The 115,343-nt window shown below is 42.7% G+C and carries 92 protein-coding genes (1 of these 92 running past the window's edge); 17 read left to right on the top strand and 75 right to left on the bottom strand.

Translation table 11 applies throughout. The annotated features are described in order from the left end of the window. The 4 genes from B0I21_RS20285 to B0I21_RS08695 form a co-directional block, all read right to left on the bottom strand. Positions 1-813, bottom strand: the 5' portion of a protein-coding gene (locus B0I21_RS20285; RefSeq protein ID WP_208292305.1) for a hypothetical protein. 720 nt of this gene lie to the left of the window's left edge; only the first 813 of its 1,533 coding nucleotides appear in the window; its start codon is at positions 811-813; the stop codon falls past the left edge of the window. Between the two features lie 10 nt (positions 814-823). Next, positions 824-1,015 (bottom strand): hypothetical protein, encoded by a 192-nt coding sequence (locus B0I21_RS08705; RefSeq protein ID WP_133640094.1) that lies wholly within the window; start codon positions 1,013-1,015, stop codon positions 824-826. Between the two features lie 476 nt (positions 1,016-1,491). Then, a complete protein-coding gene (locus tag B0I21_RS08700) occupies positions 1,492-2,622 on the bottom strand; it encodes an MraY family glycosyltransferase (RefSeq protein ID WP_133640093.1) in 1,131 nt (376 codons plus the stop codon). 40 nt (positions 2,623-2,662) lie between these two features. After that, a complete protein-coding gene (locus tag B0I21_RS08695; protein ID WP_133640092.1) occupies positions 2,663-3,601 on the bottom strand; it encodes a DUF5106 domain-containing protein in 939 nt (312 codons plus the stop codon). Between the two features lie 788 nt (positions 3,602-4,389). Between B0I21_RS08695 and B0I21_RS08690 the strand changes: the two genes are divergently transcribed. The 8 genes from B0I21_RS08690 to B0I21_RS08665 all read left to right on the top strand — a co-directional run bounded on the left by B0I21_RS08690 (position 4,390) and on the right by B0I21_RS08665 (position 16,186). Continuing rightward, positions 4,390-4,989: a Crp/Fnr family transcriptional regulator gene (locus tag B0I21_RS08690; protein ID WP_133640091.1), complete on the top strand. Its 600-nt coding sequence runs from the start codon at positions 4,390-4,392 to the stop codon at positions 4,987-4,989. A gap of 1,183 nt (positions 4,990-6,172) precedes the next feature. Next, a complete protein-coding gene (locus B0I21_RS08685; protein WP_133640090.1) occupies positions 6,173-6,352 on the top strand; it encodes a hypothetical protein in 180 nt (59 codons plus the stop codon). A gap of 20 nt (positions 6,353-6,372) precedes the next feature. Then, positions 6,373-8,142 (top strand): fimbrillin family protein, encoded by a 1,770-nt coding sequence (locus tag B0I21_RS08680; RefSeq protein ID WP_133640089.1) that lies wholly within the window; start codon positions 6,373-6,375, stop codon positions 8,140-8,142. 239 nt (positions 8,143-8,381) lie between these two features. Further along, positions 8,382-8,534 (top strand): hypothetical protein, encoded by a 153-nt coding sequence (locus B0I21_RS20125; RefSeq protein WP_166637822.1) that lies wholly within the window; start codon positions 8,382-8,384, stop codon positions 8,532-8,534. 291 nt (positions 8,535-8,825) lie between these two features. Further along, positions 8,826-8,975, top strand: a complete 150-nt coding sequence (locus B0I21_RS20120; RefSeq protein WP_166637821.1) for a hypothetical protein — start codon at positions 8,826-8,828, stop codon at positions 8,973-8,975. Positions 8,976-8,996: 21 nt separating this feature from the next. Beyond that, on the top strand, positions 8,997-10,739 hold the full coding sequence (locus tag B0I21_RS08675; RefSeq protein ID WP_133640088.1) for a hypothetical protein: 1,743 nt from the start codon (positions 8,997-8,999) through the stop codon (positions 10,737-10,739). A 302-nt stretch (positions 10,740-11,041) separates the two neighbouring features. Further along, positions 11,042-13,501, top strand: a complete 2,460-nt coding sequence (locus B0I21_RS08670) for a phosphocholine-specific phospholipase C (RefSeq protein WP_208292304.1) — start codon at positions 11,042-11,044, stop codon at positions 13,499-13,501. A 921-nt stretch (positions 13,502-14,422) separates the two neighbouring features. Beyond that, entirely contained in the window at positions 14,423-16,186 is a 1,764-nt protein-coding gene (locus B0I21_RS08665; RefSeq protein WP_133640087.1) for a hypothetical protein, read from the top strand. Positions 16,187-16,358: 172 nt separating this feature from the next. On the opposite strand, the gene B0I21_RS08660 is transcribed toward B0I21_RS08665, so the two are convergent. After that, positions 16,359-17,033: a TetR/AcrR family transcriptional regulator gene (locus tag B0I21_RS08660; protein WP_133640086.1), complete on the bottom strand. Its 675-nt coding sequence runs from the start codon at positions 17,031-17,033 to the stop codon at positions 16,359-16,361. Positions 17,034-17,528: 495 nt separating this feature from the next. On the opposite strand from B0I21_RS08660, the gene B0I21_RS08655 reads away from it, so the two are divergent. Next, positions 17,529-19,697: an ATP-binding response regulator gene (locus B0I21_RS08655; protein WP_133640085.1), complete on the top strand. Its 2,169-nt coding sequence runs from the start codon at positions 17,529-17,531 to the stop codon at positions 19,695-19,697. Positions 19,698-19,742: 45 nt separating this feature from the next. On the opposite strand, the gene fbp is transcribed toward B0I21_RS08655, so the two are convergent. Further along, the gene (gene fbp / locus B0I21_RS08650; RefSeq protein ID WP_133640084.1) at positions 19,743-20,762 is read right to left on the bottom strand and encodes a class 1 fructose-bisphosphatase; all 1,020 of its coding nucleotides are present in this window, start codon (positions 20,760-20,762) and stop codon (positions 19,743-19,745) included. A 566-nt stretch (positions 20,763-21,328) separates the two neighbouring features. Between fbp and B0I21_RS08645 the strand changes: the two genes are divergently transcribed. The 3 genes from B0I21_RS08645 (at position 21,329) to B0I21_RS08635 (ending at position 26,708) form a co-directional block, all read left to right on the top strand. Next, positions 21,329-21,958 (top strand): TetR/AcrR family transcriptional regulator, encoded by a 630-nt coding sequence (locus tag B0I21_RS08645; protein ID WP_133640083.1) that lies wholly within the window; start codon positions 21,329-21,331, stop codon positions 21,956-21,958. Between the two features lie 1,233 nt (positions 21,959-23,191). Continuing rightward, positions 23,192-23,800, top strand: coding sequence for a hypothetical protein (locus B0I21_RS08640; RefSeq protein ID WP_133640082.1), 609 nt, complete (start codon positions 23,192-23,194; stop codon positions 23,798-23,800). Positions 23,801-24,308: 508 nt separating this feature from the next. Continuing rightward, positions 24,309-26,708: a TonB-dependent receptor gene (locus tag B0I21_RS08635; RefSeq protein ID WP_243835996.1), complete on the top strand. Its 2,400-nt coding sequence runs from the start codon at positions 24,309-24,311 to the stop codon at positions 26,706-26,708. 77 nt (positions 26,709-26,785) lie between these two features. Here B0I21_RS08635 and B0I21_RS08630 read toward each other — a convergent pair whose 3' ends face one another. Then, positions 26,786-27,745 (bottom strand): Rpn family recombination-promoting nuclease/putative transposase, encoded by a 960-nt coding sequence (locus B0I21_RS08630; protein WP_133640080.1) that lies wholly within the window; start codon positions 27,743-27,745, stop codon positions 26,786-26,788. Between the two features lie 292 nt (positions 27,746-28,037). Here B0I21_RS08630 and B0I21_RS08625 point away from each other — a divergent pair, with 292 nt between their 5' ends. Next, on the top strand, positions 28,038-30,563 hold the full coding sequence (locus tag B0I21_RS08625; protein WP_133640079.1) for a prolyl oligopeptidase family serine peptidase: 2,526 nt from the start codon (positions 28,038-28,040) through the stop codon (positions 30,561-30,563). 95 nt (positions 30,564-30,658) lie between these two features. Here the strand turns inward: B0I21_RS08625 and B0I21_RS08620 are convergent, their stop codons facing one another. The 3 genes from B0I21_RS08620 to B0I21_RS08610 form a co-directional block, all read right to left on the bottom strand. Continuing rightward, positions 30,659-31,657, bottom strand: coding sequence for a mannose-1-phosphate guanylyltransferase (locus B0I21_RS08620; RefSeq protein WP_133640078.1), 999 nt, complete (start codon positions 31,655-31,657; stop codon positions 30,659-30,661). An 88-nt stretch (positions 31,658-31,745) separates the two neighbouring features. Then, the gene (locus B0I21_RS08615) at positions 31,746-32,177 is read right to left on the bottom strand and encodes an adenylyltransferase/cytidyltransferase family protein (protein WP_133640077.1); all 432 of its coding nucleotides are present in this window, start codon (positions 32,175-32,177) and stop codon (positions 31,746-31,748) included. Positions 32,178-32,339: 162 nt separating this feature from the next. Then, positions 32,340-32,807, bottom strand: a complete 468-nt coding sequence (locus B0I21_RS08610; RefSeq protein ID WP_133640076.1) for an adenylyltransferase/cytidyltransferase family protein — start codon at positions 32,805-32,807, stop codon at positions 32,340-32,342. A 759-nt stretch (positions 32,808-33,566) separates the two neighbouring features. Between B0I21_RS08610 and B0I21_RS08605 the strand changes: the two genes are divergently transcribed. Both B0I21_RS08605 and B0I21_RS08600 read left to right on the top strand, forming a co-directional pair. Further along, a complete protein-coding gene (locus B0I21_RS08605; RefSeq protein WP_133640075.1) occupies positions 33,567-35,087 on the top strand; it encodes a gliding motility protein RemB in 1,521 nt (506 codons plus the stop codon). Positions 35,088-35,931: 844 nt separating this feature from the next. Continuing rightward, on the top strand, positions 35,932-36,180 hold the full coding sequence (locus B0I21_RS08600; protein WP_133640074.1) for a hypothetical protein: 249 nt from the start codon (positions 35,932-35,934) through the stop codon (positions 36,178-36,180). A 122-nt stretch (positions 36,181-36,302) separates the two neighbouring features. Here B0I21_RS08600 and B0I21_RS08595 read toward each other — a convergent pair whose 3' ends face one another. From B0I21_RS08595 to B0I21_RS08460, 28 genes are all read right to left on the bottom strand, one after another. After that, positions 36,303-38,891, bottom strand: a complete 2,589-nt coding sequence (locus B0I21_RS08595; protein ID WP_133640073.1) for a hypothetical protein — start codon at positions 38,889-38,891, stop codon at positions 36,303-36,305. Between the two features lie 134 nt (positions 38,892-39,025). Then, positions 39,026-41,224, bottom strand: coding sequence for a hypothetical protein (locus B0I21_RS08590; protein WP_133640072.1), 2,199 nt, complete (start codon positions 41,222-41,224; stop codon positions 39,026-39,028). A gap of 259 nt (positions 41,225-41,483) precedes the next feature. Beyond that, positions 41,484-43,682: an SGNH/GDSL hydrolase family protein gene (locus tag B0I21_RS08585; RefSeq protein WP_133640071.1), complete on the bottom strand. Its 2,199-nt coding sequence runs from the start codon at positions 43,680-43,682 to the stop codon at positions 41,484-41,486. A 648-nt stretch (positions 43,683-44,330) separates the two neighbouring features. Next, positions 44,331-45,713, bottom strand: a complete 1,383-nt coding sequence (locus B0I21_RS08580; protein WP_133640070.1) for a nucleotide sugar dehydrogenase — start codon at positions 45,711-45,713, stop codon at positions 44,331-44,333. Positions 45,714-45,797: 84 nt separating this feature from the next. Further along, the gene (gene cmk / locus B0I21_RS08575) at positions 45,798-46,502 is read right to left on the bottom strand and encodes a (d)CMP kinase (RefSeq protein WP_133640069.1); all 705 of its coding nucleotides are present in this window, start codon (positions 46,500-46,502) and stop codon (positions 45,798-45,800) included. Next, positions 46,502-47,935: a capsule assembly Wzi family protein gene (locus tag B0I21_RS08570; RefSeq protein WP_133640068.1), complete on the bottom strand. Its 1,434-nt coding sequence runs from the start codon at positions 47,933-47,935 to the stop codon at positions 46,502-46,504. Before B0I21_RS08570 ends, cmk begins: the two co-directional genes overlap by 1 nt. 205 nt (positions 47,936-48,140) lie before the next feature. Beyond that, positions 48,141-49,379: a WcaI family glycosyltransferase gene (locus B0I21_RS08565; protein WP_133640067.1), complete on the bottom strand. Its 1,239-nt coding sequence runs from the start codon at positions 49,377-49,379 to the stop codon at positions 48,141-48,143. Positions 49,380-49,387: 8 nt separating this feature from the next. Beyond that, positions 49,388-50,293 carry a glycosyltransferase family 2 protein gene (locus tag B0I21_RS08560; RefSeq protein ID WP_133640066.1) on the bottom strand — a complete coding sequence of 302 codons (906 nt, stop codon included), beginning with the start codon at positions 50,291-50,293 and terminating at the stop codon, positions 49,388-49,390. 85 nt (positions 50,294-50,378) lie between these two features. Then, complete coding sequence (locus B0I21_RS08555) at positions 50,379-51,293, bottom strand: glycosyltransferase family 2 protein (RefSeq protein ID WP_133640065.1); 915 nt, start codon at positions 51,291-51,293, stop codon at positions 50,379-50,381. Further along, positions 51,283-51,840 (bottom strand): LbetaH domain-containing protein, encoded by a 558-nt coding sequence (locus B0I21_RS08550; protein ID WP_133640064.1) that lies wholly within the window; start codon positions 51,838-51,840, stop codon positions 51,283-51,285. Before B0I21_RS08550 ends, B0I21_RS08555 begins: the two co-directional genes overlap by 11 nt. Before the next feature lie 3 nt (positions 51,841-51,843). After that, positions 51,844-52,992 carry a glycosyltransferase gene (locus B0I21_RS08545; protein WP_133640063.1) on the bottom strand — a complete coding sequence of 383 codons (1,149 nt, stop codon included), beginning with the start codon at positions 52,990-52,992 and terminating at the stop codon, positions 51,844-51,846. Positions 52,993-52,999: 7 nt separating this feature from the next. Then, a complete protein-coding gene (locus tag B0I21_RS08540; protein ID WP_133640062.1) occupies positions 53,000-54,082 on the bottom strand; it encodes an acyltransferase family protein in 1,083 nt (360 codons plus the stop codon). A 60-nt stretch (positions 54,083-54,142) separates the two neighbouring features. Then, positions 54,143-55,405: a hypothetical protein gene (locus B0I21_RS08535; protein WP_133640061.1), complete on the bottom strand. Its 1,263-nt coding sequence runs from the start codon at positions 55,403-55,405 to the stop codon at positions 54,143-54,145. Next, positions 55,402-56,175, bottom strand: a complete 774-nt coding sequence (locus B0I21_RS08530; protein WP_133640060.1) for a hypothetical protein — start codon at positions 56,173-56,175, stop codon at positions 55,402-55,404. Before B0I21_RS08530 ends, B0I21_RS08535 begins: the two co-directional genes overlap by 4 nt. Before the next feature lie 21 nt (positions 56,176-56,196). Then, the gene (locus B0I21_RS08525) at positions 56,197-57,447 is read right to left on the bottom strand and encodes a glycosyltransferase family 4 protein (protein ID WP_133640059.1); all 1,251 of its coding nucleotides are present in this window, start codon (positions 57,445-57,447) and stop codon (positions 56,197-56,199) included. Further along, a complete protein-coding gene (locus tag B0I21_RS08520) occupies positions 57,444-58,754 on the bottom strand; it encodes a lipopolysaccharide biosynthesis protein (RefSeq protein ID WP_133640058.1) in 1,311 nt (436 codons plus the stop codon). Before B0I21_RS08520 ends, B0I21_RS08525 begins: the two co-directional genes overlap by 4 nt. Positions 58,755-58,795: 41 nt before the next feature. After that, positions 58,796-59,812 (bottom strand): polysaccharide pyruvyl transferase family protein, encoded by a 1,017-nt coding sequence (locus B0I21_RS08515; protein WP_133640057.1) that lies wholly within the window; start codon positions 59,810-59,812, stop codon positions 58,796-58,798. Between the two features lie 39 nt (positions 59,813-59,851). Then, a complete protein-coding gene (locus tag B0I21_RS08510) occupies positions 59,852-60,481 on the bottom strand; it encodes an HAD family hydrolase (protein WP_243835995.1) in 630 nt (209 codons plus the stop codon). Further along, complete coding sequence (locus B0I21_RS08505; protein WP_133640056.1) at positions 60,459-61,154, bottom strand: acylneuraminate cytidylyltransferase family protein; 696 nt, start codon at positions 61,152-61,154, stop codon at positions 60,459-60,461. Before B0I21_RS08505 ends, B0I21_RS08510 begins: the two co-directional genes overlap by 23 nt. Continuing rightward, positions 61,144-62,688: an aldolase catalytic domain-containing protein gene (locus tag B0I21_RS08500; RefSeq protein WP_133640055.1), complete on the bottom strand. Its 1,545-nt coding sequence runs from the start codon at positions 62,686-62,688 to the stop codon at positions 61,144-61,146. Before B0I21_RS08500 ends, B0I21_RS08505 begins: the two co-directional genes overlap by 11 nt. 60 nt (positions 62,689-62,748) lie before the next feature. Further along, complete coding sequence (gmd, locus tag B0I21_RS08495; RefSeq protein ID WP_133640054.1) at positions 62,749-63,864, bottom strand: GDP-mannose 4,6-dehydratase; 1,116 nt, start codon at positions 63,862-63,864, stop codon at positions 62,749-62,751. A 109-nt stretch (positions 63,865-63,973) separates the two neighbouring features. Then, positions 63,974-64,924 (bottom strand): GDP-L-fucose synthase family protein, encoded by a 951-nt coding sequence (locus B0I21_RS08490; RefSeq protein WP_133640369.1) that lies wholly within the window; start codon positions 64,922-64,924, stop codon positions 63,974-63,976. 21 nt (positions 64,925-64,945) lie between these two features. Then, a complete protein-coding gene (locus B0I21_RS20375) occupies positions 64,946-67,318 on the bottom strand; it encodes a GumC family protein (protein ID WP_133640053.1) in 2,373 nt (790 codons plus the stop codon). Between the two features lie 51 nt (positions 67,319-67,369). Next, entirely contained in the window at positions 67,370-68,161 is a 792-nt protein-coding gene (locus B0I21_RS08480; RefSeq protein WP_133640052.1) for a polysaccharide biosynthesis/export family protein, read from the bottom strand. Positions 68,162-68,207: 46 nt separating this feature from the next. After that, positions 68,208-68,951 (bottom strand): tyrosine-protein phosphatase, encoded by a 744-nt coding sequence (locus B0I21_RS08475; RefSeq protein WP_133640051.1) that lies wholly within the window; start codon positions 68,949-68,951, stop codon positions 68,208-68,210. Between the two features lie 267 nt (positions 68,952-69,218). Further along, positions 69,219-70,829, bottom strand: coding sequence for a hypothetical protein (locus B0I21_RS08470; protein ID WP_133640050.1), 1,611 nt, complete (start codon positions 70,827-70,829; stop codon positions 69,219-69,221). Between the two features lie 22 nt (positions 70,830-70,851). Beyond that, positions 70,852-71,592: a hypothetical protein gene (locus B0I21_RS08465; RefSeq protein WP_133640049.1), complete on the bottom strand. Its 741-nt coding sequence runs from the start codon at positions 71,590-71,592 to the stop codon at positions 70,852-70,854. Positions 71,593-71,629: 37 nt separating this feature from the next. Then, positions 71,630-73,048, bottom strand: coding sequence for an exopolysaccharide biosynthesis polyprenyl glycosylphosphotransferase (locus B0I21_RS08460; RefSeq protein WP_243835994.1), 1,419 nt, complete (start codon positions 73,046-73,048; stop codon positions 71,630-71,632). Positions 73,049-74,105: 1,057 nt separating this feature from the next. On the opposite strand from B0I21_RS08460, the gene B0I21_RS20105 reads away from it, so the two are divergent. Continuing rightward, the gene (locus tag B0I21_RS20105; protein WP_166637817.1) at positions 74,106-74,273 is read left to right on the top strand and encodes a hypothetical protein; all 168 of its coding nucleotides are present in this window, start codon (positions 74,106-74,108) and stop codon (positions 74,271-74,273) included. A 191-nt stretch (positions 74,274-74,464) separates the two neighbouring features. Here B0I21_RS20105 and B0I21_RS08455 read toward each other — a convergent pair whose 3' ends face one another. The 33 genes from B0I21_RS08455 to B0I21_RS08295 form a co-directional block, all read right to left on the bottom strand. Next, entirely contained in the window at positions 74,465-75,220 is a 756-nt protein-coding gene (locus B0I21_RS08455) for a tyrosine-protein phosphatase (protein ID WP_133640048.1), read from the bottom strand. A gap of 44 nt (positions 75,221-75,264) precedes the next feature. Then, positions 75,265-75,918: a response regulator gene (locus B0I21_RS08450; RefSeq protein ID WP_133640047.1), complete on the bottom strand. Its 654-nt coding sequence runs from the start codon at positions 75,916-75,918 to the stop codon at positions 75,265-75,267. 203 nt (positions 75,919-76,121) lie between these two features. Next, complete coding sequence (locus B0I21_RS08445) at positions 76,122-77,087, bottom strand: nucleotidyltransferase family protein (RefSeq protein WP_133640046.1); 966 nt, start codon at positions 77,085-77,087, stop codon at positions 76,122-76,124. Between the two features lie 194 nt (positions 77,088-77,281). Beyond that, the gene (locus B0I21_RS08440) at positions 77,282-78,085 is read right to left on the bottom strand and encodes a tyrosine-protein phosphatase (protein ID WP_133640045.1); all 804 of its coding nucleotides are present in this window, start codon (positions 78,083-78,085) and stop codon (positions 77,282-77,284) included. Between the two features lie 225 nt (positions 78,086-78,310). Next, positions 78,311-80,713 carry a GumC family protein gene (locus B0I21_RS08435; protein ID WP_133640044.1) on the bottom strand — a complete coding sequence of 801 codons (2,403 nt, stop codon included), beginning with the start codon at positions 80,711-80,713 and terminating at the stop codon, positions 78,311-78,313. An 11-nt stretch (positions 80,714-80,724) separates the two neighbouring features. Next, positions 80,725-81,495 (bottom strand): polysaccharide biosynthesis/export family protein, encoded by a 771-nt coding sequence (locus B0I21_RS08430; RefSeq protein ID WP_133640043.1) that lies wholly within the window; start codon positions 81,493-81,495, stop codon positions 80,725-80,727. A 72-nt stretch (positions 81,496-81,567) separates the two neighbouring features. Continuing rightward, positions 81,568-81,993: a sugar epimerase gene (locus tag B0I21_RS08425; protein WP_133640042.1), complete on the bottom strand. Its 426-nt coding sequence runs from the start codon at positions 81,991-81,993 to the stop codon at positions 81,568-81,570. 93 nt (positions 81,994-82,086) lie between these two features. Then, a complete protein-coding gene (locus B0I21_RS08420; RefSeq protein WP_133640041.1) occupies positions 82,087-83,043 on the bottom strand; it encodes an MraY family glycosyltransferase in 957 nt (318 codons plus the stop codon). Between the two features lies 1 nt (position 83,044). Then, positions 83,045-83,956, bottom strand: a complete 912-nt coding sequence (locus B0I21_RS08415) for an NAD-dependent epimerase/dehydratase family protein (protein WP_208292302.1) — start codon at positions 83,954-83,956, stop codon at positions 83,045-83,047. Continuing rightward, entirely contained in the window at positions 83,953-85,155 is a 1,203-nt protein-coding gene (locus B0I21_RS08410; protein ID WP_133640039.1) for a glycosyltransferase family 4 protein, read from the bottom strand. Before B0I21_RS08410 ends, B0I21_RS08415 begins: the two co-directional genes overlap by 4 nt. Then, the gene (locus B0I21_RS08405; RefSeq protein WP_133640038.1) at positions 85,155-86,021 is read right to left on the bottom strand and encodes a dTDP-4-dehydrorhamnose reductase family protein; all 867 of its coding nucleotides are present in this window, start codon (positions 86,019-86,021) and stop codon (positions 85,155-85,157) included. The genes B0I21_RS08410 and B0I21_RS08405 overlap by 1 nt, the downstream gene beginning before the upstream one ends. Position 86,022: 1 nt before the next feature. Beyond that, on the bottom strand, positions 86,023-87,141 hold the full coding sequence (gene wecB, locus B0I21_RS08400; RefSeq protein ID WP_133640037.1) for a non-hydrolyzing UDP-N-acetylglucosamine 2-epimerase: 1,119 nt from the start codon (positions 87,139-87,141) through the stop codon (positions 86,023-86,025). 1 nt (position 87,142) lies between these two features. Then, positions 87,143-88,153, bottom strand: a complete 1,011-nt coding sequence (locus tag B0I21_RS08395) for a polysaccharide biosynthesis protein (RefSeq protein WP_133640036.1) — start codon at positions 88,151-88,153, stop codon at positions 87,143-87,145. A gap of 6 nt (positions 88,154-88,159) precedes the next feature. Next, positions 88,160-89,170 carry a glycosyltransferase gene (locus B0I21_RS08390; RefSeq protein ID WP_133640035.1) on the bottom strand — a complete coding sequence of 337 codons (1,011 nt, stop codon included), beginning with the start codon at positions 89,168-89,170 and terminating at the stop codon, positions 88,160-88,162. Position 89,171: 1 nt separating this feature from the next. Next, positions 89,172-90,092 (bottom strand): glycosyltransferase family 2 protein, encoded by a 921-nt coding sequence (locus tag B0I21_RS08385; protein ID WP_166637816.1) that lies wholly within the window; start codon positions 90,090-90,092, stop codon positions 89,172-89,174. Next, positions 90,089-91,252: an O-antigen ligase family protein gene (locus B0I21_RS08380; protein ID WP_166637815.1), complete on the bottom strand. Its 1,164-nt coding sequence runs from the start codon at positions 91,250-91,252 to the stop codon at positions 90,089-90,091. The genes B0I21_RS08385 and B0I21_RS08380 overlap by 4 nt, the downstream gene beginning before the upstream one ends. A gap of 157 nt (positions 91,253-91,409) precedes the next feature. Further along, positions 91,410-92,279 carry a glycosyltransferase family 2 protein gene (locus B0I21_RS08375; RefSeq protein ID WP_133640032.1) on the bottom strand — a complete coding sequence of 290 codons (870 nt, stop codon included), beginning with the start codon at positions 92,277-92,279 and terminating at the stop codon, positions 91,410-91,412. 27 nt (positions 92,280-92,306) lie between these two features. Then, complete coding sequence (locus tag B0I21_RS08370; RefSeq protein WP_133640031.1) at positions 92,307-93,347, bottom strand: glycosyltransferase family protein; 1,041 nt, start codon at positions 93,345-93,347, stop codon at positions 92,307-92,309. Next, positions 93,348-94,466, bottom strand: coding sequence for a non-hydrolyzing UDP-N-acetylglucosamine 2-epimerase (wecB, locus tag B0I21_RS08365; RefSeq protein ID WP_133640030.1), 1,119 nt, complete (start codon positions 94,464-94,466; stop codon positions 93,348-93,350). Then, positions 94,451-95,683 (bottom strand): glycosyltransferase family protein, encoded by a 1,233-nt coding sequence (locus B0I21_RS08360; RefSeq protein ID WP_133640029.1) that lies wholly within the window; start codon positions 95,681-95,683, stop codon positions 94,451-94,453. Before B0I21_RS08360 ends, wecB (B0I21_RS08365) begins: the two co-directional genes overlap by 16 nt. Before the next feature lie 7 nt (positions 95,684-95,690). Continuing rightward, complete coding sequence (locus B0I21_RS08355; protein ID WP_133640028.1) at positions 95,691-97,169, bottom strand: oligosaccharide flippase family protein; 1,479 nt, start codon at positions 97,167-97,169, stop codon at positions 95,691-95,693. 1 nt (position 97,170) lies between these two features. Beyond that, entirely contained in the window at positions 97,171-98,271 is a 1,101-nt protein-coding gene (locus B0I21_RS08350) for a DegT/DnrJ/EryC1/StrS family aminotransferase (protein WP_133640027.1), read from the bottom strand. A gap of 1 nt (position 98,272) precedes the next feature. After that, entirely contained in the window at positions 98,273-98,803 is a 531-nt protein-coding gene (locus B0I21_RS08345) for an acyltransferase (RefSeq protein ID WP_133640026.1), read from the bottom strand. Continuing rightward, positions 98,796-99,212, bottom strand: a complete 417-nt coding sequence (locus B0I21_RS08340) for a sugar 3,4-ketoisomerase (protein WP_133640025.1) — start codon at positions 99,210-99,212, stop codon at positions 98,796-98,798. The genes B0I21_RS08345 and B0I21_RS08340 overlap by 8 nt, the downstream gene beginning before the upstream one ends. After that, the gene (locus B0I21_RS08335; protein ID WP_133640024.1) at positions 99,205-99,606 is read right to left on the bottom strand and encodes a sugar 3,4-ketoisomerase; all 402 of its coding nucleotides are present in this window, start codon (positions 99,604-99,606) and stop codon (positions 99,205-99,207) included. Before B0I21_RS08335 ends, B0I21_RS08340 begins: the two co-directional genes overlap by 8 nt. 4 nt (positions 99,607-99,610) lie before the next feature. Then, a complete protein-coding gene (rfbA, locus tag B0I21_RS08330) occupies positions 99,611-100,489 on the bottom strand; it encodes a glucose-1-phosphate thymidylyltransferase RfbA (RefSeq protein ID WP_133640023.1) in 879 nt (292 codons plus the stop codon). 68 nt (positions 100,490-100,557) lie between these two features. After that, a complete protein-coding gene (gene rfbD, locus B0I21_RS08325) occupies positions 100,558-101,406 on the bottom strand; it encodes a dTDP-4-dehydrorhamnose reductase (RefSeq protein ID WP_133640022.1) in 849 nt (282 codons plus the stop codon). A gap of 12 nt (positions 101,407-101,418) precedes the next feature. After that, positions 101,419-101,967 (bottom strand): dTDP-4-dehydrorhamnose 3,5-epimerase, encoded by a 549-nt coding sequence (rfbC, locus tag B0I21_RS08320; RefSeq protein WP_133640021.1) that lies wholly within the window; start codon positions 101,965-101,967, stop codon positions 101,419-101,421. Continuing rightward, positions 101,967-103,019, bottom strand: coding sequence for a dTDP-glucose 4,6-dehydratase (rfbB, locus tag B0I21_RS08315; RefSeq protein WP_133640020.1), 1,053 nt, complete (start codon positions 103,017-103,019; stop codon positions 101,967-101,969). Before rfbB ends, rfbC begins: the two co-directional genes overlap by 1 nt. 596 nt (positions 103,020-103,615) lie before the next feature. Further along, on the bottom strand, positions 103,616-105,040 hold the full coding sequence (locus B0I21_RS08310; protein ID WP_133640019.1) for a nucleotide sugar dehydrogenase: 1,425 nt from the start codon (positions 105,038-105,040) through the stop codon (positions 103,616-103,618). Positions 105,041-105,110: 70 nt separating this feature from the next. Next, positions 105,111-105,902: a tyrosine-protein phosphatase gene (locus B0I21_RS08305; protein ID WP_133640018.1), complete on the bottom strand. Its 792-nt coding sequence runs from the start codon at positions 105,900-105,902 to the stop codon at positions 105,111-105,113. A 126-nt stretch (positions 105,903-106,028) separates the two neighbouring features. Then, complete coding sequence (locus tag B0I21_RS08300) at positions 106,029-106,577, bottom strand: 3'-5' exonuclease (RefSeq protein WP_133640017.1); 549 nt, start codon at positions 106,575-106,577, stop codon at positions 106,029-106,031. Positions 106,578-106,710: 133 nt separating this feature from the next. Continuing rightward, on the bottom strand, positions 106,711-107,991 hold the full coding sequence (locus tag B0I21_RS08295; protein WP_133640016.1) for a replication-associated recombination protein A: 1,281 nt from the start codon (positions 107,989-107,991) through the stop codon (positions 106,711-106,713). Between the two features lie 91 nt (positions 107,992-108,082). Here B0I21_RS08295 and B0I21_RS08290 point away from each other — a divergent pair, with 91 nt between their 5' ends. After that, on the top strand, positions 108,083-108,928 hold the full coding sequence (locus tag B0I21_RS08290) for a DUF2911 domain-containing protein (RefSeq protein WP_133640015.1): 846 nt from the start codon (positions 108,083-108,085) through the stop codon (positions 108,926-108,928). A 36-nt stretch (positions 108,929-108,964) separates the two neighbouring features. Here the strand turns inward: B0I21_RS08290 and B0I21_RS08285 are convergent, their stop codons facing one another. The 4 genes from B0I21_RS08285 to B0I21_RS08270 form a co-directional block, all read right to left on the bottom strand. Continuing rightward, entirely contained in the window at positions 108,965-111,886 is a 2,922-nt protein-coding gene (locus tag B0I21_RS08285; RefSeq protein ID WP_133640014.1) for an FAD-binding and (Fe-S)-binding domain-containing protein, read from the bottom strand. Between the two features lie 15 nt (positions 111,887-111,901). Continuing rightward, positions 111,902-112,810 (bottom strand): DUF1338 domain-containing protein, encoded by a 909-nt coding sequence (locus B0I21_RS08280; RefSeq protein WP_133640013.1) that lies wholly within the window; start codon positions 112,808-112,810, stop codon positions 111,902-111,904. Between the two features lie 337 nt (positions 112,811-113,147). Next, the gene (cdaA, locus tag B0I21_RS08275) at positions 113,148-113,942 is read right to left on the bottom strand and encodes a diadenylate cyclase CdaA (RefSeq protein WP_133640012.1); all 795 of its coding nucleotides are present in this window, start codon (positions 113,940-113,942) and stop codon (positions 113,148-113,150) included. 131 nt (positions 113,943-114,073) lie between these two features. After that, positions 114,074-115,264, bottom strand: a complete 1,191-nt coding sequence (locus B0I21_RS08270; protein ID WP_133640011.1) for a TlpA family protein disulfide reductase — start codon at positions 115,262-115,264, stop codon at positions 114,074-114,076. Between the last annotated feature and the right edge of the window lie 79 nt (positions 115,265-115,343).

Here is a 115,343-nt window from a genome sequence, read left to right as displayed (position 1 = left end):
AGCAGTACTAACGATCTTCTTCGTATTGAAACCACCGAACGATAAATTTTGAGAAACGGTGGAACCCAGGTAGGTAATTGTAGAATCCTTCAATCTCACATTGACGGTACCGTAATGAGGTGAAATAAATGCCGAACACTCATCAATCACACCAACTGCATTGGCATCGATTGTCGTGGTGATCTGACTAAACAAATTTCGCATAACCAAGCTCACGTTATTTTCTCCCCCCTTTACGGTCACTACGCGCTTAAAAAACATCAAGTTAGCACTGCCATTAAGATTAACCAGATTGACATCAGCCAGCTTTTGCTGATTGCTCAACGAAGGAAGATCATCTTTGCTGTTTACGGAATAGGCGAGGAAGGTGTACGTTTTACCGCCATCCAATAGAAACACATTCGTGATAGGCTCGCCCACTTTATAAACACGATCCGCTACATAATTTTCCGATTGGTCGTAAACGACTACCCGGTACAAAGTACCATTGGGCAACACTGTTTTTGAGGTGGTCGCAGATGCAGCATTTCCCTGTGTATAGACCTTCCGCCCTATCTGCACCGCATGCTGCGTCTGCAGCGTAGCAACCAGTTCAAAATCATCATTAAAAGGAACGGTTACTTGCTGTGCAACGTAGTTTCCAGAAGCAGCATTCATTTTTATGGAAGTTTCGACTTCGTTGACGCTTTCGAATGCCACAGCAACCCGAGCTTGACCATCAATAGAGACCGATTCTTCTTTGGAACAAGCGAACAAAAATAAGGATGCAACGAGCGCGGCAACGGTGTATTTTAAATTAATCAGCATTTTCATAACGCAGTTATTAAAAGTCAATTTTTCGGTTATCATCCAGCTCCACATCCCATGTTTGATACACGTCTTGATTCGTGCCATGCGTGCGTACCGTGGCAGATCCAGCAGCGATAGAGCATTCCAACTCCAGATAAGTAATAAACATTTCCGGCGTCACGTAGCGACGTTTCAAGGCTGATGTTTCCATTGTTGTTTTTTCCATTTTTGTAAGGTGTCTTCCATATCAACCCAACGCAAAGGGCAAAAAAATCCAGGCCCACCCCTTTCGTTGAGAATAATTAAAAAAAATAAACTATAAAATTAAATTAAACCTAAGGGTTAATTTAGATTCTAGCCATCATCGCTGATGCTTTGTACAAATCCAACTGATTTTTCATAGACTATCTATTATTTTTCATTGTGCTACAAAGGTAGCTGTTTGTACAATCAAATGAAAAGGCGCTTGTAGTCGCAGCGCTACAAATGCATTAAAAGAAGGATTAAGGCCTTATTTGATTGACAAAAGTCAACAGTTAGCAGCAGTGTAAAAGAAACAAAAGCGGGAATTTAAATTTCAAAAATAAATGAAAAGATAAGCTAAAATAGGGTTAAAGCCAGATTTGATAGTATAAATACCGAAATATCTCCAAATTTATTATTGAGTAATTTTTTATTTTAAAGGAAACTGAAAATTTGAATTTAATCATTCAAAAACTGGATTTTTTGAGCTCGGACTCTCTTTTTGCGGTATTCTATCATATTCCAAGTCAGCAGAAAAGCTACCCATAGCAGTACATCGCAAAGCACGACCACGTTATTACTGATGTATTGCACCGCAAAGAAATTGAACAAACAAAAGAAAAGGGCCAACAGTAATATAGAAATCATGGCGTTGTGATGCGACATGCCGGAACGCAGAAACTTATGGTGTAAATGGTTACGATCTGCTTTGAACAAGGGCTGCTTGTCGCGCCAGCGAACGAAAAGCACCCTACTCACATCAAATACAGGAACGATAAGCGCTGAAAAAGCGGTCACGATAGCGCCCTCTGAGAAGGGTTTGATATCTTCGTTATTCATGGCAAAGCTTATGGAAAGGAAAGCGATGGAGTAGCCCAATGTCAAACTTCCTGTATCGCCCATAAAGATTCGCCTCCGGCGCTTGAATGCACCAAACACATTGAAATAAAAGAAAGACACCAGCACCCCGGCCGTTATAAATGCAAATAGCGCATGCAACCAAGCATCGTACCAGGTAAATAAAACCCCGAGAAATAGGCAGCCCACCATGATAAGCCCCGAACAAAGTCCATCAATACCGTCAATCAAATTAACAGCATTGATAATGAGTACCACTGCAAAAATTGTCAAGGGCACACCAGCCCAAATGGGCAAGTAGGTGATAAAGAGAATGCCATACAAATCATTGATCCATAAACCCGATAGCGGAAATAATGCTGCCACAAATATTTGTACCATAAATTTCCATCGGTAACTTACGCCGACTAGGTCATCGGCCAAGCCAACCAGAAACAGGATCACCATGCCGCAGAGCAACAGCGTAAACATGGGGAATATCTCCGCCGTATTGATGCCCAACGCGACAAAATTCACCTTATAAAGGATAACCACCGATAAGATAAAAAGGCAGCTTTGCACGGGAGCAAAAGCCACACCTCCTAAACGTGGGGTTATCTGGTGGTGAGATTTCCGCAGATCAAGCGGGTCAAACAAACGTTTTCTATAGGAAATAAAAAGAATATAGGGAATAATCACACGCCCTAGCGCAATAGCAATAATAAACGGCAGGATAACAACAAGTACTTTCATCTAAACATTATTTGTATCTACATCGAAGGATAACCCACATTTACCTTAAGCCCAGGTAAGCTAACAACTGCACTACATCTGTATCCTTAAGAATGACTTTTTTATCGGCGTCCAACAAAAATATAGTCGGTGTCGCTTTCAAGTCATATAAATTTTTTGTGATCACCTCGTCTTTTTCATTGAAACCATTTATCCAGTTTCGCGGAAGATTACCTTGGTATTCTTTCCAAACATCTTCTCCCCCGAAAGGGTAGATGGCCAAAAATACCAAAGACTTATTGTCAATCGCTGTGTTTATGGATGGATAATCTTTCAACTGCTGAATAGCCTCCTCGCAATGGGAACAACCTGGCTCATAAAAGAAAAGCACCGTTAGCGGTGATGACAACTTGGATAAACGTCCGCGATCGCCATTGGGTAATATGTAAGAGAAATCCGCGGCTCTTTCACCGGGCAAATTTTTTCTGAGCAGGGCCAGCTTACTTTTCGTTCTTATTTTTTCCGTCTCTTCTAAGCGCATAGAGTCTAGCTTGAATTCCATCACAGGCAAATAGTATACATCATTCCGCATTGGTGAATTCGGGTCGTACAGATACTTTTCATACTGCTTCATAAAAAAATCGAGGGCCATGGGCTCACGTTGCGCTTGCGAAAGCATTGTCTTGATGGATCGAGAAACAACATCTGGACTAGACGACGGAAACAGATTGATAAAATTTACGAGCGATTGTTCGCCCTTATCCGGATTGGTAAGATTGCTCTCGTCGTGAAAATTATAGCCTATCCAATAGCGCGCGAGCAAGGTATCGGCCGTAGATGCCGTCTCCTCTTCGGGAATGGCCTGTGCTTGCGCATCATGATCATGGTGTGTTGCACGCTCCTGCGAGCAGGCCATACATGCACACAGTACAAACAACCACAACAAATGCGGTGAACGTGCAAGTTTGGTAGCGGAAATCAAAAAGAATCTTACACCCATACCTCAATACTTAACACCAAAAAATATATTTTATCCATCCGTAAAGAATTAACAGAAAGCTGAACGTATTGTTTGTAATAATCTCCATAACACACTACGCCTGAAAAGCACACCGTAAAAACGGTTCGAGCAGCACACATCAGACGTTATCCACAAGCAGCTAAAAATAATTAAAAAAACCGGTTTTACTATTTTTTACACTTTTTTTTGAATAGAATCTTGAAATTACGACGCGGTTAATAAAAAATGAAAAAGCCTGCTGAAAGCCGCAGCCTTCAACATGCACGGCAGCAAAATCGAAGACTAGGACATTTCCTGGAATAAAAAAAGGCTGTTCTTATCGAGACAGCCTACCCTCCCCGGGCCTCGGCAAAAAAAACTGGCCGACAATATTTTTCTAATTCCAAAAGTGGCCTTTAAAGCACTACAGGACGACGAATTTCCAAAGCCCAACTAGCGTTCATCCTCGGTATACGCATAATTAATATCAAGCTCTCTTCCGACAGTTAATAGTATGATTTACTGAAAGCCTAACCCTGCACCTTCATTAAAATTGTTTTTTGATCGCAATTATCGGCAGCAAAAATAGCAATAGCATACATACATTTATGATCAAACAAACGTTCCATTGATAAATGTCAATTACTTTTTCGTCTCGGTGATAAGAAGAAAAACCGAGTACGCTGATCATATCCAAAATAAAAAAGCCAACCCCCTACTGGAAAACGCTTTCAACTATGTATTTTTGCAATACAAAACGCAGGAAATGCGACACATAAAGCACCAAAATGGCCGAAGCGAAATCAACAATAAATTTCAGGGAAATAACAGATTTTCTAAACCACATCCACCCCATTTCCACCGAAGCAACCAAGTTCCTGATACAGCATTGCAACTATTTTCATGTCAAAAAAGGAAAATTTCTGAGGAGCCCGATAGATAATACCGAAACACTGTATTTTATTGTGAAGGGACTGGTGCGTGGATTTATCAAAGAAGAAGGCGACGAGATCACGACTTGGCTAAACGAAGAAAACAATATTGTAGGGAGCGTACGCAATCTCGGCTTAGCGATTGAAACTGAAGAATACATTCAGGCATTGGAAGACACCACCTTGATCGGTATCCAGCAAACAGCACTAAACGAAATGTACGACACCTATTATGAAGCAAATATTATTGGACGAAAAATTCTAGAACGCTACTATAGAGATGCCGATGAGCGCGCATTTTTGTGCCGACTTCCCTCCGCGGAAAAACGCTATCGACGATTTCTCGTTACACGATCAAGCCTGCTGCGCCGGGTCAAGCTCAAATACATCGCTTCCTACCTTAATATGAAACTCGAAACGCTGTGCCGTATTAAAGTAAAAGTAGAGCGCCCTTAACGACTTTTCAGTTGGCTTCGCCTAGATAACAGCAATACCCAAACGTCCCGTGTTCTATCTCAGCCGCACAACGCATTGTACAAAATTACCCATCCAAAAAACGAGCTTTGTCCAACAGAGCTGTTTTCTAAAAATTAGATCGGATGAACGGGGCAGTAAGGAAGATTATTTGCCATAATCCCACGATCTTACACAAACCTCAACACCGCGCAACCTATATTCACGCACAACTATTTTAACCTACTTGTATACGGGAATCTATCAATCGTTTCCGTTACAATTGCCGTTCTAAGGAAATAAATGTAACATATACTATAAAATACATGTAAAAAAACCACTCCCTACTTAAACATATTAAAGCCCAATAAAACTATAGGCCAACGGTCGTTAAGATAAAAAAGAGGCGTACTTAAAGCAAAAAGAAACAAAATACCCGCAAGGATTAGCCAATGTACGCTGGCGATCGAATAAAAAATGGGACAATAAGCCAAGCTGCATTTTCCTGAGCCCGCTAGGTATGCACCTCGATATCCCGATAGCAACATACTGCCCGCCATTCGGAAACCAAGGATATGGACAAAAAAAAACACAAATTACTGAATAACTATAGCTTACAACAAAATTTATAACCAAAACCACTTATAAACGTCAGTAGGTATGTATGCTATTCAAATCAAAAAATTTCCGAAGCAATCTACTGTCTACATTTTAATACGGGGTACTGTCGTATTTCTAATACAGACGTCCGTATTGCTAGATAAACGTAATGGAACAAAAACTATCATACAGATAGATTTTTATAAAATATACAAGAAAAGTCAAATGACCTGAATAGCACTTAAAAAATATCATTTCAAAATAATATAACAAAAGAATAACACTATACTTTATCGGTAATATAAAAAGTTCCTCATAATCATTCATTAGTTAAATAAATCGAAAGTACACTACTAATCTAAAATTTTTCAGGTTTTAATTTGTAGCGAAATAACCACAAAGATCTTTGCCACACACTAGGTGATAAACGTCTATTTGTAGACAAAAATTTACATATAAAATGTATTTTCATCATAAAACTACAATACACAGAGACTAAAAGCCGCATATTAAGATTATTGTGAAAATAAATTACAGTCTGGCACGCGAGTTGCGCAAAAGTTTTTTTAGAATTAAAATTATGAATATGGATAAAAAGACCTACACCTCTCCAAACGTTACCTGCACGATCGTTTGGCTAGAATCTTCGATGGCAGCCATGTCGACGGGCGCGCGTGTAAATCCTGGAAACTCCGCCGTAGACAACTCCCCGTATATAGATGACATACAAACGGATCCTGGATTTTCCAATGACTTCGATTTGTAACCAAAGAAACCACCCGCAACATGATAAACAAAAATTCCCCGGCCTTTTTCAGGCTGATGCTATGTATCCTTTCGGCCAGCGCCCTGTTTGGCTGCTCAAAAGATCGCAATAACGAAGCAAACCGGGACGCGTCTCTAGTCGTACGCGTTAGTGGATTGGAAGATTACGTCGTGGCCAACACAAAGATTAATCTTCAGGCAAAACACGAATCTCGGCCGCCGGTCACCACAAATTCACCCATGAATAACTTATTAGGCGTAAAGCATTCGTTATCCGACGACGGCAAAGAACACGAAATCCAGCTTTTAAAAGATTTTGATGTCGATTTCGAGATCGTTAAAACACACCCTGCATCAGCAGGAACCGACCACACCCAGAAAGGAGACGATGCTCCACGCCTATCGGCCCAACGCTCGCTGATAGCCAGACAACCTCTGGACGGCGGCGTGCGCTACCGCTTATTAATATACAGGGAAAACGAAACCGAACCTATCGTCAATACGGAAGCAACCGGATCAACCTTTCCTGATGTGGGCATCGCCTCAGGCTTTAACTACACGTGGGTAGCCGTATCGACCAATGAGACGACATCCTCGCCAAACGTATCCAACAATGTGGTAGCCGCCGCAGACATCGCGAATAAAGACTTTCTATATGCCTCCGGAACACTTTTCACCCAGACTGGCCAAAACTATTTAAACATCGTGTTTAAACGATACACCTCGCAGATACAGTTGACTGTGGACTCCCGCGGCATGTTTGGCAATATAGCGGCCAATTCCACTATTTCCTTTGTGATTAATGGTGGCGAAACACTCAGCGAAACAGCTGATTTCAATGTGCGGGACAGCAGCTTCTCTAATTTTCAACCCGTTGCCTTGAGCTCAAACAACATGACTAATACCGACCCGGCCTTGCGCGTAGGAACAATCTACACGGTTCGCCCGCGGGCGGTAGCAGCGGGCAGTCTACAGTTGCGGCTCAACCCCTTACTCCTGACGCTTGACGACGGCAGCACGCGAACCTTTGCAGACAACAGCATTAGCTTTGGTTCCGGATTTTCGCCGGTGCGCGGCAGCAGCTATGCCATCTCCGCAAGACTGATTGAATCCGGTATACGGGTAGGCTCATCCCCCGTTCGTTGGGCTCGATCAAACCTGACCTATGCCGCCACCGCTGCCGAGGGTTTTCGGTACCGCTTCCGGCCGCATCCTGTAAACTATATATTTGATCCGAATGTCGACCTGTGGAACTTCGGGACATCTATGCCTAACATCCCATTCGATGGCGTAGACCCCTGCCAACAAGTTTATCCAGCGGGCACCTGGAGACTCCCGTCCTATATAGAAGTTGCATCTGACCTTGGACCGCCCAGTTCTATTCAGGGCTATAACCTCCCCGGCACGGGCGGCCTCGGCATTGTGGCAAACTGGGACCGAAGCACAAGCCAACCTGCCAACAGTGCCTATCCAGATATGGATCAAGTGCGTCTAGCGTTTTATGGTTTCCGAACAACGAATGGAATATTACAGCAACAACCAACAATGTCAGGCACACAACTCAACGGCCAGGGTCATTATTCTAGTTATAATTATGACGATCAGACAAACGCAAATACCAATACAACTGTTAGACGCCCAGTCTATCTCAGGATGAATTACGCTGGCCCAAATTTATCGGGATCAACAAACAACCTCAGCAACTTTTCACGGGCTCTTGGCGGCTTGAACCCCGACACGTCCAGCGTCCTGAATGAAGGCAGAAGTATTCGCTGTGTAAGATTTAACTAGTAACGCGAAATCTTAGCCTACCTGTAGGCTACCGAATAGAAGGTTAAAAGGAGACAAGGCCGATATGACATTGTCTCCTTTGCTTGACCCGCGTACTCATGCACAAGCGCCGGGGAATGTAGCATTCTAGTTTAGCCGCTACATTCATCGCAGAGACGTCAGCCGATTCATGCCTACTAAATTTCCCGACATTTTTGCGCCATTTCGACACGAAAGACGAGATAAACCTACAAAAGGTGATGAGCAGGAGAATGCACAGAGAATACGCTTCCACACGTCTATCGGCCCAACGCTCATTGATGGCCACACAACTTTTGGGCGATGCCTTGCGCCACCACCTTCTCGTATACAGCGAAAACAAAACCGAACCGAGCCAACTGCACCTTACCTAGTACGACCCCATCCACCCGAACCCGATTTTTTTTGCGATTGATAATAGCAGAAATTTTATATTCTTAACAGCGATTAAAAAAATCACGTTATCCCGGCGCAAATAAACTCCTATTTGTAGACAAAAATTTACATTTTTTATTTTTTTAAACCCTATTACGTGCGCAAACATCTATTCTGTGAGACATTAATAATTAATAAAGAAATTATATTACACTATGGCACGTTAGTTGCTCATAAATTACCGATAATTAAACTATCAAGATGGATAAAAAAGTGTACACCCCCATAACATGACATGCACTATCGTTTGGCTAGAATCATCGTTAGCCGCCATGTCGACTGGCGCTCGTGTGAATCCTGGAAGCTCGGCTCTCGACAACTCGCCCTACGTAGAGGATATACAAACCGGAACGGGAGTTTCCAATGACTTCGATTTGTAACTAGAAAAAAACAGACGCAGCATGATAACCAGAAATGCACCAACTTGTTTCAAACTGATGCTATGCATTGGTTTGGCATGCACCCTATTGTTCAGCTGCTCGAAAGAGCGTAGCAACGAAACAAACCAAGACGCCTCCCTGTCGGTAAGCGTAAGCGGGCTAGAAGATTATGTGATGGAAGACACACAAATAAGCCTCCAGGCAGCAAGCGAACCCCGCTCGGCCACCATCCCTAATTCGAGTACAAACAACCTGTTAGGCATAAAGAAAATAGCGAGCGATGATGGCAAAGAACATGAAATCCAGTTTTTAAATGATTTTGATGTTGATTTTGAGATCGTTAAAACACACCCCGCATCGGCAACGCCAAAAGAAGCCCCATTAAGCAACCATGCTCCACGGCTGTCGGCCAAGCGTTCGCTGATGGCCCGGCAAGTTCTTGGCAGCGGGGTGAGATACCGCCTGTTGATCTACAGAGCAAATGAAACAACGCCCATCGTCAATGTGGAGGCCACCGGATCAACCTTCCCCGCCGTAGCCATTGCCTCAGGCTTTAGTTACAGGTGGGTAGCTCTTTCCACCAACGAGACGACATCCGCGCCAACAGTAGCCAACAATGTGGTATCAGGTGCCCAAATTGCCAACAAGGATTTTCTATATGCCTCGGGAAGCTTTTTCTCCCAGTTTGGTCAGAACTATTTAAACATCGTGTTTAAACGATACACTTCGCAGATACAGTTGACCGTGGACTCCCGCGGCATGTTTGGCAATATAGCGGCCAATTCCAATATCTCCTTCGTTATTAACGGCGGCGGCACACTCAGCGAAACTGCTGATTTCAACGTACAGGACAGCAGCTTCTCTAATTTTCAACCTGTCGCGTTGAGCTCGAACAACATGAGCAATACCGACCCGGCCCTTCGCGTAGGAACAATCTACACCGTTCGTCCGCGGGCAGTAGCAGCCGGCAGCTTGCAATTGCGGCTTAACCCCTTACGCCTGACGCTTGACGACGGCAGCACGCGGACCTTTGCCGACAACACGCTCAGCTTTGGTTCGGCATTTTCTCCCGTGCGGGGCAGCAGCTATGCCATTTCCGCAAGGCTTATTGAATCGGGCGTACGGGTAGGCTCATCGAACATTCGATGGGCTCGGTCAAACCTAACTTACCGGGCTTCCGCTGCTGCGGGTTTTCGATACCGCTTCCGGCCGCATCCTGTAAACTATATATTTGATCCGAATGTCGACCTGTGGAACTTCGGGACATCTATGCCTAACATCCCATTCGATGCCGTAGAGGCCTGTAATCAGGTTTATCCGGCGGGAACCTGGAAATACCCTACCACGGGTGATTTATCCGCCCTTGGCAACCCGGCGACCATAGAAGGCTACACGCCGGTTGGTACAGGAGGATCCGGTATTGTGGTCAATTGGAATCGAAGCCCCACGCAGCCGGCCAACAGCGCCTACCCCGGGATGGACCAACTGCGGCTTACTTTCCATGGCTACCGCATGACGAATGGTACGCTAACTCAACAGCCGACAGTTACCGGCACACAATTAAGCGGCCAAGGCCATTATTTTTCATCCCTCTATAACCAACCGACCCGTACCGTAAGCTACTTAAGGATGATTTACAGCGGCCCTAATTTAGTAGGACCAACAAATAGTATGACCGGCTATTCGCAAAGCGTTGTGCCAATCGGTCAGACACCCATTACTGAAGGGCGAAACATCCGCTGTGTGCGGGTGGTTAATCCGTAGTGGGTAGTGAGCATAAACAATCGTTGATAGTGCGTAGTAGGCGGAGGAGTAATGCGTTAGTAACGCACTTTCGTTGTACTCCCTTTATTAAGGGAACATGTCGCTTCAAAAGCTTTGTAATATGCAAATTTTTCCGTCGTTTCAAACCTTTAAAGGCTTGAAATGACGGAGTTTTGTTACGTTTGCTTTACACAAGTAATATCTTGCCTATTTCACAGTAAATCCTTTGTTTTGTAACACACTATTTGTCAGCACGTAGCGTAAAGACGAAAAGCGCGTACAGCATTATTACGAAAAGAATTATGGAAAATAGAAGGTCATTCTTAAAAAAAGCATCGTTGCTTGCTGGCGCGACTGCGGCGGTCAAGCTTGTTCCGGATTCGATACAACGGGCGCTGGCCATTGAAGCCCCCCTAGGATCGACATTTCTGGATGCTGAACATATTGTTTTCCTGATGCAGGAAAACCGCTCGTTCGACCATTGTTATGGCACGCTCAGAGGCGTGCGCGGTTTTAACGATCCTCGCGCTATCAAACAGCCCAATGGGCTCCCCGTATGGTTCCAACAAGATAATGACGGGAACACCTTTGCGCCTTTTCGTTTAGACATCGAAAACAGCAAGACCAGCTGGATGGGCTCCCTACCACACAGCTGGAAGGATATGGTGCACGCGCGCAATGATGGAAAAATGGACACCTGGCTGGAAGCAAAACGAGCCGGCGACCCTAATTTTAAGCACATGCCCCTCACCATGGGTTACCACAACCGGCAGGATATCCCCTTTTATTACGCCTTTGCAGACGCTTTTACCATATGCGACCAGCATTTCTGTTCTTCACTAACCGGAACATGCGCCAATCGATCTTATTTCTGGTCAGCGAGCATACGGGAAGAATCGCATAACCCCGAATCTGAAGCCCATGTAGATAATGGCCAAATAGAATACAAAGACGTGGGCTGGAAAACATACCCAGAACGTCTGGAAGAAGCGGGTATTTCCTGGAAGGTATATCAAAATGAGCTCAGTGTCCCGGTAGGCTTTGAAGGCGAACAAAGCGACTGGCTAGCTAATTTTACGGATAACAACCTGGAGTTTCACCAACAGTACCACGTACGTTTCCATCCAGCCCACGTGAATTACCTGCGCCAACGACTACATGCTGTGGAAGAGGCTCTTGCTACAGGCTCTGCTGACAAAAGCGAAAAGCGTGCGGCTTTGCAAAAAGAAGCACGAATCCTGCGAAAGGATATAGAACGTTTTGGAGAAGAAGCTTTTAAGAAGCTGGATCCTTTCCAGCAATCCATACACCGCAAGGCGTTCACGACCAATAGTGGCGACCCGAACTACCACCAACTGGAAACAATACGCTACCGCGATCAGCAGAAAGAGGAAGAAGTAGCCGTTCCGAAAGGCGACGTTTTCCATCAATTTAGGCAAGACGTTAAAACCAACTCCTTACCGACCGTATCTTGGTTAGTAGCACCTTGTCGGTTTTCCGACCATCCCTCATCGCCCTGGTATGGCGCTTGGTATGTTTCCGAGGCACTCGATATCCTGACCGAAAACCCAGAAATCTGGAAAAAGACGATCTTTATATTGACTTACGATGAGAATGATGGCTATTTCGACCATGTGCCGCCATTTGTTCCGGCACACAGTGATCGCCCAGACAGCGGAGCCTTACCACAAGGCATGCGCACCGAAAACGAATATGTGACCATGGAACAAGAAAGACGCCGCTCCGGAAATGAAGGAAACACACTTGACAGCCCCATAGGCCTCGGATTTCGCGTACCGCTTGTTATAGCATCTCCTTGGAGCAAGGGAGGGCGTGTCAATTCGGAAGTATTTGACCTAACTTCTTCCTTACAATTTTTGGAGTATTTCATGCAGAAAAAATTCAACAAGCAAGTCGTCGAGGAGAATTTAAGCGATTGGCGTAGGTTAATTTGCGGCAATCTGACCTCTGTATTTGAACCGGTTAACCACGTTGACCGTGTTACGATCGATTCAGTAGATCGTAATGTGCATGTAGAGCGCATCCACGCTGCAAGGGAAAAAGCGCTTCCATCAGGTTTTACAAAGCTGGACAGTAGCGCCTTCAAAAATAAAGAAAACACGACGGAACTATGGAATTCGCCTCAAGAAAAAGGAACAAAGCTTGCCTGTGCGCTACCGTACGCCATCGCTGTAAACGCATCTGTTGATCAAACAAAGAATGTCCTACGTGTGCAGTTTAAAGTACACAGAGGGCTTTCGAAAACGAAAGAAGTCGGGGTCCCGTTTTTCGCGATCTCGCCGCTAGGTTACGGCGAAAACAATACACGTGGCAAAACGTGGAACTTCGCGGTACGGCAAGACGAACCCCTTATTTATGAATGGCCATTGGATCAGTTCAAAAGCGACAACTACCACCTTCGGATCTATGGGCCGAATGGATTCTACCGTTCTTTCAAGGGATCAAAATCGGCAAAAACCGCTGTACTAATAGTAACGCAGGTCGATCATACGGAGTATCTGACGGTCCAATCCAATAATAATCAGCAACAATTAATGATCAAGGACCTATCATACGGAATGCCTAGCAAGGCGTTGAGCAGCACGAATTTCACCTGGAAAACGTCCTTGAAAAAGTCTTTCGGATGGTACGATATGGAAATCACCTCCAACGAAGATCCTCATTTCTCTTACCAATATGCCGGCCATCTAGAAACCGGAAAAACAAGCCGCACCGACCCCTTGATGGGCGGCGAACGGTAGAGTAGCAAGATTTTTCTTCTCGAGTAATGTTTCTACATTACCTGACTTACTATACCCTGTAATCGATACAGGATGCATAGCATAATGTCTAGTCATAAGGCGTCCCTTGTGGCAAAAACTCCCGATAATGATTATTTTTTTTCTAAAAGTGTAAAGTAATTGAAACAATCCCTATATTTGTTGTGTTATTACAACGTCCGTACTAATACTGCTTCTAGCGCGGACATTGAATTGCTTATGAAAAAATTAAAGTGGCTATCCAAGCCACAGGCATCGTGCAACTACACATGCTAATATGAAGTGTTTGTGATGAAGCTTATGAAAATTATAAATAGTTAAAAATTCAAAAAAAGGGTTTAATGACACTTTCCCCGAAAAAGAGTCACGTTCTTGAAAAATGAGTTAGGAGTGTAAGAAACTTTTGACCCTACCGTCGCAAGCTACATGCTTGTTGGCATCACTGCTTATGAAATAATTGGTACACGACGCATATTGATGTACCTAACCGTTTTATGTAAATAATGCATGATTCTCGTGAAAAAAAACACTTTTTCGCTAGGCATGCCCCTTATTGGCTAAATTTTGCATAAAACGACTAAAAGATTTTCAGACACAGCCTAACCATTTTTCTACAATACCAAACGCGCGAAAGGCATGGAAACATGCCCACTAGCGTGCTGTATGCGAATTTTAAGAATTGCTATATACTAATAAGGTAAAGATGGAAAAGAAAGCTTACACCCACCCTACAGTCACTTGCACAATCGTATGGTTAGAATCTTCTATGGCAGCTGCATCTACAGGCGCCCAAATAAACCCAGGCAACGCTCAAGACAATTCGCCCTACATAGAGGACTGGCAAACGCAACAAGGATTTTCTAATGATTTGGATCTGTAGTAAAACATTAAAGCGCAAGAAACATGACACCTGCAAACCTACCAACCTACATCAGGCTTATACTATGTATAAGCATAGCCTGTACCCTATTTAGCTGCAACAAAGGAAGCAACAACGAAACAAACCAAGACGCTTCCCTAACCGTGACGGTTAGCGGACTGGAAGATTACATGCTTGACGAAACGCCCATCGAGCTGACTTCGAAACACGGAAGCCGATCAACCGCAGGCGCCAGCGTCGGCGGCAACAAATTAAACACACCGTTTTCTTTGGACAATGACGGGAAAGAACACGAGATGTATTTTTCAAACGATTTCGACATTGATTTTGAAATAGTCAAAACACATCCTGCTTCCGCCGTCGCCACTAACACAAGATCCGGAAATGAGGAGGCACGGATGTCGACCAAAAATTTACGCATGGTCAGTCGTCCTATTGGCGGCAGCATACGCTGCCGAATCCTTATTTACAGGGAAAACGAAACTACGCCGATTATCAACGTAGAATCCACGGGCTCTTCTTTTCCACCGGTCGCTATTGCGTCGGGCTTTAACTACAGGTGGATCGCAGTGTCTACCAATGAAAGCACATCCTCACCAACAGTAACGAACAACATTGTTTCAGCTGCCCAAATTGCCAATAAAGATTTCCTATATGCGGCAGGCACCATTTTCACACAATTCGGACAAAACAACTTAAATATTGTATTAAGGAGATACACTTCGCAGGTGGTGTTAACCGTGGATACGCGTGGTATGTTTGGCAGTATCGCCGCCAATTCCAACCTATCCTTCGCGATAGGATCTGGTGGCGCACTCAGCGAAACTGCCGACTTTAATGTTAGAGATAGTAGTTTCTCGAATTTTCAGGCCTCAGCGTTGAGCTCCAACAACATGACGAGCACCACAGCAGGCGTAAGTGTCGGCGCTATCTACACCGTACGCCCGAGGCCAGTGACAGCCGGAAGCTTGCAGTTGCGTCTGAATCCTTTAAACTTGACCCTCGACGACGGTTCTACACGAACGTTTGCTGACAACACGATTAATTTTGGCTCTGCCTTTTCGCCTGTTCGAGGAAGTAGCTACGCCGTCACCGCACGACTCATTGAGTCCGGTATCCGGGTGGGTACATCGCCTATTCGCTGGGCACGCTCAAACCTGACATTCCAAGCAGCAGCTCCCGCTGGGTTTCGGTACCGATTCCGACCACATCCAATAAATTATTCATTTTCAGCCAATGTCGATCTATGGAACTTTGGAACCAACACACCCACAGGCGCCACATTTAATAGCGTCGATGTATGCAGGAGTGTCTATCCAGCTGGAACCTGGCGACTGCCCACCCCTGCGGAGTATCAGGCACTAGGACTACCCAACTCACTGGAAGGCTATACACCGCTTCTCTTGGGCGGGGCCGGTATCGCGGCCAATTGGGACAGAAGTTCTACCCAACCGGCGAATCCAGCTTACGCTGGGATGGATCAATTACGACTAGGCTTTTATGGTTTCCGAACCGCGACCGGCCTGCTCGTTCAACAACCGGCGCTCGTAGTAGCTTTACTGGGCGGACAAGGCCATTATTACACCGAAACCTTTAATGGTGATGCCACAGCACCTGCCACAATACGTCCAGCCTTTTTTAGAATGAGCTACTCAGGCGTTAATTTGGTAGGATTGGTGAACGTTCTTGATGGTTATTCGCAGACCATCATTCAAAATGATGCGACTACAACATTTACGCAGGGAAGAAGTATTCGATGCGTAAGAACCGTTAATCCAGCGATCTAGCGGTACGAGATCGGTACACTGTTAATCAAATAAAAGGGGAAATACGGCACGGAAATCTACGCTGTATTTCCCACATTTTAACCGTACTGCGCATTTGGCTAATAAAAAATGGTGTAAAATTTACAATCACCGCGTGGGCGCGACCTTGCTTGTCCAAAGAGTCGCATGCTGTTTAGGCAACAATACCCTTTTTAGACATGCTGACCAACTGACCATCGCATGCGCTAAAAACCATACGCTTAACAGCATTATACAACCTTAGCCGATCATGCTCGTTTGAAATATCCAGTGTGAGAAAACGCGCTCCCTCCGCTGCATAAACAAATAAAAAAAGCGTACCGGACACTAACAAATCCAACGTAGCTATTATCGACTGTCTTTCAGCAGCAGGAAGTGCTTTCGTGAAATGGCCAAAAAGCTCATTCAAATATGAACTAAACGACTGTGTCAACATTTTTAGATTTTTTTTACGCTTTTCTACCAGCGACCAGTGAAGCAACCTCTTCAATGGTTCGTCGGTGTACAATTCCTCAACCTGTTGTAATATGGCATCCAGAACGTCCGGCTGACTATCTAAACAGACCAATTCCATACGGAGCTTCGCTCGTGAATGAAAAGCCTGCAAACGCTGACTGACGAAGGTTTCGACCAAGTGATCGAAATCGTTGAAGTAGAGGTAAACTAACTTGGGATTCAATCGAGATTTTTTATAAACTGCTGTTATCGTCAAGCCGGAAAATGTTTCCTCTTCCAGTATTTTCCCGATACATTCCAGCAACTTACCGCGAGTACGCTGCTTATTACGCACTGTACCGCTCACTTCTTTTCTCACTTTCTTTAAGGACATAGCGCATGCTTTAATGAACAAATTATTTGTAATTGGCGATTAATCTATGTTCTCAAATATAATCAAAATAAGACTTCAGAAGAAAAATATTGCATTTAAACAAAATTCCAAGAAAATAATATAAATTGTTATTTTTCAATAATAAGTTCGTATTTATTTATTTAAAAACAAACAAGAATATTCGTAAACATCATTAAACACTACCATGCAAAGAAATTAATATACCATTAGGTTTATTCCGAAAACAATGAATAAATACGAAAATGACCGATCTGAATTTTTACCACAAACAGTCAACGATGGAACCAGAAGAAAATACAAATCAAAGTGCAAAAACCGCGCTCCAATATACATAGGGCCAACTCAGCATTTACGTACAACGCACAACTATACTTTAAAAAAGGAAATTTATAGCTACATCGCTACAAATTTTAAAAAAGGAATCACACAGACGCTTCTCAACAACAACAAGTTCTTTTAAAGATTAAACAAACGATGTTTATTGACTATTTTTGGAAGATGACATCACCTGTGTTAAGCAAGAAGAAACCACTTCATCTCCTACGACTAATTATAACCGGAGCGCTGGTCGCTTCCTTTATTTACCTGAGTATATTGTTCGTACAACAACATAGACAATACGAGACGTTGAGCCTACGTTTGGAACAGGAGAATTCTCCAAGAAGACAACAGTCCAACGTCTTATATACGCTTTTTCTCGCCATAAATGAGGCAGACGACCTTTTCCGGCTCTACACCATCGACTTCAACAAAAGCGTCTACTACGCATATAGTTGCAAGCTCGAAGAAATAAATCGTCAGATCGATTCTTTAGGAGGAATCCAAACGAACTCCCAAGGTGCGACAGGTGGCCGACAAGCACTAGAACAGAAAAGCAACATCCAGCTTGAACTGACGGCACTGAAAAAAACCGTGAACAACCTCATACTTTTCTCACAGGATTCACTATCCCTATTGCAGAATGAGCCGCACATACAAATTCCAAAGGCACCGATACGGAATAACGACACGTTGTTTAGAAGCATCTCGACAGATACCGCTTTAAACGCTATCCTGCTCGATACCGTTATCCGGAAAAAACAAAACCTATTCAAACGCATCTTTAAAGCACAAGACGATATTGTGGTTGCTAATTCAGTAAACCAAACATTAAACATCAAGCAAATAGATGCCCTGTATAAAACGATTCAACAACTCAACATCAAGCAGCAACAGTCTTTTAAACGAGACACGAACCTTCTACGTGAAAAATTTTTAGCGCTTTTACAAAAAGAACGTGTGCTCGTACAAGCAAACTATCAGCTTCTCGACACCCTAAGATCGAGTATCCAAACGTTGAGGCGACAACGGTTGGAGAAAATACGCGCTGAAGAAAAAAGCATCGTTACATCCCATCGCCTAAGCGCAGATAGATTTGAAAAGCAGATTGCTGTCGCGTTGCTCATTATGCTATGTATGATTTCGCTGATCCTGTTTTATCAGTCTAAAGCGAGTATCTACGAACGACGGCTACGCCAAGAAAAAGAGTACGCGTCGCAAGTCGCGGAAGAAAAAACCAGCGTGCTTGCCAACATCAGCCATGAGGTGCGCACACCGATCTCTTCCTTACTTGGCATTATAGACATCCTCAAAAAGAATAAGGCTGACCATGTGGTTAGTCCAGAATATCTCGATTCGGCCGTTCATGAAATCACAGTCATCAATAGCTCCATCAACGATATTTTACACCTTAGTAAATTAGAGATGGGCAAACTAAAGGTGAGCTACGCGTTTTTTTCCCCACACAGAATCCTGACAGAGGTGATTAACCTACACATCTATCAAGCTCAAAAAAAAGGTCTAGTTTTGACGCATGACATCCAAATAGACAGCGGATTGGAAATTTTCAATAGCGCTTTTCGGGTGAAACAAATTGTATCCAATTTATTGGCAAATGCAATAAAATATACGCATAAAGGCAGTGTACACCTATCTGCAAATCTTGAATACCGCAACCGTAAAAAAGCGCTTTCCATCAGGGTGAAGGATACAGGGATCGGCATCTCTCTGGAACATCAACAACACATCTTCCGGCAGTACTACATGGCAGGATCAAAGGCCAAGACAGGTGGGTTTGGGCTGGGGCTTTACATCTCCAATTTATTGGTAAAACAGCTTGAGGGGCAGATTGATCTAATAAGTGCGCCAGAAACAGGATCTACTTTTGAGGTAACTATCCCCACGCAGAACATACGTGTGGTACCGCAGAAAAAAGAACAACTTCGCCTAACCGACCTCCCAAAAAACACCAGGCTCGTGTTTATCGACGACAACCGAATCAATATCATGTATCTAAGACATTACTTCAAGGATTCCTCCAGGATTACACTCTTTGAGAACCCAGCAGAAGCCTTACATTTTATTCAAAATAACGAGGTGCATGTGGTTATCACCGACATGTTTATGCCAGCCGTCAACGGTTGGACGATTCTCGATAAGACTAAGGAAACGAACCAAAACATTAGCGTTTTCCTTTGCACAGCAGACCTGGTGAATACCGATGCCCAGCGAAAAAGCTCCATAAACCAATTTAATGCTATTTTAAGCAAACCCATCAACGAACACGAGTTAGTGTCGAAAATCCTAGAACAAGAAGAGCGTTAAGAGATGGAAATCAACACCACGAATAAAAAAACAAACAGCGAAAGGCTATTCATCGAGACCCTTATTCTCAGTGTCTAAAAACCGTTCGATTGCGGATACCATTTCCGAACTCCCCATAAAACAAGCCGACCGTTGATGCAAGCTTCGCGGCTCGATATCCAAAATACGCATGGTTCCATCGGTAGCTTTACCTCCAGCCTGCTCAATGATAAAGGCAATCGGATTACATTCATACATCAGGCGCAATTTGCCTTGTAGATGTGTTCGGGTGGAGGGATAGATAAATATCCCCCCCAACAATAAATTTCTATGAATATCGGCCACAAGAGAACCAATGTACCGCGACGTATAAGGTCTTTGCGACGCTGCATCGTCTTCCTGGCAGTATTTTATGTACTGTTTCACACCGTCCGAAAACTTAGAATAGTTCCCCTCGTTTACGGAATAAATCTGCCCCTTGCTAGGCACACGGATTTCGGGATGCGACAGACAAAACTCACCAATACTCGGATCTAATGTAAAGCCATTTACCCCCTTTCCTGTCGTATAAACCAGCATAGTCGACGAACCATATACAATGTATCCAGCAGCAACCTGCCTATCTCCTTTTTGTAGAATATCTTGGATCGTTGGCCTACCGCCAACTGAATCCCGCCGATAAATCGAAAAGATCGTTCCTACAGACACATTAACATCAATGTTGCTGGATCCGTCCAGCGGATCAATACACACGATGTATTTCGCATTTCTTGACAATTCCGAGTCGATATCAACCGGCAACTCATGTTCTTCAGAGGCCACAACGCAGCATTCTCCTCCACTTTGCAAGGCTTTGATAAACTGTTCATCCGCATAAACATCAAGTTTTTTCTGCCCCTCTCCCTGCACATTGATTTGACCCGCATCGCCCAAAATATCCACAAGACCCGCTTTATTAACTTCGCGGTTTACCACTTTAGCAGCAATACCGATGTCACGCAGTAAACGGGAAAGCTCACCTTTTGCGTAGGGGAAATCCGCTTGCTTCTCAATGATAAATTGTCCGAGGGTTTTAAATGTAGTCATGGCGAGTATTTGATTTACGTATGCATAAATATACATTCCGCGAAGTGCAGAACTATCCTGTGCTGTCGAGACAGCTACCTGAAACAGGCCAATACATAAACACGCATTATTGTACCAATTAAAATAAACCGAATATTTTCCATCTATACATGACGGCCGGCAACCAAACAGTTACATTAAATTTTATTGTCGAATAATGTCGACAAGTAGATACATATAATTTAAATAACTTGAAGCCGTTAAAAAACATCTATTTTAATAGAATATTATAGCTAAGAACATAGCAAAGGTTATTTAACGACAATAAAGATAGGAGAATTTATTTTACTCCAATCTTTTATACTATTATATCGCAATAGAATCTATTTTGTTTATAGCAATAATTACTATATTTGACAATATAAATTGAAACAAGACCAATATACCGGGCTAAAAAACGGTATGACCTACTTTCAGTTGTAGCTATAAAGGCATATTACAAACTCCGAGGTCACAAGAGGATAGCAAAAAAAGCATTAGAATGACTTAACGCAATAAGTCGAATGCCCTTATAGAATTAAATTATAATGAACAGAAAAAAGAAGCCCTCTCCCAAAACTACGCGCAACCGGCAGCGGTCTATAAATCTACTGCTTGAGAGCGTAGGGGGTATATTGGCGTCAAAATCCTACTCGGAGTTGAACATCACAGAGCTTACTGCATTCTCCAGGCTTAACCCTAAACTTATTTATCTGTATTTTGGCGGATTGGATGGGCTCATTGAGCAATATTTACATAATAAGCAACAAAACCTCTCCCCCTCTCAGAAGCTTAGCCAGAATATTGCATTACACCCTCAGCATGCGGCCGATGAAGATCTCTTTTCTCTACTGGAAACTCAGCTCGATGAGCTCTTACATGATAATGAACTAAAGGGAATACTTCATTGGGGACTCTCATCAAAAAATCTAAAAGCCATGGCTGCTTTGCAAAAACATGAAGACACGCTGCATAAAGCGCTGGAGGTTTCGAAGGCAAATAAAAATATGGCCAACAATTTTGACCCTGTAGCCTTTGCGTTATTAGCGGCAGGCGCCACGTTTTTAGCTATCCAATCAAAAAACAAAGCGACATCCCTGTTTAATATCGATCTTCACAATGACGATGTACGAAATCAACTAAAACGTGTCCTAGAGAGGCTGCTCGTAAATGGTTAAATTTAACGCTTTGCCCTTAGTCAAAATGAAGCTGAACCTATAAACACACAATTTTTTTTAGTTTCTTCAACGGTTTTTACAGTGTAATTGTTCGTTAGATAAAACGAGTAATTATGCAAAGATTTTTGTCAGTACTGATTTTTTTATTCAGCATGGCTTTAATGAGTAGCTGCCAGGTTGTAGACATAGTTTTTCATGCAGGAGCTTGGTCAGGCGTAATAGTTATCATCCTAATCAGTATAGTAATCATTTGGATTTTAGCCAAAATTTTAGGAAAGCGACGGAAGCAGGATTGGACAAAGCCATAAAAAAGGTTGCAGAAGCAGTATTTTGAACCTGAATGCCATTAAAAAAGGTGCAACCACGTTGTCAATTGATTCGAACAGACGCTCCAGCTCCAAAGTTGACTAGCGAACTAAGACCCGCAGGAACGGGCCTTAGGCGCAATCGCTAGCTGTGTTAAATTGAAACGAAACACAATTCTTTATCTTCAGCCGGGTATAGCCAGTCCCTCCTGGTATTCCCTGAAACCCCGCTTTTATGGCTAAATAACCGGCCCCAATAGATAAATTCTATTTAACAAGAAAGTTTTGCTTTTTGGAATAGCGAGAATTGTTGCTAATTTAGGTGTGTAGAATATCGAATATTAGCTGGGACAATCCCACAAAATTCGTTAAAGCGTTCTTTAATGTTATGGGGCCGGTAGAACAGAAGAGCATGGTGTGTGCCAAAAGAAAACTAGCCAAACATGGGTTAGTGACTCGCCTATATACTAACCTTATGCTACCATTTCCGTTGGTACATCCCTATGTCTATCCTCTGTTTTTCTTTCAAGGCGGCGTTGCTAGATCGATAGGGTAGCTGTACCCAACGTAGGTAGCCTTCCTACTTTGTAGGCAAGCCACCTTTCTATCGACATGGAGCAAACATCTAGTCATGATGTAAATCTTTTATTGCGTTTTAATTTTGGGATCCTATGTCGGGAGACTTAAGAGAATAAGCAAATATCCTGCTCAAAATGACTTCTGTTAAGTAAAAGGCAAAATCTGGCGTGTGCAACGGTAAACAACTACCTACAATGACCAATTTAGTCCTTTTTTGCATCCTGTCGCAAGAGAAAATCAATTCATCTTAACGCAATACACTCCCCCACAACATCGAACCACATTCAAATATACAAAATATTGTAAGAAAATAAATAAAGTTTTTAAAAAAATTAACATACAGATCATTTTGGGTAAAGCAGAAAATAAACAATTAGCAAAAGCAATCGCTATCCGTATCGACGAAATACTAGCTATAACGGATTTATCGATTGTCGGACTAGCTAATTTTGCAGGCGTGGGCGAGAAAGCCATTCGTAGCTATCACAGCGGCACGTTGCCTATATCCGTCGAAACCATCGACAAGATCTGCACACCATTTGCTCTTTCGCTCGCTCATTTTTTTGATTTTGCACTACCGCTACAGATTGCAGAACAGCAATTAAAAACGCTGGAAGACTACCGGAATAAATTCTTGCATCAACGAAAAGGATATTTTAAAGAAGAGGAAGAACTGTTTCTAGCAAAGCCCCAAAGCACGGGAACCAAAAGAGAGCGAGAATATGTTGCGTACATCGTTTTACAAACAGACTATTTCGAGCAAGAACGGTCTATTGCCCAAATGCTAGTCGATTTCCGAGGAGAGTTTGACCTCCACCTTGAATCTGGACGTCTACATGAACTATTGAAAAAATATCTGGGCCGACATTTAGCGCGCAAGACCAGTCTAAGCAAGAAGCTTGACGGCAGCCTATCGAAACGGAGTATATTTCTCTACTACAGACCAACTAAAAAGTAATCCATTCGTTTTTCTCCTATCACCAGATCAGTTGCCGTCTAAAATATAACTGCCGAGCGCTTAGCAATCGAGATCTTCCTTGGTCGCTTTGCTCACCTCTATTGGAAAATCAGATTCCAGGATTTAAGTGCCGTCTTCAAAAATTGCGCGATAAGCATCCGCTCGTTCCGTTGTTTGTGGTTTTCAATTTATCATACTTAGCCCCAGCGGAGATCACGCACATAACTCCTTCCGCGTTTAAGAGCTTATTTAGCTCCTTGTTTTCCCGCTTAATGCCAGAGCCCATGTAGGCTATTATTTGCTTTCGAAATTGAGCCTGTCCCTATTCACTCGGTATTAAATTCCGACCTTATCTACCTCGGATAGGCTACGTATCCGCATTTTTACGGTTTTTGCAATTATTCGGATCAAGTATTTTCGTTTTCGCTTTGATTTCTAAAGCAAGAACAATAGATTTGCGCAATTTAAATTAAGTCCAAATAAGACTAAGACGCAACACATCATGTACATGAGAAACTTTCTACTTATCCTATCCCTTATTTTTCCGGTCCTCATCCTCGCACAACAAAAAACCGAAATTTACGGAAAGGTACTATCCTCAGACGGACGACCCGCTGAAGGCATTACCGTCAAACTAATGCCGCAATCGGTAACTGTTTTTACCAACGCAAAAGGCACCTACAGTTTCAAAAATATTCCAACAGGACCACAGACGATTATCCTTTCTTCGGTAGGTCTTTCTACGCAACACCGCGAGATTGATGTGCAGGGAATGCGAATGGAAGTTCCAACACTTTATCTTGTCGAAGACCGTGCAGCTCTTGATGAGATTGTCGTCAATGGTGTGGCAAACCGATACGCACGCAACAGCAGCCCCTATGTCGCTAAAATGCCTTTGAAGAATTTGGAAAATCCGCAATCCTATGCCGTGATTACACAGGAGCTGCTTCGGAGCCAAGTGAACACAAATTACGATGATGCTTTGGCAAATGTAGCTGGCCTGGATAAGCTGTGGTCGTCTACAGGTCGTCCAGGCGATGGTGTAGCCTATTATACGCTCCGCGGATTTACGACACAATCTGCGATGGTAAACGGTGTGGTGAGTATCGCGAGTACTAGCCCGGATCCTGCAAACCTAGAAACCATTGAGGTTATCAAGGGCCCGTCAGGATCATTATACGGGGGCGCAGCCGTCGGTTTCGGAGGCTTAATTAACAACGTTACAAAAAAACCGCTTGATACCTTAGGCGGGCGCGTAAATTATATTTTCGGAAGTTACAACGAGCATCGCGTGACGGCTGATGTCTATGGCCCACTCACCGCAAACAAAAAACTTTTAGGTCGTGTAAACACCGCCTACACCAACAACGGCACGTTCCAAGATGCCGGTTTTAAAAGATCATTCTTTATCGCCCCGTCTTTGCTTTACAAAGCTAATGAGAAACTCGATATCCTTTTTGATGCGGAGATCTACGATAGTAAGGGCACCAATCCGCTCATGGTATTTTTAAATCGTGCTCGACCGCTACAAGCAAGAACACCGGATGAGTTACAGTTCGACTTTAATAAATCGTATACTAATAACGACGTAACTTTTCGAAATCCAACAACAAACTTACGCGGAAATGTTACCTACCGTATCAATGAGCAATGGACATCAAATACCACCCTCGTCTATAATCGTCGCAAAGCGGACGGATACTTCCAATATGTGATGTATACCGGCGCTACAGATACGTTAATTGACCGTTTAGCCGCCAAACAAAACTACGTCGCGCAAACCATCAACGCGCAACAGAATTTCGTTGGTGATTTTCAAATCGGAAATATGCGAAATCGCCTTTTGGTGGGTCTAGATTTTCTTTCGCAACGCGCTGAGTCACACAATTCGCCTTACGTATTGGTGGACAAGATCAACACGGCTTACGATGATCCCAGATATTATAGCTTCAACGCAAATCGTATCGATTCAGCTATTGCCGCATCCACTTTTGCAGCGACAAATAACCGCGGACTTACACAAGCGTACGGCGCCTACATCTCTGATGTGTTGGATATCACGCCACGCATGCATCTTATGCTAGCGCTACGTATGGATTATTTTGACAACAAAGGGACATACGATTTTGATCGGGATACGACGACAGGCGGGTTTAATCAGCTAGCGTTCTCCCCACGCATCGGTTTTGTATACGAAGCTATGAAAGAACGGCTATCACTGTTTGCAAATTATCAAAATGGATTTAGAAATGTTGCTCCTGTGGTGCAACCGCTACCTGATATTTCAGGCGATCTAAAACCGCAACAAGCCAACCAATGGGAGGCCGGCGTAAAGTTAAATATGTTGAACAATCGCTTAGGACTGACGGCTAGTTACTACGACATCAGCGTAAGCAATATGACACGCCCAGAAAGCATTGAGCGCGACGGGCAAACGTTCAACATCACTGTTCAAGATGGCACTCGTCTTAGCCGCGGAGTAGAATTCGATCTAACAGCGGCTCCCGTAGATGGGCTAAATCTTATCATGAGTTACAGTCGTAACAGCAGTAGGATAACGAAGGCGGCAGCCTCTGTAAATAATCTTCGCCCGACGGAAGCCGGACCTAAGCACCTTTTCAATGCATGGGCAAACTATCAACTGCAAAGCGGTGCTCTGAAAGGTGCGGGGCTTGGTCTCGGAGTAAACCATGCGAGCGAAAACCTTGTTACAAACAGCCTACCTACTGGTGTATTCGTTGTGCCGGCTTATACGTTATTAAACGCTAGTGTTTCATATGCGTACAAAAAGTTTGATATCGCCGTGAAGGGTAACAATCTTACCGATAAGACATACTTTAAAGGTTGGTCTACCGTAAATCCACAAATGCCACGTAGCATACTGGGAAGCGTAGCCTATAACTTTTAAAAACTCGCCAAAGCCCAAATTAAAAGGCCTGATGAGATTGATCTCATCGGGCCTTTTAAATATAGCATACGTGTTGTTTATTTTGTCTCCTGTCGACGAACTTCTTTAACGTAATCAACGGTAACCTCTACCAGATCAGCAATCACCTCATCCGACCATCCGTTTCGATCAATCATCCTTTTTATGATAGCATAACTTTTTGCGTCAGATCCCTGTTCTACGCCTCGTTCCAATCCTTTCTCTATGCCTCTTTTTATGTCTTGTTCTATTCCTTGTTGCAAGCCTTTCTGGATAGTTTCCTCCAGCTGTTGCTCCTGATATTGGCGAACAGCCTCTTGATCCCATTTTCGCTTTAAACTGATGTCATACATAGCGCGTTCCTCCATGTTTAGTTTGCTGTAGCGAGCGACTTCAAATAGCTTTTCAAACAAAGGCTGCTGTAAGTATGCTGGCTGATTATCCATTAATGGCATTTTTTTTAAAATATATAACCACCTGTCCAAATCACTCTCCAGTTGTTCGCTTGCTTTCGTAAAGTTAAGCAATTGTATATACATAAAATGTAAATCTTCGTAAAAAATTGCGCCCGTATCGCTGTTACAGAGGCAGATATCTTGAAAAACCGAATTGCCTTCTACCTGTTCGGAAAAAACAAACCCTTCCATCAGCACAATGACGTATACCGCAGCAATACCATAGTTCCAGCCCCTACGATTTCCTTTGGGCGCTTGGTCAGCAATCAGCTTTCCTCCGTAGTAGAGCATCCGTCTTTTAAAATTCAGCTGCGGGCTAGTTTGCACTTCCAAAATGATTTTAGATCCGTCTTCCGCAGTACATGATAAATCAAGAATGACTGAACCCAGCTCTTCATTGTCACCCACGTATTCATTTCGATTGTAAAAAAGATCAATAATTTTCTTTCTCCCCCTAAACACTTCGTTTATAAAATTAATGAGCAAGTCCTTATTTACTCCAGATGCGAATATTCGCTTAAAAGCATAATCCGTCGTCAAATCGATATACATTGGATTTTTCATAACTCGTACTTATAATGGTTTTCTTTAAAAATAACAAAAACAAACTAAACACAGCAAACATATTGTTTTGTTTTATAAGCACAACATTCCGGAATCAGCTGAACATGAACTATGCGTACGGCCGCGTTGCCACCATTGCCGCTCCAGCAGAAAGGCAATCTGCAAGATTTAAAAGTAGTTTTGGCTCGCACCAACCGAGCCTCTTAGCTGTATAAATTGTGTTGCAAACATCCGTGATGAAACTATTTTTTTTATTTTTAACCATATTTACGACACACATACCTATCCCTCTATGAACAACCCTATAATCCGGATCATTAGTCTTTATGTTATCATTTTTACAACGCAAACCTACGCCCAAGAAACATATTCCTTCCGGGAAGGTTTGTATCTCGAAGTACCCTATACCTACGGTAGGGAAGCTATTTACACCGACCAGTTTCTATGGAGCTACTATGGTAAAGATTTCAAAAGGCCTGTAGAAAATGCCGTCTGGGACGGCATGAATCAATCTGCATGGGTCAAGGTATCGGCAGATACATCGGGGTTCTTCCGTCCGCAGCGTTCCAGCACCGGAGACTTGCGTTCACCTAATAACCCTCCCGGGCCTGGCAGAATTGCGGCAGAGCCTACCCGGGTCGCTAACCCTAATCCGCAACAATTCCGCGGGCCGCGATCCAGCTACCTCTATTTAAGCTACACCGCCGAAAAAGAGCAAGCCGCCATCCTGCAAATAAAAGGGAATAGCGCCGTGCTTGTCAATGGCGAACTGCATGCTGGTGACCCCTACCGGATGGGCTATATGCTGCTACCGATACAGTTGAAAAAAGGACGCAATGATTTTTTTGTCCGCGGTGCATTCATATCTGCCAACCTGCAATTCCCGACCAAGGCTGCTACATTTGCTACAGCAGATCTAACCTTACCTGACATCGTACAAGGCCGAGACAACAACCATTTAAAATTGGGAATCGTTGTCGTAAACAACAGCGCTAAAGCCTTGAAAGGGCTACATGTGGAAAGTAGTATACAAGGTAAGTCACGACGCGTTTTACTGCCTACCATTCCCGCTAGAACCACGCGCAAAGTAGCAATCACAGTCGACGCGTCTACCGTGAATACTTTGGGTGAGAATCAGGCGAGTCTTCAGCTTTTGCAGGACAAGAACCTATTGGACGATGCGACCATCGCCCTGCGTAGCGTCACGGCTGATGTTCCTTACCGCGTGACCTTCACCAGCGAAATCGACAACAGCGTACAGTACTATGCTGTAAATCCGGCGAAAGGTGGCGAAAAAGCAGGCCAAGCGCTTTTCTTTTCGGTACACGGCGCCGGCGTTGAGGCACTCGGTCAGGCGCAAGCCTATACGGCGAAAGATTGGGGAACGCTCATTGCACCAACCAATCGTCGCCCCCGTGGCTTCAACTGGGAAGACTGGGGTCGGCTCGACGCACTAGAAGTATTGCAACTTGCCAAACAAACGCTCCAGCCGGACACCCAGAAAATTTATCTCACTGGTCACTCGATGGGCGGCCATGGCACTTGGTTTTTGGGCGCTACCTACCCCAACAAATGGGCGGCCATAGCGCCCTGCGCGGGCTATCCCACGCTGAAAGGCTATGGGTCGGCCGATGGACTGATCCCGGAAAAAGCGACTACGGCACTCGAAAAAACCTTGCTCCGTGCTAGCAACCAAAGCGATGTTATCGCGTATGCCTCCAATTATAAAAATCTAGGCGTCTATATCCTTCACGGTGATGATGATCGTACCGTATCCGTAGATTATGCCCGACAGATGCGCGGTGTTTTAGGTGAATTTCATCCTGATTTCAGCTATTATGAATATCCTGGTGGTTCGCATTGGTATAGCAATGAGAGTGTCGACTGGAAACCGCTGTTTGACTATTTCAAATGGCATGAGCGTAAACCCGACAGTGCTATACATCATATCGATTTTAAAACGGCTAATCCAGGTATATCCGCCAACTACGCCTGGGCTACAATTTACCAACAGATTACACCGCTGAAATATGCGCACCTGCAGATTTCCCGCGACATAGTGCATAGACGCCTATCCGGCGAAACCCGAAATATAGCCACGCTCGCCTTGGATATCCGCGATTTTCACGTTGGAGATACAATAGCTATTCAACTCGATAGCCTTAACACAGTTTCCTATCATTACAACACTGCTAAGCAACAGCTTGTCTATTTGCATAAAAGGGACAATCAGTGGCGAGTGATCGATGCGCCGAGCAAAGCAGATAAGGGGCCTCATCGCAATGGCACATTTAAGGAAGCGTTCAACCACCGTATGTTGTATGTATATGGTACAAAGGGAAGCCCGGAAGAGAATGCCTGGGCCATAGAGAAATCCCGTTATGATGCTGAATCTTGGTATTACAGGGGCAATGGCGCATTCGATATCATTGCTGATGTCGATTACAACGAAAAAGAGCATGGAAATCGCAACATTATCTTGGTGGGTAATGCGCAGACGAATAGCGTCTGGAAAAAGCTCTTAGCCGATTGTCCGATAGCTGTGGTGAAGGGACGACTTACCTTGGGCGATCAGAAATTTGAAGGAATGAACATTGGCGGCTATTTCCAATGGAAAAGAACCGATAACGATCAGCTTTCTGTTGCCGTTATCACGGGGACAGGCCTTGCAGGAATGCGGGCCGCCACGGCCAACCAGTATTTCGCCGGAGCAAGCGGATTCCCTGATTACATGTTTTTCCATGACGACATGCTGAAAGAAGGCGCTTCCGGCGTCATCAGCGCAGGGTACTACACAAACCAGTGGAAGCTAGACTAACCGAGCTAGAAATAAATAGGTAGGGGCGAGAGGCGTATGCCGTTGAGCATAAACTTTACAGAGCGATGTAAAACATCGCTCTGTAAAGTTTACTATTAATCAATCAATTTTGACTGATGTTTTTCGAGTGTATTGTACACTTTTTTAACGTCTTGTGATTTCTCTTTCTGGACAAATAGCAAAGCATCATCGGTATACACGACGATGGTGTTTTTCAATCCAACAAAAGCTGTATACATATCCGATCCAATGATCATATTTCCATTTTCGTCCACCGGATAGCCTGTAGAACGTAAATAATCATATAACGACTCAAAAGATCCTAAGTCAGACCATTGAAATTGCGTCGCTACCACGCGAATCTTTTTTGAGCGTTCCATCACCGCATAATCTACACTAATGGATGGAATTTTCTTCGAAAAGCCTTCATCTAGTCGACCATCCTTTTGGTGCTGCCACGCGGCTAATGCCGTTGCATACACTTTGGGTTCAAACTGTTGGAGCTCGCTTAAGAACGTATCTGCACGAAAGCAGAACATGCCTGAATTCCACAGAAAATTTCCGCGTTCAATAAAATCTTCTGCCGTATCGTGGTTTGGTTTTTCCCGGAATGAAAGCACTTTATCACCCTCATATTCAATATAGCCGTAACCTGTTTCAGGCCGTGTGGGCTTTATACCGAAAGTGATGATATAGCCTTCCTTTGCTTTTGCTATTCCCGTCTGTATGGCCGAAGAATAGTCATCCTCTCCAACAATCACGTGGTCAGAAGGCGTGACGATCAAAATATCATCCGGCGCCGCAGCAAAGGCAGCGAACGCAATTGCCGCCGCTGTATTGCGAGGAGTCGCTTCAACGATATCGATGTATTCTACACCTTGGCTGTCCAGCACTTCTTTGCTTAGCTGATAATTGTCACAATTGCCAACCACCATCACCTTATTGCACAAGGCGCGGTTTCGCAACACGGTCATTCCAAAAAGAGAACCTTCTTTAAAAAGGTTTAGGTATTGTTTTGGATTGCTTTTTCGGGATAGGGGCCACAAGCGGCTTCCCACACCGCCCGATAATATAACATGTACGTTATTACTCATTTTTAATTTCTGTATCTCCGTGAAGGTTTGGGTTGATGTGGCAACTGCGTTGAAGCGCACCCCTCATGCCCATCCAAATTTTGGCCTATCAGCCTTTCACCACTTTTTCTGCCTCTTTATCCGCAACAACCTTACGTAGGCCGTGGCTTGAGAAACGGTGTGTGCGTTTATTGTAGTAAATTTCAATACCTTCCTCTACACAGTATTTACGGCCGGTAAAGTCTTTATCTCGGTATTCTTCACCGATAAAACGCACCTGCACGTGTAGTGCCTGTAGCAGGTCAGCTAAATCTTGCTCTGTCTCGTAAGGAATAATTTCATCGACATAATGACAACCCTCCAACTGGATATAGCGCTCTACAACCGTTTGCGTGGGCTTGTTCTTCGTAGGATCCACCTCCGAAGGATCTGTATTCAATCCTACGATCAGGTAATCGCAGTGTCTTTTTGCTTCCTCCAACATCATGATATGGCCTGCATGCAGCAAGTCAAATACCCCAAATGTAATTCCTATTTTCATAGTTTTATTGTTAATCAAGCTACGCAATGAGGAGCGTATAGGAGCGCAGTTTTAACGTTTCGCTACACCATAAAAACCACTACCTCTTGTCGCTAACATAGTTTCCGCTATACATTCATTTTTCCACGACCGTAAGGCACATCAGCCTTGCAGACAAGGAACTTACTTCGCTTTCTTCTTCGTCTCTTCTGCCATCAGTACCACTGTGCCATTCTTTTCTCTTTCTTTCTCTGCTACGGTGCGACGCAGGCCAGAACTTGAGAAGCGGTGGTCACGGCTGTTAAAATACAGATCAATGCCCTTTTCTTCGCAATATTGTCGGCCCGTAAAGTTTTTCTCAATGTATTCGTCTCCCAAGATACGAACATCCACTTTAAATGAACGTAAAATATCTTCCAAATCTTGCTCCGTGGCATAAGGGACGATCTGATCGACGTATTTACAGCCTTTTAGCTGGATATAGCGCTCCACAACAGTCTGTGTTGGCTTATTTTTTTCCGGGCGGTCAAGTGTAGGATCCGTTTGTAAACCACAGATCAAAAAGTCGCATTGCTCTTTAGCGTCTTCAAGCATTTTGATGTGTCCGGCATGGAGGAGATCAAAAGCGGAGAAAGTAATTCCGATTCTCATGTTTTCTAAATCAAGATTTAATAATATCCGAAAGTATAAGCAGCATTTTCATAAGAGCTGAAGATTTCTTATGCCTGTCAACCTTCTTTTTCTTTTTCAACGGTTGATATTTATGCCACTAATATACGGATTTTTAGTTTTTGTTTTTGAAAAAGAAGCAACCATCTCATTATTTAATAGTAAAGTAATACGTGTACAACATGTAAACAGCAAAAAATTGAAAATGTTGTTTTTTTTAAGGGAGTTTTGTTTTTTAAACGGATTGTTTACCTCACAGCCCTTTCCACCGCGCGCGGTGGCCACTTTAGAAAATCCAAGTCTTTTGTTCAAAAGAATTGCTTCCTGCACAGACCCTTCCATCCTTGGCCAGGACAGGGCCTTACTTTTGTAAGGTCAGTTCTGCTTTTTAAAGATTGTCCCTGGCTCAACCCTTCCATCCTTGGCCAGGACAGGGCATTACTTTTGTAGGGCAAAAGTAATCAAAACCCCGTCGCTTGAAACCTTTGCAGGAATGGTTTGTGCCATGGCAAATGTCTACATATGGCAAAGCTTTCGAGGCGACATTTAGCTTAATTGTTGGAGGTGCAATTATGATGATACGTCGAATTTCTCACTACGCTGTACGCACTACGCAATTCTATCTACCGACTACGACATACTACTAGCTATTCTCAATACGCACTATCTACTAAAATCTACTACGAACCAGAAAAAAATTGGACGAGGTACGATTATTGCTATATTCGCGTAAATTAAAAAATGAGAAAATTTGGCTTACTACTTTTTGCGGTGACGTGCATTCAAAGCGCAGTAGCTCAACTATATTACCAACCTTATTCCTTTCAACACTACAATCGCTATTCAAAGACCATTTACGGCGACTCAGCAGTACATACAGCGGTGAAACCATTCGTGGGAAAAAATTTAGATAGCGCTTATGATATTGTTCCGCGCGACAGCAGTAGGAGTTGGTTGCACCGTAAGCTTTTTCAAGAGCACCTTATTGAAATAGTGAAAGATGATCATAGTTTCTACGCGGATTTCTTGCCTGATTTTGTTATTGGTAAACAGACAGGCACGAACGATAAGACTCTTTGGACGAATGGACGAGGCGTGCAGGCTGGTCTCTCCGTAAAAGACAAGTTTACATTTTACTTCTCTTTCTTTGAAACGCAAGCGCGTTTCCCAACACATATCGATAGTGCCGCAAGTGCCCTCGGTGGCCTCCCAGGTCAAGGCTTCTCGAAAAATATTCCCACACAGGAATTTGACTGGATGAATACCACCGCCAATCTGAACTATAAAGTAAGTGATGCTTTTTTGATCAGCTTAGCTTATGATAAAATGCACATTGGCGAGGGTTATCGCTCCGTACTTTTATCTGACAACCCCTACAATTTCACACATGCCAAGTTTTCCGGTACAGTGAACCGTTTTCAGTACAACTCTGTCTGGGCTTATATGCTGGATCGTCGAAATCCAAGGATATATAACCCCAACAGTATAGAGATCGAGCGTTTAGGGAATGCTTCGAAATATGCCACATTTCATTATATCGATTACTTAGCCAGCAATAAGCTTACGTTAGGCTTGTTTCACTCACTCATCTGGTCGCGGTACAGCGAAAGTAACGACAAGAAAGTGAATGGTGGACTAGGGCTTAATGTTAAGTACCAACCTTGGGATAAATACATCATCTATGGTCAAGCTTTCGCGGATGACCTTGGCAAAATTTCGTTTAGTAAAGATGGCGATAGGCGCATGGCCTACCAGCTAGGCGCGAAGACCTACGACTTTTTAGCGGTAGAGAATTTAAATATATCAGCAGAGTTTAACCAAGCCTCGCCTTACACCTACCAACACCCCAACAACCGTCTCAATTATAGCAGCGACGGCGATCCGCTCGCACATCCCAATGGCGCCAACTTTAGGGAGGTGCTCGGCATTGCGACCTACCGATGGAAGCGTTGGGACGTTTATGGGCAAAGTATGTTTGCTCGCTACGGCGACGATGCGATGCCAGCAGAAAACTTCGGTGGTGACATATTTAAAAGCCAACCTGGCGTAGATCGTTTTCGAATTGGTCAAGGGCAAGCCACCAACTTGTTTTACAATGAGCTTCGGGTGGCTTATGTGCTTAATCCAAAGTACAATCTTCGCTGGGAGCTCGGTCTTATCAATAGGCAACACAACATCATTGCCACGAACGAAAAGACGAATGCAACCATATTTACAATTGGTCTCCGCTCATCGTTCCGCACCTTCCAAACGGAGTATTAATCATCGGGTTTGGTAATTAGTCGCTACTGGTATATGCCTTGGGTTTGAAAAAAGTGGAGGCTGCGGCAATGGAAAATGCCTACGCTTGGACAACTAGCCATTGGGCCGTCTCGACACACTTTTGATCTTCCGTTTCGGAGGTCTTCCCTAACTGTTTAATCTTACATTTGGGCAGTACGGTATAACAGAAATGCAGGTAATACCGAATACACAGCCACATAGACCGAAAGGTACGCGCACAAAAAAGAGCGATATTGAAACAATACCGCTCTCTTCGCATTAAATATATGTGTATATGTATATGTGTCCTTTAGATCTGCGTGGATTGCTCTTCCGTTTCAATCGGTTCTTCCAAAATAGCCATTAATAGCATGTAATAACCTTTATTTAAACCTAATTGCGCTGCTCTTACTTCTATATTTTCCATGGTGATGTGTGTTAAGTTCGTTTTTATTTCTTGTTATCTGATATACCTTTTTCAAAGCGCATACCAAAAACTAAGAAAACAGATAGTACCGCATTTATTCCATTATAAATAGGTGTTTTCCGTGTAGGCAACCGCATTTGAAGAATACATTCACGTCAAATACCTTCATCGACGAGCTAAAACAACCTCGAAGAGAAAAAACCAATCTTCTCCTGCCAAGAAGGGATAAGATTATCGCGCTCATTGGTTCTGATTTTCCACGACCTCATTTATTACCAGTCAAAATCCCCAAGCTGTCACATAGCTACAAAAGCTTGTAGCGATAACACTACAAAAAAAACAATGGGTGTGAAAATTGACAGAAAGGATGCTTAATAAATAATATTTTTGTGACTTATCAAATCAATGAACCTACTTATGAAAGAGACAATCCAATTAACCTTAGCCGGATCAGACGGCTCTCAAAGATGGTATTCCGCTCAAATAGTTCAAAAAGAAAATAGTATTTCGGTCACTGTGACGGGCGATAAAGAGTTTAAGGAAGTCTTCCAAATTGCAAAAGATGGCAATACGTATAAAGTAAATCCTCCAAACATCTCGACGATGGCTACCGGTGAAACCGAACTCTACAGGAAATTGCAAATCATCGGAAGTCGGTACCTATAAACTTTCCTCATATATCTTCGCGTATTTACACGTTTGGGAAACTGATACCGCTGCGGCAACATGAGAATAATTTGCGTAAGAAAGGCTGCCTAAACTTTGTAGAGAGCCTTTCTTCAGGTTCTCTATCGAACGCTATATTGTTTCCAACTTATGCCGTCATAGCTGTAAGCGAAGGAATTTAGATCGGAGCCCACATACCAGCCGCTGCGAGACTGAGCGAACGTTTGAAATTCATTCCAGGCTATCTGTGTAGGCTTAAACGTTGTATCAATTCGCCTCAAACCCCAATTAATTCCACCATCCGGACTATACAAGGCATTGGGCTCATAGATGTCTACATCAAGGAGTATAATAACCTCACCCGTGTTTCTATTGTATTCTATGGCAATAAGATTGGGACGTAGATTATTTGCATAACGTGGCAATACAACGGATGACCAGGTTAGACCGGCATCTGTGGATCTCATGAGGTTGTAGTTCGTGCAAATGGCCAAGATACTGATATAGGTCGTAGAATCGGCCAAGCTTACATGTCGTATTTTATTGACCCTATTAACACCTGTTAAAATAATATCAGCAAAAGTTAACGGAAGGCCGGATGCAGATTTAACGGCTCTCACGATGTTACCTGCGCTGGTGCCGATCAGTAAGTGAAAATCTGCATTTGTTTTGTTGAAGACAGATACGGTTGTGAAATTTACCGTTCGGCCAGTTTCCAATTTGACATACTCGCCATTGGCAACATTAAATCGGTACAATGCACCATTATCTCCGGCAAGTACAACAGCCGTCATATTAAAAGGCACACGCCAAAAACTTTGGATAAGATCATTTAGCAGGTTTTCAGCAACAAATGAGAAGTTGTTGTACCGAAATGTTCTTTTATCCGCATCTATCCACGAAAGCACATTGACAAAGGAATTTGTTATATGTTTTGGAGCTGCCGCGCCCAAAACGTAATTGCCCTGGATCTTATCTATACCCGTCAGCAATCTTAACTCCACATTACTATCCAATGATGGGTTGCACATGACAAAAGAACTTCTTGCATAAAAATCCCCACCTTTGTAAATACGGAGCATGGACACATCTTTGTTATACAGTCGGTTTTCAAAATAATCGCCCACCTGAAACGACTTATAAACGTCCGCGAAGGATTTAATGATCACGCTATTTCCTATCGCGCTGTTTGCCGTATTTTGATAGCCGATCAAATAACAGTGATCAAAGGTTAGCCAAGAGGAATAGTTGCCGCTTGTTATGTTTGAACTTGTGAAACTCTCCGTCGCAATGATGGTATTCGATATAGTCAGCGAGTTGATAGGAACCTGTATATAGATCAGGGAAATGCCTACCCCTGATTGCAAACCGAGTTTTTGTAGCACAAACTCTGAATTCTTAATCACAATATCGCCGTATGCCGTACCCGTAGCACGATTAAACAGGGGAATAGCATCTGCGATGGACGTGCCGGTGATTTTAATATCATCAAGAAGGAAGAATATTGAATTATCGCCGCCCGTAAATAACGCCAAACTTCCAGACTCGGTGTTCATCAAAATGTTTCCGCGTACACCTTTCATTTCCCCGTTTCGCAAAACACTAAATCCATTGATGTCCCTAACCGTAAGGTTTTCAACGTAAGTGTACGCTGCATTGTTACAGAAATAACCTGTGCTGAGCAAACCCTCTGCATAGCAGTTTATAAAACGGGCAGAAGCGTAGGGATAAGGGTTTTCCGGATCATCGTCCATGTGCCCGTCATAGCCATTGCCGCTACCCAAAGTTGATATTGCTCTACATTCTTCGCAAATAAGGTCGTTCTCGGACGCATCAAAAGTGAGATAGTGAAAAAAAATGCCTGTTCCCTCCTCTGTCCGTGTCTCACACCGGTAGAAATATCCAGCGCGGAAAAGCATGCCGTGGTGGTAAAAATTATGCGAACGGATATTTTCAAAATATCCACGCGTTTCTCTAAAGTTCAAGCCATCCCTAGACATGGGCGCTACCCAATCGATATTTCGAATATCAATCAGGTCGACATCAGTCCATAGCACTTGGCTATCCGCATTGGTAATTTCGATGGTGTAATTGGATGGCGCTAGCGAAAGCGAAACATACATATAGTAGTTTCCTGCCGGATACCCATCTGCATAAGCATCTACATAGCCGAACCAATGGGCGTTATCGGGATTAGCTTCCAGATAGGCCAAAGCTTGCGCCTGGGTTAGCGCATTTGTTGCCCACGTCGCTCCCAGCCGCTTGCCATTGGCAAAAGCACGGGGAATGGATCTGGCCGGCGTGCCTGCGGTATAGTAATGGCGAACGCGATAGATATGGTCGTAACCAGATACCTTTGCTAGACTCGCCGTGGGCACAATATGTAAATTCCGCATCTGGGGCGGAGGCCCTGCACCATATACATCTACATGGAGAAAGCTTAATCCTTCGCCTATCGTCACGTCTTCGTACCGAAACACGGAGCCTCGTTCAATCAAAAGCGTGTCGCCTTCAGCAAGTAATGAGCTTGCTTTAGCAAGGGTCAATACGGGCGTTCCAGCAGTAAGACCATTATTAGCATCACTAGCTGCCGGGCTAGCATTAGAAACATATACAACTTTGGTGATACTATCCGGATTTATGTCTACGAGATCAAAGCGTATACCGTCGGCCGCTTTCCCAGCGTCCTTTTGTTTTTTGTCAACCATCATACTATTTCTTTTGTTTATTGATTCTATATGTATTCCTTACACGGGATATACCTTTTCCCACGACAGCTCTTTTTCAGCTCGCTGTTAATCAAAAAATGTGATCTTACAGGAAGATCACATTTCTCGTTATTAGACTAGGCCAATAAATGCCTTGCGTGCACTTCATAGATACGATCGCTACCGTTCGTACCGTTGATTTCCGTACTGGTATAGCTTGGATTCAACCAGTCGCTCACTTCGGGCTCGGCCTTTTTCCGGAGATAGGATTGATAGTTGTATGCCCCCCAACACTCTTCAAAAGTCGGGATGTACCCTACTCTATAAAATGCAGCGACATTTTTCAGCGCATTTGAAATCTGACCCAAGCGCGGCAGGAATGCGCCGCCACTTTCGAATGAAAAGCCTGGCGAGCTCAGGAAGATCTTCATCTTGTTGTTTTTAGATAGCAGCCACTCCACGTAATATTTCGCTTGCCCGTAAATGGTACTGGTGAGTGGATCCAACGATGCCGGATCGTCTATCGTGCCGATTGGCGCGCCCGATCCGGGGGTCCCGGCATGCGCAACTCGGCTATTCTGTCCTAAAAACACAACGGTACAGTCCACCCCGTTTATCGCAGCCTCGGAAGGCAACGGAAAATAACGGTGTGTGGCCGAAAATGTGATGATCTGCTGCAATTGGCAGAATGACTGTGCGCCCTGCGCACATCTATATAGTTGGGAAAAGCCAAAACGTTTTTGGATTTTTCTTGCGAAGTTACCCCCATCGATAGCGCTATATTGCTGTGTCCAAGAATCACCAATGTACATCAACGTTTTCCCCTGCCAGCTGCTGCGCATACCTTGATCAACGTTATTTAAGTTGACGACCATCCCCGGAGCCAGCGCATCGCGGAGGTTGGCAAAAAAGCGCTCGCCCAATGCTAAATATACCGTTTGGTTGGCCGCGTTTAAAACCATGCTGTACTCCGTAGCATTAAAATTAGCCGCTGTTGCTTTGGTGAACGTTATTCTAATATAGGCCGATCCGGCGGGTGCGATAGTATTTTGCTGCATTACACCAGTCACCGGATTCTTATTGATGTCATAAAAATGGATCGTAAAAGCGCCCATGATCACACCATATGCATTATTGAACCGTGTGGCCGCGTACCTGTTGCCGACGATGACGGGAAAGAAGTCGGTTGTACGGTAGGCATCATCACCATCCAAAAGGCCGTTGGCCAGCGTTCTACCTACAAATAGCGTGTAGTTGCCGTTTGCGATATCGCCTTCCTCACGAACGATATTTTTATTGGCTTTGTTGATAATAGGCAGCAAAGCTTCCTGCGCTTGCAAGCGTTGTGCAATACCGTTTTTAAATCCAGTGATTCGCAGCACTTTGAAACTACCAGGAACAAGATTGGCGCCGCTGACAAAAAGCTTCGATACATTAGCAACCGCTGGAACAGTCACTAGCACACCAATAGCGGAAGAATCTACGCCATTGTTTTCTCTGGAGTTAACAGCGACCTTATTATCGGCGGTTGCGAAAATAAACAATGGAACATTCGCGGGTACGGCACTGAAAATAACATATTGTTCACCTGCGGTAACATCTAGTATTTCTAAATATTGCCTTGCGGGTCCTGGCAAAAACGAGATACTTGCTCCCGGGTTACCACTTGACGATACGTAGCTGGTTGTTATAGCGCCTGATGAAAGGTCTACTTCCGTTGCCCAAGAACCGTTGGTGAAATCCGTAAAGAGCTTCGCACTGATAGCTTCCTGTGCACTTCTGTTTTGCACATTGGTCACCGTCTCGGCGTCAACCTTCAATAGCCATTTTGGGCTTGATCCGGGAACATCTGCACCGGTTGCGGTTTGATCGACTGCTAGACACCACAATTTTCCGCCAAACGTCACAAACTGGTCTGCGGTGCTGACCCAAGTATAGCTGATACTACTGTTCCATTCGCTGAGGTTGGCGACACCCGCAGGCTCATCTTCCCAATCGTCCATATCATACAGCGCCCAGTCTGTTCTTGCCCATCCCCAAGCCCATCGGTTACCTGCGGCTGCTTCAATAAGCTCTCCGTTTACAGCATACCATCCTGCTGAGGCTTCTGTTTTCCATAGCTGCCCTTCTGGACCAGGCTCCAGGTTTGTCGCCGCGGCTGACGACTCTCCACCAACGAACGGCGAAAGCACATCCATTTCGCGTGCTCCGCTGTCATCCGTCGTGTTTTCTGCTTCATGTAGATACGAAGACCAATTGCCTGCCTGGCTCATAAAGAGCGTCAAGTCTTGCAGATTCTTCTCGTGATCGGTGTTCGACCAAAAAATTTTTGCCATATATATTTTAGATATTAAGTTAGCGACATCGAGCTCGAATCACTTGTTTGCTTCTGCCTACTCGCACCTACCACAAAAGGCTATATGCGATCTATCTCCATTTCGCCAAACCAAAAAGCTTGAACCAACCTTTAGCTGTTGCACAAGAAGGGTTTAGCAATCAAACGGTACAGAGCCGATCAATAACGTTCATAAACAATTTCATTTCAACATTTGAACCAGGCGCGGTGCTGTGGTCGCATGATTCTATTTTTTAACGCTAGGCGAACATGTATTTTGCGTGTATTTCATAAATACGATCGCTGCCGTTTGTGCCATTGATTTCCGCACTGGTATAACTCGGGTGCAGCCAATCACTCACTTCGGGAGCTGCCTTCTTCCTGAGATAAGACTCATAGTTAAATGCTCCCCAGCCTTCCTCAAAAGTCGGGATATACCCTATTCTATAAAACGCGGCCACATCTTTTAATGCGGCTGATATTTGACCCAAGCGCGGCAGGAATGCGCCGCTATTCTCATACGAGAATCCGGGCGAGCTCAGGAAAATACGCATCTTATTATTTTTCGTGAGCAGCCACTCGACATAGTATTTAGCTTGGCCATAGATGCTGCTTGTTAATGGATCCAACGATGCTGGATCATCGATCGTGCCGATCGGCGCACCCGACCCGGGAATGGAAGGGTGTCCCACGCGGCTGTTTTGCCCCAAGAACACCACGGTACAGTCTACCCCGTTTATCGCAGCCTCTGAAGGCAAGGGGAAATACCGATGCGTAGCCGAAAACGTGATGATCTGCTGTAGTTGACAAAATGTCTGTCCGCCTTGTGCACATCTATACAACTGCGAAAAACCATAACGCTTTTGAATTTTCCGCGCAAAGTTACCGCCGTCGATAGCGCTGTATTGATGCGTCCAGGAATCGCCCATATACATCAATGTTTTGCCATACCAACTGCTGCGCAGCCCTTGATCGAAATTGCTGTGATTCAGAATCGTGCCGGTGCCTAAAGAATCGCGAAGATTTGCAAAGAAACGTTCGCCCAATGCCAGATAGGTCGTTTGGTTGGCTGCATTTAAAACCATGCTATACTCCGCCGCGGTAAACGCTGCAGCTGTCGCTGTTGTAAACGTTATCCTAATATAGGCTGCTCCGGTAGGTACGATACTGTTTTGCACCATTACACCGGTCACCGCATTTTTATTTATGTCGTAAAAATGGTTGGTAAATGCGCCCATGATCACTCCGTAAGCATTATTGAACCGCGTTGCCGCATACCTGTTCCCGACAATGACCGGGAAGAAATCCGTGGTGCGGTAAGCCTCATCGCCATCCAACAGGCCGTCGGGCAATGTTCTGCCGACAAACAGCGTATAGTTTCCGTTGGCGATATCGCCTTCCTGCTGTACAATGTTGGTATTGGCCCTGTTGATGATAGGCGCCAATGCCTCCTGCGCCTGTAGCCGCTGTTCTACACCATTCTTGTAACCCGTAATCCGAAGTACCTTAAAACTTCCTGAAGCCAAGTTGGCACCGCTGACAAAAATCTTGGATAAGTTCGCTACCGCAGGAACTGTTATTAACAGTCCGATCGCGGTAGTATCTAAACCGATATTTCCCTTAGCGTCCACAGCCACTTTGTTATCCGCCGTGGCATACATAAACACGGGAACGGTAGCAGGTACTGCGCTGAAAATAACATATTGTTCTCCTGCCATAACATTTGGTATTTCCAGATACTGTCGTCCTGGCCCAGTTAGAAAAGAGATCGTTGCGTTAACAGTACCGCTAGACGATGCATATACATTGGTCACGGCGCCAGACGATAGATCGACCTCCGTTGCCCAAGAACCGTTTACATAATCCGTGAATAGCTTGCTACTAATAGCTTCTTGCGGATTTCTGTTTTGAATGTTGGTGATCCTAGCACCATTAATCTTGAGTAACCATTTAGGGCTTGCTCCGGGAATGTCTAGCCCTGTAGCTGTCTGATCGGCTGCCAGACACCATAATTTACCCGCACTTGTTACAAATTGATCAGTCGTGCTGACCCAAATGTAGGTCACGTTGCTGTTCCATTCGCTCAGGTTTGCAACATTTCCTGGTTCCTCTTCAGGATCATCTACATCATACAGAACCCAAGCTGTTCTTGCCCAACCCCAGGCCAAGCGCCGGCCTTCTGCAGCTTCAACAAGCATACCGTCTACCTTGTACCATCCCGCAGATGCCTCGCTCTTAAATAGCTGCCCCTCCGGACCTGGCGCCAGATGAAACGCCGCTGCCGATGATTCACCTCCAATAAACGGTGAACTGCTATCCATCTCAAAGAAACGCCTATCATGTAAATTGTCTTGGTCAAGCTTGGCACCCTCAAAACCAGTGTCTAGCTCACCCATAAAACGCGTTAAATCTTGCAGGTCTTTGTCGTGGCCGGAATTCGACCAGATAATTTTTGCCATAATTTTTTTTATTAGTAAGGTATTTTATTTATTATCAGTAAATACTAATTACATAGTACTGACGAACAGACGACAAACTGTTGTTAGAGCCTTCCATGGGAATCTATCGGAGTGAATGAAGTTTGTTTAAATGATTATTTTATTAAAAATTAATAGATTAAGATTTACTAAAGAATGACGGATAAAGATATTTGGAACGAAACATCAATAAAGTCATATGCACATTACACTTTTCACAGCAAGTATTCAGAATTATTAAAATTCTAACACCAAATATATATTAAATTTAAGATAATTACAAATACTACTTGTTAAAATTATACTATGTAATCATTAACAAGTAGTTTAGGTATAGACAGCGAGGAAATGTTGGATTTCAGGCAGGCTGAGACGCTCAAAGCTGCCTATTAACGAAGAAATTATTGGTATTTTGGAGATAAAGTATAGAAAATAGCTTTTCAATTGGAAAACACTTCCAATTAAAAGTTTTATACGAAAAAAAGCGCTCCCATAAATCTGTATTTCCGATTTGCATGGTTGCGGTTCGCCTTAGCACTACTTATTGATCAAGCGGAGGTGGCATCGCTTGTAACATCTTAAGGGGCTGGGGGGCGCTTTTCATGCCGGTCAGCGCCTCCCGCATTACGTTTATTCTCCGATGGCATAATAATCAAAACCGAGCTCTTCGAGCTGTTTGCGGTTGAGTAATTTTCGTCCATCAAAAACAAACGACGGACGTTTCATGCCGGCCTTCACCTTCGCCCAATCGTAAGTTTTAAACTCATCCCACTCCGTAAGCACTGCTACAGCATGTGCGCTATCGAGCGCTTCGTAAGGGTCATTTACAACTTTGACAAGACGTCGATTGTCCTCCGGCGAACGCGTCCCTAGATAGTCCAGATCGCGATACACCTGCTCTGCGGTTACCTTAGGGTCGTATACGATAACATGAGCTTCCTCGTCCAGCAAATGATCTGCTACATGAATGGCTGCCGATTCACGGGTATCGTTTGTGTCTTTTTTAAATGCCCAACCAAGAAATGCGATATCTTTTCCATTTACGGTGTTGTACATGGTCTTGATAATCTTCTCCGCAAAGCGCGTTTTCTGATGGTCATTCAATAAAATTACCTGCTCCCAATAGTTGGCTACTTCATACAGATTGTACGATCGAGCGATATAGACCAGATTGAGGATATCTTTTTGAAAGCAGGAGCCACCGAATCCTACGGATGCCTTTAAGAATTTCGAACCAATACGGGAATCTTGTCCGATAGCGCGCGACACTTCATCGACATTGGCTCCCGTGACTTCACAGAGTTCGGAGATAGCATTTATGGAAGACACGCGCTGTGCTAGAAAAGCATTCGCTACCAATTTCGAGAGTTCTGATGACCACAGATTTGTGGTGATAATACGCTCGCGTGGCACCCACGCTTCGTACACTTGCACCAGTGCTTCGATGGCTTCTGCACTTTCCCCACCGATCAATACGCGATCTGGATTGTGCAAATCGGATACAGCGGTGCCTTCTGCTAAAAATTCTGGGTTGGACAGAATATGAAAATTCACGCCGTTTCCGGTATTATCCAGGATGCTTTTTAATGCCTCGGCCGTTCGTACGGGCAATGTGGATTTTTCGACCACGATTTTATCCGTGCTGGCTACCTCTGCGATTTGTCGAGCACAGAGTTCTATAAATTTTAAGTCTGCGGCTTGCCCTTTACCCTTTCCATATGTTTTTGTGGGTGTATTAACCGATATAAAAATCATATCGGCCTCTTGGATCGCTTTATCCACATCGGTCGAGAAAAAGAGGTTGCGTCCTCTCGCTGCCCCCACAACGGCGTCCAAACCGGGCTCGTAGATGGGAAGCTGACTCAAATCGTCGTTGTTCCATGCTGCGATACGCGCCTGGTTCATATCAACGACCGTTACTTCCACGTCAGGGTTTTTCTGCGCGATAACGGACATCGTTGGTCCGCCAACGTAGCCTGCGCCAATACAGGTGATTTTCTTAACTCGATTCATTTGTCTAAAAGTAACAAAGATTAGGCGCAGGAAAAACTAAAAAGGTATATTTTACGAAATTCTGAATACTTTTTAAACGATCTGCTACACTGCCCTACTGGCTGTGCTTTTGCTATTATCGACGATTTCACGGTAGCGGGCAGCAATCAAGCCCAACACTTCGTCCTCCGTTAAGTCAGATGTGTCCACATAATACGCATCATGTGCCTGAACTAAGGGGCTTTCTTCGCGCGTGGTATCGTGCTGATCACGCAAAAGCAAATTGTCCATGATCTCGGATAGACTAATGTTCTCTCCTTTTGCCATCAATTCGGCATAGCGCCGTTTGGCACGAACATCGGGCCGGGCATTCATAAATATTTTAAGATGGGCATGGGGAAAAACTACGGTGCCAATATCGCGACCGTCCATAATTATGCTTTGTGAACGACCGATCTCTTGGAGCTTATTGACGATAAAATGGCGCACTTCCCGTAAGGCACTTATTTTACTGACCCGGCTAGATACGTGCATTTGACGAATAACGGATGAAACATCTCTTTCGTTTAAAAAGGTGCGGGTTTCCAACCCATCAGCCAGCTGTGCTAACATTATGCTGTCGAGCGCTTCGTTAACCTTTGCTTCATCAGCTGTCTCCAGCTCATTCTCGATAAAGAAAAGGGTAACCGCGCGATACAATGCACCGCTATCAACAAACAAAAAGTTAAGTTTACTCGCCAGCGATTTTGCGATGGTACTTTTCCCACAAGAAGAATAGCCATCGATAGCAATGATAAAGTTCTGTTCCATTAGCGAATTGCATAATTTACACTCAATATACCTCCAACGTTGGAATAAAGCTGGCCGAAATCTGCTGCAACGCGAGCGCCCAATTTCCATTGCCCAATAGTATGCCTTATTTCCATAAGTGAATAGCATTCAAACTGCCCATCTCCATATAAATATTGCATTTGCCGTGATCCGTAGTTGATCACTGGCGTAACTTTCGCTCGAAAGGCCCAGCTGTCTGACAGCTTAAATTGCCCGGCAACATTTCCACCAACCAATCTATTGTTGATAATATTAGAACTCTCATTGTTGGCATTCACCCAATCCAATGGTTCAATAGGTAAATAATCGCTGGCGTAGGTGCGATTCGTTAACAGCGCGTTGCCCACGACCTTTCCTTCATACTCCCAGCCGGTCTTATAGGAGCCATTGTTGTACAAACTTTGACGTTCGCCATCGGAAAACCCTTCCATCTGTTTCGTATAAATAAATTCGACCACGACAGATTGCAACCAATGTTTCCGATTTTTATTATCCAACCTTAAGCCTGCCAATCTATCCATATTGCGGATATCGATTCCTTTTCCACTTTCGAATGGTGTTTGGTTATAAAAGTGGAGCGAGAATTTATCACTATCGAAATAAAATCCCAGTTCCGCCAGGCCGCGTTGATCTCCCGCACGATTGGGTCTGATACCAATGTCGGGTACACTACCGTCATTGGATTCGCTGACAAATAACACGTCCAAAAATCCACGAAAGGAGCGATCCAAAGAAATGCCATTTGCTGGCCGCTGCCCTCCCCACTCTGTGTAGTGCTGCACGCCTCCATACGGCTTCCATTTCCCAAAATTAATTCGGCCATAAAAAGATTTTTCGTGCAGCCAAGAGTCCATAAACCGGTTGTCGCCAAACCAACCATGCCCCAACATTCCTTTAAATTCCAAAACACCTTTTGTCCAAGGAATACGCACAAAATCATTAACACCGATTGTTATTTTCGGAATGGGAAGTGCATTACCGCTCGTTCCGAGGGATCCCATGGAGAGGTCGGGATCAAGATCGTCCCACAGGTCGCGGTGCCGTCCGCCGCGGATAAACCAGTCTTTGTACGTTAACTGTACATAACCCTGCTGTAGTACCGTTCGACGATAGTGCTCCGCGTTAAAGACGGTAGCTCCATAGCTTAGTTTTACCGCAGAAGCGGTATCGCTAAGCAGACGCATGCTGCCTAAACGATGCGTGTTCGAAGCCTCCAACCAGGTTAGTTGATCAAACTGTTCATTACTCGCTAGGCCGAATCTGTTGGCCTTGGCCCACAAAGGCTGAAATCCCTTAGACGCAACCTGCACTTGCGTACCCACCTCAATACGCAAGGAGTCTGAAAAACTATCCTGCGCGCTCGCGGCAGCTAAGCTAAACATCAATAAAATGGATAAAGCTATCTGTTTCATAAAAATAATGTGTTTTTAATGTCCGTCATCCTCTTGGCATATCCAGATTAGGTTGATGCCTGTCTGGCCGCTATGGACATTTTATATACTCCAATAATTAACTGTTTCTTGCATGCTTTATGTTACGTTATCCGCCGCTGTGTGGATTATGCCCATGATGTACAGCGCTATTTCCCGGCGGTTATTTTTCAGATACGGTCGCCTATCATTTTTGATAGAATACCAACTTACTTGCGTTCTGCTCAAAATTCCGCAGAATCTGCTCTTTCTCTAAATACTGTTGGGCATAGTTTCGTGCATTTTCCTTGTATATTATGGTATCGTTAAACAAAGCTATACGGATGCCATCTTGTAGGGCGTGATCGTTTTCGGGTTGCACCAATATGCCCATCTGAAATTGATGTACAACATCGTATAAGGTGGTGCCTTCGCTTGCTGTAATTAGAGCGCAGCCCCCCGCAGCTAGTATCCCTGTTAGCTTACTCGGCATGACCAAGTCAGCTGCTGACGCTTTTTGCAACACCAAATGCACATCAGCCATGGCCAAGAGCGCGGATAACTTCGCATAGGGTTGCAATGGAAAAAAGAATACATTGGAAAGTAAACTTTCTTCGGTTTGCTGCACCAGTTTATCTTTACCGCCGCCGGATCCACAGATTACAAACTTGATCGTAGGATCGTTTTTGAAAGCAGATGCTGCGCGTATAATGGCATCTAACCCTTGCTTTTCTCCAAGATTCCCACTGTATAACACGATTTTATCGGTGCTGGTAAAACCCATTTCTCGTCTCAACGATTGCTCTTGAGGTAATGGGAAAACGACGGTGCTATCTACCCAATTTGGGAAGAACATCATCTTCGCAGGCGCAATTCCTTTTTTCACAATTTTGTTGTGCATGCCTTCTGATATGGTGGATACGCGCGTGCCTCGCTTTAAAAAGAAGCGTTCCAGCCCAAACATGATGTCAAGGAAAGTCTTGTTTTTGATCATACCCAGGTCTTTTGCCGCATCAACCTGTAGATCTTGGATATGGTTTATCCAAACAGCTTTACGAATACTTTTGTACAACCAAGGGAATGATGATAAATGGAACGGTGGTGCAATACAAAACAGCACATCAAATTTCTTGGAAAACAGCGCTTTTATCCAAAATGGGATCGTTGATGCCAGGAAAGAAAACTCATGCAAGATACGCTTGATCGAGGTAACCTCTCTCGGCACGTACAACGGAACCCGATGCACTTTGACTGCATTGCGATTTTCCATGAACCAACCTTTATTCTTGTAGTCGGGATGGATTTCCCATTCTGGATAGTAGGGCAATGCCGTGAGCACATGCACATCATGCCCCTGAGCGGCAAGCCATTCGGCCATCTCTCCTGTATATTTCCCGATTCCGGTCAGTTCCGGCGCATAATTAATGCCGTGAATTAATATCCTCATATGCTTCGCTAGCTCAAATCTATTTGGTAATTCTCTTTAATAAATTGCTTAATTTTTGCGGGATCTTCGCCGCAATGTTTTTTTATCTCATACACTTTGGCATCGACCAGGGTGCGATACCACCATCCCTGTAAGAAGTGCCACAGAAAACCCTCTTTGCCTTCCAAGAAGCCCAATTTAAATATGTAGCGGAAGATGAAGTAAATGAAGCTTCGCCAGAACAACGGCATTTTTGCATACTTCTCCTTTTTTTCCCGCTTTTCATCAGCATCTTTAGACAGCATGCCGTAGCTTTTTTCATGACGAACAAGGTCAAATTCAAAATTTAGTAGCTCCACCGCCTCTTTTATGCTGTAGTTGTTGTGCTTGGCGATCCACCATCCAAGTGGATTTAAATTATCGTCATAAAAACAGTGCTCCCATTGTATGGACAAGCCCTCTGTCAGCACGATATGCTCATCCATCCAACGGTTTTCACAAAACCCTTTGCCGTAGCGGAATAAGCGGAGCATATTCCATTGCACATTTCCCCTGTTGATCGCTCTCCCCAAAAAGATCATTTTACGTTCCATAACGATTCCGCATACCTCAGGTGAAACGCTCGGGAACTTCGTATGGATTTCATCGATCAGCGCATCGGACAGGTATTCATCGGCATCTAATCGGAATATCCATTCGCTGGATATGGGGAGGTTTTGCAGACCCCAGTTAAATTGCTTTGCGTGGTTATTCTCCCATTTATTTTGATAAACGATAGCCCCCATAGACTCGGCAATTTCTTTCGTCCTATCAGTAGAAAAAGAATCAACCAGAAATACCTCCTGTGAAAAGCGTTGTGCATTTTGTACGCAACGTTGGATATGCTTTTCTTCGTTATAGGTCAAGATGATCGTAGCTATATTAACATTTTTCATTTTCAACTTTTTCTAAATAAGTAGGTTTTCCGCTTCCCAATTCGTCCATCATGTTTCCTGCAGTATGCTCTCTCTTTCCTGAAAGCTAGCTGCCCAAGTCTATATTATAATTTTCTTTAACAAATTTTTTGATCTTAAGCGGATTATCGCCACAGTGCTTTTTTACCTCGTATACTTTTGCGTCGACAAGGCTACGATACCACAGCCCCTGCATGGTGTGCCATAGAAAGCCCTCTTTTCCTTCTAAAAAACCGAGCTTAAAAAAATAGCGGTAAATAAAATAGCTAAAGCTTCGCCAAAATAGAGGCATACGGGCATACCTTTGCTTTTTTAGTCGCTTATCTTCGGCATCTTTTGACATCTCTGCAGAAAGATGCGAATTGTTTTCCGGCAGGAAGTTTAACTCTATATTTAAAAGATCTACCGCCTCACGAATGCTATACCCATTATGCTTCGAAATCCACCACCCTAGGGGATTCAAGTTATCGTCGTAAAAGCAATTTTTCCATTGAACAGACTTTCCTTCCGTCAATACGATATGCTCATCCATCCAACGCTCTTCACAAATGCCTTTACCGTACTTAAACAAGCGCAACATATTCCATTGCACGTTTCCACGGTTGATAACTTTACCCAAAAAGATCATCTTTCTTTCCATCACTACACCCGAAATATTATCCGCCATTGTTGGAAACTTTTCATGGATTTCATCAATAAGTGCATCGGATAAATATTCATCGGCATCTAATCGAAAAACCCAGGGTGTTTTTATAGGTAGGTTATCCAAACCCCAGTTCAACTGCCTTGCGTAGTTATTTTCCCATTTATTTTGGTAGACGATAGCGCCCATAGATTCCGCGATTTCCTTGGTTCGATCACTAGAAAAGGAATCAACCAAAAAAATAGTCTCCGAAAATCGCTTCGCATTTTCAATGCAACGCTGAATATGCTTCTCTTCGTTATATGTTAATATAACGGTGGTTATCTGATCATGAACCATTGCTTAATACTCTGAGTTTAATAAATTTTGCCGGATTGCCGGCGTATATGCTCCATTTTTCGGTGTTTTTAGTCAACACTGCGGATGCGCCAATGATGCTACCTTCAGCTACTGTTACCCCCGGCCCAATGAATGCTGATGCACACACCCAAACTTGGTCTTCAATTTTTATAGCCGGCCGGATTAATGGCAACGAAGGATCTGTATAATCGTGCGTTCCAGCGCACACATGCGCCATATGACTGATGGTTACCTTCTCCCCTAAGGTAACTGGGCCTAGATTGTATATAAATGCATGTTCGCCAATTGCACTCCAGTCTCCGATGGTGAGATTCCATGGAAACGTTATCCGAGCAGAGGCATAAATATGCACTTGCTTGCCTATCTTAGCTCCAAATAGCCTTAATATAAAGTTGCGATAGCCAAACGCTGTCCGCGGCGAATACCTGAAAAAGGGCTTAGCGAAACTCCATAATATCCGTTTCACATATACCCATTTGGAATACTTTAAATCTTTCCGATTTGCTTTAATGTCCAGTTCACTCATATCTCAAATCTTTTTATTACTCGAACGCACGATAATTTCATAAAGGTCTTGCAACTTCTTCGCGGAACTTTCCCAAGTGAAATGGTCGCTCACGAGCTGATAGCCACGCTGCCCGATCTCTTGCCGCTTCTCGATTGGCATCGCAAAAAATGTGGATAAAGCGTTCGCGATCGTGTGCACATCGGTATCGATCTGCAACGCTGCTTTGCTTTCAAAACCTTCAGGCAAATTACACATCGGCGTCATTAAAACCGGAAGCTTGTATGCCCATGCCTCTAGAATGGTCATCGGTAAACCTTCTCCATGGGAAGGAAGAATATACCCGGATGCCTGTCTATACATCCGTTTTTTCTCGTTATCGAAAAGACCTCCATGAAAGATCACCTGTCCCTCGAGTTCGTATTGTTTAACAAGATCTTTTAGCTTCTCATCAAAATTTTCTTGTGCCCAACCGACGATATCCAGCACCCAATGACGAACTAAATCAGGATGGGTTTCCCTGACTTTCGCAAAAGCTTCAATCAGCAGGTCTACCCCTTTTTTGGGATGCAGTCGAGCCAAAAACAGTAAGCTTTTACGCCCATCGGACGGAGCTACCGCATCCGCTTCCGCCGGTAGATTAATTCCGTTCGGGATTTTTGTGATCGGCTGTTTTAATCCGTATTCCCGAATGTCTTCCCATTCCTTTTGCGATAGCGCCTGAAAATAATCGCTGTTTCGAAAGGCCTTTTTTGCGAATAACACATCGCCAACGATTCTTTTTAAACGCCCTTGGTTCTGCAAAATGTAGGGATCTAACATGCCATGCGGAGTAACAACGACGGGTTTCCCGGTGTGCTTTTTCCATGTGGAAATAAATGCGTGCGGATAGCGCCACAGCCCATGCACGTGTAATATATCGGCGTTATGCGCCAGTATAGCCTCCTTTATCTCTGCCGAGTACTGGAAGAAATTTTTAGCGTCGAAGAGTTTGATTGGAATACCCTCCCATTGATGGATATCGCTATCCGTATGCTCATCGCGGTACGAAAAGATGGTGATATCGATTGTGTTTCTTAACACCAGACACATATCCTTCAGGGCGTCAAAAAGCCCACCGGCATTTCGTGAAACGGATGATGTTAATAGCGATACTTGGATACGGTCCTTCATAACAATGTTAAATGCGCCCTCCTGTTAGCAACCTATAGAAAGCAGGGACAATCTTTATTAAGTAAATGGCAACTATGGCTGCAAAAAGATAAAACAACAGTGGAGAGATTAAGTAAGAGAGTAGATAGCCAAATGATGTTTTTCCTACTCCAATTACGATGAGTTTTCTAATAATATTAATGGTGGGTTCATGATACAGATATACGAAAAAGGTAAATGTACTGGCCCGCAAGATCAGGGAATGCTTCGGCGCGAGGGCGCTGTTTTGGCTTACATAGTCGTAGAATAACCAACAGCCAATAATCCCCAGTAAAATCACCACATTATCGCTGTAGAATGGCAGATGAATGATTAACGGAAAACAAAGCTCGATCATACCGATTGAAATAAATAACAGCATGAATAACCATGACCACTTTGTGCGGAAATAATTGATATTAACATGCTTAAACCCTATCAATCCGCCAAACGTAAACCATAAGAATGATGTGGACATACTTGTTGGCAGATGGGGAAAATGGATCTCTCTAAATAGCAGAAAAATCAAAAGCGGTATAACCAACCAGCCTAAATACCGCAATAACAAATAGATAAGGGGAGAGATAACGACCAACAATATCAAATCTCTTAAATACCATAATTGAAATGCGAGTGGCGAATCTCGCCCCTCGTTCATCCAAAAAACACTTCTTAAGAACCGAAACACATTAAAATCTTCCGAAAAATAATCTGGAGCGCCATTAAAGAATTTGGATAGTGCAGGGATTATCGACAGCGAATAGGTTAACACGAAAAAAATACAGGCGAAGACATAGGGCAAGAGCAGAGACCGGACCCGCTTTCTTTGATTGACAAACACGGATTGGATATGCTGATTAACCTTTAGAAAAAATAGAAACCCAGAGGTTATAAAGAAAAATGGAACAGCCATTCTTCCAATTTTACCGCTGATAATGGCTTGAACGTAGAAATTGATGTCCATGCCCTGTATTTCTTTTTGATGAAATCCAGAATGTATATAGAGCACGAGTAAGGTTGCTATACAGGAAAACACCTTCAGCTTGTTACTTAAATATCCTTTTATTTCCATAGTAATGAGCAATGAATTGATGCGAATGATTTGGAGTGATACGCTGAGGTTGTTTTCATCTTAGTGTATTTCTAATTGTACGCGTGCCTGCGATCTTTTTGCAACCATCTTCCGCTGCCGTAGGCATCCAAATAAGATTAAAATGGGGAATAAAAAGATAAAAAAGCTTTCTAAGCGCCCGAAAAACAATTGCATCCCGTGCGAAAAGAAGGCGTGCAACCAGGTGACTTGCCAGAAATAGAGCAATAGGTAGTACGTGGAGTATGCCGAATATTTCCATATCCATCCATAGATGTATCCTACCGCGAAAAAGAATAAAAATGAGAAGACGGAAAAGGATGCGAAAGCGGAGGCATACCCCGTCATGGTAGTAACGCCATGTGTCCAAGTGGGAAGCTTTTGCGTGTAGCCATTTTCATAGGTCAACGAATTTTTTATGTCCTCTCCGACCAACCTCTTCGGCACAAAGTTGTAAACAAAGCCATTCCACAGCTGCAGGCCGTAATCATACTCCATGTTTTCCCAACAATAGGCTATTCCTTTCGCAGCATTTGCTATATCCATCCCCAAAGTTTGCTCTGTTCCATCCTCGGAGAAAGATTCGGTAAAATTTTCATAGAACGAATCACCAAAAGCTTCACCATCTTTAATATAATTTCGGATCATGGTGATACTCGCACTAAACACGGCGCCAAAAAGAAACATGCCAAGAGTGAAGTATTTTACTTTTTTATTAAAACCCTTATAAAAATTGAGGAACAATAGGATCGCGAGACCTAACAGTAAAGAGTCTGACCTAGACCCTTTTACTAGAAATGCAAAATTGAAGATGGTCGCAAAGGACAATATCAAAGCGAGGTATACAAAAGTATTGGGCTTGTAGTAGACGACAAGGATCAGCGAAGTGAAAAAGCTGAATTGTGCAAATGCTTTAAGAAACGCCCCTATTACAAAATCGGAATTATCGTCGCGGTATATCAAAACGCTGAGACAGCCTAAAATAGCAAAGAACAGGTTGAGATAAACAAGCGTATCATTCATATTGAGCGTCATGATGGATTTTGGAATTGCCCTGGATTTTCCGCGTTCAAAGCCGTACACGAAAGAGGCGTTACCTGTTATCATGACAAACAATAGTAAGTACAGCAGTTCGTTATCGTATACCGGACTGAGGTAGTAGGTGGTAAGCTGTGGCAGCAATACGCCCAGCGAGACACCCGCCATCAAAAATGGAGCTTGAAACGTGCCACTCTTTATTCTGAAATAGCGAACTATAAAGAATACATTCAGTAGTACATAAATCCAAATCAGTATTACGCTCATCTTTTATCTAAAATACGTATATGTTCTCGCTCAAACATATCCAACAAGCCACCCTGTGTTAGGTTAACCAGTCGGATATTTCTTTTTTTGTATAAATTTGACATCTTATTAAGATCGGCGAAGTGTCTGGAAAACATATACAGATCCCGCACATACTCCTTGCTTGTTTTCGTTAAGTTTTCCTCATTCTTTCCGTAAAAATGACTGTTTGAAACATTCAGCATCTCCAGCGGCAGACCATTGGCATCAAAACCCGTGAAATAAATAGTTTTGTAATCTTGGCTGGCCAAGAAGTCAAAGCAATTTCCCGAAACGCCCACACAATAGCATTTTTTAAAATCGGGAATCCAATGTATTTTCGTGTTGTTATCTATAAACCGTTTAAATTCGGGACGAAACGCCCAAGTGACCGGCAACACTATGGTGATATCAGGCACCATAGCAACAATATCATCAATCCAAGTCAACGACCACTCGCCTGTCAGCATTTTAGGATCCACAAACACATGATATCTCGGCTTTACGCGTGCAAAATCTTGATGCATAAATCCTCTATTAACAAATACCAAATCTACATTCTCGTGAATCTGCGTGATATCTTGCTCCTTCAGCGATGGACCATTTAGAATGACTAATGCTTCCCGTCCTGGCCCGGCTTTGGGCAACTTATCCATGCGTTTAAGTACATGTTGCACTTTAGGATTTAGTGAAGCCTTAACGCCCAACGCCCAATCAATACCCGAACAAATCTGAGCATCTTTTTTTATCATATATTCCCAAAACCCCATTTGTTACTGATTTACTTCTAAAATATTATTCATTTTACGAACCACATCTTCGTAATATCTTTCCCATGAATATTCTTCTTCCACGGTCCGCCGAGCGGCTCTTGACATTGCCGGAATCTTGTCTCTATTGGATCTAAACCATTCAATAGCTTGCGCCAATTGTTCCAGTTGGTTGTAATCATACACAATCCCATTTTCATAATTGATCACGGCATCATTCCCTCCCGATAAATTCGAAGTGAGTACAGGTGTGCCTGTGGCTAGCGCTTCTAAAATAACCAAGGCCAAGCCCTCTCCCAAAGAAGGAAGGATAAACACATCAGCATGCTTGAATTTCTCTGCGATGCGGTCGCGCGTAACAAAGCCTAAAAATTTTATGTTACTACGCTCGTGGTATTTTTCCGGCGTGTCCTCAAAGGCTACCACCCCCCCGGCAATTTCTAGAATAACCTCTTGCTCATTGTACATGGAGACGAGCTCACAAAGGTGATGGATCCCTTTCCTATGCATTACGCCACCTACGAAAAGTAGTCGCAGCGGCTCTGTAGCAAGTCTCTGAGGCTTCTCGTGAAAGGAAAAATCGCGCACAGACACGCCATACGGTATCTTAACTAATTTAGAGAGCGGTACGTTAGCCGCAACCAAACTTCTTTTGACCACCTCGGAAGGAACAAAATAATAATCGCAATGCCGAAAGTCGTCGCGAACATTGCGTAGATGTTCTTCATTCCACAGACTAGCTTCTTGCTTGTAAAACTTATCATGCCCATACAACCTCATGTCTTCCTCAAATATTTCTTTCATATACAAGCGTGAGGAGATGGTGACATCCATAATTACCTTAGTATTTGGAGATTTCTTCTTTATTTTATCGATGTATTTTTTCCCCACACCATCGTATAGAATAACTGCATCGGGCTTTTCTTGGATGACGTAATTCGCTACGTTTCTTCCAAAATAGTCCATGACGAAAGCATCGATGTTAATCTTTTTAAATCGTCTTAAAAAGATGCGCAACAAACCGAAGAATTCGCCAATAAGAAGCACAGAATCGTCCTCCAGTTCGGCCGAGCGGCGGGTACTTGCTTTATTGAGAGTAGCCCCTTTCAAAAGTTTTTTCACCTTCCCCGTTAACGAACTTTGCTTGTCGTAAACCGTTGTTATATACTTTGATAACATACCGGCCCTCTTCAAGGCAACTGCCGTGTGAAAAGAATGTTGTTTTGATACGTGGGCTATGATAATTCTTTTCATGATGTAAATTCTAGTTTGGCACCTTCGATTAATAAAAAGCTTTTTGGAAGGATATAAGCCGCCATACAAACTTCAAACAATAAACTTCCGAGAGCGGCTCCCTGTAGTCCCCAAAATTTAGCACCAACGTAGGTGAATCCTATCGCGAGTACGGAGAATATCAACCCTGCAAAAGATAGTTGATAGGGTTTATTCGTGGCCCGAAAGACGACAGCCGAGGTCCACCATATGGCGTTGAAGCCTGTAGCGGCGATAAAGAAATACCACATGGTATAGGATGGCTGGAGGGCGTTATCTGTCCATAGATTATATATAGGCAAACCAAATGCAGACATAAAAAGCACACCGAGCACCGCAAGGATGGCCGTGACTTTCATCGACCCCATTAGGATACCCTTAGCTTTCGGCAAATTTCCAGCACCAATCTCATATTGCAGCTCTGGAAAAATACTCGCATTTACAATGCTGTAAACTTGGTTTACCGAACGAGAGAGTGTCCGCACGGTATTGAAAATGGCAACGGATTCAGGCCCTAACGCAATCCGAACCACAAAGGTGGTGCCTTGAAACAAAACCGCTTGCCACAATGGCGACATCATATACCCTAGGCCTTTTGCTAAAATAGCTTTGGCGTATACGGCATTGTAGGTTGCTTTAAATTGCTTCCGTAAGCCCAAGATTTTATTGGCGATGAAGGCATAAAGAACGTTGTAGAGTAGCGCAATCACAAACTGACTAATTGCATAAACCACTACACCATAGCCGAGCATAAGCACCGTAAGCCCCACTCCAATATTCAGCAAACTGTTCACCGTACTGAGATTGATACCTAACACCGCTTTTCGTGCGGCTCTGAACCGGGCTTCAAAAAGCTCCATGTAAAAGGTCAACACCTTGGACAGGATCATAAAAGCTAGGGCTGTGAGCGCTTCATCTTGCGGGATGAGTGAGTTTTTCAACCAATTGAAATGATAGGCCAGCGCGATGCCGATCGCCCCTAATAGTACAGAAACGAGAATGACAGCAGACACGACCAAAAAGCCGGTATACCCCATATTTCTGGCTTCCTGCCGTTCGCCGGCTGCGTATTTGAGGACGAATCCATTTGCTGCTGCTGAACCCATCCCTAAATCGGTAAATGCTAAAACGGATGGAACAATCGTTAACGTCAACCATTCACCATAATATGCCGCTCCCCACTGGGAAATAAAAAAGGGTACCAGGAATAATTGTTCCAATATCCTAACCCCTTTTTGCCCGGCGGTGGATATCCCATTTTTAATGATATTTCTTTTTGTTAGTGACAAGGTTTCTGTGTTTAAGCTTGTGTGCCTGTAAAGCGTGCCCTCTAAATATACTGCTTGATTTTATCCTCAAGCTTCGATTTCTCTTCCGCAATTTTGTCCATATTGGGATACATGATGCCTTTATTCGACTTATAGTCAAATCCTAATCGATCAAAAATGACGGCGCGCGGCGTGTCGAAAAGGAACCTCGCAGGCTTATTACATGCTAAAGAAGTCGCGCATGCATGCACACGGTCCGAAACCACAAATTCTGCCGATTTGATCACCTCTAGATAGGTAATGGGATTGAAACTCATAAAGCTATTCGGCATAGCGAAATTGATGTGGTTGAATTTTGTATTTAAGTTCTGGATAAGTCGAACGATTTGATGACCTCCTACTTCTGCCTGTTGTGGCAAGGTGTAATTTAAATGGCGAGCATATTTGAAGGGCAAACCCCATTTATTCTTTCTATGCTTGACTTCTAAATTTTCTATCGATAAGGTCGTTGATGGATCAACATTAAAATCGGGTTCATTTTCCATGTAGAAAGAACTTACGAAAAATGGTTTGTCCATTTTGAAGGTATCCAGCTCCAGCGTCAAATCAACAAGAAAAGCGGTACAGATCCCATCGTATGCATTGGGTACAGCATCTTTAAAGATGTTGTAGGTGAATGAGTCTCTGGAAGAAAAGAAAACGGGTGGATATTTTTTCAGGAAGTCTTTTGCATCATCCAATGTTTGTTTAGTGGATGCCTCATTGGCGCCAGAAACACTAATAAATGCATACTGCTTTCCTGACTCTACTATCTTTTTGATTTTCGTTCCGTAGTCAGCAATCAATGATTTTAACATCGGCCCCGAAAAAACATGGAGGTCGGCGTCCTGCCAGTCCAAAAGATTCAGGGCATTACTTAGTTGCTTTTCCGAACGAATCCTGAATGATCGTTTTATTGGCCCCTCGCCCATTATCACTTTACTATCTGGGTAGAGTTTTTTTAACAGAAAATACAGGGAGTATTGATACCAACCGTCTCCGACATTGTTCCAAGTCGAATTTTCAACTAAAATCTTCATTTTTATTGTTTTTAAAAATATTTAAACTTCCTGTTTAGCTCAAACTAAGCTATCAAAGCTCGTTACGTAGCTTCCTAATCCATGCAGATGTACGTTATTGTACCCTGTAAAATCAATGGCATTATGCTGCGCCGCTTCATGGTCATTTACGGAATCTCCGATCAATACCACTTCGTCAGGATTGTACCCGTTATCCAATAAAACCTGACGAACCAGATCCTTTTTCGGCGTAGGTGAGCCATGGATGGATCGGAAAAATTTATCAAGCCCCAGTTGCTCGCAGATGTAATTCAACTCTTGTCCGTCAGATCCTGATACGACATGCATCGCATAGTTTTGGTGATTATCCTGGATAAATTGAACGGAATCTTGGATTAACAGGTCTTTGTTAATCAATAAGGACAACATCACTTCTGAAAACTTTCCAGCTAGACGCAACACTTCGTCATCTGTGATGGATTCACCCCGAATATGCTCAAAAAAATACCGAAATTTTACGTAGCGCGATAGCCCCCCATTTCGTTGATGAAAGGCGATAAGCGCATCAACCTGCTCTTGCGGATATTCTTTCAAAACTTCCAGGAATCCCAAATCGCGAATTGGCATGGAATCCATGATAACGCCATCAAAATCCCAAAGAAGAACCTTATACTTTTTGAACATGTCCATACATTAATTCCGCAACTTTAAAATCTTCTTCCCAATCCACATCGAAAGACTCCATCTTATCCATCTCAAAAAGAAAAGGTTTTGCACCTAGCCTATTGCCTTCATGCTGATAGATTTGCTTGCTGGTGATAAACATAACGTGGTTGATCTCATATAATGTCTGCAGATCCTGCGTGCGTGGCCAGGGTATCGGTGTAGTATTATTTACGACCTTACCCTCCTCGTCCAACAGAAAATTTCTGAATTTCTCGACGCTTACTAACGAATCGAATCCCTGCTCCAGCCCCTCCAAGTAGCTTGTCACTCCCCGATCGTAGGTAGGGGCATCTGCAAAGGGAGTGGTAACATGCCCCCAAATGATGTGATCGCCTGTGACGACATGAGGGACATAGGCAATAAGATCACTCAGATTGGTTGTATCCAAGCAAAGGTGATCTGGCCTACTGTCAATGACCAGCTTCTCCAAGTTTCCAGGTATGGAGGTGGCTATTTCAATACACGTTTCGTCATTCGTGGAAAGCACGATCTCATGCACCGTTTTCATTTGCAGGAGTTGTTCCAATTTATGGCGAAGTAAACCGCCATCCTTACCCGCGAATGGTCGGGTATTTTTATCGATTACGCGTTGGCTCCCTTTACGCGTGGGCAGGAAAAAGCTTACCTTATTTGTCATATATCATGCTGTAAACTGAGTTCATAGGAATATCGTAGCGTGTTGGTGTAATGGCTTGTACCTGTTTGTTGCTATATTCCAAGAAACGATTAAATAAAAACTCGTTTTCCGCTGTCAATTGACGTTCCTTTTCAGCAATCGGAAAATCGTTATAGCCATCATAGCCTACCAAATAAATCTCTTCTGCTCCCAAGTCATGCGTGATCTGTAGGGCTAGCGCGGTATGTGAATCTTGATATTTATCGGTGAAGGTCACACTTTCTAATTCGAAACTATTGTCTTTGACGCAGCTAGGCACATACGTTCCCATTTTACGCGGAAATGGCGGCAAAATGGTCTGGCCACCAAAATTGCCCAAATCATCAAACACCTTTTCCATGCGATGGCCTTCATTGCCCACTAAACAAAAAATTTGTTCGTTTTCAAGATCTTGATAGGCTAATGCATTCTTCGAACTGGCATGAACGATAGTCACATCTTTATCGTTGCGGATAAACTCTTTGACAGCGTCAACGTGTTCATATGCGCCTTTTCCGCCACCAATCACAACCACACGTTTTGTTGGCCTCTGCGGTTTGAATACGGGAAGTTGCTCGTTGTCCTTTACTTTTTCTTTCTGGTTTTGTAGCGCTTGAATAATACTGTTGAATGAGTAAAAACGTGTGGTTACCCAGTCCATCACATCTTTCTGCGGCAATGAGTTTCCCCCAGAAATCATGTACGGAAGATTCGTCCCCCAATTATATTTTTCATGCAATGCCGAAAATGCATCGACCACGTCGCCTAGGGCGTTGAAGTTTAGATCAAGGCCATGCTGGCTATTTAACGCCGTTAAAAAGAGTTCTGTTTTTAGGTTTCCGGCACCGCGCCCCATTCCCAAAATGGTGGAGTCAATAATTTCGACGCCTTCTTCCATGGCTGTCAAGCTATTGATCAACGCTAGCTCCAAATTATTGTGGCCATGAAAACCTAGCTTCACATCAACCTTAGCGCGCACCAGGGCGATCGTTTCCTTGACATCTGCCGGAAAAACACCGCCATAGGAATCCACCATGTAAAAATAATCTGCTACACCATTGACATGCACAAGATTGTTTAGGAAATCGTCATACTGTTTCCACTTCGACATGTACATCACATTAAATCCCACTTCGAAACCATAGGTTTTTATTGCTTCAGCTAGTCGCACTGCACGCAGCAGCTGCTGTGGATCCAGCGCAATGCGGACCATTGAAACGATGCCTTGAATAGGTTTCAACAACTCCTCCAGATCTTCCACGCGAACATCTTTTTCATTCAAAATGATAACAAGCTTTTTCTGCGTATTGGATTTGATATGAGCCAATTCATAGACGGGCATATAAAAGTACTTCCCTAGGTAGCCATCGATTGGCTTACTTCTGTAACCTACTTCTAAGTAGTCTATAGGCAAATTGTTCGTATGCTTGATGTAGTTATCGACAACCTCTTTACTAAAATCCCAATTGGTATAGTAACCTCCGTCGCGCAGTGTACAGTCTAATATCTTTATCATAGGGAATACTATTAAGTGTTAAAATATTTTAATGCCGCCTGCCGCGGCAGATGCATTTTTTTAACCGACAATATGCTCCCACTGAGCATTATACGATTCTTTCTTCACCAATTCCAGGTCGGAAGCAACCATCTCTCTGACAAGCCCTGCTAAATCATACTGTGGTTCCCAGCCTAATTTTGTCTTAGATTTTGTAGGATCACCCAGCAGCAAATCCACCTCTGTAGGCCGGTAATACGTTGGGTCAATTTTTACAATGGTTTTGCCGATTTCCAGCTGATAGTCCGGGTTTGAACAAGAAACAACGGTGGCCACCTCGTTTTCTGCTTCGCCATCAAAAGCCAGCTCAACGCCCACTTCGGCAAAGGCAATCCGTACAAAGTCACGAACGGAGGTGGTTACCCCAGTAGCAATAACAAAATCTTCCGCCACATCTTGCTGTAGAATGCGCCACATAGCTTCTACATAATCTTTCGCATGGCCCCAATCGCGTAATGAATTCAAGTTGCCCAAGTACAAGCATTCCTGTTTGCCTAAAGCAATTGCCGCGGTAGCCATGGTAATTTTCCGGGTGACGAAGGTCTCGCCCCGACGCGGTGATTCGTGGTTGAATAACACACCATTGCAAGCGTACATATTATAAGCTTCACGGTAGTTTTTAGTAATCCAGAAACCGTAAATCTTGGCTACACCGTATGGAGAGCGTGGATAGAACGGTGAATTTTCATCATAGAAACCTTTTTCATTTTTATTTTCAGGCAAACCACCGTATAGCTCTGAGGTAGAAGCTTGATAGATACGGGTCTTTTTCTCCAAGCCCAAGATGCGAACCGCTTCCAGAATTCTTAACGTGCCTATACCGTCGACGTTGGCGACATATTCCGGGGAATCGAAAGAAACTTTCACATGTGACATTGCGCCAAGGTTATAGATCTCGTCGGGCTGCACTTCCTGAATAATGCGGATTAGATTCGTAGAATCCGTCAAATCACCATAATGCAATTTGAACCGTACATGTTGTTCGTGCTGATCAATGTATAAGTGGTCGATACGTTGCGTATTAAAGGAAGATGCCCTACGCTTGATACCATGTACCATGTACCCTTTTTCTAACAATAGCTCTGCCAGGTAAGAACCATCTTGTCCTGTAATTCCGGTTATTAGTGCTGATTTCATTTTTTTCGTATTTTAGTATGTAGTAGTTAGTATGCGTACTGAGATACTTCCTATGTTGACTTTATGATATTTCCGCGTCGCTACACGCTTCGCCATGACGCGCTATTTTTTATAACTTTACTTCTTTATAATTTTGTGTGTTCTGCAAGAACCAGGCGTAGGTTTTTTCAATTCCTTCATCCAGCTCGACTTTGTGCTTCCAACCCAAAGCGTGCATTTTTGAAATGTCCATTAATTTACGGGGTGTGCCATCCGGCTTACTGCTATCCCAGATAATTTCGCCCTCGTGGCCAACGGCCTTTTGAATGACTTCGGCCAGCTCCTTGATCGTCAAATCGACCCCTGTTCCAACGTTATATAGATAATCTGGCAATGCATTATCCAAAGCGAAAACCACAGCCTCCGCCAAGTCATCGACAAAAAGAAACTCGCGCATCGGTGTGCCCGAGCCCCAAAGGGTAACAGGCAGGTGGCCGCTTTCTTTGGCTTCATGAAACTTACGGATCATGGCAGGTAGCACATGAGATGTTTGGAGATCAAAGTTGTCATACGTGCCGTAAAGGTTAGTTGGCATTAAGCTTACGTAATCTTTACCAAATTGCTTGCGAATAGCTTCACAGGCTTTCACACCCGTTATCTTGGCAACGGCGTACCATTCGTTGGTAGGCTCTAAACTATCTGTTAGAAGATAGTCTTCTTTAAGCGGTTGAGGTGCAAATTTTGGATAGATACAGGAAGAACCTAGAAAAATAAACTTCTGCACATCCGTCTTTAACGAGGCATCAATTAAATTATTCTGAATTTGCATGTTTTCCATTAAAAATTGATACGGAAAATTATTGTTTGCCAAAATACCACCTACGCGGGCCGCTGCATCCACCACTACCTGCGGCTTTTCTTTTTCGAAAAAAGCGGCCACATCGGCTTGGTTGCGCAAATCTAATTCGGAAGATGTGCGAACGATCAAATTGCTATAGCCTTTTTGTTCCAGATTTCTTTTGATGGCACCGCCAACCATGCCTCGATGGCCTGCGATAAATATCTTTGTTTCTTTATTGATCATGGTCTCTAAGTGAAATCGTTACTTTTTCCAAAATTGCCAACGCTTCTTACGCTTGCCTTCCTGCCCGTAATCGCCGTAGCCGTAGCCATAACCATAGCCGTAACCATAGCCACTGTAGTAACCGCCTTTCTTCTGTACATCATTCACAACCAACTGGATTGGCTGTATTTTATTGGCGGTAACGAGGTCATTAGGAATGCGTAATTGCTCTTTATAGGTAAAGCCCTGACGCACTAGGTACAGGCAGCAATCTGCATAACGTGCCAAAAGTTGGGCATCAGTCACCATTCCTACGGGCGGCGCATCCATCAATATATAGTCATAGCGTTGATCAAGTTCTTGCATGAGCTCTTGCATGCGGCTATGCACTAACAACTCTGCTGGATTTGGAGGAATAGCTCCCGCTTGAATAAGGTCTACATTTTCGTGCGCTCCAGATGGCATAATGATTTCTTCTATACGCATGTCCGAACGAACAATGTAGTGCGAAAAACCTTTGCCGGATGGCAGTCCAAGTTTGGCCGTGATGGATGGTTTTCTTAAATCCAATTCCATAATCAAAACTTTCTTATCAAGTAGTGCAAGTGTGACCGCCAAGTTGAGTGCTACGTAGGACTTGCCTTCCCCCGACATGGAGGAGGTAAACAATATCGATTTCCCACCATTTAGTGCAAACTCTAAATTGGTTCGCATCGCGCGAAACTGTTCGGTAATGGGCGAGCGCGATGTCTTCGTCACAACGATTTGCTCAGCTTCATCGGAGTGCGATATGGTACCTAATATAGGTAACTGGTTGTATACTTTTACGTCGTCCAGATTACGTATACGCACATTCAATAGATCTTTCAACCAGATGACCAATGCGGGAATAAGTAACCCAAAGAAAATACCCAATACATACATGATCGTTGTCTTCGGCTCAAAAGGGGCGGTGTCTGCTTTTGGTGAATCAATGATTTTCGAGTTGGATACATTGGCGGTTCTACTGATCGCTGTCTCTTCCCATTTTTCTTGAAGAAAAATATACTGCGCCTGTTTGATTTGCTGCAAACGGGCTAAGTCGATAAACCCGCGCTCGATGGTTGGCACGCGTTGTATCTGTGATGTGACACGATTCGACAGTTGAACTTGGTTTTGTTTTGCTAATTCTAATTGTCGGCGCGACGAGGCTACGTTGGCAATCATGTCATTCCGTAGACCAGCGATTTGATTGGTAACGTTAATCACCAGCGGATTGTCTTCCGTATTCGCCAATAAGAGACGTTCACGCTGCAAGACCAGTTCGTTGTATTTTGTTGTCAATGCTGCGAAGGTACCGTCTTGTGACAAAACGGAAGACGGTACGACGCGAGGGTTACGCGTATCTGCCAGATAGGAGCTGATGGCATCCAAAGCAGAAAGTTGTGTTTCTGCCTCGGCAATGCTCTTCGTGTAACCGGATGAGTTTTCCAACAAAATACGGCTCTGTTCTCCAATATCTGACAATTGCGTATTTCTTTTGTAGCCCGATATGCGATCTTCTACACCAGAAAGTTCACTTGTGATTCGGCTTAAACGGGCATTGATAAACGATAGCGTCGAATCGGCCACGACGTTTTTGTCATGAAGGTTACGCTCGACATACTTGTCAATCAAGGTTCTCAACAATTTCTCTCCCCGAGAAGGAATTTGATGAACCATCGTTAAATCTATTGTGGAAACGTTTTTATTGGTGACAAACACATTCAACGACGCCTTTAGCGCCGCCACAGCAGACCTTACAGGCACGATACGAATCAAATATTCCTCCTGGTTCTCCAGGTTTGCGGAAGATCGGGTAATGCGCATTTTTCCAACACCGTCCAAGCTAAACACGGCATTTAGCGCGATTTCCGAAGTACGCTCTCCCTGTGACAACTGCACGTTTTCCCCTTCTAAGCCACTAACTTTTATTTCAACGACGGATTTGATAGAATCGGGATCACTCAACAATTCAACGGTATATGGTGTTTGTAAGACCGGCACGTTATGTATGCTGCCCACATGGAAATAGCTGATATAGGATTTCTCCTGCAATACAACTTCCCGCATTAAATCGCCCGTCTTTAAAATTTCAACTTCATTGTCGACGGAAGACTTTGTATTCATCAACCCAGACAGTTCGCCTAATGCCGAAGAGGAAAGGTCGCCCCCTTTTTGATCGTCAGATACGATGAGTTTCGCGCGTACATTGTATGATGGTACGCTGTAACGTGCTTTTGCAAAAGCTAAAGCAAACCCGAGCAAACCGCACAAAACAAACCAATGCCAATTAGCAGAAACTTTCCCAACGAAAATATGGAGCTTTTTGTTATCTGATTTTGGACTTTCAGACCCTACTTCGTCTTCCCAATCAATTTTAGTATTCTTCATAAATTTTCTTAAGATGCAACGTGTTGCAATAGATAAAAGCTGACGCTAATATTAAAAGAAGCGAGTTAAAACAAGCGTGATTATTGTCGCCAAAGAAGTTATTAAAGCAAATGTCTGTGTCCTGGACGCATTATTCATCTCGGATCTTGCTTTACCAGGTTCCACGTAGATGACGTCATTTTGCTTTAGATAGAAGTATGGTGATTGAAAAAGTTTCGAATCGTTTAGATTTAAACGTACCAACTCTTTCTCTCCACTTTTGTCGCGTATTAACAGAACATTTTCGCGTTTTCCGTAAATGGTCAAATCTCCGGCTAGACCGATTGCATCCAGTACGGAAACCTTTTCATTCGGCACGGTGTAAGCGGCCGGGCGAGCAACTTCTCCCAACACGGTTATTTTGTAATTCGCAAAACGAACGTGCACGGTGGGCTCTTTGTAAAACTGTCTAGCCTGCTCTAGAATACGCTCTCTCGCCTGATAGGTTGTTAATCCAGCAACCTGTACGGAGCCTATCATGGGGATTTGAATGCTTCCGTTTTTATCCACCAAAAATCCGGTGATCTGCTGTATCGATGTGCCATTTGCCGCGCTCTCATTAATTGCCTGATTAGCTACAGCTGCCGTTGTCGGATCAATGGTTTGGATAGTTACGCTTAATATGTCGTCAAACTGAATAACAGGTTCGGTAAACGCTGCCGCTTGCTTTGTGATGCGAGCAGAATCAACCGGCAAATCCTGAAAATAGGGAATGTTTTTAACGGCGCAACTGTTAAGAAAAAATAAGGCAATAAAGCCATACCATAGGGTGGAGTACTTTCTGGTGTCGGGATTGTTTTTCATGTTAATAATTCTTGTATTGTAGTTGTAGTCGTATATTAAATTTGTGCTATGTTGTGCAGTGAATCAGCAGCTGATTTTTAAGACTGCACTTTTTAAAATAGGGTTTGATGTTTTCCTTTTTAAGACCTCTTTCTAGCATCTGCACATGTCTTTCATGATGCGCATCAGTCCCTACAAAATCAATAAGTCCACGATCCAGCAGATATTTCGCTGTCTTTTTCTCACGTGATCCGTAATAGCCAAAAATGGACAAGATATTCAACTGCAAGAGGCAGCCTAAATCTTTGTAACGCTCTAAGGCTTTAGGATTTTCGTGGTAAAATACATAACGCTCAGGATGCGCCAAGATTGGCCGGTATCCTTTGATCTGTAAATCGAATATGACTTTTTCAATGTTTTTGCTTTCTTGGATATAAGACATCTCAATAAGCACATGCTTGCCGGGCAATGTAAGAAGGGGTTCCTCTTCGCGTTCTAAGCGACGTTCGAAATGACCATCGACCATATACTCAGCAGCATAACCAGCAAAACTATCGGATGGGCTGCCTTGCTGCAGCGTCGCATAAGCTCCATCTATACTACTGTGCGTATTTGGATACATATCCTGATAGATGTGCGGGGTAAAATAGAAGGTCTGCAGACCTAAGGCTGATAAGCGGCTTAACAAACTCAAACTATCTTCTGCCGTTTTGCACCCATCATCAATACCCGGCAAAATATGCGAATGCATATCCACCTGAAGCCATTCTAGCGTATTGGTTTTTGGGTTTCGGTTGAAGATATTAAACATGTTTGTTTTTTTTAAAGCGAGTCCGCACCTAGCGCGACTTCCTTTACTTTTAAAATTGTTAAGACCGATAGGACGCTTACGTTGTCTACTCGACTTTTTCGAGAAGCCTATGCCGAAGCAGCACTATGCTATCCTGATCAGGCTCCAGCGTTTCCCTGCTTATCGTAAGAAATATCCGGCAGGAGCGACCTGCCGGGATATTCCCCTACAATTACAAGTTTAACACTTGAGATCTTGCTGGCTCTTACGAGCCGTTTTTATATTGTATTATAGGCCTTTACACTCCTCGGTCAAGATCGCCAAGTTTGTAGCGCCTGCTTTCTCACCGATGATATCACCCGGCTGTATACCGACCGTTGCTATATTGCTTTCTGTAACGGTTTTAGCACCTACAACCTTCGTTCTGTTTTTCCATGTCGCGCGGAAATCATAGCGCGTTCCATCTGCTTTTAAAAGAGTGGTAGATAAGAATCCGTTGTTGACTTCACCCAAGTATGACCAGCGTGATGTTCCGGTTACGCGGTACTCCATCTGGAATGTTGGTAATAACGTGATGGGCGTAGTATTCGTTGGACAGCGAACATATAACTGTAAGGTTACGAAGGTGCCTGGTGGATTTGGTATCGCAAGTTGGGTCGTGGTACCACATGCGGCCAACGGTCCTTGCGCTACGACTGTACCGCTTGTATTGCGCACGACAATTGTCACATCGTTAGCAGGCAAATTTTGCAATGCAATAGTTTGGTTGCCTTGGCTTACCGAGAATGTACGTGTACTGATTAACTGTCCGTGGTGCAACGCTTCTACCGTAACAGGATAGGTAAAGCCTTGGGCAATCCATTCGCCCGTAAACGTAATTTCGCTGACAGCCGCACAAGATTCGATAAACTCTCCGCCCACAAAGGTTGTTAAGTGGTCTGTTGCAAAACTCAAGTTATACCCTGAACCCGCAGAACCTGTTACCGTCGCTGTCTGCTGATAGGTCCAAACAGGATCTGATGGCGTGAAGCTATACGATACAAGCTGTGTAGTTGGGCTTAGTGCTGCACCTGTGCTCAGCTGGAAGTCTGGACTAACGTCCATCGTTATCTGGATCGGTTGGCTGAATTGGCGAACTGCTACGCCGCCTACATTCATATCGATGGTTGTCGCAGCTGCAGGATTAAACGTGCCGGAACTTGTAGAGCCGTCCGGGCCGATCACCCCTTCTGCCTGCAAACTTCCACCTGGAAATAAAGCCAAAGCTTCTTCGCTCAATGCGTCGAATCCAAGTGTGTTTACGGTCAACGTACCGCCTTGGATAACATTGCCATTAGCATCTAAGAATTGTGTGCCTGCTGGGATAGCGATACTGATCTCGACCCCGGAAGAATTATCGGAAGCGCCAACAGTAACTGCCGAGGTGGTTGCACCATTAGCGCCCAAAGCAACTGTCTGTGTATTGGAAGCCGCACCATCTGGAAGATTCATAGGCCTAACTAAGCGCACCGCTTGGACACCATTGTTTACATTGCTGATAGCTACAGTCACTATTTGTGTAGTATACCCTGCTGCCGCAATCTCCACTTGGAAAGTAACGGGTGCACCGGGCATCACCTCACGGTTTGGATTCACACCAAATTCTACAAAACCATTGGTCAATTGAAAGGTTTTCCTACCTTCCAAATTGTATATATCATCTACATCGCCACCAATTAAACGAATCGTGGCGCTGCCCACATCTGAGCCATCTGCTCCCGCTACCTGCAGAACTGCCGAGTGCTTAATCACTTCGGTACTGATCTGCAGATTAAAGTCCTTTAGTGGACTTTCACATGACGCCACTGCTCCTAAAAGAGTAAACGCCATGGTATATATTGCTAATTTCTTGAATTTCATAATCACGATAATTTAAATGCCCCTACCAAAATCTGTAGCTAAAACCTACCTCAACACGCGGTAAATAGCGGTAGTTTTGAATATTGTTTTGAATCGTAGCCGCATTGTTCACGTTTTCTTCCAGTAGGCCAGTCGCCTCCATAGTCACCGTTGGCTTTGAAAGGTAGTAAGCACCCAAGTCAATGCTCACAGAAAACCGGCTATCTAAGACAATGTTACTCCAGCCAATGCCGGCATAGGGATTAACGGTTTCTTTCCAGTTGATGTTTGTTGTGATATCACCAACTACGGCAGGGTTTACATGAATATCACCGTAGGTATAATGCTCTGCTAAGCGTGTTGTCAATTTACCATTTAGGTCAAAGAAATATGCCCCACCCACTTGCACATTAAAGCTGCGGAAGAACCCACGATTCTGCGAAAATGGCGCCCAGCCTACCATCAAGGATACGTTGTTCGCTTTTGCAGACACGTCAGATCGCAGATCACGATTGCTGTAGTTGCCGGTAATGTGTGTATTGAAAGGCATAATGGAGCCGCCTAAACGAAGGCCAAAGTGTTTGCCTAAAGGCTGGTAAATGTGCAGCCCAACGCCCGCGGTTCCCACGTGCACCCCCAGTGCAAATGGATTCGGATAGCCATGCTCGTAAGCCGACTCCGGGATACTGTCCCGCTCTCCTTCCGAAGCGACCGCCATGGTGGTAGCAGCGAACGTCAGAAAGCTTATCAGCATCATAGCGAAATAAGTAAATCTGTTTTTCATAGGTATTTCTAAATAGGTATTTAATGTATCTGGTTTTTTAATATGCGTTCTTTTCCCCTTTGACCATATTGATTGCGGTCATGCATACAATTTTAAAATCGAGCATCGCTGACCAGTTGCTCATGTATTCGATATCAAACTCGACTCTTTTCGCCATCAACTCCGGCTCTTTAGTTTCACCCCGATAACCGTTAACCTGTGCCCATCCTGTGATACCCGGCTTCACGAACTGACGCACCATATAATGTTGAATAAGTTGGCTGTAGTGCTCGGTGTGCGACAACATATGCGGACGGGGCCCCACAACGCTCATTTGACCCAAGAATACATTGATAAACTGCGGAAACTCATCCAAATTTGTTTTTCGTAAAAAAGCACCAATTGGTGTAATGCGCTTATCGCCTTTGGTCGCTTGTTTGTTTCCCGACTCTTTATTGATCACCATACTGCGAAACTTGTAACAGCCAAATGACTTATTGTTTCGCCCTGAACGTGGCTGTTTAAAGAAAATCGGCCCCGGACTTTGGATTTTGATAATGATGCCAATTATTGGAATTAACCAACTTAAAATAAAGATGATGACCATACTGGAGATAAAAAGATCAACCAGACGTTTCTTTATCCTGTTCTCCATAGTGGACAAAGATTCATCATGGGAACGCAATACAGGAAGCTGCATAGTGACCGGCGCGGCGTTGGCAGCACCATAATTGATACTGGCTGTAACGGCCGGAACGAAGTTTAACTGCAAGCATTGATGGTCTGCAGCCATTATTAACTCGGTACTCAAACTGCTCATATCTGGTGTGCTAACAAGAAATACATCATGTATGCCCAGCTTTGATACTTCTTCAAAATAGCGTTTGAATTGGGCAACCTTTTCCTCTTTAGTAGCCGTTTCCAATGCATCGTGGTATTGGATGGTATCTACACTATAAAATGGATTACTCTGTGAAAAGTTACCTGCAAAAGGCGCCAAATGTGTATTATGACCAATCAAAGCGACTCGTTTACTCCATTTAAGTCGTCGAGGAAGGACTGTATAAACGTAGGTCAATAAGAATCGAGAAAGCGCAGCGTAAAAAAACACGCTAGCCCAAACTGCCCCTAGAAAATAGTAAACCCCGGAAAATGCATGCCCTATAAGCGTACATCCCGTAAATATGATCAGCAAGGTCACGACACTGCGCACAGTCATCCTAAAAACCCCTTCCAACCGCTCGATCGTGATATCTGCATAAAGCTTGAAAAACATGGCCGACACCACAGCAATAAGGTTAAACATCATCCACAGGGAGAAGTAGTTACTGCTCATTACCTCTGTTGCGTCTACCAGGCTATAGGCTGTCACCAAAGAAAAGGCAACTACAAAAGCAATGTTTAAACATACGGCGTCAGTCATGACGAGCAGTATTTTTAAAAATGCTAACACGCGGTTTTGGACATATCTATGCATATTCTACAAGATTAATTATGTTTTTCATCAGCTTACGAACATGAAAAAACTACAAAAACAAAGTAAGTCCTATAAATAAACCAAGAATCGTAAAGGTTAACATACAGGCAAAACGGTGACACGCAGACATTTTTTTACAATGCCTAAATCAACAAATCAAAAACGCATATGTATAGTTAACACGAATTTAACACGTTACATATCACTTTTTGATTCTTCCCGAAAAGAATGCCTTCGAAATGATTATTCTCTGTTTTTTTTGTTTTTCAGTTTAGTAAACACTAATTTCTTTTCAAATTTTCATAAGTACAGCTATTCACAATAATTATAGCTTAGATCGATGTTTTTCGCCGTACACTACCCATGGAATTCAATCCACTCGGTGTTAATCTTTAAATTGTAGACCCAAATATAGCTATATTTTGTAAACATTATGCTATATAATCACTAATTTTATATTAAATCTATATTATCTGTGCAAAAACCGCATTTCTAATATAAAAAACGGTATAAAAAATATTTTTTTGATTCGTTATATTGTAACATTCGGCGTTGAAGTCTATGTTACAGTCGTTTCTCAGCAGGTATTCTTGTTTTTCATTTTGGCGCTCCTTGACTACTCATAAGAAGCTTGTAGCATTATGGCCACAAAAATAGAATTTTTCAGAGACTCTTCAACAACAAAATTCAAAAAACTTTCCACTGATACTGATACGTAATCCGCTCATAATCCCTGAAGGGCTTCATTGGCGGGCATCTAAGGCAAGATGGGGCTCTTCAAATTAACAAGCTAAAGATGAATGTCATACACAAAACTAGACTAAAGTATAGGGTGTATTACTTCATTAGATACCGTTTCATAAAGCGATTGATCCACTTGAGTTAGATTTGGCTTAATTGAACATAATACATTAGGACACAATACAAACGTTACAACATATTATAACAAAGATCACCTTTTAGTCAATAATAATTGCTAAATTTGAAGCATCGTTTCTCTCCCCGGGAAACATAATTTTCATAAGCAGTGAAAGGGTCGTGAAAACGGCCCTTTTATATGGTAAAATTCTCTAGCTCTTCCTTCTTTAATATTACATTTACAGATACACCAGACGTAAATTGCAACCTCATACAGATGGCCTCCAATAAGTTGCGTAGCAAGAACCCCACTATCGGCGCTGAAAGCCGCATTAAAAGACCTACGCTAGACGAGCAGCTGTCATAGTGAAGCTGAGAATTATGGCGGAAAGTGAAATAAAAAAGCACAGGCCTCCTTTTCTAGGAACAGAAGGACCATGTGCTAAAGGAAAGACAGCTCTGATAAATGGGGACAGTCTCCCACCACAGACACCAAGCCCCCTAGGAAGCTGCCTATATATTAGGATTGGTTTGTCCTGAAGATGCAAATAATGCGCGTTAAGCGTCTACACGCTGACGAGCGGTGACAAGGGTTTTATTTTTAATCTTATTGGCGAAGTACGGTGACAGGTCTTGCTTTCCAACAAAATGTTCAATAGCTTTCACATGCCGTTCGTAGTGAACGTCAGTTCCTAAAAAATCGACCATACCCGCATCTAACAAGTGTTTAACCACCTGCTTTTCTTTGGAGCCGTAGTAGCCGTAGCAGGACAACAATCCTACCTGCAATAAACAACCTAGATCTTTAAACGCTTTCAACGGACTGCTATCGTAATGATAATATACGTAGCGCTCAACATTAGCTAGTATCGGCACAAACCCTTTTATCACTAATGCATTGATGACCTGTTTAATGAATACACTTTCGCTGAAGTACGCCATCCCAATAAGGACATAGTTTTCATGCAGCGGCAACAGCGAATTCGTTTGGGTCAAGACTTGTTGCAGGAGTGCTTTGTCAACGGCATATTGCGCCGCATAATCCAGCTGTACATGTTGGAGCTGCGCTGCGTGCTGCAATGCCTGGTAAGCCGAAAGGATTTGCATGTTACTATTTGGATAGATCTCTTGCTGCACATGGGGCGTGCAGTAAAACTGATTGATTCCCTGTTTGTGCAGGCGCGATATCATGACGATACTTTCATCGATAGACCTGCTTCCATCGTCGAGGCCTGGAAGAAGGTGACTATGCATGTCGACGGACATCCAGCTAAGATCATGATAGTGGGGTTTGCGGTTAAAGATAGAAAACATGGGGTTTGGGGTTTAGGTTTTAGGATGAATGGCTAATATCGGGTCTACATATGTTGAAGGGTAGGAGGCGTAGTTGATTTCTGTTCTGTGCGGTGGACGCTATGTAACTTAGTTAATATACCGCCAACTAAGGCTCTGATATGCTTCTTTTCGGCTTTCTGTTCTTCGGCGATACGCCGCTGGCAAGCTCCTTCACTAACCATTTCTAATAGATCTCGTTCCGTATCGGACAATGTAGGAGCGTCTTTTCGGGCCTGCGTATATCGTCGACCAAAATAGCGTAACAAAAGACGGGCGAGTTCTGGATTAAGCCAGTAATTATCCTGCATATGGGAAGAAAGCCGCTGCTCCATAATAGGCAAAGGTAAATGCTCAGGCATAAAGGCCGTTGCACCATGACATAGCCCCTGAAAGATAGTGTTCTTCTGCTCTAGTGGGGCGAGCAATACGATTTTGGTAGCTATAGACCGGCTCTTCAGTTCATTGAGCAACGTTTGCACAGCTTCTTGAGCCGGTGTTAAGCCACACAGTACGACATCGTACTCATTCCTCCCCAGGATATTGTAAAAATCGCTTACACTGCTAGCTGAAGTAATGGGATCGAATTTGGCTGACTTTTTGAAATAATCGGATAGTCGTTGCCGATACATAGGTCGACTATCGATCAGAGCCATGCTGCTCGTAGTTAGATTAATCATTGTTCTTCAGTAGGTGATCGTCAAAATTAGCTCACCATAACGGAAGTTTTCCCACCCAAAAGGGTGGGATTTAAAATAAAGTTGCTATGCTCATGTAGTCGCCTGCTGCTAATCGGCTCCTATCGAAAAAAGAGAACCTTAACTTGAAGAATTTAAGCGAACATCACGCTGAGAATAAACGCTTTAAGCACTGACCAGATGGCTTACTGCTCTAAATAAAGTGCTGCATTTACTACAGGTGCAGCTGGATATAAAACCGACGGGTAGACACCTATTGACACAAGATTACGGATGCTTTGGCGCACCTCCTCCTTATCTTCCTTATACGTAACACCAAACCATTGCGACGAAGTAGGCAATACTTTAAACTTTGCTAATCCCATTTTTGCCATATAATCAGGAATCGACGGAATGAAGAACTCTGCTTTGGGATTGTGCTTATTGTTTTGGACAAAATCTGGGAACAGCGAACGGGCGACATCGATGATCTTTGGCGTAAAACCCCAAAAATTCATAGAAACCAATGTATGTTCAGGAATAGTATATTCCCGCTCGTTTTCTTTATAAACTATTGCTTCGCTATCGGCATCAGCACCTCGGTAAATATTTGTTCTTTCGGTAACGCCCTCCATGTATCCTGCATCATTCATTGCACAAACGCCGCGCGATACGTAGCCATGCTCAGAAAGCGTATTGCCGATCTCAAAACCGACCAATGCCATTTCTTCGTCATTGGCTTGCGTAGTTAAAAAATCATACATTTTTTTGAAAGCATCATAGCCGTAAAAGTCATCGGCATTGATAACACAAAACGGTCGATCAATTTCTTTTTCCGCACTCATCACGGCGTGCGCCGTGCCCCAAGGCTTTTCACGCTCCACCACCGTATCGATTCCAAATTTCTTTAAATCGAAATCTTGAAAAGCATAGGCCACATCGATTTTGCCGCGAAGCTTGCGATCAAAGCTTTTCTTCATCACCGGCAAAAACTCTTCGCGGATCACAAAAACCACTTTGCCAAATCCCGCGCGGATAGCATCGTGGATAGAATAATCAATTATTGTTTCTTCATTTGGACCGAAACCATCGACTTGTTTTGCTGAACCGTAGCGACTAGCCATACCTGCGGCTAGGATAACTAATATAGGACTATGATGTGCGTTGTTCATTCTATGGGAATTCTTTACTATATTTTTGAATTAAGTTGATTGCTCTCTATAAGCAAAACTGATGCCATAGCCCTAGCATACGGAAAGCGTTTTAATGAGTAGAAAACGTCTAAACCTACTACGTTAAACGGGGAGCTTGGTTAGCAGCAAGCGTAGGATATTGTTATCAACTTGGTATTGCGATTTATGAGACACTAGCCAATCGCATTGTAATGAGAGCGACCATTATCGATTTCATCCACTAGGGATGCATTGCGTATAGGACAGGTGTCCAACAGTTCACGAACCGGATATTTCGCAACAACCTCTTCCAAAGCAGCTAAATGTTTGCCATGGTGTAAGTCCGTTCCAACGAAATCATACATCCCCGATTTAATCATGGTGAGTGCTGCGACTTTCACCTCTGTGCCATAATACCGACTTATAGAAAGCAAATTTAGCTGAAGAAGACAGCCCGCATCTTTAATCTTCTTATACATATCGAAGTTATGGTGATAATAATTGTAGCGCTCTGGATGAGCGAGAATAGGCTTGTAGCCCAGCATCTGTATATCGTATATTGTCTTAAATAATGCGTTAGATTCTGCTAAATAGGACATTTCAATTAAAACATAGCCGCCGGGCATAACGCAAAGACGATCGTGGGCGATCATTTTGGCCAACCCTTCATCAATCATATGTTCAGCAGCGGCAACCGTTTCTACAGAGAGATCACTCTGATCCAAGCCTAAACGCAGTTCTTGATGGGCATGCGCAATCGTCTCTCGGCTATTGGGATGCACACCTTCCATAATATGGGGCGTACTTATAAACTTTTTGAAACCTAGGTCATGTAGACCACGAATAAGTTTTAAAGATTGCTCCACCGATTGACTGCCATCGTCAATAGCTGGCAACAAATGGTTATGCATATCAACCTCGAGAAAAGCCAGCTTGCTAAATACTTTTATGTTAACATCTCTTTTGGATGTCCCAAATAGTTTTGTAAAAATACCCATAAACAGTATATCGTTTGTTCACTATTAAAACGTCTGCCAAACTCTATTCGCTACATAAATGGCAAATATTTAAAATAACCCGATTCCACCATGCTACAAAAATCGAACCGGTTTTTGTTTAGCGTTTACAAATAGCATTTCTACGAAAAATCGAGGGATATAAGCGCTGTAAAACAAAACACGCATCGATGGAAAATGATGCGTGTTTAAAATAGGTGTAGCTATTTAATAGCGATCCTGTTTTTTTCTAAAGACACCTTTGAATTTGGAAAGCAAACGTTTTCTAAGGGATGAGTTACCCATATCACCGTAGCCATAACCGTAGCCGTAGCCATAGCCATAACCTTTAGCAAAATCTACGTCATTCATCACAACCGCCATATTTTTCAACTTACCTTCCTCAAATAGTTCTTTTGGAACATTCAATAAACGCTTATCCAGGAAGTTAGCTCGCGCAACATATACGGTTAGATCGGCATTATGCGCAATTAATAGGGTGTCTGTAACCAAACTTACCGGAGCCGTATCGACTATTACATAGTCGTAATGTGCCTTGCCATATTGCAAAACATCATCGAAATGTCCATTCATCAATAATTCCGCTGGATTTGGCGCGACATAGCCGGAATAGATCACGTCGAACTGGTATTGACCGGGTTGTTTGATAATGATATTGTTGATATCCATCTCCGGATTTATCAAATACTGTGTGATGCCCACATTTGTATGTTGTAAATGCGACAAGCCTAAATAGTCTAATACTTTCGGGCTTCTAATATCGGCACCTACCAAAAGCACACGTTTTCCCGACATCGAAAGGATTCGCGCTAAATTGGTCGAAACAAAGGATTTTCCCTCACCGGATGTTGTCGAGGTAACGAATATAATCGCCGACTCTCGTTTGGCACCTAACATAAACGAGATATTAGTTCGTAAGATCCGGAATGCCTCAGCCAACGAGCTGCGATCGTTATCATGCACGATAGGGTCTTTGGAACTAGGGACTTCACCCAAAATAGGCGCCGCGAATTTAGCTTCAATGTCCTTCCTGGAGTGAATTTTATTATCAAGCAGAAATTTCAAGTATAGTATACCCAAGGGAATAATTGCACCAGTAATTAAAGCCACTAAAAGAATTATAGACTTTTTTGGAGCAACGGGCCGATTAGAGCTATAAGCTGCATCTATAACTTTTAAAATATCCGGCCGTGCCGTAGCCTTAATTTCGTTTTCCTCACGTTTTTGTAGCAAAAAAAGATAAATGGTTTCTACGATCTGCTGTTGGCGGGATATGTCTTTAAAGCCTAACTCCTGTCGAGGAGAACTAGAAATCCTTCCTTGGATCTCACTCTTTTTACTTTGCACGCTATTTAACGAAAGCTGCAAAGTTGAGCGATAGTTGTTTAAAGAGGTGTTTAGATTTTTGTTAAAATCACGAATGTTCTGCGTCAGGTTTTTTACAACCGGATTTTCCTCTGTTGAGCTTCGCAGTAAGTCTTCACGCTCGAGTACCAATCGGTTGTATTCAACTAAAGATTTTTCTATTGACTGATCCTGAAGACCTATGTTAGATGGTAATAATTGTAGTTCAGCATTATTTACAATGGATTCGCGCATATAATCGACCAACTGTAATTGGGTGCGCGCATCTAAAACTTGACGATCAATTTCGGTTAAATTGCGAAGGTTCATTTCCGCTTCTGCCTGCAAATCGGTCAAACTGTTTGATGTCTTAAAGTCTTCGACACGTTGGTCAGCTTTAGACAAATCTCGCCCAATAAGGTCTAAACGGCCATTTATAAATGTTGAGGTAGCCTTCGTTACCTTTGTTTTATCATCAGAGACATCTCTATTGTACATTTCGATAAGGCCGTTAATTATTGCACTAGCCTTGCCCCTTAGGGGACTAGTCATCGAAAAATTTACGATATAAGACTGCTTTTCCGTATTCGGTGTAATTACTAAACTTTTACCTAATACATCAACGACCTCCTCAATAGGATTAATTAGAACTTCAACAGTCGTTATGCCTTTACTCAGGACTTTAGCGTTAGGCGTAAAGATAACTACTCCAGCAGCTGTTTTAACAGGCTTTCCAAAAGCCAACCCGTCTACAGACTCTTTAGTGCGGCTATCAGTAAAAGTCACTTTCCCGTTTACCACTGAAAGTATAAATTTGGTTGAAGCGGACGTAATGTTTCCGTTAACAAAAGCGAGACGGACTGGGCTATCATCTTTCAGAACTTCAGCGGAACGAATTCCCTCACTTACGTAGTAAGAAACAGATAAATCTTGGTCAAGCACAACCTTTCTTGCAAGACGCCTAGATTTGAGAACGTCAATCTGATCCACTACGAATGCAGATGGCCCACCGCCGCCAGGGAAATTACTCAGCTCTGCTAGACCTGCCATTTCCCCTGTTGCTCGGTCTTCGTTTTCCAATAAAATTTTTGCATCTACCTTATACAAAGGTGTGGCATACCATAAATAAAAGACCGCGACAGTTATTGTTGCGACCATAGAGATTAAGAACCATTTCCAATAATAGGCATACTGTTCCACAATTTGCTTCAAATCAATCTCTTCTTCAGCGACCGGTTTACGTTCGTTCTTTTGTTGGATATTCATATAAAAAAAGATTATCGTCGGCTATTCGTGACAACAAGTGTTAAAATACTTATGATGACGCTGGACACGGAGATTAATACATTGGTATTTTGACCTAAGCTGGAACTGCGAATTTGCGCACCATTCGGTTCCACATATAGCACATCGTTTTGCGCTAAATAGTAGTAAGGAGATGCCAGAAGCGAATCAGATGTTAAATCTAAACGCTCCATTTTTTTCTCGCCGTTTGTTTCTCGAATTAGAAGTACATTACTTCGAACCCCCCTAATAGTCATATCGCCGGCGAGTCCTAACGCTTCTAAAACGGTGACGCGTTCTTGAGGAAGAGTATAGCTGCCAGGCCTAGTTACTTCCCCCAATAATGTCACTTTAAAGTTAGCGAAGGTCAGATTTACACCAGGATCAACAATATACTTACTTAATTCTTTACGAAGCAGATCTGTAGCTTGCAAGCGTGTTAACCCACCGATTTTAAGCTTACCCAATACAGGAAAATCAATCTCGCCTTTATTATCTACAAGATATGTAGGTTTGAAAGTAAAGTCTTGGCCAGCAGCCGCATTCATCTGATAAGGATTCTGCTGGTTAAAGGGTATTGTTGCCTTAATATCGGCGGCCGATACGGCTATGGTAATCAAGTCTTCTTGCTGAATTTTCGGAGCAAATTGTTCATATATCTCATCAGAAATTGTTCCGGACTTCTGGAGGTAAACAATATTCTTCTTCGAAGCGCAGGAGGCTAATGTGGCTAGTAGCACCAATAGCAAAAAAAATTTCTTCATTAATACGGTATAATTATATATCAATATTTATTTTTTGTAGTAAAGTTTCTCGCAAAAATAACGTTTTTTATATTACAATGACTCCCGCTTAGTAAAATAATCGATGGGCCAAGTATAATCATCGTTCGCGGCATGTTCTATACCATAATTGGCAAAAACGAGAAGCTCACTCTCAGGCATGGTGGCTTGAAAAGCAGTACCATAGCCTGCCGGCACATGAATAACGTTCATCTCTTCGGAAACCAATGATATTTTCTTTACGGTAAGCCCTGTGGATGCGTTCTCCCAATCATCAATCTCAACAACATCAAGTGAAAAACCACCGGCCAGTACATAAAACCATCGGTCTTCAATACGATGTGCACGCCAACCTCGTATTAAGGCTGTGTCCGCGTTTTTAATAATATAAAAACGCTTTACTAAACTCATATCGAAGTCGTTTACAAAGCGAATATGTCCGCGTTGATCCTGGGCTATTCCCCCTTTTATAATGTTCATCTTTTTAAGGTCTGCGTTATATTTTGTGTCATGAATTTTCGCTTACTGAGCAAAAATCCCTCCATAGTTTCGGTGTGATCATACCAATTCTTTCTAGCGTACATAACGTTTTATTATATAGCCTTTTCCGATAAGATATGCTATACTTAGCAATAAGAGCAGGCTAACTGAAACCAAAATCTGTAACGCAAAACTTTGCTGTGCAAAATACAAGACCGACATACCAATTAAAAATTGAGCCATTCCGTACGAAAAGGAAATGAGCAATTTATCTACACCTGCCTCGTTGCCCAAATACTGATATAGATGCGAGCGATGCGCTTTGAAAATATTTTCTCCTCGACGTAAACGTTGTATAATCGTCCAAACGGTGTCTATACCATATACACAGAGGAAGAGCATATAGATTATGTTTCCAGTTTTTAATATCAACGCCCCCAATGCAAACAATAGAATAAAAGCTATACTTACAGAGCCGACATCACCCGCAAAGCATCTGGCGTTACGCCTGAAGTTAAAAAAAGCAAACACCAGAACAGAAAGAATTGTAAAAATCAACAGATCCTGGTCAATAAACTGTATGCTATGGTTAGCCAAAACAAGTAAAGCTCCTATAGACAAACTATAGCAAGCCGTAATGCCATTGATGCCATCCATAAAGTTGTAGGCATTGATTACTCCAACAATGATAATAAACGTAATAAGTAATACATACCAAGGCATTTCAAACACATTCAATTCATAAGCCATAAGTAGTACAGCGGAGAAGTGAATCAACAGACGTAGTTTGTTAGAAAGCGTGAAAACATCATCCAAAAATGACACGATCGTCATTAAGGTTAATCCTAGGAAAAACCATGGGTAAAGGAAACCAGATACGAGAAAATATGCTAACCCGGCGAAATAAAATACAATGCCGCCCCCCCGTAGAGTAACGGTGCTGTGTGAGCTGCGCTGATTAGGCTTATCCACAATATTGAATTGCGAAGCAAAACGAAAATAAAGTATTTCAAGAACAAAAAGCAAAAGCAAAACTATAGCGTAATTCATCTTAAAAAGATTTGGGGTTAGTGAATGACTTAATTGTCTTTTCTAATCCATAAGCCGCCGTATTGGGCAGCTTTTCAATACGTAACGCCCTCTTTACTTTCGAATTAGAAACGACGTAAGACTCCGTTAGCTTTTTTAACCGCTCCGTATTCAATGGTAACCTTAGCTTATCACCTAAGGATGCAATAGCTTTCACCAAACTCGAGGGAACATACCAAAACTTCGGCTCGAGTCCCAATGTTCTTGACATTAATTCCACTAAAGAGTTAGTAGACAACGATTCGTCGTCTGCAATATTATATACACCTGAAGGCACATCACGTTGCTCAAGCATCTTATGTATAATGAAATTAAGGTTATCAATCCCGAGAAATGATCTTCTATTATCGAATGATGCAAGAGGCCAAGGGATACCTTTCCGGACAACCTTGTAAAGCAAGGTAAGATTCCCTTTATTGCCCGGCCCGTGAATCATACAAGGACGAATAATAAATATACGTTTCCCGGCGGAAATTGTCTTTCCCAAAAGGTATGCTTCCGCTTCCCACTTGGACTTACCATATGCCGTGAGAGGATTCCCGATTACATTTTCTAAAAGTTCGTCATCTACTGTATCAGCAACCGCTTTAACAGAAGAAAAATAAAAAAAATCTCGTATATCTGACTGCAAAAATTCATCAAATAACTCCATTGTCAAGTCACGATTTACTTTGAAATATACTTCTGGATCAGACGTATTTTTGGTATCATGTGCTTTACCTGCCAAGTGTATAACAGCATCCGCATTTCTCACCAGCTGCTCTTTCCAATTCGAACGGAGGGAAAGCCCGCTTACGTCCCAGTTGTATTTAGCAAGAAAGCCACTTAGATTTTGTCCAACAAAACCGCTGACACCGGTTATTATAATCTTCATAATTTGAGAGCTCCCTCCAATTTATTCAATACGATGTTCCTATCAAACTCGCGGTTAAAATATCGTAACCCACGTTTTCCTAGTTCTTCTCGTTGACCTTCAGAACGCTCATATAGCTCTATCACATTTTCTACAAGACCTGTCACATCTTCAGCAGGACTTGCTAAACCGGCACCTGACTCAACAACTATTTTAGCTCCTTCACCATCTAAACTAGCAAGAATAGGTTTACCACATGCTAGGTAGGACTGTACTTTTGATGGAATTGTCAAAGAAAAAATGTAATCTCTTCTTAGGGATACATATAAAGCATCTGCATGTGAAAAAAAATGACTCATCTCTTCAGGAGGAAATTTACCTAAAAAGTGAATGCTATCCGAGAGATCATAGCGCCTAACCTGCTCCTCCATTATGGGTCGATATCTTCCATCACCAATCATTACCCATTGTATCACGTAGCCCTTATTTTTTAATATTTTGGCAGCTTCCAGCATTGTATTTAGACTTTGGGCTTCACCTATGTTTCCCGCAAACATTATCTTAAATCCTTTTGGAAGCAATGACGCAAATTTTGGCGAAGCTGCCATCGGATGGTAGTACCCCTCGGTGCTGTTAGGAACGTAAAGAATCTTTTCTCCTTTTACGCCTTGGTTCAGAATGTAGTCTTTAAATGTTCGGGATTGTACTAAAACATACTTTGCATGATTATAAATCTTACGGGTTAGCCAATCAAAAAAACGTAGGACAAACTTATTCTTAACGCCCCCCGCTGCTGTTAGACTAGCTGGCCACAAATCCTGAACCCAAAAAGAGTAAGACGCTCCAAACTTTCTTTTAGCCACCATCGCAGGTATACCTACCGTGATTGGAGAAGGCTCGAAAACTAATATTGTATCTATTTTCTCTTTTATACTAGACACTTTCAACGATGCTGAAAACGCAAATGAAAAATAATTCTTTAATAAATCAATCCCGCGACCTTTACCTCGGGGTGTCAAACGACTCCTATAAATATAGATGCCCTCCCAAATTTCGTCAGAAGGTTGGGCGGTATAGCCATCAAAAAAAGTTCCAGAAGGATAGTTCGGTATTCCTGTAAGCACAGACACTTTATGTCCTCGCTCCTTGAGTCCTAACGCGATATCGTTGATTCTGAAATTTTCAGGCCAAAAATATTGAGTAATAATTAGTATATGCATCAATTTAATTTGTAGTCGTATAACTGACTATTTTGCAGCATCCAGCTACGTTGGTCGTTGAGCATCTGCTCATAGGATGGCACAATATAGTTAAAATCAGCACGAACACTTCGCAAGCTCTTGTCAATCTGATACCCATCAAACGGCACAATCTGCATAAATCCGTCACGAAATATATTGTTAAATAGCTGCAGTAAACTGTATTTGTCAATCTTTTCTTCATGGGCAACTTGAATTAGGCCTGAAATATCTTGCTTTAATATTTCATCAATAACTCTGGCTAATTCTAAAGTAGTAATTCCAGACCAAAAGGCTCTATTGTAACCTTTGATAGTATCCGATTCTGATTGCTTCATAAACCAATGAAAAAGCCCGATGCCGTTAGTGTTAAGTTCCGGACCAATGATAGATGTTCGAACGGTCACATCCTTTTTATTATCTAATTCTCCTAAAGCTTTGGATTGGGCATAGAAACCCACACCGTTTTTAAAATCTAGTTCAGTATAATTGCCTTCTTTCCCTGAAAATACACAATCAGTACTGATATGAACTACGCGTGTTTCGGTACCAGCAGTAATCTCTTCAAGATAGTGGGGGAAATAGCTATTAAACCATATCGCTTTACTTGGGTTATCTTCAGCGTCTGCATTTAAGATCCCAATGCAATTGATGATGGCATAAAAGTTATTCTCCTGCACGATTTTTTTTAATGCCGATGTATCACTTACATCCACGTTGAAAACCGAGTCTGAAGCTACAACTCCACGTGCCAATCCATAAACATCGTAATTGCTTAACGTTGGTAACACATTGTAAAGCATGTGCCCAGCCATACCTTTTATTCCTATTATAAGTATTTTTTTCATACTACTTGTCCCATATTACTTTGTCTACGATGGAGGTATAGCTCATAATAGCCTTTATTACTCGATCTGATGTATTAGTGACTTCATACTCAAAGGGCAGTTTTGCAGATTTATCAAACAATCCCATAGCTACGTCGATCGCATTAAGCATTTGATCCTTTGATATGCCACCCAAAACAATCGTGCCAGCATCAATTGCTTCTGGTCGTTCGGTACTGGTTCGTATACTCACCGCTGGAAATTGCATCATTGCCGACTCTTCACTAATAGTTCCACTGTCAGATAGAACGACCATTGCACTTTTTTGTAGCTTCACATAATCAAAAAAACCAAGGGGAGCTACGTTTTTGATGAGTGGATGGAAGCTGACGTTTTTCAGCGCGATGCGATTCTTTGTCCGGGGATGCGTAGAGAAAATCAATGGCACCTTAAATTTCTCAGCAACTGCATTTAACGATTCAACGAGTTGCTCAAAGTGGTCACCTAAATCAATATTCTCTTCGCGATGAGCGCTAACTACGATAAAACGTCCCTCTTCCAGATTTAGTTGAGATACAATATTACTACTTTGTATGCTGTCTTTATACTTATCGAGCACTTCTTTGAGTGGCGATCCAGTGACAAAAACGTGATCTTTGCGGAAGCCTTCGCTTAGCAGGTAGCGTCGACTGTTTTCTGTGTAAGTCAGGTTTATGTCGCTAATATGATCCGATATTTTACGATTTATTTCCTCCGGTACATTCTGATCGAAACACCTATTCCCTGCCTCCATATGGAATATAGGTATTTTTAGGCGCTTTGCAGCGATTGTGCTTAGCACACTATTCGTATCGCCTAGCACAAGCAATGCGTCTGGCTTCTCCTTCGTCAACACATCGAAAGACTTAGCGATAACGTTGCCTATAGTTTCACCGAGATGAGCTCCTGCGACACTTAGAAAATAATCTGGGCGGCGTAAGCCTAGATTCTCAAAAAAAATTTCGTTGAGTTCGTAATCATAATTTTGTCCAGTATGAATTAAAACATGCTCGAAATACGTATCACATTTCTTAATGCATTCGGCCAAACGAATAATTTCTGGTCTGGTTCCTAGTATAGTGGCTACTTTCAATTTCTTCATATTATATGCTACTTAAATTGCTGAAAAGGCTTAATTTTTGAAGTAATCGTATAACTCCATCGATGTCTTCTCTTTTTGTATTGTGCGAATTGTAATCTTCTACGTCATCCTTAATTTCTTTGCCCTCAGAAAAATATTTTGCATAATTCAGATCGCGGTTATCAGCTGGAATTCGATAGAAGTCGCCCATATCCTCCGCCTTTAACATTTCTTCTCTTGTGCAAAGGGTTTCATAAAGCTTCTCTCCATGACGCGTCCCAATTATCTTCACATCATTTTCAGCACCAGTTATTCTTAATATCGCCGCAGCCAAATCCCCTATCGTGGCAGCAGGCGCTTTATTAACAAACAAGTCACCAGGTCTGCCGTTCTCGAACGCGAAAAGCACCAATTCAACGGCTTCCTCCAAAGACATTAAGAACCTTGTCATGGTTGCATCTGTTACGGTTAAGGGTTCTCCCTTTTCTATCTGTGAAAGAAATAGTGGTATAACCGACCCTCGAGACGCCATTACGTTTCCATAGCGAGTCAAACAGACGACCGTATTTTTTAGATTGCGAGCTTCTGCAACGGCCACTTTCTCCATCATAGCTTTCGAAATACCCATCGCATTGATAGGATACGCAGCCTTATCAGTAGACAAACATATCACTTTCTCGACATCATTCGCTGCTGCGGCACGGATAACATTTTGCGTTCCATAAACATTCGTCTGGACAGCTTGCATGGGAAAAAATTCGCAAGATGGCACCTGTTTAAGAGCCGCAGCGTGGAATACGTAATCCACACCTTTCATCACGTACTCTACACTTGTATAATCCCGGACATCTCCAATAAAAAACTTAATCTTATTGTTTTTATAAAGATTCCGCATATCATCTTGCTTTTTCTCATCCCGCGAAAATATCCTAATTTCTGCAAAATGATCTGTATCCAAAAAACGATTGAGCACAGCTGTTCCGAAGGATCCTGTGCCCCCGGTTATTAATAACACTTTATCTTTTATTTCCATTTTTAGTTATTTTAATAAATCTACCATATCCTCTATTTGATTATGAATCTTTTGTACACTTGCAGCAACATTTCCTCGAGATTCGACTAATTTCTGATAGATGTCGGCTTCATCCTGGGGATCGAAAACCAGACTTGGCGTACAAACTTGGTGCATGTAGGGCAAATTTGCACCAATCACCTTGCAACCTCCCTCTATAGCCTCAACTATCCCTAACCCGAAACTTTCCGCTAAGGAGGGAAACACTAAGTATTCGTGTTCTGCGTAAGCTTGTGATAATCTTGCTCTATCCACAAAACCAATATTACGGATAGGATAACCGGCTTCAATTTTAGCAGAAATCATATCTACAACATCTGGATAATCGTTATTGACTGTCACTGTAAGACATCCCTCCTGAAACTCATCAAAGTATTTACAGAATGCGGTTATCAATAACTTATGGTTCTTGTGAGGTGTTGCATTGCTAACGTATATAAAGGTCCCCTTAACTCGATCTGGAGATTGAACCGGATCTAAAGGAGGATAAAATGGTACTACCCACACGTTACTTGCTGCCAAAGAAAATTTTTGCACTAATCCTTCTTTTATGCGGTTGTTTTGGACCAGCCAATAATTCGTGTTTTTTTTAGCGCTTCGTAGAATCCATGTTTTAATGACAAATAGCAAACGTTGCACCAGGCCAAATTCCCTAGGTATTGCTAAATACATCGGGTTATGAAAGTATGTATAAACCTGAGCCGGTAATCCAATGTTTGGTGGTATATTTCCAAAACAAAGCACCTTTGAAAACTTATTTCCAAACTTTCTATAATAGTTGGATCGATCAATAAATCCATTACAAAAAATTACACTGTGGTTGGTAAATTTTTTCATATCATAACTATGTCGAAGTCGCTCATCAAGCAGAAAAGTAAATGTAGACTTTTCATCAGCTCGGCATAGGGAAGTAATTAGATAATCTAGGAGTACTTTTCCGCCGCCGTTGTTTATGAATATGGCATCTATAAGCGTCATACTATTTTAGTAAGATAAGTGTGTAAAAATAAAGTGTCTGAATAAGCTTTTCTTTCCTAAAACTGTTTTTCCAAAGGTACAATATGGATCTAATCCCGCCTTTGTTTGTATGGTTTACGTAGTCTTGGATAAGAATTTTGTTTTGTTTACTTATCCAATCCTTACTATGTATCAAAAAGTCGGAAAACATAATATTCCGCTGTGTAAAATATTGTAAATCCTTATCACTTTTTATCAAACGATTCATTCTTCCAAAGAAGGATGATCGATGTACATTTCCCGACACGTTACTTTCGTGTTGCCTGTAGTACATCAATGCTTTATCAATATATGAAATGGCTGCACCTAAACTAATAGCATTTAGTACAATCCAGTAATCGTGATTTTCAGCAGAATTTGCTATGGGCATACTTTTCTTTAATAAAGCTTGATTAACCATCATCGTACAGCCATACACAGGGTTTTCTAGTAAAATATGCTTTATATCAAAATTTTTCCTTGAATAGTCAGGATACGGCCTATGCAATTCGCAGCCGTCACCATCCACTAATTTTTGCGTGCTATAAACAAGACAGTATTGATGACTTCCTTCAATTTTCAACATCTGCTTTAACGTTTCGTCGATCTTATTGGGAAACCAGATGTCATCCTGATCGCAGTACATAAAGTAAGGTGCTGCGTCCACATGTTCCGCCGACAATACGTGAAAACTCTGACAGGATCGAAGGTTTCTACTACCGATCGTCAACATTATTCGGTCATCTTTTGCCATAAATTCACGAATGATATCAGTGGTTTCGTCAGTTGAGCAATCGTCGCGTATATATAGTTTCCACTCAACTATTGTTTGATCAACGATGCTCTGTAATTGTTCTCTGATGTATTTAGCACCGTTGTATGTGCTCATAAGTATCGCTATCATGATTTTTTCAGCTTTGTATAGTTGGTGAATCCCAGCATGAGAAACAGGGGCCAAAGATGATCGAAAGCAGCTAAGTATGGGTTGGATGCATTCGCAACTAAAAAGCATAGAAGTCCAATTAAATGCGGCAGTAAGGAGATTTCTCCTTTCGATATCAATGATACGGCAAAGTATACTATGCAAATAAGCATTGTACTGTAATATATAATCCCTGACAACCCAGTCTGATACAGCATAGCCAAATAAGACAATTCGTATATCCATGGTGTATCATAACTTCTTATAACATATTGACTACTTGTCCCTAAACCAGATCCAAAAATAGGATAGTCAAAAAAGCTTTGAATTAATCCAACAGATTGGCTACCGCGAACACGTGATGACTCATCACGTTGCGTGTCAAAACCCTGTAAAAAAGAATCAAGTAACGCGTCAAAATTTAAAATTTGAGTCTGTATTAATAGGAGCATTAACACAAAAACCGCTCCTATCATCAGCGCAATATTTGTAATTAGGGACTTGCGAAGGGATGCAGAAACAGTGGACGGTTTAAAAGTCAAAAACAATACTAGCAAGACTGGCGCCAAAAGGACGTTTAGGATGAGAGCTCTTCGTCCCGAGACGACCATAGCGATGAGTCCTACCAACAATCCCGCCAACAATATGAAAACGGAATTTCCCTCTTGCTTGCCTTGCTTTAGTAATAAGTAACAAATCAAGAAAGGTAATAAGTACATTAGGGAGGTTATAGAAGGATCAAAAAGCTGTACTGAAGCATCATACTTTCCTTCAACAAGTTTCGTGTTAAAGAATAATTCAACCGGAATTGGCAATATACGTAGGTACGCCAACGCAGCGAATAACATGTAAACGCCTATAAACAGCACACTGTAGATCAATGTCTTATTTATAGGTTTCATTATATCTTCCCATTGTGAAAAAAGCGGCATTAGGAAAAGAAAAAAGAAAGGCCAAATTACCGTTACTGTCGATGCCTTAAGTACATTTCCAATCTGCATAGGATGGTTTATAAGTCCAACGAAAGTGTAGAATATGCCAAAAAAAATGAGCAATAAGTACAGAATAAATACTGATCGATGTATGGTGACAGTTTTAGTAAGCACGATTACTGAAAGCCCCGCAACAGCCAGAATAATCATAATTAATACTTTAACGGGATACAACGAAAAAGGGGCTACGTTGCATAAAAATAATAATATACACCATGCCGTTAATAATTTCGCCCTACTTCTTGACCCTGATGTCAAATCCATATTATCATCTCTATGGTAAACCTATTGTTAAAAAGTGTTTTGATTAAATAAGACTCCATCGATAACATATCTTCTTCAATAGAGATGCATTTCTCAGGGAAACAAAGTTATTTAATACCTTGACGTTACCGCCGAAAACGTACTTGCCATAATCTTTTTGAAAGCTTATGCCTTGCTCAATCATAGGTGTTAGGTATGAATTGTTCCTTATCCGATTAACAAAGTCCTTAGCTCTGCTGCGAAGCGTTATTACGTTTTTTTCAGTGACGGATGCGGAGTGACTTCGGTAGCTCATAAGCTTTTCATCCAGATATATCGCTTTACCAAAACCATAAGCTATTAATGCTATGAGATAGTCGTGCATAATAATTCTGTCCATATTACTTTTCAAAACGGCGTCCTTCATTCCTCGATTAATTAGACATGTGCAACCCGTGACAATGTTGTTTAATAATATACTTCGGAAAGTCACGGCTGTCGGCCTAAGGCCACGAATTTTTAAAAAGGAAGGCGCGATTACGTTATCATGACTATCAATTACCAATGAATCATGAAAAATCACAGTAGGTGTTGAAAAATCAGGAATTTTGCACATCTCTTTAATTTGAGATTCTAATTTCGAAGTCATCCAAATATCGTCTTGATCGCATAAAGCTATGAAATCATTGTTAGTCAAAGATATCGCTTTCCTAAATGACTGGTTGGAACCCATATTGCGTTCATTCACATAAAGCTTTATAAATTTATATTTAGCCATAAATTCCTCAATAACTGAAATAGTATCGTCGGAGGAACAATCATCTACGATAATAATCTCTGAAACCGGATAGGATTGATTTACGATAGAAACTAGCTGTTTGCGCAGATAGCGCCCCCCGTTATAAGTACATAGCGCAACTGAAATTTCGTTCATATTTCTTTCAAATTTAACAAAAAAGACTTATTTAAGAATACCAGCGATATCGGCTAAAGCATTATCAGCCATCATCTTCTGTATTATATTCATATTTTTTATGCTCCGACGAGCTGGAAGATTATGCAATTGATCTAATTTGAGGTATTCGTAACCTAAGGCATCAAAATCCCCAATATTCTCTTCTAACACAATCGGAGTCATTCCATAAAACATGTATTCAATAAGTTTCGTAGGGCAAGCAACCCTATTCACAATGATATCGTCTCTTAATATGAAACCATAGTGACATTTGGCATATATTTCTCCCAGCTTATCCGGAGGTAAACTCATAATTTCAATATTGGACACTACGCTAATCTTGTCCTGAACGGCTTTCTTCATCTTATCGAGTTCGCCAGTAAGAATGTAAAACCGATAGTTCTCTTCGTGCACTAGATTAGCTATTGCGCTTAACATAAGATCGACATTTTGCCACTTTTGCATATTTCCGGAATAAACAAAATTTACCGTATCAGTAATTGGCTTAGGCATATTGACAACTCCTCTCAAGTGTTTAGGAAAAATGCAATATTTAACATAAGGAAATTCTATTCCTTGGTATTTTTCCTTATAGTAGTTTGCCATTGCATCTGTTACTGTAACCAGCGTAATAGATTTCTTTCGGAACAGAGCCTTTTCAACGTGTGACAAATAGCGAGCTAATCGATTATTTCCTAAAAACTCCTCTTCTTCCGGAACAACGCCATGCAGATCGAGAACAATGGGTATACGCAGAAATTTTAGAAAAAAGAAGTGACACCCCCCTGCGTAGTAAAGAGAGTGGATATAAGCGCTTGTGGCCTGCCTAAACAAACGAGTAATTAGAAAAAAATGTATAAAAAAATTTAACCTAAAAACGCTAAGATTCCCTTCATGACGATGATATTTCTTCCTGTAATATCGCAGTGATATGGATAGATATGTGCGCTCCCTGTTGGCGACTAAAGCATCGATGCTTGAAACCCGTTGAAAAAGGCCTTCTTTGCTATTGTCCGAATCCGGATATGGTGCTAGAAATAATATCATTTAACGTAGATTCTTTATGTAGTTAATAATACGTGAACACGCCTGACCATCACCGTATGGATTATGAAGCTGGCTCATCTGCTTATACCTTTCGCTATTTTTTAGTAAGCTGTCCGCTTCATTTACTATTTTTTCCTCATCTGTACCGACTAGAATAACAGTTCCAGCTGCCACGGCTTCAGGACGTTCTGTATCTTCTCGCATAACTAAAACGGGTTTACCTAAACTTGGTGCTTCTTCTTGTACGCCGCCGGAATCTGTAATGATTATATAAGCTTGAGCCATTAACCAAACAAATGCAGGATAAGATAATGGAGCTATCAAATGTACGTTAGGCAGGTCAGAAAGAAGGTTATAAACAGGCTCTCTGACGTTTGGATTCAAATGCACAGGGTAGATAATCTGTACATCAGGATGTAAAGCTGCTATCCGTTTTAACGCATTGCATATGCTCAAAAACCCGTCGCCATGATTTTCTCTACGATGCCCTGTAACCAAGATTATTTTTTCATGCCCCTCAGTAATGTGTTTAAGCGCCGTTATCTCATCCGTTTCTAAATCTTCAACAAGTTCCGCGCTATACAATAATGCATCTATGACGGTGTTTCCTGTGACAACTATTGTGTTTTCCTGCACGTTTTCCTGTAATAAATTAGCTCTTGACTGACCCGTCGGTGCAAAATGGTGATCCGCGATACGACCAGTAATTTGCCTGTTCATTTCCTCCGGGAAAGGTGACCATTTCTTGTTTGTACGAAGGCCGGCTTCCACATGGCAGACTTTTGCTCCAGAATAAAATGAAGCAATACTAGCTGCCATAGTCGTTGTTGTGTCTCCGTGTACAAAGACATAGTCTGGATTATATTCTTGCAATACAGGCTGCATCTCAGTTATGATAGAGGCCGTGAGATCGTAGAGATTCTGACCTGGCTTCATAAGATCAAGATCATAATCAGGTGTTATATCGAAGAACGCCAAAACTTGGTCTAGCATCTCACGATGTTGAGCAGTGACGCATACCTTAGTTTCGAATTCTGTTTCCCTTTTGAACGCATTGACAAGGGGAGCCATTTTAATTGCCTCTGGTCTTGTCCCGAATACTATTAAATTTTTAACCATCTCTTAATACTATAATAAATAGATTTTAATATGTAAATTCCCCTTCCCTGTCCGAACTTTGATTCGCGAATATCTGAAAGTGTTAACTGTACTTCTTGCGCAACTTGTAAAAATTTAGTAGATACGCTGCTCTCTGAATGGAACTGCATGAAGTAATGCAGACACAATTCCGCATGTTTTGCAATTTCTCCATTCTTAAGAAGAGAAATTAAACCATTCATATCAAATGGATAATCCACATCTATCTTATATTCATCGCCTACTGAAAATTCTTCCGACTGATAAAGGAATCTAAACCTATTACTTACTGGAATAGTAGAATACGAAAAATCAACCAATACCGTTGCTACATTTAGAGAAGCGCATTCAAGCGAGGACGTGCCCATTGCGAACATCAAATCAATGTTCTCAACCAAATATTGATCAAGTTCCGCTCCCGACAATATTCCTACGAATATAATTTCCAAATTTGAAGCATGGGGTTCATGCAAAACACTTTCTTTCATATCACCGTCTCCAATAATATGAAAGGTTATACTTTCTTCAGGGTGATTCCGCAAATAGGAGTTGCTATGTCTAATAACATTTATCAACGCATTGGTCTTTTCTACACACAAACGTCCCACCCAACCAAATGAATACGATTTTTTACTAAACGTAGTATTATAGCTTTTAGAAAGCCTTGGAGATCGCGAAAAAATAGGAAGATAATCGACCTCCAAAAGTGAAAGGTAGAATATGTCTTTCTGTATGTGGAAATTCGGGCCATCCATAAAATGGATTCCGTTAAGATGGATGAAATTTTCCAAATTGGTTCCGTACTGTCGATAAGTATCAGCCGTAGCTGCATGATTATTTGCCAACACCATCTCTTTTAGTCCAAATGGATGCGTAGACCAAAGAAACACATGGGGATTCCCTAAACAAAATCGGGCAACTTCAAAGATAGAGGATAAAGGAGTTATTAATAAACCATCATCTGATAGGTGCACAAATTTATATGTGTCGTAGAAAATAACTTTTATAGAATCATTATTATTCGAAATCTCTTGTGATACAAAACCGTCTTTGAAATCCACATAGTGTATTTGTACTTCGGGGGGCAATGTATCTGATAAAATACGCGCTAATCGTAAAAATAGCATTTCTGCTCCACCAATTAATCTACTTGGATAGAAAAATGTTATTGTTTTATAGTTGAACGGGAACATATCCATTGCAAATTTATACGCGTCTTAATTTTTGTCTTATAAAATTTGCTATCCCAAGTTTTGCGTCAAGGATTCTGAATGAAAATGCAAAAGAAGCTATAGCGAAAATGATAGATATGTATTTGTAAGAGTTTTCAATTACTATCATCATCACAAGACAAGGAATGAAACAACATAATTGTATTATAAAAATCCGCATAAACTCAGCATTTAGCTGGATACCGTAGATGCGTTTTGCAACAATTGAAACTTGTAGTAAGTATACTGCGTAGATGAAAAAGAAACTGATACCTAACCCACGAAGCCCGTCAAAATAATAGCCAGCACAGTTAAAAATCAAAAGATAAACGTTTGCTAAAGTTTCGTTCCAAAAAAATACACGGCTATCCCCTTTAGCAATGAATATAAAAGAAATGGCCCACGAAGCTACCTTAAATAGCATACCAAAAGCGGCCCAAATTAGCATGGAATCCATACTTAAAAATTCGTTTGTATAGAGTATTAATATACCCCATCTTACTCCCACCACGAAAATACATAATATGGGCGCAAGAATTAACACGCCTATCAAAGCTTGTTGATTAATTACTGTATTCGCTTCTTTCAAGTTGTCAGAAATAGCTGATAAGCGGGGAAAGTAATCAGTGCTCATTGCTGTAAAAACCATTCCCACATACGAATTAACGATCATAAAACCCGCATTATATAAGCCGAGATCAACCATACTACCAGTTTGAGCAATAAATAATCGGATCAAATGTGAGAATAAGGCGAGCATAAGCGAACTTAAACCGAGTATAAATCCTAACTTCAGCATATTGCTTCCCTGCTTAAACAGCTCTTTAAAGGCAATCCTCTTTATCTTTATCCTTAATTTTGAATAGTAGACTTGTGTAACAGCAAGGGTTGCGAACGCTGTGATAATTAGAGCAGGCACTATCCCGTTTTGCCCATATAGGTAATAGAGAGGAATCGTGATTACCAAAGAAACTGCAGCACCTATTACATTCGATAAAGCTAGGAATTTAATCCGTCTCATACCTTGTAAAAATACATTTTTACTAAGCGTCAACTGTCCTAGCAAAAGTGTGACGGATAAAATGGCAAAAGACCAGGAGTAGTCATAGTTTCCAAACGTTATCTTTGAAAGATAGGGAGACAAAATCAGCGTCACAAGTGCCCCAAATAATCCCGTGATCCAAAATAATCTATCTACTATTGATGCTGTTTCATGCAATTCATCTTCATCGTTTTTCTGATTGGCCTCAGCTATATCACGGATAGTGCTTGTACCTAAACCGAAGCTTGTAAATCCTGTCAGCAATGTTATTGTGGAGGTAAACATGGTCATTACCCCTATCCCTAATGGACCAAGAAGAATGGCCACTAACTTGGAACGCACAATAGATATAAGAATAAGAAACACTTGCACTCCACCGTAAATGGAAGTTGCTTTGAAAATTTGCTTATATGAAGATGAATCCTTAGGCATACTAAAAATTATTCACTACATCAATCACCTTTTCGACTTCACTTCCTTCCATAACCGGACTAATCGGTAGACTCAAAACCTCATTATGCATCTGTTCGGAAATTGGGTAACTTAAATCATTCCATTCTTCATATGCCTTCTGCTTATGAGGGGGGATTGGATAATGTATCAACGTTTGTATGTCGTTGTCAAGTAGATATTTTTGTAAATCATCTCGCTGTGCAGAACGAATAACGAACAAGTGCCAAACATGCGAATTTTCATTATTTGGCAAAGCCGGTAAAATGAGATTTCCGTTTTTAATCTCATTAATATAGCGTTTGGCAATGGATCGTCTAACAGAGTTCTCTTGATCAATGTACTTCAATTTAATATCTAGAACCGCCGCTTCTATCTCGTCTAATCGCGAATTTAGCCCTTGATACATATTAACGTACTTTTGATTTGAGCCGTAATTTGCTATCGCTCTAATGGTACTTGCTAAGTTAGTATCCTTACAAGTTACTGCGCCAGCATCGCCTAATGCTCCAAGATTTTTGCCTGGATAAAAACTAAATCCTGCCGCATCACCTAAATTGCCCGTTTTAACCCCCTTCCATTCAGCACCGATTGCTTGCGCATTATCTTCGACAATTTTCAAACCATACCTATCGGCCAACGCCACTAAATCATTGGAAAATACGGCTGCGCCATAAAGGTGGACTAACAAAATAGCCTTTGTTCTTTCCGTAATATTTCCTTCTATTTTGTCGAGGTCAAGATTGTAAGTTTCCATATCAGGCTCAACCAATACTGGAATCAACCCATTGTCAGATATAGCTAAAATCGAAGCTATATAGGTATTTGATGGAACAATAACTTCGTCACCAACCTGCATAACTCCAAGCTCAATATAAGCGCGAAATATAAGACGCAAAGCATCTAATCCATTCGCAACACCTATAGCATGAGTTGCCCCTATATAATTAGCTAAATTATTTTCGAATAGCTTAACTTCATTTCCTAATAAATACCAACCGCTTCTGAACACGTCAATAATTTTGCTTTCAATCTCTGATTGGTATTGTAAATTTATCTTTTGTAGATCTAAAAATTTTATCATTTTACAACTTTTCTAAGTCAAATTGTTTGCCTTTTTTATCTTTTCCATGCATATCAAGTAACACCCCTTCTCGTGTAATGTAGCCTCGATGTTTAGCGGGATTACCGTAGTAAACGTGGAAATCTGGAATGGATTTCGTTACTACACTTCCCGCCCCTAGAAAAGCGTACTGCCCGATTGTGTTTCCTGCTACTATTGTTGAGTTCGCTCCAATAGATGCCCCTTTCTTTACAACAGTACGCTCAAAAGATTCTGGATACTGCTTGGAACGAGGCACTAAATCGTTCGTAAAAGTCACATTAGGACCGAGAAAAGCGTCGTCTTCAATCGTAACTCCGTCCCAGATTTGGACACCAGATTTAATCGTAACATTGTTTCCAATAATTACATCATTCTCAATAAAAACATTGAAGTTAATGTTGCAGTTACTTCCAATTATGGCACCTTGTAGAATAACGCTGTACTGCCAAACACAGGTTCCTTCACCTATGTTACTGGATTGCACATCACTAGTTGGATGAATTTTAGTCATGTTTAATGTAATCTAAATAGGCCGAATAGTCACGTATATAATCTCTTTCATCGTAATGATGGGAAGCGAAAACTAAACAAATTGCACCTGATGAAAAATTGACCTCACTCGCCCAAACACCAGGGGGGATATGAAGTCCAATATTAGGTCGATTTAAAAAAATCTGCCGCTTATACCGCCCATCATCAAGCGTGACCTCGAAGCTACCGCTGGCGGCTACCAGAAATTGATGACAAGCTTTGTGAGCATGCGCTCCACGACTCTCCCCGCCAGCTATATCGTACAAATAGAAAACTCGCTTTACTTCGAAAGGAAAATCATTATTTTCAATAACTGTTATATTGCCGCTCTCTGAATTAATCTTCCCGAGATCTAATACTGCACACTCGAAAATTGTAGCTTTAGCCATTCTTTAAAAGTTTAAATTCGTCATAATCGCGAATGTAGTCAGTTTCACTATACGCGCTATCTGAAACGATCAACGCCAACGAATTTGTTGAAAAATTCTCTATCCTCCTCCAATACATTTCGGGAATAAATAGACCAGTATACGACCGATTTAGAGAGTAAACCACTTCATCATTACCGTCATTCAAGATGATATCGAAACTGCCTGACAACGCCACGATAAATTCTTTTTGCTTTTTGAAAGCATGACTACCTCGAATGTCTCCTCCTGGAACATCGTAAATCCAGTAAGTTCGCTTAATATCAAATGGAATCTGCCTTTGTCCTTCGAAAAAAGAGAGATTGCCCCGTTTATCTATAATTTTAGGTAAAGCTATAACGCGCGGCTTTTCCATATTATTAATTTTTTGAATTTAACACTTTTTGTAAGTAAGCGTAATAATCGCCTTTCATATCATTTATACGAGCCATTACGGTTTCTTTGGAGATCCAGCCTTGTGATACAGCGATTTCCTCCAAACAGGCGATCTTAAGCCCCGTCCGCTTTTCCATAGCTTTCACAAATTCTGTAGCTTCGGTTAAGGATTCATGTGTTCCTGTATCCAACCATGCATGTCCTCGCCCCATTCGCTGCATGGCGAGATTATTGTCGGTAAGATAGGTTTGATTGACCGTCGTGATTTCCAATTCGCCACGCGAGGATGGCTTGACGGATCGTGCTATGTCTAGGACGGAATTTGGATAGAAGTAAAGCCCAACAACTGCGTAATTCGACTTGGGTTTTTCAGGCTTTTCCTCAATACTTAAGACGTTTCCTTTTTCGTCAAAGCTTGCCACACCATATCGCTGCGGATCATCTACAGCATATCCAAATATAACTGCTTTTTGCTCTTCGGATACAGTGCTTACAGCATCATGTAACAGCTTCTTTAATCCTGCGCCATAGAATATATTGTCTCCTAAAACGAGACAAACATCGTCTCCCCCAATAAATTCTTCACCAATTATAAATGCTTGTGCCAACCCATCAGGCGAGGGCTGCTCTGCGTAAACAAAAGAAACACCCAAATCAGCCCCATCGCCAAGAAGTTTTTTAAAATTAGGAAGATCGTGTGGTGTAGAAATAATGAGAATCTCTTTAATACCAGCCAACATTAATACCGAAAGCGGATAATATATCATCGGCTTATCATAAATTGGTAAAAGCTGTTTGGATACTGCTAATGTCAGTGGGTGCAAACGGGTGCCGGATCCGCCGGCTAATATAATTCCTTTCATTGTGCTATTTTTCTATGAGGTGATATTTCTGGAAGTTGTTACGCAACGGCGAATACAATCTCCAACATTTATAGTTTATTTAACATTTCAAGCAAGCTATATCTCCAATTGGGCGCGTCAACCTGAAACGTCGTTTTTATCTTGTTCTTATCGAGCAGGGAATATTTTGGGCGTTTGGCTGGCGTCGGGTATTGCTCCGTACGAATGGCGTTGATTTTACAATTCAATCCTTTTATGTCGCGAATAGCGACAGCGAAGTCATACCAAGAAATTTCACCTTCATTGCTGAAATTGTAAATGCCATTTTCCCATTTATCAGATTCCACAATGAGCATGATTGCCTGCGCCAGATCAAGCGCGTAGGTCGGCGAACCTATTTGATCTGCAATCACGGAGATCTCATCGCGTTCTTTCATTAAACGGATCATGGTCTTCACAAAATTGGCGCCATACGTGGAGTAAACCCAAGATGTACGAATAATAATATAATGGGGTGCCCATTTTTGAATAGCCAATTCTCCTTTCCATTTTGTTTGGCCATAGGTATTTATCGGCGCTACGGCAGCATCCTCGCTCAAAGGATTTGCGGAGTTCCCGTCAAAAACATAATCTGTAGAAATAGCAATAAGCTTAACATCATGTAGCCGGCAATATTGTGCAATCTCTTCAGAAGCCAGATGATTGACCTGATCAGCTAAGGCTGGCTCTGACTCTGCTCGATCAACGGCCGTGTAAGCCGCTGCATGAATAATGAGATCAGGTTGGTACATCCCCAAGATGTCTTGGATAAGATTTGTTTGCTCCAATGGCAACTCCTTTCTATCTAAAAAAAAGAGCTCATAGCCGGTACGTTCTTTAAATACGTCGTTCAGTTCGGAACCTAACTGACCATTGGCACCTGTAATAAGTATTTTCATAGGATATGTCGACTACTTGCTAAAGACCGTATCGAAACTAGGCAACACCTGATCTTTATCGGAGATAATAAGTTCATCTGCAGAGACTACCCAATCAATTCCTAACGCTGGATCATCAAACTTTACACCGCATTCCGATTCCTTATTGTAGAAATTATCGCATTTGTAAAAGAAGGTTGCCGTGTCGCTTAGCACGACAAACCCATGCAAAAATCCGCGGGGGACAAAGAACTGCAGGTTGTTTTCGGCAGACAGTTCGATCGCAACATGTTGGCCGAACGTTTCCGAATCTGGTCGCGCATCTACGGCGACATCAATTACTTTTCCTTCTAGTACACGAACTAATTTTGCTTGCGCATGGTCACCAGCTTGTGCATGCAGCCCACGTAAAACGCCTCGCGTGGAATACGATTGATTATCTTGCACAAAATGGGTTTCCGCGCCTGTAAGTTTATTAAACGTTTGCTCATTAAAACTTTCAAAAAAATAGCCGCGGCTATCGCCAAATTTCGTTGGCTCCAGAATAAAACAGCCTTTTAGTTTTGTTTCTGTCGCTTTCATTAACCCTCGTATTGTGTATCGTAGTAGTTCTGGTAATCTCCGGAAGTGACATTATTAAGCCATTCTTCATTTTTCAAGAACCAATCAATGGTGATAGATAAGCCTTGCTCAAAAGTTACAGATGGTTTATAACCTAACTCTTTGTTGATTTTCGTTGCATCGATGGCATACCGCAAGTCGTGACCGGGACGATCTTTGACGAAGGTGATCAGTTTAGCGGAAGTGCCAGCAGCACGACCCAACTTCTCATCCATTTGCTTGCAAAGTTCTTTTACCAAATCGATATTCTGCCACTCGTTGAAACCACCGACATTATAGGAATCGCCATTTTTACCTTGATGATACACCATATCAATCGCTTTCGCATGATCGATAACAAACAACCAGTCTCTTGTATACTTACCATCTCCATAAATAGGAAGCGGCTTTTCGTTTAGAATATTATGAATACACAGAGGAATCAATTTTTCCGGGAAATGATTCGGACCGTAATTGTTAGAGCAGTTCGTCAAAACAATAGGTAAGCCATAGGTATCGTGATAGGCGCGCACGAAATGATCGGAAGAAGCTTTTGATGCAGAATACGGGGAATGCGGATCATACTTGGTGTCTTCCGTGAAGAGTCCCGTCTCGCCTAAGGCGCCAAAAACCTCGTCCGTAGAGACATGGTGAAAACGTTTACCTTCGTAATTGTCCTTCCATATTTCTTTAGCGGCATTCAGTAAATTGACCGTACCGATGACATTGGTCATCACAAAAGCCGTAGGATTGGTAATGGAGCGATCTACGTGCGATTCAGCCGCCAAGTGAATAATACCATCTGGCTGATACTCACGAAAGATATTCAGGATGAGTGACGCGTCCGTAATATCCGCTTTTACAAAGCTGTAATTCGACCTGTCTTCAATATCTTTAAGATTTTCAAGATTCCCGGCATACGTCAATGCATCGACATTGATGATATTGTATTCGGGATATTTGTTTACAAACTCACGCACGACATGGGATCCAATAAAGCCTGCCCCGCCGGTTATTAAAATGGTTTTATTCATCTTACTGATATTTTTATCTCTTTTTTCTTCTTATTATTTATCGCATCAATACTACCTAAGTCCCTCTGCGATATGATATTCCATAACGCGATACGTATAAACCGACTGGATCGATAACGATCGGCTCATGCCTCTGTCGAATTTCCTGCCGCCTAGGTAATACGTGATGTAATTCGGCCTGGCTGTGAGGATATGAACGTCTGATGGGAGAATGGTTGATTGTCGCGCATTGAACATTTCCCCTTGTAATCAAAATTCGTTCCAAACTATGCAGCCTATGGGATAAAAATAACACATAACATGCCGTACAACATTGCGTAACAAGACCAAAACGCCCGATGACTCCCTATTTCTAATTTGTTAATTCGAAATTCTTCCCCTACCGTTAGCCTTGCGTCTTCTGATGCATGCTAGCACACCAGCACCAACAAAAATAAAATGCACTGTAAGAGTTTTAACACATGTTTTTCAGCTTACATAGACGCGAATTGGCATTACAATCTTTTCAAAAATACTGGTTCTGAACGGCAATAGCAACTCTGTGTTTATAACTAAGCGAATAAAACAGCTTGAAGAGCCGATAGGTAGCAAATTTATTATAGGCGTGCGTCCGTTACTTCGCGTGGCAACACGGCTTTGGTGTCAAACAATACGCCGGGGCCTTTTTTCAGTCTATCAAAAGAAATACTCAAAAATTCTTGATGAGCAACTGCTAGAATGATCGCATCATAACTGCCGCCATGCGCGTTGCTTTGCGAATGTTGATCGTCAAAAAAATCTGGAAGGGAGGGTACTTCCAAACCGGTCTTGCCCTCAATATTATCCACCAAGCGAGATTGCGAAGCTGTTGCAATAACGCCTTTTGTATTGCCTATTTCAGCGGGAGGAAGAGCGGGCAATAACGCGATGCCATACTCTTTTTTTACGATCTCAGGATTTGCCCAAGGATCGAAAACATCCACAGAAAGGCCAAATTCCTTGAGCTCACGATAAACGTCGACCACTTTACTATTCCGGATATCAGGACAGTTCTCCTTGAACGTAATGCCTAAGATAAGCGCTCGAGCACCTTTGATCGTTACGCCTTTTTTGATCAGCAACTTGACCGTCTTTCCTGCGATGAACGCGGCCATACGATCGTTGATACGGCGGCCCGATAGAATAACCTCTGGGTGATAACCAAGCTGTGACGATTTGTGCGCGAGATAATAAGGGTCAACAGAAATACAATGCCCACCAACCAGGCCCGGCTTAAATTTCAGGAAATTATACTTGGTGGACGCCGCGTCAAGCACTTCTTGTGTATCAATGCCTACGCGGTCAAATATGAGCGCCAGTTCATTAACAAAGGAAATGTTCACATCCCGCTGTGCGTTTTCAATGGCTTTTGAAGCCTCGGCAACTTTAATGGAAGACGCCTTGTGTGTTCCTGCAGTAATAATTCGTTTGTAGAGCTCGTCTACTTCTTTTGCTGCCTCTGGATTAGAACCCGAAGTAACCTTAATAGTATTTGCTAAGGTATGGACTTTATCGCCCGGGTTTATGCGTTCTGGAGAATACCCAACGGCGAAGTCGATGTTACAAGTTAATCCAGAAACCGATTCCAAAAGAGGAATACAATCTTCTTCGGTGCAGCCGGGATAGACTGTGGATTCATAGATTACCAAATCGCCTTTTTTCAACACCTCGCCTACATCCGCTGATGCGCGTTTTAGAAATTGCAAGTCGGGTGTATTGTAAGCATCGATGGGCGTCGGTACCGTAATGATATAAATTTGCGAATCGGCAATATCACGTAGTAATGATGAGGCACGGTAACCCGGGGATGTGCTTCCCGGTTCGCGATAGGCAAGAGAAAGCTGCACCGCATCAACCTCTTTTGTCCAATCCTTTCCATTTTGAAGCGCCTCCACGCGTTTTTGGTCGACATCAAAACCAATTACTGGAAAATGTTGTGAAAAAGCGAGCGCCAATGGCAAACCCACATAACCCTGTCCTATTACTGCAATGGTTTTTATCATACTAAATCTGCTATACGGCGAAACGGTGATCTTTTTTTGCGACAAATATCAAGCCACATCCGCTAGATGGTTAAACCGCTAATTCCAACGCCAAGATATCAGATTTTTGTATAAAAAGTGATTCGTTTTTTATGTCACAAGGTTTTAATAATTCTTCGATATCATACTTTTGCAATACTTGCTTAATAGCGGCAAGATGCTTACTATGATGCATGTCGGTACCTAAAAAGTCGTACATACCCGATTTAATCAGCATCAGGGCTTGATTTTTAACTCCCTGTCCATAGTAACGGGACACAGACAGCAGATTAAGCTGGAGCAAACAACCTGCGCTTTTGATATCTTTAAATATCTGGAAATTATGATGGTAATAATTATACCGCTCTGGATGAGCGAGCACAGGCTGATAACCTTTGTTTTGAATAGCTTTGATCGTGTGAAAAAGAGATTTTGACTCGGAGAGGTATGACATTTCAATCAACATATGGCCATTAGGTAGTAAACACAGCTCCCGGCTTTTGATCTTCGCATCCAACTCTTCATCAATCATATACTCTGCTGCAAACTCCAAATGAAACTTAAGGCCTTGGCGAACGACCTCTTGTTTAAGCGCTTCATAGGCAGTGCTTATGGTGTTGGGCGTATTGGGATGTACACCAGCCATCACATGAGGTGTACACACACAGCCTTGTATACCAATTTCCTGCAAACCTCTGATCAGCTTAACAGACTCTTGAATACTTTGGCTTCCATCATCTATTTGCGGCAATATATGGTTGTGGATGTCCCACTTTAACCAATCCAAAACATGCATTTTTGCCGTATCCTCTTTTTTAGCAAATAATCTCTCCCAGAACTTCATAATCTATGTGATATTCAAACCTTTTTGAAAGACAAAAATACAACGTTTCCTCAAAAGATCAAAAATTTTTTCTGAAAAAAATTAACGTGTTACGTAAACGATTCCACAACCAATGGTTATAAAATATCAACTTGCTTTTGAACCCTCCTCCGGAAAATGCGCTTGAACCAAATCTGTTGTGACACTTTCTTGAAGTAGGTATAGCTGTGCGCTCGCTTTTGCGTCCGATAGCGGATCGTGGTGATTAAGCTCAATACCCATAATTCGGCAACAAATGGAAAGCTTCGTTTTCTTAAAACCCTTTGCCCTGTAAATGATGCTCGTACAGTCCCAAGTAGGAGATAAGTGGAGCTGCTTATAATCTAACCCATAATGAGCCATTGTTTTCATCAGCACTTCCCGATCGAACTTTTCATTGTGCGCCACCATGAACGCGCCCTGTAGGTAGCCCTCAATAACGGGAAAGAGCTCTTCGAAGGTGGGCGCTGTTACTGTATCTTTTGCTTTTATACCATGCACGCGCGTGGTCTGCCACATGTATTTGTTATCGGGTGGACGAACCAAGCTATGAAACTGCTCGATGATCTCGCCGTCTACCACCTTTACGATACCCACTGCACACACACTGTTATAGGCGGCGGTCGCCAATTCAAAATCTATCGCTGTAAAGGTCATTCCGTGATATTTCTACAAAGATAGTGAAATTTATGGGATGTTATAGTTCTTCGCGCCCCGTAAGCCGCCACGAACCTAAACGTGACAGGTAACCAGCCCGGCAATGCAATCCCCTAATCCTACTGAAATTACCTCAATAGCCATATTTATCTCGCCATTTTTTCTGAAGCGATTCCCGTAACTTGCTCTCTGCCGCGTTTGCGCCGGGATCGTAAAGTAAGGTGCCGCTTAGCTTATCCGGTAAAAATTCCTGTTGCACGAAATTACCTGGAAAGGCGTGCGCATACTTGTATTGCGTACCATAATCCAATTCTTTCATCAATTTCGTAGGCGCGTTACGCAAGTGTAGTGGTACCGGTAAATCGCCAGTTTGACGAACAAGGGCCTGCGCTTTGTTGATCGCCTCGTAGGATGCATTGCTTTTTGCCGATGAGGCCAAATAGGTGACTGTTTGCGAAAGTATGATCCGTGATTCAGGCCATCCGATTACATTTACAACTTGGAAACAGTTGTTGGCTAAGAGTAAAGCATTCGGGTTCGCATTTCCAATATCTTCAGAAGCCAAGATCAACAACCGACGCGCAATAAATGATGGGTCTTCTCCCCCCTCGATCATTCGCGCCAACCAATACACCGCAGCATTCGGATCACTGCCCCGAATGGACTTGATAAAAGCGGATATAATATCGTAATGCTGTTCACCCGTTTTATCATAAAGCGCCATATTCTGCTGCACCTGCTTCAAGACAAATGCATTGGTAACGGGTTGCTTCTGCGCGAAGGCCGCATGTACTACCAGTTCAAAGACGTTGAGTAATTTTCTGGCATCTCCGCCGGATAGGCGAAATAATGCTTCATATTCTTCAATTTGTATGGGATGATCTTTCAAATAAGCATCGCGCTCCAGAGCCTGATTCAATATAATACGCAAATCCTGTTCAGATAAATGTTCCAACACGTAGACCTGACAGCGTGACAAAAGCGCGGAGATAACTTCAAAGGAAGGATTTTCAGTCGTGGCGCCAATGAGCGTCACCAAGCCCCTTTCCACAGCGCCGAGCAACGAGTCTTGCTGTGATTTGGAGAAACGATGGATCTCATCAATAAACAGGATAGGCTGCTCTTGGTTAAAATTACGGAGCTTCTCCGCTTTATCGATGACCTCCCGAATATCTTTAACGCCAGATTGTATAGCACTGAGCGAGAAGAATGGTCGGTTGAGTTCGCCTGCGATTAAAAAAGCGAGACTGGTCTTACCCACACCGGGAGGCCCCCAAAAAATCATAGAGGGAATGTTTTGCTGCGCGATTGCATTACGAAGTACGGCATCCTCGCCGATAATATGTTGCTGCCCAATGTAATCGGCGATACTTTTTGGACGCATACGCTCTGCTAACGGTATTGCTGTTGCCATATACAAAGATAAGCAAATATGCAGCTCCTTTTGACCCCATAGATATACATAAAAAAACCTTATTTTTAACAACAATAAAAAAGAGAGAACAATGAAAAAAAGATTTTTAGCCCTGCTTACCGCTGGAATCATCTTCGTAAGCTTATTAGAAACACAGGCACAAGTCAAGTTTCCCCAGTCAAGCAGCACGACAAAGATTGAGCAAGCCATCGGTATTAAAAAAGTGACCTTAGTATACCAACGCCCTAATGTAAACGAGCGCGTAATTTTCGGTAGCCTGGAGCCTTATGATAAAGTGTGGAGAACGGGTGCGAATAATATCCCAAGTATCACCTTTGAAGAAGAAGTCACTATCGCTGGCAGCAAAGTTCCCGCCGGCACGTATGGAATCTTCAGCATTCCGAAGAAAACCGGCGACTGGACCATTATTCTAAGCAAAAACGCGAACCAGTGGGGCGCCTATCAATATAAGCAGGAAGAAGATTTGCTTCGTTTCCCGGCAAAAGCCAAAAAATTAAACGACAAAGTCGAAACGTTCACCATGGCTTTTGAAAATGTGAAACCCAACGGAGCAGATCTTTCACTTGCTTGGGAAAATAGCAAAGTGTCTTTCCACATTGCCGTAGATCAATCAAAAGAGATCATGGCCTCTATCGATGAGGCAATGAAGGGCGAAAAGAAGCCGTATTTCCAGGCTGCCCAGTATTATTACAATAACGATTTAGATATTAATAAAGCACTTGCTTGGGCAAACGAAGCTGATAAAGACAACACGAAGGCGCCACATATCAAATATTGGAAAGCTAGAATCCAACTGAAGGCCGGCGACAAAGCGGGTGCCATCAAAACGGCGACCGAAGGCGTAGCCATGGCTAAATCAGCTAACAACGAAGAATACGTGAAGTTAAATACGCAGGTAATAACTGCTGCTAAATAATAAATCTGGCGCGCGCCTTGACCCCTATCGCGCGCGCTACTCTTTTAAAGCGTCCAGCAAAATAGTTACGGGATGGAAGGCCCGGATATGAACGCCCTCCCATACCTGCTGCCGGCAGGACGTGCCCGACGCCACCACCACGGTATCTGCGGCCTTTTCCCGCAAATAAGGAAACAGCACGAGCTCGCCTACACGCTGCGAAAGGGCATAATGCTCTTTTTCAAACCCAAATGACCCCGCCATGCCGCAGCATCCGGAAGGAATGACATCGACTGTGTAATGCCGTGGCAAACGCAATATTTCTGCGACTTTATCGTGTAGGCTCCACACTTTTTGCTGACAGTGCGTGTGCAAAGCAATATGCTTTGTATCAGAAACGAAACGTTCTGCCGTCAAATTCCCTTCCAGCATCTCCTGGTGCAGAAATTCTTCTATGGTCAACGCTCGAGCAGCAACCGCATGTGCATCGGGGATTAAGTCTTCATCAACCAAATCGACGTATTCGTCGCGAAAACCAAGAACAGCGGATGGTTCGACACCGACGAGGTAATGCGTTGTATCCAACAGCGGGGCAAAAAGCCTCACCTGCTGATTGGCCACCCCTTGCGCTTCCCGTAAAAAGCCTTTGGAGATTAGTGCTCGCCCGCTAGCAGGATGCCGCTGAGCCTTCACCGTATAACCAAGTTTTTCCAACAATTGAATCGCATGTTTCCCGATCTCCACATCATGATAGTTGGTGAACTCATCAAAAAAGAAATACACTTGTTTTTCATGGATTGTGCGGCTAGCTGTATTCCGCGCGACAAACCAATCGTACAAGGTTTGTCGGGCAACAGTAGGTAACGCTCGTTGTGGCGCAAAACCCAACAATCGTTTTACAGCGGTTCCAATCATAGGGTGTCCAACAGACCAGTTATAGATCGACGAAATGGGCCGTACGAGTTTAGTCATTCGCTCCACATGCCCTATCAACCAACTCCGCAGCGGCACGCCATTGGCATCGTAATAAGCTTGCTGAAAATCCGCCTTCAGCTTGGCCATATCCACATTAGACGGACATTCTGATTTGCAGCCTTTACAACTCAAGCATAAATCCAGCACGTCTTTAATTTCTCGATGATCAAATGGATTTTTCTTCGTCGAGGTCGAAAGCATCTCCCGCAATATATTTGCACGAGCACGCGTTGTATCCTGCTCGTTTCGTGTAGCCATATAAGACGGGCACATCGTTCCGCCCGAAAGCTGGGTCTTTCGGCAATCGCCGGAGCCGTTACACTGCTCGATGTGCTGCAAGATATGTTGTCCTTGGTATCGGAACACAGAAGGTATTTGGCTTCGAAAAGACTGAGTATCGTCATACCGAAGGAAGGTATCCATCGCTGCGGTGTCGACAATCTTTCCCGGATTAAAGACACCCTTCGGATCCCAAAGCTTCTTTATTTGTTGCAGCAAACCGTAATTATGCTCTCCGAGCATAAGGGCTATAAACTCCCCCCGCAGCCTACCATCGCCATGCTCGCCACTTAGTGATCCGCCATATTTCTTTACCAACTTCGCAATTTCGGTCGCCACAAGCCGAAACTGCGTTCTGCCGGATTCATTTTTTAAATTTAAGATGGGGCGCAGATGCAGTTCGCCAGTGGCCGCGTGTGCATAATGCACAGAATAAAGCCCGTAGCGGGATAAAATTTCATTAAATTCTGCAATGTATGCCGGCAAGTCTTCCACGGCAACGGCGGTGTCTTCCACCACGGCGACGGGCTTAAAGTCTCCGGGCGTATTACTTAGCAAACCAAGCCCTGCTTTTCGTAGATCCCAAACGCGTTTTTTATCCGCGCCAGCGACAATAGGAAAATAGTAACCCATGCCTTGCTGGCGCATATCTTGCTCTACCTCCCCAATTTTTTCATAAATGGCATCCATCGTCTCGCCCGCGTATTCCACAACTAGAATAGCACCCGGATCACCCTGTACAAAAAAGCGGTTTTCAAGCTGCGCTATATTATTTTTTGTGCATTCCAAAATATAGCGATCCATCAGCTCACTAACCAAAGGTCGATGTTTCAGCGCGATCAAGTTGGCCAGTAAAGCATCCTCCACGGAGGCAAAATGGGCACAGAGCAAGGCACTTTGTTGCTGTGGAGCATCGACGACTTGCAGTTTTATTGACGTGATGAAGGCCAACGTTCCCTCTGACCCGCAAATGAGCTTACAAAAATTGAAAAGCTCAGCACCAGCGGTAAAGGGATCCGTATCCAGCAACAGGTCTATGGCATAGCCCGTGTTTCGCCTTTCTATCTTCTTTTTCGGAAAATCACGGCGAATACTCTCCTGATTAGCGTAGTCGCCCAGCAACGTTCGAATTTGGCGATATAGCTGCCCTTCCATAGTAGGAAGATTGCATTTTTCGCAAAACTCTTCGAAGGTAAGCGACCGAAAGGTTACAGAAGACCCATCACTGAGCAACGCATCCACTTCGAGCGTATGTTCGCGCGTGCTTTTATAGACCAAAGAGTTTGATCCGCAGGAGTTGTTGCCCACCATTCCACCGATCATTGCACGATTGGCAGTCGACGTTTCCGGTCCGAAAAATAGACCGTAAGGTTTCAAAAAGAGATTGAGCTCATCACGGATAACGCCCGGCTGAACGCGCACCCATTTCTCCTCCACATTGATCTCGGATATCTCCGTAAAATACTTGGATACGTCAACCACAATGCCCGCACCGACCACCTGCCCCGCCAGCGAGGTACCGGCGGTCCGTGGGATAAGTGATGTCCCCTGCTCACGGGCGAACCCGATAAGCCTGTTGATATCGCTCACGTCTTTCGGGAAAGCGACGGCAAGCGGATACTCCCTGTAAGCCGAAGCATCGGTTGCGTACAGTGCCCGCATTTTTTTATCATAATAGAGCTCGCCTACAAGTTGCCTTTGCAGTCGCTTTAAGTGCCGATCCATCGTATACCTTCTTATCTAGCCTTTATGTATTTGTTGGGTGTATGTGCTTTCAAATATCTTGTCTGCATTATTGGCCTCGAAGCCTTCCCTACGGTGCGCAGCTGTGAGCTCCCGCGGGTCAAGATGTTGATAGGCCGGCAGCGGAAGGCGCTCGGCAAATTCGACATAGCTACCCGCAATTTGCAGGGTGCGGCCGTCTGAAAATGTAGCGTCGTACAGGGCGGATACGGTACTGCTCTGCCGCAACAGCCCATCCGCACTGGTTTTTATTTTTCCGCCCGACGTATTAAGTTTGATGCCTATACCTTCTAAAAAAGCATTGAATGCTTCCAGCGTATTGTATCCCGCTTGCAACTCATGGATGCTGATGGTATAGTGATTCAGGTAATAGCGGTTGTAAATAACCCAGGCCGCATATTCACTTTCTTGCAACAGGCGTTCGTAGTCTTTTGCGGTTGGCAGCGACCATAAGGGCTGCTGTAGAAAAGCGGCAACCCCGGGCCCATCAGCCAGATCAAGCTTTGCCACAGGATCGGCGACGATCGGGTTTGTATAGCGATAAATGATTTGCTGCGCCTCCTCACTCAGCGCCTTAACCTGTAGTTCGGAAACAAAAATCCGCGGATAGTGCGGAGCAGGGGGTGCATACCAATAGGCGTCCAGCTTCTTCGCCTCAAAATAATAGTGATCTCGACGCTCGTAACCGTAAGCCTGAAAAATCTTTTCAAATGATTGTATGCCCAGATGAGAAACCCCCAATGTACGGAAAGCGATATGATCATTTACAATATCTTCCTGGGAGTTGATCACAGCTTTTTCGAGCAACGCATTCGTGATTTTAGAAACATCAGCAACATGTTTGCTATACTGGTCAAAAAGATCGTTGAGCACGATATCCAATGGCTTTTGTTCGTCGAAATGCATAACAAAATAAATTAAGGTTTACTATATAAAGGTAAGGAAAATATTGGTAGTGCGTAGTGAGAATAGGTTGTAGTACTTCGTATGTAGATGTGCGTATCGAGTAATGCGTAGTGCGATAAACTGAGTTATTCTTTACTTTATCGCTTCTGACCCTTATTCAACGATATGTCGCATCAGTTTTTTTCGCATCTGTATACATTTGCCTTCGCACAATCCAATAAGGATGCAACAAAAATAAGCGACGGGGTTTTGAATACGTTTGCCCTACAAAAGTATTTGCCTTCCCGCGGCATGCGGCGGAAAGGATATGGGATGGACAATCCAATTTTAAAAAAAACTACAACTCTTCCCGCAACAACTTATCAAGCTCCTCGGGGCTAAGGTTCATATTAACGTTGCCATCTTTGGCCATAGAAATTTCCCCTGTCTCCTCGGAAACAATAACGGCAATGGCTTCGGAAACCTCGGTCACACCGATAGCGGCGCGGTGACGCAGCCCAAATTGTGGCGGCAGGTCTTCGCTATCCGAGATCGGAAGAACACTACTGGCCGTCATGATACGAAAATCAACAATCACCACGGCACCATCATGGAGTGGACTGTTTTTAAAAAAAATACTTTCCAGCAAACGCTTGGAAACCGGGGCATCAATATACTCCCCGCTAGACTGATAATATTCCTCATCAAAATAACGCGAGAATACCAAAAGTGCACCGGTACGGGACTTTGACATACTTCGACAGGCATCAATAATGGGTTTTAAGCGCTCACTATTATCCACCTGCGTTGCTTTCTTCGTTCCGAGAAAAGACCAAAAGAATTTTTTCCGCCGAAGGGAGATATTTTTACCGATATGAATTAAAAATCGACGGATCTCCTGTTGGAAAACGACAATCAGTGCAATGGATCCGACCGATATAAAGCCTCCAAAAATCTCCGTCAGGAGGCGCATCTCCATCTGCTTTACCACCAGGTATATACCGTAAAACAAGGCAATGCCCAATAGAATGTTAACAGCAATGGTTCCCTTGATTAAGCTGTAAACGTAGTATATGATGATGGCCACCAAAAAGATATCGATGACATCCAGCAGGCGAAATCCACTAAAGATATTAAGGTCGAAATTTTCCATGTATACCCTGCAATTTAATAAAAATTATGGATCTTTTTTGCGTTTTGCTCTAGTTAAAGGTATTTTGCTTCCAATGAAGAATACGAGCTTGCATTGAATGTAATAAGAGAATTTCATCCTGCTTGTTGTCGTTATTTAGATAAATAGTAATTTAATAAATTTTGCAAATTCGCATCATCCGGACCCGGAGCATCACTGTTTACCAACACTCCACTTTTATCATAAATTAAATATCGGGGAATAGTTTTTAACCCCAACTGCTTTAAGAACAAGTCTTGCTTTGTGTTGAGAATTAAAAAACTGTGTTTGTACATATGAAGGGCCTCTTGTTCATTTGCATTTTCCCAAGCAGTCAACTTATTGTCTATGGAGAGATATACAAATACGATATCTTTATCAGCGTAATCTTTTCTAAGTTTTAAGGATGCGGGCATCGCCTCTCTACAGGGGACACACCAGCTAGCCCAAAAATCTATATAGATAACTTTTCCTTTCAAGCCATTTAAATATTCCTGGTAGTCTATCTTAGCCCCTTGATTTGCGGAACTAATGATATAAGTATGTCCGGTATCGCTATGTAAAAGTTGGTTATTGAAATTTTTGTTAATATACTCTTTGTAATTCATGTCCTTAACATCTTCATTAAATAATGCGAGATGAGCGGGAAACGCTTCAGGTTTATTTTCCTTTATCTTTAATAGGTAATAAGTCAACAAATATTCCTTCACCTGACTACTGAACTTCCGCTTTGTTACACTGTAAGCTTCTTCGTAATTGATAGTGTTTGCGTTTACGGATCGTAACAGGCTTTTTTCCACATAGGAGTGTAATAAGGAGCGATAGAAACTATACTTTAGTAGATCTGGTCGAATTAGAAATTTCTTATCTATGTCATCTACGTTGGCTTTCTGTATTAATGCATTGTAATATGCGGAAAGCAAGTAATTTTTATATATAGGATATGTCTTCGAATCAAATAAGCCGTTATTTTTTAAGCTATCAAGATAATCTACACTGAGCTGAAAGCTTTGCTGCGGAGATATAGCGGAATGGTCAATTTTATTTTTCGGATCTTTGTTAACATAGAAAGTGAACATATTGATACCCACCCTACCATGCTGATTTAAGTGGTGGAAAAAATTCAGTTCATAAGGACTTACTTTCCTATTCGTGATGGCTAAATACGGGGTAGTCAACTGTTTATTTTTCAAAAACGTATTGCTGGGATTTTCTACAAAATCTACCGATACGGAATCTCCGGGGATAAATAGGTATAAATTATTATAGACGAACAACGACCCCGCACGGGAGTGTAACTCCAACTGTGTCAGTGGATAATTAATCTAACCCTAAAAGCCTCTATTGAGCTTGAGTCTATCCCCAAACCTAATGTAAAGTTGC

This window comes from Sphingobacterium paludis (genome assembly GCF_004364125.1).
GTDB classification, from domain to species: Bacteria; Bacteroidota; Bacteroidia; order Sphingobacteriales; family Sphingobacteriaceae; genus Sphingobacterium; species Sphingobacterium paludis.
This window is presented reverse-complemented; position numbering and strand designations above follow the sequence as displayed.

Coding starts and splice junctions, on each gene's coding strand:
- B0I21_RS08705 (WP_133640094.1), bottom strand. CDS start 1,015: ATGGAAAAAACAACAATGGAAACATCAGCCTTGAAACGTCGCTACGTG.
- B0I21_RS08700 (WP_133640093.1), bottom strand. CDS start 2,622: ATGAAAGTACTTGTTGTTATCCTGCCGTTTATTATTGCTATTGCGCTA.
- B0I21_RS08695 (WP_133640092.1), bottom strand. CDS start 3,601: ATGGGTGTAAGATTCTTTTTGATTTCCGCTACCAAACTTGCACGTTCA.
- B0I21_RS08690 (WP_133640091.1), top strand. CDS start 4,390: ATGGCCGAAGCGAAATCAACAATAAATTTCAGGGAAATAACAGATTTT.
- B0I21_RS08685 (WP_133640090.1), top strand. CDS start 6,173: ATGGATAAAAAGACCTACACCTCTCCAAACGTTACCTGCACGATCGTT.
- B0I21_RS08680 (WP_133640089.1), top strand. CDS start 6,373: ATGATAAACAAAAATTCCCCGGCCTTTTTCAGGCTGATGCTATGTATC.
- B0I21_RS20125 (WP_166637822.1), top strand. CDS start 8,382: ATGAGCAGGAGAATGCACAGAGAATACGCTTCCACACGTCTATCGGCC.
- B0I21_RS20120 (WP_166637821.1), top strand. CDS start 8,826: ATGACATGCACTATCGTTTGGCTAGAATCATCGTTAGCCGCCATGTCG.
- B0I21_RS08675 (WP_133640088.1), top strand. CDS start 8,997: ATGATAACCAGAAATGCACCAACTTGTTTCAAACTGATGCTATGCATT.
- B0I21_RS08670 (WP_208292304.1), top strand. CDS start 11,042: ATGGAAAATAGAAGGTCATTCTTAAAAAAAGCATCGTTGCTTGCTGGC.
- B0I21_RS08665 (WP_133640087.1), top strand. CDS start 14,423: ATGACACCTGCAAACCTACCAACCTACATCAGGCTTATACTATGTATA.
- B0I21_RS08660 (WP_133640086.1), bottom strand. CDS start 17,033: ATGTCCTTAAAGAAAGTGAGAAAAGAAGTGAGCGGTACAGTGCGTAAT.
- B0I21_RS08655 (WP_133640085.1), top strand. CDS start 17,529: ATGTTTATTGACTATTTTTGGAAGATGACATCACCTGTGTTAAGCAAG.
- fbp (WP_133640084.1), bottom strand. CDS start 20,762: ATGACTACATTTAAAACCCTCGGACAATTTATCATTGAGAAGCAAGCG.
- B0I21_RS08645 (WP_133640083.1), top strand. CDS start 21,329: ATGAACAGAAAAAAGAAGCCCTCTCCCAAAACTACGCGCAACCGGCAG.
- B0I21_RS08635 (WP_243835996.1), top strand. CDS start 24,309: ATGAGAAACTTTCTACTTATCCTATCCCTTATTTTTCCGGTCCTCATC.
- B0I21_RS08630 (WP_133640080.1), bottom strand. CDS start 27,745: ATGAAAAATCCAATGTATATCGATTTGACGACGGATTATGCTTTTAAG.
- B0I21_RS08625 (WP_133640079.1), top strand. CDS start 28,038: ATGAACAACCCTATAATCCGGATCATTAGTCTTTATGTTATCATTTTT.
- B0I21_RS08620 (WP_133640078.1), bottom strand. CDS start 31,657: ATGAGTAATAACGTACATGTTATATTATCGGGCGGTGTGGGAAGCCGC.
- B0I21_RS08615 (WP_133640077.1), bottom strand. CDS start 32,177: ATGAAAATAGGAATTACATTTGGGGTATTTGACTTGCTGCATGCAGGC.
- B0I21_RS08610 (WP_133640076.1), bottom strand. CDS start 32,807: ATGAGAATCGGAATTACTTTCTCCGCTTTTGATCTCCTCCATGCCGGA.
- B0I21_RS08605 (WP_133640075.1), top strand. CDS start 33,567: ATGAGAAAATTTGGCTTACTACTTTTTGCGGTGACGTGCATTCAAAGC.
- B0I21_RS08600 (WP_133640074.1), top strand. CDS start 35,932: ATGAAAGAGACAATCCAATTAACCTTAGCCGGATCAGACGGCTCTCAA.
- B0I21_RS08595 (WP_133640073.1), bottom strand. CDS start 38,891: ATGATGGTTGACAAAAAACAAAAGGACGCTGGGAAAGCGGCCGACGGT.
- B0I21_RS08590 (WP_133640072.1), bottom strand. CDS start 41,224: ATGGCAAAAATTTTTTGGTCGAACACCGATCACGAGAAGAATCTGCAA.
- B0I21_RS08585 (WP_133640071.1), bottom strand. CDS start 43,682: ATGGCAAAAATTATCTGGTCGAATTCCGGCCACGACAAAGACCTGCAA.
- B0I21_RS08580 (WP_133640070.1), bottom strand. CDS start 45,713: ATGAATCGAGTTAAGAAAATCACCTGTATTGGCGCAGGCTACGTTGGC.
- cmk (WP_133640069.1), bottom strand. CDS start 46,502: ATGGAACAGAACTTTATCATTGCTATCGATGGCTATTCTTCTTGTGGG.
- B0I21_RS08570 (WP_133640068.1), bottom strand. CDS start 47,935: ATGAAACAGATAGCTTTATCCATTTTATTGATGTTTAGCTTAGCTGCC.
- B0I21_RS08565 (WP_133640067.1), bottom strand. CDS start 49,379: ATGAGGATATTAATTCACGGCATTAATTATGCGCCGGAACTGACCGGA.
- B0I21_RS08560 (WP_133640066.1), bottom strand. CDS start 50,293: ATGAAAAATGTTAATATAGCTACGATCATCTTGACCTATAACGAAGAA.
- B0I21_RS08555 (WP_133640065.1), bottom strand. CDS start 51,293: ATGGTTCATGATCAGATAACCACCGTTATATTAACATATAACGAAGAG.
- B0I21_RS08550 (WP_133640064.1), bottom strand. CDS start 51,840: ATGAGTGAACTGGACATTAAAGCAAATCGGAAAGATTTAAAGTATTCC.
- B0I21_RS08545 (WP_133640063.1), bottom strand. CDS start 52,992: ATGAAGGACCGTATCCAAGTATCGCTATTAACATCATCCGTTTCACGA.
- B0I21_RS08540 (WP_133640062.1), bottom strand. CDS start 54,082: ATGGAAATAAAAGGATATTTAAGTAACAAGCTGAAGGTGTTTTCCTGT.
- B0I21_RS08535 (WP_133640061.1), bottom strand. CDS start 55,405: ATGAGCGTAATACTGATTTGGATTTATGTACTACTGAATGTATTCTTT.
- B0I21_RS08530 (WP_133640060.1), bottom strand. CDS start 56,175: ATGATAAAAAAAGATGCTCAGATTTGTTCGGGTATTGATTGGGCGTTG.
- B0I21_RS08525 (WP_133640059.1), bottom strand. CDS start 57,447: ATGAAAAGAATTATCATAGCCCACGTATCAAAACAACATTCTTTTCAC.
- B0I21_RS08515 (WP_133640057.1), bottom strand. CDS start 59,812: ATGAAGATTTTAGTTGAAAATTCGACTTGGAACAATGTCGGAGACGGT.
- B0I21_RS08510 (WP_243835995.1), bottom strand. CDS start 60,481: ATGGACATGTTCAAAAAGTATAAGGTTCTTCTTTGGGATTTTGATGGC.
- B0I21_RS08505 (WP_133640056.1), bottom strand. CDS start 61,154: ATGACAAATAAGGTAAGCTTTTTCCTGCCCACGCGTAAAGGGAGCCAA.
- B0I21_RS08500 (WP_133640055.1), bottom strand. CDS start 62,688: ATGATAAAGATATTAGACTGTACACTGCGCGACGGAGGTTACTATACC.
- gmd (WP_133640054.1), bottom strand. CDS start 63,864: ATGAAATCAGCACTAATAACCGGAATTACAGGACAAGATGGTTCTTAC.
- B0I21_RS20375 (WP_133640053.1), bottom strand. CDS start 67,318: ATGAAGAATACTAAAATTGATTGGGAAGACGAAGTAGGGTCTGAAAGT.
- B0I21_RS08480 (WP_133640052.1), bottom strand. CDS start 68,161: ATGAAAAACAATCCCGACACCAGAAAGTACTCCACCCTATGGTATGGC.
- B0I21_RS08475 (WP_133640051.1), bottom strand. CDS start 68,951: ATGTTTAATATCTTCAACCGAAACCCAAAAACCAATACGCTAGAATGG.
- B0I21_RS08470 (WP_133640050.1), bottom strand. CDS start 70,829: ATGAAATTCAAGAAATTAGCAATATATACCATGGCGTTTACTCTTTTA.
- B0I21_RS08465 (WP_133640049.1), bottom strand. CDS start 71,592: ATGAAAAACAGATTTACTTATTTCGCTATGATGCTGATAAGCTTTCTG.
- B0I21_RS08460 (WP_243835994.1), bottom strand. CDS start 73,048: ATGCATAGATATGTCCAAAACCGCGTGTTAGCATTTTTAAAAATACTG.
- B0I21_RS20105 (WP_166637817.1), top strand. CDS start 74,106: ATGGTAAAATTCTCTAGCTCTTCCTTCTTTAATATTACATTTACAGAT.
- B0I21_RS08455 (WP_133640048.1), bottom strand. CDS start 75,220: ATGTTTTCTATCTTTAACCGCAAACCCCACTATCATGATCTTAGCTGG.
- B0I21_RS08450 (WP_133640047.1), bottom strand. CDS start 75,918: ATGATTAATCTAACTACGAGCAGCATGGCTCTGATCGATAGTCGACCT.
- B0I21_RS08445 (WP_133640046.1), bottom strand. CDS start 77,087: ATGAACAACGCACATCATAGTCCTATATTAGTTATCCTAGCCGCAGGT.
- B0I21_RS08440 (WP_133640045.1), bottom strand. CDS start 78,085: ATGGGTATTTTTACAAAACTATTTGGGACATCCAAAAGAGATGTTAAC.
- B0I21_RS08435 (WP_133640044.1), bottom strand. CDS start 80,713: ATGAATATCCAACAAAAGAACGAACGTAAACCGGTCGCTGAAGAAGAG.
- B0I21_RS08430 (WP_133640043.1), bottom strand. CDS start 81,495: ATGAAGAAATTTTTTTTGCTATTGGTGCTACTAGCCACATTAGCCTCC.
- B0I21_RS08425 (WP_133640042.1), bottom strand. CDS start 81,993: ATGAACATTATAAAAGGGGGAATAGCCCAGGATCAACGCGGACATATT.
- B0I21_RS08420 (WP_133640041.1), bottom strand. CDS start 83,043: ATGAATTACGCTATAGTTTTGCTTTTGCTTTTTGTTCTTGAAATACTT.
- B0I21_RS08415 (WP_208292302.1), bottom strand. CDS start 83,956: ATGAAGATTATAATAACCGGTGTCAGCGGTTTTGTTGGACAAAATCTA.
- B0I21_RS08410 (WP_133640039.1), bottom strand. CDS start 85,155: ATGCATATACTAATTATTACTCAATATTTTTGGCCTGAAAATTTCAGA.
- B0I21_RS08405 (WP_133640038.1), bottom strand. CDS start 86,021: ATGAAAAAAATACTTATAATAGGAATAAAAGGTATGGCTGGGCACATG.
- wecB (WP_133640037.1), bottom strand. CDS start 87,141: ATGAAGAAATTGAAAGTAGCCACTATACTAGGAACCAGACCAGAAATT.
- B0I21_RS08395 (WP_133640036.1), bottom strand. CDS start 88,153: ATGGAAATAAAAGATAAAGTGTTATTAATAACCGGGGGCACAGGATCC.
- B0I21_RS08390 (WP_133640035.1), bottom strand. CDS start 89,170: ATGACGCTTATAGATGCCATATTCATAAACAACGGCGGCGGAAAAGTA.
- B0I21_RS08385 (WP_166637816.1), bottom strand. CDS start 90,092: ATGATAGCGATACTTATGAGCACATACAACGGTGCTAAATACATCAGA.
- B0I21_RS08380 (WP_166637815.1), bottom strand. CDS start 91,252: ATGATTATTCTGGCTGTTGCGGGGCTTTCAGTAATCGTGCTTACTAAA.
- B0I21_RS08375 (WP_133640032.1), bottom strand. CDS start 92,279: ATGAACGAAATTTCAGTTGCGCTATGTACTTATAACGGGGGGCGCTAT.
- B0I21_RS08370 (WP_133640031.1), bottom strand. CDS start 93,347: ATGATATTATTTCTAGCACCATATCCGGATTCGGACAATAGCAAAGAA.
- wecB (WP_133640030.1), bottom strand. CDS start 94,466: ATGGTTAAAAATTTAATAGTATTCGGGACAAGACCAGAGGCAATTAAA.
- B0I21_RS08360 (WP_133640029.1), bottom strand. CDS start 95,683: ATGGATATGTTCCCGTTCAACTATAAAACAATAACATTTTTCTATCCA.
- B0I21_RS08355 (WP_133640028.1), bottom strand. CDS start 97,169: ATGCCTAAGGATTCATCTTCATATAAGCAAATTTTCAAAGCAACTTCC.
- B0I21_RS08350 (WP_133640027.1), bottom strand. CDS start 98,271: ATGATAAAATTTTTAGATCTACAAAAGATAAATTTACAATACCAATCA.
- B0I21_RS08345 (WP_133640026.1), bottom strand. CDS start 98,803: ATGACTAAAATTCATCCAACTAGTGATGTGCAATCCAGTAACATAGGT.
- B0I21_RS08340 (WP_133640025.1), bottom strand. CDS start 99,212: ATGGCTAAAGCTACAATTTTCGAGTGTGCAGTATTAGATCTCGGGAAG.
- B0I21_RS08335 (WP_133640024.1), bottom strand. CDS start 99,606: ATGGAAAAGCCGCGCGTTATAGCTTTACCTAAAATTATAGATAAACGG.
- rfbA (WP_133640023.1), bottom strand. CDS start 100,489: ATGAAAGGAATTATATTAGCCGGCGGATCCGGCACCCGTTTGCACCCA.
- rfbD (WP_133640022.1), bottom strand. CDS start 101,406: ATGAAAATACTTATTACAGGTGCCAATGGTCAGTTAGGTTCCGAACTG.
- rfbC (WP_133640021.1), bottom strand. CDS start 101,967: ATGAAAGCGACAGAAACAAAACTAAAAGGCTGTTTTATTCTGGAGCCA.
- rfbB (WP_133640020.1), bottom strand. CDS start 103,019: ATGAATAAAACCATTTTAATAACCGGCGGGGCAGGCTTTATTGGATCC.
- B0I21_RS08310 (WP_133640019.1), bottom strand. CDS start 105,040: ATGATAAAAACCATTGCAGTAATAGGACAGGGTTATGTGGGTTTGCCA.
- B0I21_RS08305 (WP_133640018.1), bottom strand. CDS start 105,902: ATGAAGTTCTGGGAGAGATTATTTGCTAAAAAAGAGGATACGGCAAAA.
- B0I21_RS08300 (WP_133640017.1), bottom strand. CDS start 106,577: ATGACCTTTACAGCGATAGATTTTGAATTGGCGACCGCCGCCTATAAC.
- B0I21_RS08295 (WP_133640016.1), bottom strand. CDS start 107,991: ATGGCAACAGCAATACCGTTAGCAGAGCGTATGCGTCCAAAAAGTATC.
- B0I21_RS08290 (WP_133640015.1), top strand. CDS start 108,083: ATGAAAAAAAGATTTTTAGCCCTGCTTACCGCTGGAATCATCTTCGTA.
- B0I21_RS08285 (WP_133640014.1), bottom strand. CDS start 111,886: ATGGATCGGCACTTAAAGCGACTGCAAAGGCAACTTGTAGGCGAGCTC.
- B0I21_RS08280 (WP_133640013.1), bottom strand. CDS start 112,810: ATGCATTTCGACGAACAAAAGCCATTGGATATCGTGCTCAACGATCTT.
- cdaA (WP_133640012.1), bottom strand. CDS start 113,942: ATGGAAAATTTCGACCTTAATATCTTTAGTGGATTTCGCCTGCTGGAT.